The organism is Paraburkholderia sabiae (genome assembly GCF_030412785.1).
Lineage (GTDB): Bacteria > Pseudomonadota > Gammaproteobacteria > Burkholderiales > Burkholderiaceae > Paraburkholderia > Paraburkholderia sabiae.
Genome location: NZ_CP125297.1, coordinates 346,029 through 461,371, shown reverse-complemented (window position 1 = coordinate 461,371; position 115,343 = coordinate 346,029). Strand labels below are relative to the sequence as shown.

Annotated in this window: 107 protein-coding genes and 8 pseudogenes (2 of these 115 cut by a window edge); 44 read left to right on the top strand and 71 right to left on the bottom strand. The window is 59.1% G+C overall.

Annotated features, from left to right (window positions below; all coding sequences use genetic code 11):
• From QEN71_RS41900 to QEN71_RS41885, 4 genes are all read right to left on the bottom strand, one after another.
• Positions 1-87, bottom strand: the beginning of a protein-coding gene (locus tag QEN71_RS41900) for a response regulator transcription factor (RefSeq protein WP_201662415.1). It extends 621 nt beyond the left edge of the window; only the first 87 of its 708 coding nucleotides appear in the window; the start codon lies at positions 85-87; the stop codon falls past the left edge of the window.
• A gap of 939 nt (positions 88-1,026) precedes the next feature.
• Positions 1,027-1,878 (bottom strand): hypothetical protein, encoded by an 852-nt coding sequence (locus QEN71_RS41895; RefSeq protein WP_201662412.1) that lies wholly within the window; start codon positions 1,876-1,878, stop codon positions 1,027-1,029.
• Positions 1,879-2,655 (bottom strand): hypothetical protein, encoded by a 777-nt coding sequence (locus QEN71_RS41890; RefSeq protein WP_201662409.1) that lies wholly within the window; start codon positions 2,653-2,655, stop codon positions 1,879-1,881. It abuts the gene before it with no gap.
• Positions 2,656-2,774: 119 nt separating this feature from the next.
• Positions 2,775-3,473, bottom strand: coding sequence for a hypothetical protein (locus QEN71_RS41885; RefSeq protein WP_201662406.1), 699 nt, complete (start codon positions 3,471-3,473; stop codon positions 2,775-2,777).
• A gap of 419 nt (positions 3,474-3,892) precedes the next feature.
• On the opposite strand from QEN71_RS41885, the pseudogene QEN71_RS45005 reads away from it, so the two are divergent.
• The 5 genes and pseudogenes from QEN71_RS45005 to QEN71_RS41860 form a co-directional block, all read left to right on the top strand.
• A pseudogene (locus tag QEN71_RS45005) lies at positions 3,893-4,276 on the top strand (DUF4158 domain-containing protein); the annotation flags it as partial.
• Between the two features lie 197 nt (positions 4,277-4,473).
• Positions 4,474-4,867 (top strand): annotated as a pseudogene (locus QEN71_RS41875) (Tn3 family transposase); the annotation flags it as partial.
• A gap of 281 nt (positions 4,868-5,148) precedes the next feature.
• On the top strand, positions 5,149-5,493 hold the full coding sequence (locus QEN71_RS41870) for a hypothetical protein (protein ID WP_201662403.1): 345 nt from the start codon (positions 5,149-5,151) through the stop codon (positions 5,491-5,493).
• 445 nt (positions 5,494-5,938) lie between these two features.
• A complete protein-coding gene (locus tag QEN71_RS41865) occupies positions 5,939-6,586 on the top strand; it encodes a DUF3800 domain-containing protein (protein ID WP_267909749.1) in 648 nt (215 codons plus the stop codon).
• A gap of 473 nt (positions 6,587-7,059) precedes the next feature.
• A complete protein-coding gene (locus tag QEN71_RS41860; RefSeq protein WP_201662421.1) occupies positions 7,060-7,263 on the top strand; it encodes a cold-shock protein in 204 nt (67 codons plus the stop codon).
• Positions 7,264-7,438: 175 nt separating this feature from the next.
• Here the strand turns inward: QEN71_RS41860 and QEN71_RS41855 are convergent, their stop codons facing one another.
• Positions 7,439-8,200, bottom strand: a complete 762-nt coding sequence (locus tag QEN71_RS41855) for an H-NS family nucleoid-associated regulatory protein (protein ID WP_201662396.1) — start codon at positions 8,198-8,200, stop codon at positions 7,439-7,441.
• Between the two features lie 399 nt (positions 8,201-8,599).
• Between QEN71_RS41855 and QEN71_RS41850 the strand changes: the two genes are divergently transcribed.
• Positions 8,600-8,926, top strand: a complete 327-nt coding sequence (locus QEN71_RS41850) for an H-NS histone family protein (RefSeq protein ID WP_201662418.1) — start codon at positions 8,600-8,602, stop codon at positions 8,924-8,926.
• A gap of 358 nt (positions 8,927-9,284) precedes the next feature.
• Complete coding sequence (locus QEN71_RS41845) at positions 9,285-10,679, top strand: hypothetical protein (protein WP_201662393.1); 1,395 nt, start codon at positions 9,285-9,287, stop codon at positions 10,677-10,679.
• A gap of 454 nt (positions 10,680-11,133) precedes the next feature.
• Here the strand turns inward: QEN71_RS41845 and QEN71_RS41840 are convergent, their stop codons facing one another.
• A complete protein-coding gene (locus QEN71_RS41840) occupies positions 11,134-11,433 on the bottom strand; it encodes an RES family NAD+ phosphorylase (RefSeq protein WP_425469843.1) in 300 nt (99 codons plus the stop codon).
• A 159-nt stretch (positions 11,434-11,592) separates the two neighbouring features.
• On the opposite strand from QEN71_RS41840, the gene tnpA reads away from it, so the two are divergent.
• The 3 genes from tnpA to tnpC are packed head-to-tail and all read left to right on the top strand — an operon-like array spanning position 11,593 to position 14,033.
• Positions 11,593-12,075: an IS66-like element accessory protein TnpA gene (gene tnpA, locus QEN71_RS41835; RefSeq protein WP_233472249.1), complete on the top strand. Its 483-nt coding sequence runs from the start codon at positions 11,593-11,595 to the stop codon at positions 12,073-12,075.
• Complete coding sequence (gene tnpB, locus QEN71_RS41830) at positions 12,072-12,416, top strand: IS66 family insertion sequence element accessory protein TnpB (RefSeq protein WP_201662951.1); 345 nt, start codon at positions 12,072-12,074, stop codon at positions 12,414-12,416. The genes tnpA and tnpB overlap by 4 nt, the downstream gene beginning before the upstream one ends.
• 30 nt (positions 12,417-12,446) lie before the next feature.
• Complete coding sequence (gene tnpC / locus QEN71_RS41825) at positions 12,447-14,033, top strand: IS66 family transposase (RefSeq protein WP_201662954.1); 1,587 nt, start codon at positions 12,447-12,449, stop codon at positions 14,031-14,033.
• A 190-nt stretch (positions 14,034-14,223) separates the two neighbouring features.
• Here the strand turns inward: tnpC and QEN71_RS41820 are convergent, their stop codons facing one another.
• From QEN71_RS41820 to QEN71_RS41745, 16 genes are all read right to left on the bottom strand, one after another.
• Positions 14,224-15,015 carry a hypothetical protein gene (locus tag QEN71_RS41820; protein ID WP_201661983.1) on the bottom strand — a complete coding sequence of 264 codons (792 nt, stop codon included), beginning with the start codon at positions 15,013-15,015 and terminating at the stop codon, positions 14,224-14,226.
• A gap of 223 nt (positions 15,016-15,238) precedes the next feature.
• Positions 15,239-17,617 carry a GAP1-N1 domain-containing protein gene (locus QEN71_RS41815; RefSeq protein ID WP_233472184.1) on the bottom strand — a complete coding sequence of 793 codons (2,379 nt, stop codon included), beginning with the start codon at positions 17,615-17,617 and terminating at the stop codon, positions 15,239-15,241.
• Positions 17,614-18,462, bottom strand: a complete 849-nt coding sequence (locus tag QEN71_RS41810) for a TRAFAC clade GTPase domain-containing protein (RefSeq protein WP_233472183.1) — start codon at positions 18,460-18,462, stop codon at positions 17,614-17,616. The genes QEN71_RS41815 and QEN71_RS41810 overlap by 4 nt, the downstream gene beginning before the upstream one ends.
• Positions 18,455-19,348 (bottom strand): TRAFAC clade GTPase domain-containing protein, encoded by an 894-nt coding sequence (locus QEN71_RS41805; RefSeq protein WP_201661978.1) that lies wholly within the window; start codon positions 19,346-19,348, stop codon positions 18,455-18,457. The genes QEN71_RS41810 and QEN71_RS41805 overlap by 8 nt, the downstream gene beginning before the upstream one ends.
• A gap of 53 nt (positions 19,349-19,401) precedes the next feature.
• Positions 19,402-20,655, bottom strand: a complete 1,254-nt coding sequence (locus QEN71_RS41800) for a GTPase-associated system all-helical protein GASH (protein ID WP_201661975.1) — start codon at positions 20,653-20,655, stop codon at positions 19,402-19,404.
• Positions 20,656-20,676: 21 nt separating this feature from the next.
• Positions 20,677-22,002: an effector-associated domain EAD1-containing protein gene (locus QEN71_RS41795; protein WP_201661972.1), complete on the bottom strand. Its 1,326-nt coding sequence runs from the start codon at positions 22,000-22,002 to the stop codon at positions 20,677-20,679.
• 475 nt (positions 22,003-22,477) lie between these two features.
• The gene (locus tag QEN71_RS41790; protein ID WP_201661969.1) at positions 22,478-23,662 is read right to left on the bottom strand and encodes a PDDEXK nuclease domain-containing protein; all 1,185 of its coding nucleotides are present in this window, start codon (positions 23,660-23,662) and stop codon (positions 22,478-22,480) included.
• A complete protein-coding gene (locus QEN71_RS41785; RefSeq protein WP_201661954.1) occupies positions 23,659-23,937 on the bottom strand; it encodes an HU family DNA-binding protein in 279 nt (92 codons plus the stop codon). The genes QEN71_RS41790 and QEN71_RS41785 overlap by 4 nt, the downstream gene beginning before the upstream one ends.
• A gap of 622 nt (positions 23,938-24,559) precedes the next feature.
• On the bottom strand, positions 24,560-26,281 hold the full coding sequence (locus QEN71_RS41780; protein ID WP_201661952.1) for a DUF4435 domain-containing protein: 1,722 nt from the start codon (positions 26,279-26,281) through the stop codon (positions 24,560-24,562).
• A 135-nt stretch (positions 26,282-26,416) separates the two neighbouring features.
• On the bottom strand, positions 26,417-27,391 hold the full coding sequence (locus QEN71_RS41775) for a DUF4435 domain-containing protein (protein WP_201661949.1): 975 nt from the start codon (positions 27,389-27,391) through the stop codon (positions 26,417-26,419).
• Positions 27,392-27,404: 13 nt separating this feature from the next.
• Positions 27,405-28,835 carry an AAA family ATPase gene (locus QEN71_RS41770; RefSeq protein WP_201661946.1) on the bottom strand — a complete coding sequence of 477 codons (1,431 nt, stop codon included), beginning with the start codon at positions 28,833-28,835 and terminating at the stop codon, positions 27,405-27,407.
• A 559-nt stretch (positions 28,836-29,394) separates the two neighbouring features.
• The gene (locus tag QEN71_RS41765; protein ID WP_201661943.1) at positions 29,395-29,784 is read right to left on the bottom strand and encodes a hypothetical protein; all 390 of its coding nucleotides are present in this window, start codon (positions 29,782-29,784) and stop codon (positions 29,395-29,397) included.
• A 77-nt stretch (positions 29,785-29,861) separates the two neighbouring features.
• Positions 29,862-30,191, bottom strand: coding sequence for a hypothetical protein (locus QEN71_RS41760; protein ID WP_233472182.1), 330 nt, complete (start codon positions 30,189-30,191; stop codon positions 29,862-29,864).
• A gap of 93 nt (positions 30,192-30,284) precedes the next feature.
• Positions 30,285-30,770 (bottom strand): hypothetical protein, encoded by a 486-nt coding sequence (locus QEN71_RS41755; protein ID WP_233472181.1) that lies wholly within the window; start codon positions 30,768-30,770, stop codon positions 30,285-30,287.
• Positions 30,771-30,793: 23 nt separating this feature from the next.
• Positions 30,794-30,940: a hypothetical protein gene (locus QEN71_RS41750; RefSeq protein WP_233472180.1), complete on the bottom strand. Its 147-nt coding sequence runs from the start codon at positions 30,938-30,940 to the stop codon at positions 30,794-30,796.
• 55 nt (positions 30,941-30,995) lie between these two features.
• Positions 30,996-32,084, bottom strand: coding sequence for a DNA-binding protein (locus QEN71_RS41745; protein ID WP_201661937.1), 1,089 nt, complete (start codon positions 32,082-32,084; stop codon positions 30,996-30,998).
• Positions 32,085-32,260: 176 nt separating this feature from the next.
• Here QEN71_RS41745 and QEN71_RS41740 point away from each other — a divergent pair, with 176 nt between their 5' ends.
• Together QEN71_RS41740 and QEN71_RS41735 are read left to right on the top strand one after the other, a co-directional pair.
• Positions 32,261-33,529, top strand: a complete 1,269-nt coding sequence (locus QEN71_RS41740) for a tyrosine-type recombinase/integrase (protein ID WP_201661934.1) — start codon at positions 32,261-32,263, stop codon at positions 33,527-33,529.
• 127 nt (positions 33,530-33,656) lie between these two features.
• The gene (locus QEN71_RS41735) at positions 33,657-33,926 is read left to right on the top strand and encodes a DUF1488 family protein (RefSeq protein ID WP_201661932.1); all 270 of its coding nucleotides are present in this window, start codon (positions 33,657-33,659) and stop codon (positions 33,924-33,926) included.
• Between the two features lie 116 nt (positions 33,927-34,042).
• On the opposite strand, the pseudogene QEN71_RS41730 reads toward QEN71_RS41735, so the two are convergent.
• Positions 34,043-34,327 (bottom strand): annotated as a pseudogene (locus QEN71_RS41730) (HU family DNA-binding protein); the annotation flags it as partial.
• 294 nt (positions 34,328-34,621) lie between these two features.
• Here QEN71_RS41730 and QEN71_RS41725 point away from each other — a divergent pair.
• The 5 genes from QEN71_RS41725 to QEN71_RS41705 all read left to right on the top strand — a co-directional run bounded on the left by QEN71_RS41725 (position 34,622) and on the right by QEN71_RS41705 (position 37,535).
• Complete coding sequence (locus QEN71_RS41725) at positions 34,622-35,089, top strand: SET domain-containing protein (RefSeq protein ID WP_201661994.1); 468 nt, start codon at positions 34,622-34,624, stop codon at positions 35,087-35,089.
• 141 nt (positions 35,090-35,230) lie between these two features.
• A complete protein-coding gene (locus QEN71_RS41720; protein ID WP_201661928.1) occupies positions 35,231-35,542 on the top strand; it encodes a hypothetical protein in 312 nt (103 codons plus the stop codon).
• A 12-nt stretch (positions 35,543-35,554) separates the two neighbouring features.
• Entirely contained in the window at positions 35,555-36,202 is a 648-nt protein-coding gene (locus QEN71_RS41715) for a hypothetical protein (protein WP_201661926.1), read from the top strand.
• A gap of 374 nt (positions 36,203-36,576) precedes the next feature.
• On the top strand, positions 36,577-37,002 hold the full coding sequence (locus QEN71_RS41710) for a lipocalin-like domain-containing protein (protein WP_201661924.1): 426 nt from the start codon (positions 36,577-36,579) through the stop codon (positions 37,000-37,002).
• A 149-nt stretch (positions 37,003-37,151) separates the two neighbouring features.
• A complete protein-coding gene (locus QEN71_RS41705; protein WP_201661922.1) occupies positions 37,152-37,535 on the top strand; it encodes a VOC family protein in 384 nt (127 codons plus the stop codon).
• A 188-nt stretch (positions 37,536-37,723) separates the two neighbouring features.
• Here QEN71_RS41705 and QEN71_RS41700 read toward each other — a convergent pair whose 3' ends face one another.
• Together QEN71_RS41700 and QEN71_RS41695 are read right to left on the bottom strand one after the other, a co-directional pair.
• A complete protein-coding gene (locus QEN71_RS41700; RefSeq protein WP_201661920.1) occupies positions 37,724-38,341 on the bottom strand; it encodes a LysE family translocator in 618 nt (205 codons plus the stop codon).
• 96 nt (positions 38,342-38,437) lie between these two features.
• Positions 38,438-38,872, bottom strand: coding sequence for a GNAT family N-acetyltransferase (locus tag QEN71_RS41695; RefSeq protein WP_201661917.1), 435 nt, complete (start codon positions 38,870-38,872; stop codon positions 38,438-38,440).
• 323 nt (positions 38,873-39,195) lie between these two features.
• Between QEN71_RS41695 and QEN71_RS41690 the strand changes: the two genes are divergently transcribed.
• The 6 genes from QEN71_RS41690 (at position 39,196) to QEN71_RS41665 (ending at position 43,339) form a co-directional block, all read left to right on the top strand.
• A complete protein-coding gene (locus QEN71_RS41690; RefSeq protein WP_201661914.1) occupies positions 39,196-39,591 on the top strand; it encodes a hypothetical protein in 396 nt (131 codons plus the stop codon).
• Between the two features lie 61 nt (positions 39,592-39,652).
• Positions 39,653-39,946 (top strand): hypothetical protein, encoded by a 294-nt coding sequence (locus tag QEN71_RS41685; RefSeq protein WP_201661911.1) that lies wholly within the window; start codon positions 39,653-39,655, stop codon positions 39,944-39,946.
• Between the two features lie 120 nt (positions 39,947-40,066).
• The gene (locus tag QEN71_RS41680; RefSeq protein WP_201661908.1) at positions 40,067-40,408 is read left to right on the top strand and encodes a hypothetical protein; all 342 of its coding nucleotides are present in this window, start codon (positions 40,067-40,069) and stop codon (positions 40,406-40,408) included.
• A gap of 294 nt (positions 40,409-40,702) precedes the next feature.
• The gene (locus tag QEN71_RS41675; RefSeq protein ID WP_201661905.1) at positions 40,703-41,023 is read left to right on the top strand and encodes a hypothetical protein; all 321 of its coding nucleotides are present in this window, start codon (positions 40,703-40,705) and stop codon (positions 41,021-41,023) included.
• A 258-nt stretch (positions 41,024-41,281) separates the two neighbouring features.
• Entirely contained in the window at positions 41,282-42,727 is a 1,446-nt protein-coding gene (locus QEN71_RS41670; RefSeq protein ID WP_290468279.1) for an IS1182 family transposase, read from the top strand.
• Between the two features lie 255 nt (positions 42,728-42,982).
• Complete coding sequence (locus QEN71_RS41665; RefSeq protein ID WP_290468278.1) at positions 42,983-43,339, top strand: hypothetical protein; 357 nt, start codon at positions 42,983-42,985, stop codon at positions 43,337-43,339.
• Positions 43,340-43,638: 299 nt separating this feature from the next.
• Here QEN71_RS41665 and QEN71_RS41660 read toward each other — a convergent pair whose 3' ends face one another.
• The 14 genes from QEN71_RS41660 to QEN71_RS41595 all read right to left on the bottom strand — a co-directional run bounded on the left by QEN71_RS41660 (position 43,639) and on the right by QEN71_RS41595 (position 55,139).
• A complete protein-coding gene (locus QEN71_RS41660) occupies positions 43,639-44,583 on the bottom strand; it encodes a hypothetical protein (RefSeq protein WP_290468277.1) in 945 nt (314 codons plus the stop codon).
• 177 nt (positions 44,584-44,760) lie between these two features.
• Entirely contained in the window at positions 44,761-45,075 is a 315-nt protein-coding gene (locus QEN71_RS41655; protein ID WP_201662925.1) for a DUF6678 family protein, read from the bottom strand.
• Positions 45,076-45,494: 419 nt separating this feature from the next.
• Positions 45,495-45,920 carry a hypothetical protein gene (locus QEN71_RS41650; protein WP_201662978.1) on the bottom strand — a complete coding sequence of 142 codons (426 nt, stop codon included), beginning with the start codon at positions 45,918-45,920 and terminating at the stop codon, positions 45,495-45,497.
• 199 nt (positions 45,921-46,119) lie between these two features.
• A complete protein-coding gene (locus tag QEN71_RS41645) occupies positions 46,120-47,565 on the bottom strand; it encodes a T6SS phospholipase effector Tle1-like catalytic domain-containing protein (protein ID WP_290468276.1) in 1,446 nt (481 codons plus the stop codon).
• 157 nt (positions 47,566-47,722) lie between these two features.
• Positions 47,723-48,169, bottom strand: a complete 447-nt coding sequence (locus QEN71_RS41640; RefSeq protein WP_201662995.1) for a DUF3304 domain-containing protein — start codon at positions 48,167-48,169, stop codon at positions 47,723-47,725.
• A gap of 47 nt (positions 48,170-48,216) precedes the next feature.
• Positions 48,217-49,020, bottom strand: a complete 804-nt coding sequence (locus QEN71_RS41635) for a DUF4123 domain-containing protein (protein ID WP_201662998.1) — start codon at positions 49,018-49,020, stop codon at positions 48,217-48,219.
• An 8-nt stretch (positions 49,021-49,028) separates the two neighbouring features.
• Positions 49,029-51,581: a type VI secretion system Vgr family protein gene (locus QEN71_RS41630; protein ID WP_201662887.1), complete on the bottom strand. Its 2,553-nt coding sequence runs from the start codon at positions 51,579-51,581 to the stop codon at positions 49,029-49,031.
• 452 nt (positions 51,582-52,033) lie between these two features.
• Positions 52,034-52,324 carry a hypothetical protein gene (locus tag QEN71_RS41625; protein WP_201662890.1) on the bottom strand — a complete coding sequence of 97 codons (291 nt, stop codon included), beginning with the start codon at positions 52,322-52,324 and terminating at the stop codon, positions 52,034-52,036.
• Positions 52,325-52,564: 240 nt separating this feature from the next.
• Positions 52,565-52,921: a hypothetical protein gene (locus QEN71_RS41620; RefSeq protein ID WP_201661997.1), complete on the bottom strand. Its 357-nt coding sequence runs from the start codon at positions 52,919-52,921 to the stop codon at positions 52,565-52,567.
• Between the two features lie 158 nt (positions 52,922-53,079).
• Positions 53,080-53,361, bottom strand: a complete 282-nt coding sequence (locus QEN71_RS41615; protein ID WP_201662000.1) for a DUF7660 family protein — start codon at positions 53,359-53,361, stop codon at positions 53,080-53,082.
• 121 nt (positions 53,362-53,482) lie between these two features.
• Entirely contained in the window at positions 53,483-53,893 is a 411-nt protein-coding gene (locus QEN71_RS41610; RefSeq protein WP_233472187.1) for a DUF4304 domain-containing protein, read from the bottom strand.
• Between the two features lie 172 nt (positions 53,894-54,065).
• On the bottom strand, positions 54,066-54,218 hold the full coding sequence (locus QEN71_RS41605; RefSeq protein WP_201662003.1) for a hypothetical protein: 153 nt from the start codon (positions 54,216-54,218) through the stop codon (positions 54,066-54,068).
• A 283-nt stretch (positions 54,219-54,501) separates the two neighbouring features.
• Complete coding sequence (locus QEN71_RS41600) at positions 54,502-54,804, bottom strand: hypothetical protein (protein ID WP_201662006.1); 303 nt, start codon at positions 54,802-54,804, stop codon at positions 54,502-54,504.
• A 26-nt stretch (positions 54,805-54,830) separates the two neighbouring features.
• Positions 54,831-55,139, bottom strand: a complete 309-nt coding sequence (locus tag QEN71_RS41595; protein WP_201662008.1) for a hypothetical protein — start codon at positions 55,137-55,139, stop codon at positions 54,831-54,833.
• 433 nt (positions 55,140-55,572) lie between these two features.
• On the opposite strand from QEN71_RS41595, the gene QEN71_RS41590 reads away from it, so the two are divergent.
• Complete coding sequence (locus tag QEN71_RS41590; RefSeq protein WP_201662010.1) at positions 55,573-56,232, top strand: response regulator receiver protein; 660 nt, start codon at positions 55,573-55,575, stop codon at positions 56,230-56,232.
• Positions 56,233-56,321: 89 nt separating this feature from the next.
• On the opposite strand, the gene QEN71_RS41585 is transcribed toward QEN71_RS41590, so the two are convergent.
• Genes QEN71_RS41585 through QEN71_RS41575 form a run of 3 tightly spaced genes read right to left on the bottom strand, consistent with a single transcriptional unit; the run spans position 56,322 to position 59,553 of the window.
• Positions 56,322-57,224: an alpha/beta hydrolase gene (locus tag QEN71_RS41585; RefSeq protein ID WP_201662011.1), complete on the bottom strand. Its 903-nt coding sequence runs from the start codon at positions 57,222-57,224 to the stop codon at positions 56,322-56,324.
• Entirely contained in the window at positions 57,221-58,636 is a 1,416-nt protein-coding gene (locus QEN71_RS41580) for a hypothetical protein (protein ID WP_201662013.1), read from the bottom strand. Before QEN71_RS41580 ends, QEN71_RS41585 begins: the two co-directional genes overlap by 4 nt.
• Positions 58,633-59,553 carry an alpha/beta fold hydrolase gene (locus QEN71_RS41575; RefSeq protein ID WP_201662015.1) on the bottom strand — a complete coding sequence of 307 codons (921 nt, stop codon included), beginning with the start codon at positions 59,551-59,553 and terminating at the stop codon, positions 58,633-58,635. The genes QEN71_RS41580 and QEN71_RS41575 overlap by 4 nt, the downstream gene beginning before the upstream one ends.
• A gap of 660 nt (positions 59,554-60,213) precedes the next feature.
• On the opposite strand from QEN71_RS41575, the pseudogene QEN71_RS41570 reads away from it, so the two are divergent.
• The 3 genes and pseudogenes from QEN71_RS41570 (at position 60,214) to QEN71_RS41560 (ending at position 62,097) form a co-directional block, all read left to right on the top strand.
• Positions 60,214-61,427, top strand: a pseudogene (locus QEN71_RS41570) (NRAMP family divalent metal transporter).
• On the top strand, positions 61,427-61,588 hold the full coding sequence (locus QEN71_RS44720; protein ID WP_233472188.1) for a hypothetical protein: 162 nt from the start codon (positions 61,427-61,429) through the stop codon (positions 61,586-61,588). Before QEN71_RS41570 ends, QEN71_RS44720 begins: the two are co-directional and overlap by 1 nt.
• A gap of 200 nt (positions 61,589-61,788) precedes the next feature.
• Positions 61,789-62,097, top strand: coding sequence for a hypothetical protein (locus QEN71_RS41560; protein ID WP_201662017.1), 309 nt, complete (start codon positions 61,789-61,791; stop codon positions 62,095-62,097).
• Between the two features lie 377 nt (positions 62,098-62,474).
• Here QEN71_RS41560 and QEN71_RS41555 read toward each other — a convergent pair whose 3' ends face one another.
• Positions 62,475-63,398: a LysR family transcriptional regulator gene (locus tag QEN71_RS41555; RefSeq protein WP_201662018.1), complete on the bottom strand. Its 924-nt coding sequence runs from the start codon at positions 63,396-63,398 to the stop codon at positions 62,475-62,477.
• A gap of 122 nt (positions 63,399-63,520) precedes the next feature.
• On the opposite strand from QEN71_RS41555, the gene QEN71_RS41550 reads away from it, so the two are divergent.
• The 6 genes and pseudogenes from QEN71_RS41550 to QEN71_RS41525 all read left to right on the top strand — a co-directional run.
• Positions 63,521-64,909 (top strand): M20 family metallopeptidase, encoded by a 1,389-nt coding sequence (locus tag QEN71_RS41550; RefSeq protein WP_201662021.1) that lies wholly within the window; start codon positions 63,521-63,523, stop codon positions 64,907-64,909.
• Between the two features lie 33 nt (positions 64,910-64,942).
• Entirely contained in the window at positions 64,943-66,235 is a 1,293-nt protein-coding gene (locus QEN71_RS41545) for an MFS transporter (protein WP_201662023.1), read from the top strand.
• A gap of 3 nt (positions 66,236-66,238) precedes the next feature.
• A complete protein-coding gene (locus QEN71_RS41540) occupies positions 66,239-67,372 on the top strand; it encodes an aminotransferase class V-fold PLP-dependent enzyme (protein ID WP_201662025.1) in 1,134 nt (377 codons plus the stop codon).
• A gap of 123 nt (positions 67,373-67,495) precedes the next feature.
• Positions 67,496-68,620: a cupin domain-containing protein gene (locus QEN71_RS41535; protein ID WP_201662027.1), complete on the top strand. Its 1,125-nt coding sequence runs from the start codon at positions 67,496-67,498 to the stop codon at positions 68,618-68,620.
• Between the two features lie 263 nt (positions 68,621-68,883).
• Complete coding sequence (locus QEN71_RS41530; RefSeq protein ID WP_201662029.1) at positions 68,884-70,059, top strand: porin; 1,176 nt, start codon at positions 68,884-68,886, stop codon at positions 70,057-70,059.
• Between the two features lie 300 nt (positions 70,060-70,359).
• A pseudogene (locus QEN71_RS41525) lies at positions 70,360-70,791 on the top strand (IS66 family transposase); the annotation flags it as partial.
• A 112-nt stretch (positions 70,792-70,903) separates the two neighbouring features.
• Here QEN71_RS41525 and QEN71_RS44915 read toward each other — a convergent pair.
• The 4 genes from QEN71_RS44915 to eno form a co-directional block, all read right to left on the bottom strand.
• Positions 70,904-71,158, bottom strand: coding sequence for a DUF4148 domain-containing protein (locus QEN71_RS44915; RefSeq protein WP_201662031.1), 255 nt, complete (start codon positions 71,156-71,158; stop codon positions 70,904-70,906).
• 498 nt (positions 71,159-71,656) lie between these two features.
• On the bottom strand, positions 71,657-72,052 hold the full coding sequence (locus QEN71_RS41520) for a hypothetical protein (RefSeq protein ID WP_201662033.1): 396 nt from the start codon (positions 72,050-72,052) through the stop codon (positions 71,657-71,659).
• A gap of 148 nt (positions 72,053-72,200) precedes the next feature.
• The gene (tpiA, locus tag QEN71_RS41515; RefSeq protein WP_201662035.1) at positions 72,201-72,974 is read right to left on the bottom strand and encodes a triose-phosphate isomerase; all 774 of its coding nucleotides are present in this window, start codon (positions 72,972-72,974) and stop codon (positions 72,201-72,203) included.
• A 79-nt stretch (positions 72,975-73,053) separates the two neighbouring features.
• Positions 73,054-74,340, bottom strand: a complete 1,287-nt coding sequence (eno, locus tag QEN71_RS41510; RefSeq protein WP_201662038.1) for a phosphopyruvate hydratase — start codon at positions 74,338-74,340, stop codon at positions 73,054-73,056.
• A 143-nt stretch (positions 74,341-74,483) separates the two neighbouring features.
• Between eno and otnC the strand changes: the two genes are divergently transcribed.
• The 3 genes from otnC to QEN71_RS41495 are packed head-to-tail and all read left to right on the top strand — an operon-like array spanning position 74,484 to position 78,114.
• Complete coding sequence (gene otnC / locus QEN71_RS41505; protein WP_201662041.1) at positions 74,484-75,122, top strand: 3-oxo-tetronate 4-phosphate decarboxylase; 639 nt, start codon at positions 74,484-74,486, stop codon at positions 75,120-75,122.
• Positions 75,123-75,163: 41 nt separating this feature from the next.
• Entirely contained in the window at positions 75,164-76,369 is a 1,206-nt protein-coding gene (locus QEN71_RS41500) for an ATP-binding protein (protein ID WP_201662044.1), read from the top strand.
• Positions 76,370-76,371: 2 nt separating this feature from the next.
• Positions 76,372-78,114 carry a cobaltochelatase CobT-related protein gene (locus tag QEN71_RS41495; protein ID WP_201662047.1) on the top strand — a complete coding sequence of 581 codons (1,743 nt, stop codon included), beginning with the start codon at positions 76,372-76,374 and terminating at the stop codon, positions 78,112-78,114.
• A gap of 171 nt (positions 78,115-78,285) precedes the next feature.
• Here QEN71_RS41495 and QEN71_RS41490 read toward each other — a convergent pair whose 3' ends face one another.
• The 3 genes and pseudogenes from QEN71_RS41490 to QEN71_RS45000 form a co-directional block, all read right to left on the bottom strand.
• Positions 78,286-79,185: a DMT family transporter gene (locus QEN71_RS41490; RefSeq protein ID WP_201662050.1), complete on the bottom strand. Its 900-nt coding sequence runs from the start codon at positions 79,183-79,185 to the stop codon at positions 78,286-78,288.
• A 410-nt stretch (positions 79,186-79,595) separates the two neighbouring features.
• Positions 79,596-80,609 (bottom strand): IS110 family RNA-guided transposase, encoded by a 1,014-nt coding sequence (locus QEN71_RS41485; RefSeq protein ID WP_290468275.1) that lies wholly within the window; start codon positions 80,607-80,609, stop codon positions 79,596-79,598.
• A gap of 252 nt (positions 80,610-80,861) precedes the next feature.
• A pseudogene (locus QEN71_RS45000) lies at positions 80,862-81,092 on the bottom strand (IS110 family transposase); the annotation flags it as partial.
• A 64-nt stretch (positions 81,093-81,156) separates the two neighbouring features.
• Between QEN71_RS45000 and QEN71_RS41480 the strand changes: the two are divergent.
• Entirely contained in the window at positions 81,157-82,590 is a 1,434-nt protein-coding gene (locus QEN71_RS41480) for an IS4 family transposase (protein WP_290468274.1), read from the top strand.
• 8 nt (positions 82,591-82,598) lie between these two features.
• Here QEN71_RS41480 and QEN71_RS41475 read toward each other — a convergent pair.
• A pseudogene (locus tag QEN71_RS41475) lies at positions 82,599-83,414 on the bottom strand (IS110 family RNA-guided transposase); the annotation flags it as partial.
• Positions 83,415-83,592: 178 nt separating this feature from the next.
• Between QEN71_RS41475 and QEN71_RS41470 the strand changes: the two are divergent.
• Positions 83,593-84,933: a transposase gene (locus tag QEN71_RS41470; RefSeq protein ID WP_201658976.1), complete on the top strand. Its 1,341-nt coding sequence runs from the start codon at positions 83,593-83,595 to the stop codon at positions 84,931-84,933.
• A 249-nt stretch (positions 84,934-85,182) separates the two neighbouring features.
• Here the strand turns inward: QEN71_RS41470 and otnK are convergent, their stop codons facing one another.
• The 8 genes from otnK to QEN71_RS41430 all read right to left on the bottom strand — a co-directional run bounded on the left by otnK (position 85,183) and on the right by QEN71_RS41430 (position 95,767).
• Positions 85,183-86,457 carry a 3-oxo-tetronate kinase gene (gene otnK, locus QEN71_RS41465; protein WP_233472088.1) on the bottom strand — a complete coding sequence of 425 codons (1,275 nt, stop codon included), beginning with the start codon at positions 86,455-86,457 and terminating at the stop codon, positions 85,183-85,185.
• Positions 86,458-86,476: 19 nt separating this feature from the next.
• The gene (locus QEN71_RS41460; protein WP_201658973.1) at positions 86,477-87,505 is read right to left on the bottom strand and encodes an amidohydrolase family protein; all 1,029 of its coding nucleotides are present in this window, start codon (positions 87,503-87,505) and stop codon (positions 86,477-86,479) included.
• Positions 87,506-87,544: 39 nt separating this feature from the next.
• Complete coding sequence (locus tag QEN71_RS41455) at positions 87,545-88,615, bottom strand: isocitrate/isopropylmalate dehydrogenase family protein (protein WP_201658969.1); 1,071 nt, start codon at positions 88,613-88,615, stop codon at positions 87,545-87,547.
• A 270-nt stretch (positions 88,616-88,885) separates the two neighbouring features.
• Positions 88,886-90,220: an MFS transporter gene (locus tag QEN71_RS41450; RefSeq protein ID WP_201658967.1), complete on the bottom strand. Its 1,335-nt coding sequence runs from the start codon at positions 90,218-90,220 to the stop codon at positions 88,886-88,888.
• Positions 90,221-90,281: 61 nt separating this feature from the next.
• Entirely contained in the window at positions 90,282-91,907 is a 1,626-nt protein-coding gene (locus QEN71_RS41445; RefSeq protein WP_233472087.1) for an NADP-dependent glyceraldehyde-3-phosphate dehydrogenase, read from the bottom strand.
• Entirely contained in the window at positions 91,904-93,379 is a 1,476-nt protein-coding gene (pyk, locus tag QEN71_RS41440) for a pyruvate kinase (protein ID WP_201658964.1), read from the bottom strand. The genes QEN71_RS41445 and pyk overlap by 4 nt, the downstream gene beginning before the upstream one ends.
• 30 nt (positions 93,380-93,409) lie before the next feature.
• Positions 93,410-94,510: a porin gene (locus QEN71_RS41435; RefSeq protein ID WP_201658961.1), complete on the bottom strand. Its 1,101-nt coding sequence runs from the start codon at positions 94,508-94,510 to the stop codon at positions 93,410-93,412.
• A 315-nt stretch (positions 94,511-94,825) separates the two neighbouring features.
• On the bottom strand, positions 94,826-95,767 hold the full coding sequence (locus QEN71_RS41430) for a GntR family transcriptional regulator (RefSeq protein ID WP_201658958.1): 942 nt from the start codon (positions 95,765-95,767) through the stop codon (positions 94,826-94,828).
• 193 nt (positions 95,768-95,960) lie between these two features.
• Here QEN71_RS41430 and QEN71_RS41425 point away from each other — a divergent pair, with 193 nt between their 5' ends.
• The 3 genes from QEN71_RS41425 to QEN71_RS41415 all read left to right on the top strand — a co-directional run bounded on the left by QEN71_RS41425 (position 95,961) and on the right by QEN71_RS41415 (position 98,313).
• Positions 95,961-96,623 (top strand): aspartate/glutamate racemase family protein, encoded by a 663-nt coding sequence (locus QEN71_RS41425; RefSeq protein WP_201658955.1) that lies wholly within the window; start codon positions 95,961-95,963, stop codon positions 96,621-96,623.
• 94 nt (positions 96,624-96,717) lie between these two features.
• Positions 96,718-98,055: a C4-dicarboxylate transporter DctA gene (gene dctA / locus QEN71_RS41420; RefSeq protein WP_201658990.1), complete on the top strand. Its 1,338-nt coding sequence runs from the start codon at positions 96,718-96,720 to the stop codon at positions 98,053-98,055.
• A gap of 63 nt (positions 98,056-98,118) precedes the next feature.
• Entirely contained in the window at positions 98,119-98,313 is a 195-nt protein-coding gene (locus tag QEN71_RS41415; protein WP_201658952.1) for a hypothetical protein, read from the top strand.
• A 123-nt stretch (positions 98,314-98,436) separates the two neighbouring features.
• On the opposite strand, the gene QEN71_RS41410 is transcribed toward QEN71_RS41415, so the two are convergent.
• From QEN71_RS41410 to QEN71_RS41390, 6 genes and pseudogenes are all read right to left on the bottom strand, one after another.
• Positions 98,437-98,730, bottom strand: coding sequence for an antibiotic biosynthesis monooxygenase family protein (locus QEN71_RS41410; RefSeq protein ID WP_201658949.1), 294 nt, complete (start codon positions 98,728-98,730; stop codon positions 98,437-98,439).
• Between the two features lie 31 nt (positions 98,731-98,761).
• On the bottom strand, positions 98,762-99,496 hold the full coding sequence (locus QEN71_RS41405; protein ID WP_201658946.1) for a transporter substrate-binding domain-containing protein: 735 nt from the start codon (positions 99,494-99,496) through the stop codon (positions 98,762-98,764).
• 585 nt (positions 99,497-100,081) lie between these two features.
• Positions 100,082-101,107: pseudogene (locus QEN71_RS41400) on the bottom strand (porin); the annotation flags it as partial.
• A complete protein-coding gene (locus QEN71_RS44910; protein ID WP_407675479.1) occupies positions 101,002-101,256 on the bottom strand; it encodes a porin in 255 nt (84 codons plus the stop codon). The pseudogene QEN71_RS41400 and the gene QEN71_RS44910, both read right to left, overlap by 106 nt.
• Positions 101,257-101,387: 131 nt before the next feature.
• On the bottom strand, positions 101,388-102,722 hold the full coding sequence (locus QEN71_RS41395; protein WP_201658943.1) for an MFS transporter: 1,335 nt from the start codon (positions 102,720-102,722) through the stop codon (positions 101,388-101,390).
• A gap of 55 nt (positions 102,723-102,777) precedes the next feature.
• On the bottom strand, positions 102,778-103,839 hold the full coding sequence (locus QEN71_RS41390) for a lactonase family protein (RefSeq protein ID WP_201658941.1): 1,062 nt from the start codon (positions 103,837-103,839) through the stop codon (positions 102,778-102,780).
• 259 nt (positions 103,840-104,098) lie between these two features.
• Between QEN71_RS41390 and acnA the strand changes: the two genes are divergently transcribed.
• Together acnA and QEN71_RS41380 are read left to right on the top strand one after the other, a co-directional pair.
• Complete coding sequence (acnA, locus tag QEN71_RS41385) at positions 104,099-106,723, top strand: aconitate hydratase AcnA (RefSeq protein WP_201658939.1); 2,625 nt, start codon at positions 104,099-104,101, stop codon at positions 106,721-106,723.
• A gap of 53 nt (positions 106,724-106,776) precedes the next feature.
• Positions 106,777-107,682, top strand: coding sequence for a GntR family transcriptional regulator (locus tag QEN71_RS41380; protein WP_201658937.1), 906 nt, complete (start codon positions 106,777-106,779; stop codon positions 107,680-107,682).
• A 118-nt stretch (positions 107,683-107,800) separates the two neighbouring features.
• On the opposite strand, the gene QEN71_RS41375 is transcribed toward QEN71_RS41380, so the two are convergent.
• The 3 genes from QEN71_RS41375 to QEN71_RS41365 all read right to left on the bottom strand — a co-directional run bounded on the left by QEN71_RS41375 (position 107,801) and on the right by QEN71_RS41365 (position 112,096).
• Positions 107,801-109,435 carry an APC family permease gene (locus QEN71_RS41375; protein ID WP_201658935.1) on the bottom strand — a complete coding sequence of 545 codons (1,635 nt, stop codon included), beginning with the start codon at positions 109,433-109,435 and terminating at the stop codon, positions 107,801-107,803.
• Positions 109,436-109,555: 120 nt separating this feature from the next.
• Positions 109,556-110,785 carry a diaminopropionate ammonia-lyase gene (locus QEN71_RS41370; protein ID WP_201658933.1) on the bottom strand — a complete coding sequence of 410 codons (1,230 nt, stop codon included), beginning with the start codon at positions 110,783-110,785 and terminating at the stop codon, positions 109,556-109,558.
• Between the two features lie 147 nt (positions 110,786-110,932).
• Positions 110,933-112,096 (bottom strand): M20 aminoacylase family protein, encoded by a 1,164-nt coding sequence (locus QEN71_RS41365; RefSeq protein ID WP_201658931.1) that lies wholly within the window; start codon positions 112,094-112,096, stop codon positions 110,933-110,935.
• Positions 112,097-112,217: 121 nt separating this feature from the next.
• On the opposite strand from QEN71_RS41365, the gene QEN71_RS41360 reads away from it, so the two are divergent.
• Positions 112,218-112,694: an Lrp/AsnC family transcriptional regulator gene (locus tag QEN71_RS41360; protein ID WP_201658929.1), complete on the top strand. Its 477-nt coding sequence runs from the start codon at positions 112,218-112,220 to the stop codon at positions 112,692-112,694.
• 4 nt (positions 112,695-112,698) lie between these two features.
• On the opposite strand, the gene QEN71_RS41355 is transcribed toward QEN71_RS41360, so the two are convergent.
• The 3 genes from QEN71_RS41355 to QEN71_RS41345 form a co-directional block, all read right to left on the bottom strand.
• Complete coding sequence (locus QEN71_RS41355) at positions 112,699-113,835, bottom strand: branched-chain amino acid ABC transporter substrate-binding protein (protein WP_201658927.1); 1,137 nt, start codon at positions 113,833-113,835, stop codon at positions 112,699-112,701.
• Positions 113,836-114,418: 583 nt separating this feature from the next.
• Positions 114,419-114,643 carry an SDR family NAD(P)-dependent oxidoreductase gene (locus tag QEN71_RS41350; RefSeq protein ID WP_233472085.1) on the bottom strand — a complete coding sequence of 75 codons (225 nt, stop codon included), beginning with the start codon at positions 114,641-114,643 and terminating at the stop codon, positions 114,419-114,421.
• Between the two features lie 519 nt (positions 114,644-115,162).
• Positions 115,163-115,343, bottom strand: partial view of a branched-chain amino acid ABC transporter substrate-binding protein gene (locus QEN71_RS41345; protein WP_201658924.1) — the final stretch only. The gene runs 971 nt beyond the window's last position; the window shows 181 of its 1,152 coding nt (coding positions 972-1,152); the start codon falls outside the window, past its right edge; the stop codon is at positions 115,163-115,165.

Below are 115,343 nucleotides of genomic sequence, written 5' to 3'. Positions count from 1 at the left end.
CGTGTGACAAACGTGTCCGTCCGCCGCTAGTATCTGGCACACAAAATCGGCTTGTGCCGGATCATCCTCCAAGACTGCGATTCTCATAATCCACCGGATCAAAATTGATCTTTTTGCCGGCAAGGCGCGACATTTGAGTAAGGACGCGACTGCCGCTCCGTCCAGCGAGGCCTCGCCCGTCCACTAGCTCGCCCTTCAAGCGGGCTTGCGAGCCACCGTTCCGTCGTGCGCTTTAGCCTGCAGGCCACCTGCGACCCAAGGGCGCTCCAGGAAGGTCCCGAGGCACGCGAAAATAAATCGCTGCTTTTCGCGCCCGCCGTCTTTGTGCTCTTGCCTACTCTTCCAACCGGCTCAACCTGTTTTCGCAAGCGCGGCGCATAGTATAGAAACAGCACGAAAAAAAATCGTTTAAAGATTGTTAAAACTCGGCCCCGAGCAAACTGCCCTTCGCCTGCTCTGTTGACGGCGATCATCCACGCTAACGGTAGACTCGCAACGAAAGCCGTGCGAAAAGGCGCAACCGGAGCGCATGAGTCGGCACGTGGTTGTAATACGCCCGATAGCGCGTCGGCGCCCTCTGTCGGCTTGTCTGAATTGAGCAGCGGCGCGTCTCATGGGCATTGCCAGAACGGTCTAAGCCTTTTAACGGCTCATCAACGACCGGATTACGCAAAAACGGGGACTCAATACAAGGCGACCGGCCTGGTCGGCTTTTCGATCGCTGATTTAAGCCTGACGAAACGTCCGTCGGCGTCGAGATACAGCCTGTTGGGCGCTGGCATGGCTGCAGTTCTGCCGTCGTACCGGACGGCACTTGCGCCAGCGCAGTCATCGCCTCTCAGTTTGCACACGAAGTCGCGCTCCCGACAGGTTGTCTCTTCTACGCACCCGCACGCTAGGAGCTGCAGCGCATGGTCACCGTCCCAGTGCCCGTCGCAAATCGCCGTACGGCTTGAAGTTGCCCACATCGAACGAATACAGTGGACCTATCAAAGGGATCGGCGTCTCAACGCGCGATTCGCGCTCTCAAAAGAAAAGCCGGACGTCTGCATTGGCGACTACCTTATCGAGGTGTCCAGACTTTACTTTGATTATATGGCCGCTGACCCCTTGCCAGGAAAGATGGCGTGTAAGGCTTTTCTGAATTTCATCCAGGGAAAAGCGTAGGTGCGAAAAGCGCGTCAAGAGCGCATGCGGGCGTAGCAGAGTGACGGTTGTATAGCGACTTACCGTCGGCCGGTGTGCGCATACCGTCGGGGCCAAGAAGTCGGGTGCATGCGTTGACGCGGCCTCCACGCGCTCGTCGGTCCGGCAATTCCGGTCTCGCTCACTGTGGCTCGACCGTTTCACCGCCCTGTCTGAGCGGCAGCCCCGTGAAGCACGCTCCCTCACCTGGATGGCTTTAGACTGCAATTCTGCTTCGTTCACCTGCTCGGAGACGTTCGTGCCGTATTCGGTGACCTCGCGAAGCGCGGGGATGTCCAGTCCGGCGAAATCCAGCAGGAACAGCAGTTGGCGGATCGTGATCGCACCGAGTATCTTCGCGTCGCCGCTGAAGTAGGACTGGACGACTTTCAGGTTTTGCATCTGGTCGGGCGGCGCATCCGCGATCTGCGGCTTGCCGATGCCGGGCGCCACAGCGCGCGCCACTTCGAACTGGGCCTTCTGCTGGCTGTTGGCCCGGAAATACCAGACGAGCGAGACGAGCGAGTCGCGATGCACCGTCGTCATCTCGCTTAACGGATTGAGCGTGTAGCTGTCCTTCGTCCGGTTCACCAGCGCCTTCGGCGATGTGTTGTCCTCGTTCGGCCCCGTTTGCCACACAACGCCCTGTTCATCGCCTCCCAAGGGGCCCTTTCGTCGGCTGAGCGCGATCAACTAGGACTCGGGACGGGCAATACCGGCCGAGCGATTGCCGTTCGCGCCCATGGTGAGAGGAACGACTTCGAGGAAATCGAGGAACACCTCCGCCGGGTTTGTCTTTGCGAGCTCGGCTGCCCTGTCGCCCGGTTTGGATACACCATTGGGCGCGTCCGGTTTGGAAGCGCCGGAGCCCGCTTCCGGTCTGGAAGCGTCAGAGCCCACATCCGGTTTGGCAGAGCCATAGCGCACATAATGTCCGTCGTACTGGACGCGGACGGACTTCGGCCCCGAGCCACTGAACCGTTCGACTTGCTTCAGCCAGATGAGCGCGCAGTACAGTCGTGGATAGAACGGCGGCTGCTGCGCCCCTTCGAGCGAACCGGTCGTCTGATAAAGATTCAGCTCACCGATCCAGTTGTTCATGCTCACGCCCGCGTCGCGGCCATGGACCTGTATCTGAAGCCATTCCACCGGGACACTCGTGTCGCCGGATTGCTTCGCGTCGGCAAAAGCGATCGTCTGTCCTTTGACATCGACGGTGGCCCTGCGCCTGTTGGTGGCATTGACGCCCTCATAGTGCTTGCTCAGGTCGGGATTGGTTTTACCGTCCGCGCCGACGGGCGGCCTGAGGGCGCCGTTGTAGTGATTGGCCGCGTACTGCAAGGAATCGGGATCCGTCGCCGCGATGTTGTTCACGAACATGAGCGGCATCTTGACCTTGGCGTCGCCGATCGACACATCGAAGGCGAACACGCCGTGAGGCGTGATGTCGGTGCGCGGCCAGAACGCCATCCCCGCATTCGGGCCGATATGTATGCGTCCGTTCAGGGCCTCCGGATTGTGGTCACCCTGGGTCTCGCCGAGTGGCAGCGTGGGATCGATGAGATCGGGCGTGCGCGTCGTATTGAGCGTTACGAGCTTGCCGCACCAGAGCCTACCTTCGAATGCCTGGCCGATGGGCCGGAAAGACCATCTTCGGCCGGGCCACACGTATGAAGAAGCGCTGACGAAGCAGCGCCTTGATGCCGCCCGATGTCGCCAGGAACATCCGCTCCGTAAGTTTCGCGAGGGAAGCGAGATGACCGAAGGGCAGCAGATAGCCCTTGTACACCACCTCGGCCCGGATGTCCCGGCCGAGGACGATCTCGTGCTGCCATCGCTGGATGGAGAATCCTTCGAAGATCTTTTTGCCGACCTGCGGCCGGCTTGAACGTGGTGTCGTGCAGAAGCGAGCCGCCCAAGGCGCTGAGCGACAACTCCTGGATGGCAAGCGGGATGGGCCGGTAGATCGCCTGATCCGCACGACCGTCCAGCACCATGTAATCATCGCCCGGCTCGATCTGCCCGGATTTGCTCACCAGGTTACCGGAGCGCTCGGGGTCTTTTATGCCGGCCGCATCGACGACCGCTTCACGTGCTCCCGTGACTGGCAGGCCGTAGGCGGACGTCAGCAAGACCAGCTGGTTTCGGTCGTACGCGTCGAGCGAGGTCCGGAAGATGGCGTAGTTGTCCGCCGGCAGGCGTTTGCGAAAGCGCGCCCGATCGCACAGCCAGCGGAAGAACAGCCACTGCGGCAAATCCGGCACGTGCTCGCAATCGATCTGGGCCACTCCGCTTGCGCACCCGACTCGCTCTGCTCCGCACCGAGATACCACGGCGCCCACGGGCCGGGCATCGGCGCGCCTGCGCCGGGCAGGCGTATCCGGCTGCCGCGTGGGGCGCCGTCCATGGCCTTCGGACGCAGATCGGGCGACGCCACGGCCCGCACGCCCGGCTTCTCCGGATGTTGCCTGTCGACCAGCAGCCGCGCCGACCAGAGATGCCACGGGCCCGAGCGCGAACTCACGCCAAGGCCGATGACAGTTGCGCCGTCCTCGAGTTTCGTCGTGCGCGTATCGATGTCCCTCGGACTGTGCGGCAAAGCACTGCTTGCAACGATCCGGTCCAGCGGCAGCCGCCGCGGCGTCCACCAGATCGCATCCTGCGCCGTGCTGAGAATCAGCCGTGCCGGCATTTCGATGGGCCGTTCGAGCGATTTCGGCGGGATCCCCGTGCCGGCGTCGCGATCCAGTTGGTCTTTCTGCGTGCCAGTGGTCACACGCTCGATCATGTCGGCGCACTGCCACGCCAACTGTTGCGCTATGTCGGCGAGCGGCTCGGCCTGCCTACCCCGACAATCGCCTCGCTCCGTACGCTCTATCAGCGCTATAAGACACTGTACGAGCATCAGGTCTGGACCTGCGAATATCTCGGCATGACGTCGATTGGACCGAGCCACTGGGCGGAACTTAAAGCGTGGATGCGACAGGACGCCACCGAATCGCCCAGTCTCGACGAACTGCTTCAGCACGCCCATTGCTGGCTGTATGAGCGTCGCGTTCTGATACCAGCCGAACGGAAGCTGCGAGCGTTGGTGAGCGTTTCGCGTACGCTGGCTGCGTGACTTGCCGGTGGCCTGTCGCGGAGGTCGTCAAGCAGCTTGCCAATATCGTCGAGACGCGATCACCACCGCATTCGCAAATCTGCTGGGGCCGTTACGTGAGCTAGGCTTCGAGGGCCGCGACGCGGAGCCGAGCCTGCGACAGTTTGAACTTGTCGGCACACTGCTGGTTGCTGCGCACGCTTTTCCTATGCGATTACTTCAGCAACATTGAATTCAGGCGAGAAATGCATACGCTGCTCAACCGCGGCGAATCGGTCCATCAGTTGCAGCGCGCGATCTATACCGGCAAGATCGCGCCGGAGCGCGGACGGCGCCGCGACGAAATGATCGCGATATCAGGCTGCTTGACGCTGCTCACAAACCTGGTCATTGCGTGGAATACGCAGCGTATCCAGGCAACCCTTGATCGTTGGAGAAGCAAGGGTCAGGGCGTTGACGACGCGGATGGGGCCGGCGCACTTAGCACATGTCAATTTCCGCGGGACGTTGAGCTTTCCGATCGACCGCTATCGCGAGATGCTGCTCGACGCAGCGCCATGGCGACGCGCGGCCGGATCGTGAAGCGGTTCTGTAAAGCCGTGAACCCGGGACAACGCGACTCATCTCCGAAGCAGTAGCTACGACGAAACGTGCGCGCAAACAGCAAGCGCATGGCGAGGATTTGCCAGCCGCATTCGATCACGCGCGGTCGACATAAGCGCCATATTTTGCATCAAAAGGATGCGCTCCCGCAAAATGGGGAATTCGTATCTCATTGTTTTTAAAAGCCAAATCAAATCAAACCGCCAGATTTAGCACGAAAAGGACGATTACCCCATGCAGGACTTCTTTCCGCCACTCCGGTGAGCGTTGCCAACGCCGTCGGCGCGCCGGTTCCGGGACACAGATACGAACTTACGGCCAAGGGGCAAAAATACGCCAATCGCGGAGCGCTCTGCTACGGGAAGCCTCGTCTGCAGAAGCTGCTCAAATGGGACCCCGTGGAAACTGTGCTCGGAGTGTCCCAGACTATGGCGTACTTTACGTATTCGATCGACGATCTGCCCGAGTGGGCAAAGCGACCGGACGTGCAGGCCGCGCTACCGAACATGCGTGACGCGATCGACGGTCAGAACAAAACCACAATGCAGATGCCGCTAATGTTGGACGGCGATCATTGGCGTTCAGCGATGGCGAGCAGGTCTTGAAGACTATGGAGGCCTCATTCCTGTCGGGTCGCAGCCGCAGACTTCATCGTTTTCTATGTAGCCCCACGGCGGCAGTGGTCGACACGAAAGATGTTCCGACCCCAAAATGCTAATAAATAGCCTTCGGCACGCGCCGAAAATTGAACTTCGACCCGAATTATGTGTCTTAGCGCGAGCGCCTTCTACGGCTCGTTGCCACGGAGCGGGCCCACAGAAGTACCGTGGGCCCGCTCCGTGGCGGTTGGACTTTTTTGCCCGGGCACAAACGTCTTGTTTAGTTTGTACTAAGCCCATACAATGAGCTTGTAGCGGCGCAGCAGTTTAAATATGCCCGGGTCGCCTGCGACAAATCGGCGTCGACAATCGTAAGCGTGCTGTAAGCACGTCAGGTCCGGGTACTGCCACATTCCTATAGCCTCCCTTCTGGGAGGCTATTTTTATTTGCATGGGCGCCACAATATACCTCGACGAAAGCGGCTGCTTGGGCTGGAAGCTTGATCAACCCTATGGCCACGGAGGATCAAGTCGTTTTTTCACGCTCGCGGCAGCGATCATTCCTGACGGTCGGGAGCCGTCGCTCGAGCGTGTCATACGCGGCATGTACAAGAAACGCGGCAGAAGCGCACGTAACGAGCTGAAGTCAGTGGCCATGAAAAGCGCTGAACGAATCCATTTCTCGAACAGCTTGGCGAACATCAGGACGCGCGATCCTGACATTGTTTTTGCAGCGATCACCGTTCGCAAAGAACGGGCAAATAACGCATTCCGGCAACATCCAAATCGGCTCTACAACTTCATGACGAAGCTGCTTCTGCTCGATCTCATGTCGCAGTACGACTCGGTCTGCTTCATCCCAGACGCCCGTTCCATCAAGGTTGAATCGAAATACGCGTTACACGACTATCTCGCCACCGAACTCGCATCCGTTAGCGACACGGCTCTGCAGACGACGCCTTGGGAAAGCCGCGACTGTCTCCCGCTTCAATTTGTCGACGTAATGGCGGGGATTGTCTGGTCGCACTTCGAACACGGCAATAGTGACGCATACAGGGTGGCAATGCCGCATATTGGGCAGCGGCACCTATTTTTCTAGGCTGCACCGCGGAAATGTGGCATACAGCTAGACGTGAGCCGTGTGGGCTCCCACAACGAGCAGGCCGTAGACCTAGGCTCAACGCGGCAGCGCACACTCTTGGACTTTTCTGGGAGGGTGTGTGGGGCGCAGATGACAACCGCGTTGCGCTCGACCGCGCAAAGGCCATGCAGAGTTATCGACGCGGTGGAGACGGTGTGCGCTGCCAGTGCCGTTTGCAGGCGTTGCGCCGAAGGAAACCCGTTTATCTTCCCAGACCGAGATCTTCGCATATGCCTCGGCAGAACCTTTGACGTGTCGCGACCAGCGCATGAACCGGTTCGGACCCGGGAAACGCTGACAGATCATGTGCCGTCCATAGACCTGCCGATTGGCAGATGTCATCCCAGCGTGATACAAAGTCTCCCGTCCCGGATGATCGCTCCTGCGGCATCGCGGTAAAGAATGCGACTTCCAACATCTACAGGTTCAAAATGGCAACTGGCACAGTGAAATGGTTTAACGATGCAAAGGGTTTTGGTTTCATCACGCCGGACGAAGGCGGCGAAGACCTGTTTGCCCACTTTTCCGAAATCAAGACAGAAGGCTTCAAGTCATTGCAGGAAAACCAGAAAGTCAGCTTCGAAGTGAAGATGGGGCCTAAGGGCAAGCAGGCCGCCAATATCAAGCCTCTTTAAGCCGCGCACGATTCCCTGAAACGTGACCCGCCTGGCGGGTCACGTTTTTTCAGCGGTAGCGTGCAGCCGTCCGTGCGGATGGTGACATGCCCATGCACCGAGGGTCATCGAAAACGGGACGGACAAGTCCTGCGCATGACCGGGTCATCCACCACTGACAACCAGGCCACACCAATCACGCTGCAGCGGGCGCCGGCGTGCTAACACTGGTTGGCTCAGCCGCTACGGTATTTTGCGGCGCCCGCTTCGCCGGTGCCTTCCTCGCCACTGCTTTTTTCGGCGCGGTTTTCTTCGGGGCGGCCTTCTTCGCCGACGCCGGTTGTGTCACTGCCCCAGCTTTCTTCGCGGCGACCGTCTTTACCGTCGCCTTCCTGATCGCGGCTTTCTTCGCGGTCGCCTTCCGGGGCGAAACAGCCTTCGCGTCCGACGTTCCCTCTTCCACCGCAGCAATCAGAAACTTTGAACGATCTTTGGCCGCAGCCAGCCATGCAGGCGCCGGACCGCGGCCACTCCATGTCGCCCCACTCTTCGGGTCACGGTACTTCGGCGCCTGAGGGCCCTTCACGTAGTTGCCTGCCTTTGCAGGTTTCTTCGTAGCAAGGGCCGGTTGCTCAGTGCTGCCATCGATCAGAAACTTCATCCGGTCACGTGCGCTTGCAATCCACGCGGGCGCGCGGCCATGCCCCGTCCAGGTAGCACCCGTCTTCGGATGACGGTACTTCGCCACTGTTGCAGGCCTGGCAACCGTCGCGGCGCCGGACATGCGACCACGCTTCTTACCGCCGGTGTGTGCTTCGATGTCAGCCACCGTCAGGCCATGCTTTTCCATGATGTCACGGATCTTCGCGATGACGCCGGCCGACTGCTTTGCGGCAAGCGCTTCGGCCTGAGCCTGCAACCTGGCGATTTTCGCCTGCACGTTCTCGAGCGTAGCCATGCTTTCCTCATTCTGTATGTTGTGGTGGCCGAACTATGCCAGCAAGCAAGACGTACGTCGATAGTGTGGCGCTACAATTAACAAAAGCATGGACGTCTAAAGAATAATTGGGAGTTTTCGTCGGCATGGGTCGAGACAAACTGACTGACGAGCGACTGCGACTCACGGGCCAGGATGGAAGCTGCAGCCGGGGTTCTCCCACCCGGATTCAATCAGCCCCGGCGCCGGAACACGACTGCTGATACGCGGCTGACGAAATACGTACTGCTTTAACCTTCTGCTGGAAACCGGCACCCTTCTGCGATCCGGTACGATTGAGCAGATTAAAATCCGATGCAGAACCGCCGTCCGCAGATCATCTGGAAGGACAGTTGGACGGGACTCACCGACGGAACCGATATGGATGAACGTAAGCGGGACAGCATGATTGCTTATCTCCGTCACCGGATGGAAGAATATGGCATTGAGCCGGACGACCTGGCTTCGGCAATAGCCGGTGATCAGGAAATACAGGAGCGAGCCCGATATCGAAATGCGACTGGGGATACATGGACAGGCGACGGGGAAATGCCCCAGTGGCTAAAGCAGGCGATTAGCGCGGGACAGAGACTCGATCACTTTGAGACGGCGTCAGCGTCACCGATGCCTGATGCGTGGCAAAAGACAACCGACTGGCGCGACGACCCTTTCGCAGGGAGTCCACTCGCGCGACAGCACTCCGACTGACGAATTCCCTTCGTACCGGACGAACGCCGCTTGCGATGTTGTGTTCGATGGAGCGGGCCTTATTCCCTGCCAGTCAGTGAGAAAACGTGGGAACGGACAGGCCGTCCGGCACATCGCGTCGCTAGCATCCTCACTTCTCCGGTTCTTTCGGCCAGAACGGACGACTTCTGGAAATCCTCACCTTTACCGGCTGGCCGCCTGAAAATGACGTTTGCCTGGTGCATCTGCTATGGCCGCGAATGAGAGAATTCAGGCCGCAGCGTAGAATGGCCAGCGTCGCTACCGGCGTATCGAATGAAACATGGCCTCGCCTATAATTGAACCCTCCGATTTTCAACGTCGCACGGAACGCTAGTTTATGAGTCAAGCCCGCCAGCGATATGCGGGAGCTCGCCAGAGCGGCCAACCCCACTACGGAAAAAAATCCGCGCCCGACCGGCGGGGACAACCGTATGTGAAGACGCCGCCTCGAGACTCCACGGACACGGCCTCCATTTTCAAGACACGATCGTTTCAGTTTCTGGTCAACGCGGTAGGCGCAGAGAATATCGCCATCGCACTCGAATCGAACATGACGCGTGTGGCAGAACTGATGAAAGGCGAGCGGTTCACGCCCGAGACCGCGTTTCACATGGAAACCACACTTGGGTTACCGCATGGATTTTTTGACCAGCCCAATCCTGCGCTCGCGGACGAGACCATCGCCCGTCTGAAGTCGCCGCTCGACTTCGTTCAGAGCGATGAAGGATTCGACGCAGAGTCCGAAGCACCTGAGCCGGCTCCCGTCAGTACCGTCGACCAGCAACGAGTTGCTGTTGTTAGTTTGTCCGAGGAAGCGCAAATGCCAAAGAAAGTAGCGGGCGGCTCGCCGGGAGCCGTCAGGAATCGTCGAAGTGAAATGCCTGCACGGCCTAAACCTCGCGCGCCGCTCGAAGCTTCGTCCGCGAAAAGCAAGACGTCTCCCAAAACGGCCCAACAGCAACCGCTGGCATTGAGCGACAGCGCCGATGCGGAGAACATCCGGCGCGCTAACCTTCGCCTTCTCACCAGTCGCAACGGGTCAAAAGTCAGACTCGGCGTGGTCATGGAGATGAGTGGCTTCAACATCGCCGATCGGCTAAATGGCAAGAAGCGCATGGACAGTGTCGAAGCACACCGGTTCACGGAGCGGCTTGGTTTGCCAACTGGCTGGCTGGACACGCCGCGCTCCGAAGCCGAGATTCCAGAGTCGGTGTCACGTCTGCTGACGCCTGCTTCGCGCGGTCGCGCATCCGCTCAACGACACGAGCCGCTTGCGACCGCAACAGACGATGGCGCGCCAGGGAAGAAGCTCACCAAAGCGAAGGCGCACACGGAGCGCTCCCGTGCGGGCGACCTGCGCGCTTCGGAAAGCCCCTCCTCTGTTTCGGCGGATGCCGCAGGAGAGCACGAGACGATCGTCGTCAGCCCGCAAGATCATGTGAATGATTTCTCCGACGACCTTGACGGCCGCTCAACTGAAGAAAGTAATGGGGAGGCACCGGTAGCCACATCTGCGCCCGCTGAGTCGATGCCCGAGTCGTTGCCCGTCTCCGCAACTCCGCAGCAAAACCCGGCCCCACTCTCCTTCGCTACCGTAACCAGCCTGGACAATCTCCACGGTATCGCACCGATAGCAGAGGCATTGATCAAGACGCTGGCAGGTAAGGCACGCACGGGCCGACTGGACGAAATGAAAGCCCTGGAACTTCTACAGCAGGCTGTCCTGTTGTAAGTCGCTGGCGGCGTCGATCGACCAACGCCGCCGCCGCCATGTCGCCTGGATTGCGCCGAATTGCATTTGGCCTCAACGAGACGGGAAACGGTTGTCACCGTGACTCAGGCGGACGCCCGGAACGCCGCCTCTGGCGGGCGGGATAGTAGAGTCATCCGCGTTCATCGGGCACAAGCGGTCCGACGTCTGCCTGATATCTGTCGGTCCTGCCTGTCCGCTTCCGCCGACGGATTTTATGTCAAATCATCGACGACTTAAGTTATGTCAAATTATCGGAGCGAATGATAACAACTGACAGCCGAGTCGGCTTTGGCAACCAGACACGGAGAATATATGAGATGGCGCTGTCCTGGCCATTGCGAGCGGCGAGTGCGAACTCAACTAGAAGCCACGTCCTGTCATTTCCCTCGAGGAGCAAAGCGTCGAGGCGAGGCTAGCCGACCACCATCAGAACCTAGGAGTGTCCGACCGACGGCACCACAAAGAGGCGTTCGTCCCACGCCACGGGTTGCGGCTCGGTCGCGGCAATCCGCGTCGCGTCGGGGTGTGCGGGATTGACCAGAACGTTGAACTCTGCACGGACGACGACGGAAGGTACGATCAGGAGCGCGGTACGCGACTCGGTCAGCCAGGCGTCGCCGAACTCCCTTGCCGCCTGCAGTGCTGGCGCATCCCATCCCCCCGGGCAACGATTCGGCCGAATGGCGTTCGACGCGAATATGGTCGGGAACCAATGCTTCCACCGCAACTCCACGGCCGTCTCCCTAGTACGTTAACTGTTGCAGTTTAGACCAGACGCGCCTCCCCAGATTTTATCCACTCCCATAAATTGCGAACACCAACAGCTGCCGCGATAGGAACTTCCGATATCTCCGATCACGGATCGTAAGCGTCTCGCAGTGGCCGTTCTGGCGTGCTGATTGAGGTTTTGGGTAGTTTGGTATCCACCAATTTAATGGTGGATACCAAAGTGGACAAGACGTGGGGCGTTGGCGCCGCAGACGGCGCACATAAGCGGCCGAACTTTCCGACCGAGTTCAAACGGCAACTGGTTGAACAATCTTTTGAGCCGGGCGCGTCGGTGGCATTGATCGCGCGCAGCAACGACATCAATGCGAACCTGTTGTTCAAATGGCGACGGCATTATCTGGAAGGAGAGTACGGTTTGCCAACGCTTCCGGAGGGCGTAACGCCGAAGCGCGCATCGGAGGTGCCGTCGCTGTTGCCTGTGGATGTCGTCGCTGAGGCGGCAGAACATAAGCCACCGATGGCAGTCGATATAGCACGGTCGCCAGAGGATCTTTGCGAGATCGAGTTCGACCGTGCACGCTTGAGGGTTCGCGGCAACGTGTCACCGGATATGCTGCGGCTGCTGATCCGGGAGCTATCCCGATGATCGGCCTGCCGGCAGGCACTCGCATCTGGATCGCCGCAGGCGTCACCGACATGCGTAGTGGTTTCCCGGCTCTTGCCGCGAAGGTGCAAGCGGCACTCGAAGAGAATCCGCTCGGCGGCGACGTGTTCATTTTTCGGGGACGTCGCGGCGATCTGGTAAAAATTCTCTGGGCAACCGATGACGGACTATGGCTTCTGGCGAAGCGGATTACCCGTGGGCGTTTTGTCTGGCCCCAGGCTGATGGTGGCAAGATCTATCTCACGTCGGCGCAGCTGTCGATGTTGCTGGAAGGCATCGATTGGCGACAACCCCGTCGTACGGCCGCATTGTCGATGTTGTAAACCGCATCGAAGGCTCGTAAACTGCAGCGCATGCCCGATCATGCGCCACTTCCGGACACCGTTGCCGAGCTCCAGGCCCTGGTGCTCGAGCAGCAGGCGTCGATGGCAAAGATGCTGCAGGAGATTGCCGACCGCGACCGGGAGATTGTCGAACGGGACCAGGAGATCGAGCGCCTGACGGCCCAGATCGACAAGCTCAGGCGTATGCACTTCGGTCGCAAATCCGAGCAACTTGAGCGGCAGATCGATCGGCTCGAAACCCAACTCGAGGATCTGGCAGCGGGCAGCGGCGTCGCCGATGTCCGCCGTGCGCGCGCTCGTGCATCAAGTTCAGGCGTGTCTGCGCCATCCCCGCAGGAAGCCTTGCCGCCCCACCTGCCGCGCGAGGAGCGCGTGCTCGAGCCCGCCTCGATCTGCCCGAAGTGCGACAACGCCATGGAACTGCTCGGCGAGGACGTGTCCGAGCAGCTCGCACGCGTCACGGCGATGTTCAAGGTCATCCGCACGATCCGTCGCAAGCGGATCTGCACCGGTTGTGGACATATCGTGCAACTACCCATGCCGGGGCTGCCGATCGAGCGCAGCATCGCGCATCCGAGCTTGCTGGCTGAGATCATCGTTGCGAAGTATGCGAACCACACGCCGCTGTATCGGCAATCCGAGATCGCGGCGCGCGACGGCGTACGTCTCGATCGGGCCACCATGGCACGCTGGGTCGGGCAATGCGAAGAACTCTGCCGACTGCTGACTGAAGCGCTGCGTCGCTACACAATGGCGAGTGCGAAGCTCCACGCGGACGACACGCCGATCCCGGTGCTCGCACCCGGGAACAAGAAGACCAGGACCGGTCGGTTGTGGGTCTACGTGCGCGATGATCGCCGCTCAGGTTCGAGCGAACCCGCTGCTGTCTGGTTCGCGTATTCGCCGGACCGAAAAGGCATCCACCCCCAGACCCATCTCGCCGGATTCGAAGGCGTCCTTCAAGGGGACGGCTATGCCGGCTTCAACGAACTGACCGAAAGCGGCAAAGTTCGCCTGGCTTCTTGCTGGGATCACGCGCGTCGATATCTCTTCGACGTCCATGAGACAGCGCCGTCGGAAACCACGAAGCAATGGCTCGACATGATTGGCGATCTCTACGAAATCGAGGCTGCTATCCGCGGCAGACCACCTGATGAGCGGCGACGCGTCAGGCGAGAAAAGACCAGCCCGTTGCTCGTGGCTCTCGAGAAGTCGATGAAGGAGAAACTCGCCACTCTCTGGCCAAAGGCACCACTGGTCGAAGCGATCAACTACTCTCTGAACCGATGGGATGGCCTCACACTGTTCTGTGACGACGGCCGTGTCGAAATCAGCAACGTGCTTGCCGAAAATGCCTTGCGCTGTGTGGCCCTTGGTCGGCGCAATTTTATGTTCGCGGGCTCCGACAGCGGTGGTGAGCGAGCCGCCGCCATGTATGGCCTGATCGGCTCGTGCAAGTTGAATGGCATCAACCCACGCTCCTATCTGGAATACGTGCTTACGCACATCGCCGATCACCAGGCCAACCGCATCGACGAATTGTTGCCCTGGAACGTCGCGAAGCATCTCCCCCTATCTACACCTGCCTCGCTTTGATCCCTGCTGGCAGCAGCGCGATACGCCTGCCGCGTCCTTCGACGCTTGTCCAGAGAATTCTCAACGGCTCCCACGCGACGCTTACCACGGATCCGAGCGGAGACGCGGATCATCGAGCTTTTTCATGGAGGCGATACTCGTATCGCGCGCGATCTTCCAAAAACTTCTACAACAACAGCATCTAAAAACTTCAACAGTTCACGACGATTTCGTCACCGCGGCCCCACCGCCATCGCAACTCGCCGTCATTCGAAAGTACGAAGAGCTGCGAGGCCACGGCGGCCCAGAACTGGAATGAAGACATCCAAGAAGCTCCTAACGTTCCCCCCAAAATGCTGGAGAGCAATGTTCTGAACCCATATCGAAACCGCCAATATTCTTGGATCTGCTGCGTTGCATACTTGATGCTATTGCAGTTCCACCAATGCCCCCAGCGGTAATCCCACACATCGTTGAAAGCGAAGTTTTGGACAAGTGATCCTCTCAGTGAACTGGCGTGTGCCCGTTCGGCCCCGTCTGGAAAGACAACTTTACCGGCTAAGAACTCATACTCTTCAATCGAAAATCGTAAGTTCTTTTCTGAGAGTTTAAGTTCAAGCTCCGGGATTCCCGGCAACGTCACGATAATCGCGTGCGCATTCAAGTTGCACACTCGGATAGACTCCTGGTGTCGAAGGCCGGCGCCGCGAACCTCAAGGATCAGCTCGAGCCGAGAAACTTCTTTCGTCAGTGAACGGAACGCAACCCGACACGCTCTCGGCTCGGGATAACCAAAATGCGGAAAACTGATGTCATATTCGACGCCATCCCAAAGCTCACACCAACTTGCCCCGAGCTGGGTACGCTTCATCCACGTCAGGTGAGAACGGCGATACGTCGGCAAAATGAACCAACGTGTGAGCTTGTCAAGGAGCCAAGAGGAAGTCTTCTTCAAAATACCCAAAGCCCATCGAAAAACCCCAAACGAAACGTGTATAGACATTGAAGTATTCCCAACTTTTCTAGGCTGAACTCACTGGTCATCGACTGTGAGTGAGACGCGCACTCGCAACGTTCATCCCGTTGTCGGCCATGGATCGCCTGTGCGTTTCGATGATTGCCGCGATCATCGCTTTATCAACCTGCGCGGCCTTGCTCGGTGCCCGACAGACCTTCCATTGCTTCGCTTTACGACTAGGCGGCCAAAAACGGCTCGGTCTCTTCGATCACGAGTTTGAGAGGATCGAGCAAATGTCCCTGAGTTCATCATTACTCGGGAATTCGTCGAGAAGCTGCAGGGCTAGAGCTAATAGACCGCCTCGCAGCGCGCCGCTGCTAGCGGCACGTGCAGCGTCACGCCAACGATCCCGCGGGTACACGCTTAGCGAAAGCCGAGAAACATCCCCGCCTGCCCTGATCCAGATATCTCTCAGACGCTCGTCAGCATAGCTGGCACCAATAGCTACAATCCGGTCCTCTATCGCGCGGATGCCATCTTGGCCCGCTCCTGCGGATCGATTTCCCCGATACGAAAGGACGAATTGCTGCCAGCTTGAAAGCAGCGTCCGACACTCCCATGCGCCCGCGAAGGCCGCTGAATCATATGTTGACCCACGGTACAGCGCTTCGGCGACTCGGCGCCACCCTTTTTCTTTGCCATGCTTTCCTAGTTCCACGCCGACGTGATCCAACGGCATCGCGGCAATCCACGTCAACAGATCACGCTCCGATATCGCATCTGGCCATTGCAACAAAGCCTTAAGCCCTGCCGGAGTAGGGCGACTACGCCGTGCTACTGCGATGATGCGACTAGCGAGCGGCTCCTCCGGATATGGAAAGCCGGTACCGGAGTTCAGCCTCTCGAGCGCAACGATCGCGACCTGCTCGACGAAGTCTTGAGGTAGACGTGACCAGAGCTTGCCTCTCTCGGGCCATTCAAGGACCCGCACAGCGAAATCGCTCGAGATCGCCCGGATTAGGAGCATCGAGAGATCGACGTCGTCGATTCCCTGAAGAAGCAGGTTGCACATAGCGGCTCTGTCAATTGAAACAGGCCAAGGGGAACCGCCGTGAATGATGTGTTGCGTCCACAGCAATAGCCATCTTGGCTCGACAACCATTTTTGACAATAGTCGCGGCTCCCTAGCCGTTCGGGCCGCGACGAGCCTCGTGAGTACATCGTTACCAAGCTCAACTGTTGCTGCCACGAGTTGCTCGCCATCCGTGTGCCTGACGAGCCATTCGATTCCAGGCAACGTGCTACCCGGAAACGCGAGTTGCCGTTCCAGCGCGTCGTGCGTTGACATGGTGCGTTTGCACATTTGTGCGTGCAGCGTTGACCATCCAAATTCCGCGCACGCCTCAAGTATGCCCGACGCCTCCTGCGCCCCCGCCGCGCCATAACTTTCCGCTGCTGCAATCATGCTCATTTCAAGCTGGTCGAACCGCCAGATGGACTTCAGCACGGACCTGCACCTGGAACACGACAGCCAGCGAAAAAGTGCCGAGCTCCACCGCACGGAGTATAGATGTTCTGCGAGCGTCGATTCGACAGCTAGCCTCCACCAGTCGCGAGACCGACTTGGTGCGAGTGCCTGAATGATTGAGGCGAAGTCGGCAGGCTCCGTTTCCGGGGCGTTTCGTTCAATCCAGCGACTAATGCCCGCCTTGACGGCGCTAAGATCGGGCAACGCTCCGTCGTCGATGTTCGCCATCGATCTGAGCACGTTGGCGTCGACGCCCTCAATTCCGGCGGCAATGACTGCGAGAGCTTCCGTTTTCAGTCCTACCAGTATTTCCCTGTCGGGCGCCACCAGGATGAGGGATCGGATCAGCAAGATCGCGTCACCCGGCGATGCCTTGTCGCGTAGAGAATCAAGTCGCGCGGCGGCTCGAGCGATCGTACCGAGTCTTCCAAGCGTCAACGTGCTCGACAATGCCCGTGTGATCTGCTCGAGACCGCTGTCGTCGCCGCCCGCCATCCATTTTGCTGCGCGTGAAGTTTCCTCCGGCTGTAAGTCGTGAACCCGTCTGACGCTGGGCCATTGTGCCGCCCGATCATCAGGAGTACATAGAATCGTGCATTTATCGTCACCTTTATGTTGGGGCGGATTGAGCATCACGCGGCCCGAAAACGCGCTTCTGTCCGCGCCTGGGAGTCGCCTCCACAGCACCGCGATCAAGCCAGACCAATGCTGCAACCCGACGAGAACAGGCGCGCGATCGCGTCCGGCGAGAATGGCCTGCGCCGCAGCTTCCGTAATCGACATTGCCGGCAGTGTAAGAGCCTCGCCCGTTACCTCGCAGATAAACGGTGTTAGGTCTTCCACCCCGCTGATCTCACCTATCGGCCATAACAGCGCTTGACTGGTTACCATGCCAGCCCGAGTCGCTTCTTTATCGGGGCGAGTACACCAGAGAGTCCACCACCCACCGACGGGACCAAAGCCGATCGAGGGCCACCACACGTCGCCCGGCCGGTATGAACCTGGCGGCTTGTCTGTCAGGCCGAGTAGAGCCCGTGGCGGCTCGCCGTCCCCGTCGAAATCGCAGAGGGTATGCTTGTTGTCCGTCGCGCCGTAACGCGCACGAAGTGGCCCTGTCATTGTGCCTCACTCAGCCAGTCCAGAGGCGTAGTCAGATCGGAGTCGCGCCCCCCGCCGTCCGGATGGATCACCCAACCTTGATATTCAGGACCCAAATCAATGAAATCGTCGTCGGCGCTGTTTTGCGTAAGCAATCGGCCAAGCGCGGACAAGCCCCAAACACTCAGATCGGACGACGACCATGTGTTCTGGAGAAAGGACGCGAGTAACGGCAGGTGCCGTTCCAGCATTGCCATCGGTGGCCCGCTCTCCTCGCCAAGTTCGTCGTAGCAGGATAGCAGGACCAGCAATCGCGGACGCGAAAGCCGATTCGCCGTCCCCCGCCCGGTCGCATGCAGCAGTATCTGCAAAAGCTCGACCCATTTCGCATTGGAGTCCCATTTCTCAGCCCTCGGCTCTGGCTTAGCCTGTGTATGTGCGCGCTCTACGAGCCGGTCAAGGGCGTCTCCGTATACGGTTTCGGTTTTGAGACGAATGAGGACAATCCAACCGTCAGCCTGGCAGAGACGAGATCTCCAAGACTCCGGCACGGAGCGCTTCTGGAAGACGTCATCAAGTTGCTCTCCACCGTAATCCGGCCAGTGAATATCAACCGGTTCACCGGAGGCACTGATCAACGGCAGCTTGACTTCAGCCCACGTATTCGATGGTGTATGCCCGGCCGCATGTCCATTTTCCAACGCTGCAAGGACTTCCTCCAGCGCCGAGAGATCCGCTGGCGTACCATCCGACTTCCGCAAGCGAAAGTGTCCAGGACGTCGCTGAACGCGTCCATAGATCTGGCCAGCAAGGTGTGTCTTCCCACTATTCGGTCCGCCGAGTACAACGAGTGCGGGACTATTCATGATGCCCCCGATAGGCGTTGAACGGCAACGCCGTGCCGCGTGGAATGACCAAGGAACGACCGAATGGTGCCGCGTCCCATGCCTGTTCTACCGCCGATCCCACAGCTTCACTGAGCGTGGCGGGAACATTCGTCGTGCATTCCGTTTCTTGAGCGTGAGGTAAATGCTCTCGCAATGCGGCCCGTATCGACTCTTTGATGGCCTCTGCCGGTCGCTCATCCGATTTTGCCCAAACAAAGACGACGGGCCGGGCGCCCACATGTCGCCCTAGCCGTTCCACGAGCTGCCGAAGCTCTTTGCGTGCACTTCCGCGTTCTGGGCCGGCTAGGCGTTTGCTGTCAGCGACGATCACGAGCGCGTCCGCATTTGTTGCAATCCACCGAGCCCCACTGGCGTCCTCCGCTTCCTCATTGACCGCCCAGCTACTGAACCATTCGCCCGGAGCATCTGTGAAGATAACGTCCCGTTGTGCATGAGAGCTGTTGCGCAATGCGACGTGAAGCAAGCCGGGAACGCGGCCAGTTCCGCGTGGTGTGTGCGGTGGAAACGACGGACTACCTTTTTCAAGTCGCACCCATGCGGCGAGAGACTCCCAAGCCTCAAGCGTTTTCGAGCCACTGAACGATGCGCCGCCCAGTGTGGCGCCTTTCATCATGGCGAGGTAGCAACCGACGAGAATGGTCGTCTTTCCCGTATCATGCGCGCCAACCACGGCGATCATGACGGGGCGCCGGTATGAGAAAAGATTGAACAAATCACTCGTTCCGAGCGCCGCGCCTGACCATGGCACGCTCACAGCAACTTCAGCTTCGGGCTGCGGCACTTCGCCGGCAGTCTCGTTGCCGTCCAGCCAGTCCGCACATCCTTCGGCTGGTGACTCGCCCAACGGACAGGACTCCCCTTCGTGCACAAAGCAGTCTTGATTGCCGCATCGCCTTGTCATCCCGCGTCCCTCGCGAGCCGTTCGGCCTGTTCTTGCCGGTACAGGGCTCTTGCGAACGCCGGCAACGACCCCGACCAATCGGCAGAGACGCCCGCCCGTGACAGTATCGACTCAACGTCACAATCGCGATCGTTGATAGCAGCCACGAAGACGTCGCGTATGCTTAGTTCTCCTGCCGATGGTGCATCGCTCATGTAGTCACTAAGGCGCAGCGGAGCTCCGGCCCATGCTTCTCGAATTGCCGCCAGAAGATCCTTCAATGCATAACTGCGATCGAATCCGGCGGCGTCAAGACGGTTGACGGCTTCAGCTAAAAGATAGGCAGTTGCAGCGGGCGCTGGCGCAACGATAATCTCGAGTAGATCAATAACCATCACGACGGCGGCAGCATGCAAGGGCATCTCGCGGTACCCTTTTTGGCATTTAGGCGAATACATAGCCTCATACCACCACAGGCAGTCCAGCCGTACCAGATCTCGGGCGGTCTGTCTTTCAAACTCGACACGCGTTGTTTTGCTTAGGTGCGCGCTCACGTCGGACGCATACTTGGCCGTGGCCGTCAGGGCGTCAGTAGTGCGCTTCAGCGAAGCGTCCACTGCCGTTGACAACTCTTGCGCAACTTTCTCCATGACGCCAGCGAGTTTAGTGGGATCAACACGTGACGTTGGCTGATTATGTGGACTGTTGAACTGGTGAAGCGCAGCGCCAACATCGGCTCCCAGATCCCATTCAGGCACTTCCACCTCGATCGCCGGTATCTCTGGAGGTTGAGGCACCGCAGTCTTCTTGGCTGATGCGCCCCGCGCAATCTGCGATTCCCCTTCCGCACGCTGGGCAATCCCGTGAAGCATTTTCTCGACGATCGGAGCTTCCACGCCAAGCCGCGCAAACGGCAACTGATCGACAAGCGTATTCCAAACGATCGCGGCGCCTCGAGCGTCTTCTGCTGCGAAGTTGCATGCGTCGAGTAGCATCGCCCTCAGCAATGCTAGAGGCATACTGGTGTGCACCGAGCGCATCGTAGGCCACTTCTCGACAAGAATTTTGTGCGCAGAGACGATTGCAGGATCGTTGTCTCTCACATCCGGATTGATCGCAGCGAGTGCCGCGCGTAGCAGCGCTTGCCTGTCGTTTTTTAACGCGACTGCGAGGTCGTTTACAGCCGCAACGATTTTTACCAGGCGAGTGTCGTCACCGTCAAGCTTGGTGATCAACCCAGCAGCGACGAAGTCGTCAAATAGAGATTGCATCGGACCGTGTCCTTGTGATGATTATATTTGGGTCGCTCGCGCCGCTTTGAAAACCCGGTTGTTAGGGAAGTCTTCGAGCGTAGTGTCGAGCAAAGCTGCCGCTGATACGCGCGCACCGCGGCACGCGTTTAGCCACAGACGCTGCCACATGTCGCGAGGATTTGCGAGATTCTCCACTTCGTACGCAGCACCTCCTGCGCGCTCCCATAACGCCCGCGCAGACTCGCGATCCGGATAAAAACTTGCCAGTTCGCGAACGATTTCAATCGACGCTGGCGCCTCCCCAGACGGCGGTATTGGCGATGTGTCTCGCGCCAGGTTCGAAGGCGCGGCCAGCAGATCGCCGGCGCCCTTCACAAAATCGAGGAAGCATTCGGCTGAGGCTCTCGCGGCAAAGTGGCGGTAGCGGTCATCCTTCAGTGGATCGCCGCAGTCGGAAACTCCCTTTGCCACGATGAAGGGTACCGAAAGAGACTTGGCGAGTGCACCAATCGCTGAAGCCTCCATGTCAAGCCCAAGCACCTTACGCACCGATCCGGATAGCTTGTCGAAAATGCCAGGATCCTCCTGAACCGCAGCCCCCGTCGCGATTGGTCCTATCGCTAGCGCGTATTCCGCCGGGGCAGCGGTCTGGATCGGCTTAGATAGCAGGATTTCGTCAACAAGGGCACGTCCGGAATCTGACAACGCCAGCGGCGACTCCACGAGTTCCTTCTTGCCCAGACGGATAATCACATCCCCCCAGTCAGGGCAACACTTCCCGAACTCAGTATCGTCGCGGGGATCGCGACGCTCGGCGAGCACCCTTAGTGCCCATTCTTCCTGCCACTCAAGTGGTAGCTGCGGACGCATTTTTTGCCACTCACCACCGGTAGGCGTAAGCGCACGAAGGCGTTGCACCCAGACGTCCGGGGGAGAATAGAAGATTGGGTCCGCCTGGAACGTCGTCGCCCCCGCGACGTCGACGGTCACCTTGCCTGAGTCGTATGACCAGACACGATCTGCGAAGATGACGTCACCGAGATTCACCTTGCCCCGCCGTCCGGCGCAAATCCCAGTCATACCGATTAACTTTGGACGTAGTTCGTTGGCAAACACGGCTGCGAGGGCCTGATTGTGTTCCCTGCCCATTTGCGCCCCAAAAGTCACGCAAACACGCAGCGTTATGCCGTTCGGGGCATGGAAGGAGGCGAAGCTCGCGAGCCAACCTCCCACGGAGGATCGCTCGAGCCACCCGTCGTCGGTGAGTCCCGCCTCTACGCTCTTGACGGCGTCGTATTCATCCTTGAGCGCGCATACGATCAGTACGTCGGTTTCTTTGTCTGAAGGTGGATTGATTGTAGCCATCTGTGGTCTCTTCGTATTCTATCGATAGGCACGCTCTTGTGCGCGAGGCTGCCGGTCTGATGCCCAACGAAAAAGCGCCACCGTCCGGTGGCGCCTATTGAACATAGCGTCTTTCTCTGCTACGAGTCAGCCAACACCGTCCGCCGAGGCTGCATGCGCACATTCGTGTAGTACGTTTCCTTGGCCTTGACGTGCGAAAGTGCCCTTTGCGGTGGCAGCTTCCACGCGCTCAAGAATGACCGGTGCGCTGCGCTTTTGCAGGGCGACCACTTTCGTGCGCGTACTTTGCTAGATGCGTTCAATGCCATAAAAGCCTTCCCCGTCTGACTAGAAGGGTGACTGGTCCTCCCCGCTCAATTTTCTTGCCAGCCTATTATATAGCGCCTCAAGCTGGCAACGGCCAGTCACCCGGATTGAACACCAACCTGCGATCCGCCTCAAACGACTGGCGAACTTGCCGCGGAGGGCCCTCTCATCAGGCTCCCGTTGACGCCGTCCCGGCACCGGCCGACGACCGGCGCTGTTCGAGTTCGGCGCGGGTCCGTTCGAGCTCGGCGACGATCAGGGTTTCATCGGGGAGTACCGTCTGGTACTCGGCCGCAAGAATCTTGTTCGGCAGGTTGTCGAGTGCATACCGCGCCTCGGCCGAGCCTTTTTGGGCACACAGGATAAGCCCGACCGGCGGATTTTCGCCCGGCTTGACCCAGTGCTCGCGCGCGTAATTCAGATAGAGATGCATCTGTCCGGCATCTGCATAGCTGAATTTGCCCACCTTCAGGTCAATGATCATTAGACATCGCAGGCGGCGGTGGAAGAACACCAGATCGACGCGAAACCACGTGTCGTCGATCCTAAGACGTCGCTGCCGGCCGACAAACGCGAAGTCGTCGCCGAGCTCGAGTAGGAAGTCCGTGAGACGCTGGATCAGCGCCGCCTCGAGGTCCGACTCCGAATACTCGTCCTTCAGATCAAGAAACTCGAGGACGAACGGATCGCGAATCGCCTCCTCTGGCGTGAGGAGATCACCAGGATGGACAGCAGCGGCTTTCTTGAGCAGAGCCGCCTTGTTGCGCGACAGCGCAAGCCGCTCGTAAAGCTGGCTGCTGACCTGGCGGTCGAGCTGACGCACCGACCAGCCTTCACGCAACGCCTCCGTTTCATAGAAAGTGCGCGCGGCCGACGTCTTTACTGATAGCAGTCGCACATAGGCAGACCACGGTAGGGTAAAACGGGTGGCGAGCGTCATGTATTCGGGCGCCGTTGCCGTGGCGTCGACTTCGTCTTTTGCCGCCCGCGATTTTCCAGACAGCGTCTGGACTATTCCCGTCGCCGCCGATTTTCCAGACACTGTCTGGAAAATCTCCTTCTCGGGCCACGCGAGGTAGAAAGCCCGCATGCTCGCCAGATTGGCTTTGCCGAATCCGCGTCCGAAACGGTGCGTCAGGTCATCCGCGAGCCGGGCGATCAGCGCCTGTCCATAGCCAGCGCGCGCCTGCCCGCCCTGCTCGCTGGCTACTATTCGCCGCCCGATCTCCCAGTAGGCGGCCGTCATCACTGCGTTAACGTTGCGAGCCGCCGCACTTCGCGCCGACTCGACGACGCTCACTACCTCCTTATGCAATCCGGCGTAGTCGCCGGACCCGATCGGCACCTTCGTCATGACGCGTTGACGACATCCTTGAACGCCTTGCCGACAGTGAACTTGACCGTCTTGGCAGCGGCAATCTGGATTTCCGCACCGGTGGCGGGATTCCGGCCGGTCCGCGCGGCGCGTTGACCCGTCGAAAACGACCCGAAGCCGATCAACTGCACGGTCTCGCCCTGTGTGACCGCCGTGGTGATCGCGCCGATCAGCGCGTCGAGCGTGTCGGCGGCGGCGGCTTTGCTCGCGCCCGTCTGCGCGGCGACGGTGTCAATGAGGTCCTGCTTGTTCATGGGGGCTCCCGCTAGTCGTGATGGATGCCGTCACCCTACCCGATCGGCGCGGGTCCGCGCAATCCACACGCGCCGGCCGACAACGAAGCCTGCCGGTTGCCGCAGAGTCACAGCCGGTCGGCCGCTGTTAATGGCGTAATCTGTTAGCTAAAAAAATGTTCAGAAACGAAGGGTATGAAAGCCACAATTCCATACCCTTCTCTTGTGGTGTCCGGGCCCGCTCCAGCGCGTCGACGAATTGCAACCGCTTGGTGCCCACACACCATATGTGCGACAGCGGCCTGAACGCCCATTAAGGGGCAGATTGCTGAATAAAAAGTCTGCCGGATGGCATGTGAATGGCGGGATCGCAGAGTATCGGTGCGACTGATGAAAGGCCTCGCCCGTATGTGGACGACCGATCCGTTTAGCGAGCAAGAGCTCGAAGACATCAGACGTTTTGCCCGCGCCACGGTTTGTAGAATAAAAAGCCGCCCGTGGGGGCGGCCTCTTCGCTGGCGCGTGGTTCTCAGCGAAGAATCGCATCCAGGCGCCAGCAACTCGACGCAATGCGGCCCGTTCGTCGTCCGACTGCACATTTCGTCTTCTGCCTGTCAGCTCGTGAGGACGTGCACTAATAGCCTCACTCAGGCAGCGGGACCTGCGAGACGATAGCGCTCGAAGGCTCCGCGACCTTAGGGTATTCAGTCGGCTTCACGGGTATCTTGTCCTTAAAATCGCCGAAGTACGGTCGCACAGCTTCCCGAATCGCGTGTACGCTATCACCGCTTGCCATTCGCAACACGAGCGCCGGAAGCTCCTTATTTGCAAGGCCAATCGTGGCTCCGATTTGCGAGGCCAACGATTTTCGATTGTAATATTTAAGCAGTCCGTTGTAGTCTTTTTGGGAAATTAATGAAGCAAACAGTTCCTCCGTTTCGGAATATAGAACGGAAACATCAATGTTCGCCGCCGCCTGCTTGAGCGCGCTGTCGAGGGCGCCGGGGCCCTTCGCCTTCACATCAAACAGATTCAAACGATACTTGATCTCGGCGGCGACGCGCATCGAAACCTGCGTCTCGAGTTCCGAGTTCAGACGTTCGAAGGCAAGTTTGGCGATCTTATCGAAATCGATCTGTGCATCTCTTGCCAACCGCGTCGAGCAGAGCTCTAAGACTTCACGGGTGCAGAAGAGATTTTCGACCTCGGCCATGTCGAGCACATGGATGCCGTCCTTTTCGAGCGCTTGTATTTCTTCATCGCCTCGCCGGTCACGGTCTATAAGACCCACTATGTCGAGGTGATGGAATTGCTTGTTGTCTCGAAGCGCACGGACGCCTGCGATAACGGCACTGCAACTGCCCCGCGGCATCACGAGGTAGTCAGGCAGAAGCGCACGATACAGAGCAACGTCGTGGCTGCCGTTGTCGCCTTCGACAAACACCACCGGTTTGCGACTTCCCAGAATCTCAAGTAGCAGGTCTTCCGGCATGCCGTCAACGCCGTCGATTGTGGCCCAGTCCCAAGACGCGCCGTCGAAGCCTTTCAGCCAGAGCTTCGTTGCCGCAACCTGCGAAGCAGCAAAGTCGACGTCGTGTGTTATATAAACGAAAAGGCAGTCCGCCCGCAAGTTTTCAATGGCATTCCATAAGGGCGATTGCAGCGATTTGTGCAAATGAACTTCCGGCTCGTCTACGACGATGATTCCGTTCTTTGGAGCTGCCAGACATTGACCAACCAAATAGAAAAGAGCACGTTCGCCGTCGCTCATCTGCGAAGCTTTGTAGGACGTGCCGTCAGATTTTGCGACCTTGGTATGTAGTTCTGCTCCGCCGAGCACCAGTTCGCGGTGGGGTAAAAGCGTCTCCCACAAATTTTTGATCTGTTCAAGCTTCGTGACCGGCGGGGGAACTCGCTTTTCAGACAGCCGTGAATCAGCTAAATACTTTGCGCTCACATCGGCCTGCTCGGAAAACAGGTAAACCATCAATTTAGGGAAGTCGTTGAGCATGTGTACCGGCCCACTGCTGCCCCAGCGGTTGACCAATTTGTATCCTGCGGGATTCTGGTTCTCCGTCGCCTTGCCAAAGCCATAGATCAGGTCGGACTCTGCAATCGTGAGCGAAATAAGCTGCGAGCTATCGGGCATAGTCAACGATTTTTGTGCAGACACACGAAGCGTTGATTCCTTCTGCGGCGAATATAGATCAATCCACGTGCCCAAACGGGTCTTCCCGCTGCCGTTCGCGCCAACTATCACTATCGACTTCTGTACATCCAGGGCCGTGCACTTATCGGCAGGCCATTCATTGTTTTGGTCAAACGCCATACCGGTTTTCGGCAGAACGAATGTGCGCGATTGCATCCGTATTTCCTCTTTGCTATTTCGCATCGGCAAGGGAAACTCTGGGGCTTCAAACCAATTCCCATTACCAAACCTGTTCGACACCGGCCATTCGACTCTGTCTCGCCGTGCAACGTCATTCCCACATTATTGGAGTCACGCCGTCCCGCTCGTTGGAACGATCCTCCTGTCCAGGAAGTCTGACAACTCTCGCGGGCACGGGAGAAGGCTCGCCAACGATTCAACGCACCCGGCAAGCGATAACGTCCACGTTGGAGTCGCTCGTTTCATTCCCGACAGTTTTACCTTCTCACGATCGCTAAAATCACGGGTGAAGAATGTGAGAATCTTCCAAAAAAACCATAGCTCGTACTTTCCACGGATATAACTTTGTGGTTCGCGTTCTTTGAGATATCGCCGGTAGATTGTCCTCAGCTCTAGAGACGTCGGCTTGGCTCCGCTATTCAGCATGTTAGTTGAGCCAAGGAAATGTTGGCCCGCTCCGATTGCGTAGACGCAACTCTGCGATTCGAGGTCAATATCGAAAATTCTATCCAGTTGGACGTTGTTAAGGTTTAGCTTAACGACTGGCCGGCTATCTATACCACGGCCGAAAAGCACGATCGCCATGAGAATTCGACTTCTATTTTGGAACCCGCGCCGCAGTTTTCGCAGCTTTTCGAGCGATTCCCGCAAACGCGGGTCCCTGCTGGACAGATGGAGGCGTTGAACCCAAAATTCGCGAAGAACGTCTTCGCTCACCAGATAGTTCTCGATCGCGTAGCAACGCGTTTGAAACAGGTTCGACTCCGCTATTTGCTCTTTTGCCGTTCCGACGATGTCGCTGTGGTCTTTATCGATGAAGAACAGCGCTCTATCAGAACATCGCCCATCCCGCAACGTAAGTTCGTTTGCCTTCAACACTTCCGTCCTTCCATTGCAGATGAACGAATGCAACTGGCGTGCCCCCAATCGACGTAAGATATGCGGCGCATAAAACGACGCGTCCTCGTCGCCCTCATAAAAAGCAAAGTGAGCGTCTGCAGGAACCTCAGCAAGCGCTAATATAAATTCGTGAAATACCGAATGTCCCCGACGCGACTCTGCGCGCAATTCGTCTGCATAGCTCATAGATCGATCAGTCTCAGTGCTCTAATTTTATTAATTTTGAAAGATCAACAGCATACGGATCTAAGGCATTCGAATAAATGAAGGGAGAATGCGTGACGGCAACGAGTAGCTTACAGTTCTCCGACTCGATTATGTCCGGTAATAGGAGTTTCTGCCAAGGCACAGATAGCGACAACTCCGGCTCGTCAATCAACACAATCTGAGATTTTTCCTTTGAAAGATAAAGATGTGTGAACAACGACGCGACCTGTTTTTCGCCTGATGAGAGCATTCGCCAATCGAGAGGGCTTCCGTCGCGGTCGATGACTGACGATGTGAAATTTGCATCGTTATAAACGAGCTTCTTCCCTACTAGATACTTGTTGCAAGTTTTGACCAGCGTTCTTATCGCGGCCTCACTGCTGTGTAAATCCGTATAAATGTCTAACAATCGAGAGAAGAAATAAGCCAAATAACGATCTCGCGCCTCTGGAGGATTTGCACCGGTTCTTATTCTCCGGATAGCACTCTGGACCTCACGCTTATCGTCGGCGCTCAAGGTGTTCTCTTCAACACGACTCAACACCGTCTCGACAACGGCGTCACTCATTATCTCTATAAGTTCCGGCCTGACTTTATCCGCGCGGCTCCTGATGATATCTTGAAGGTAACTCGCCGTTAGAGTCGTAAGCTGCTCACGAGTTCGCTTTTGTATAGTTTCGAGTTCCTCTGAGAGCTTTTTTTCTACGTCCTGCATGCCGAATTGCACCAGTTCGACGTAACCCTTAGAACGTGCTCGAACCGTGTCGTCAACGGACATTGTTAATTTTTGCAGGTCTTCGTTGTCGGCGTGCGGGAAGATTGCCTTCAGATCCTGCTCTATGCGCCTGTATGTGGGCAAGTAAATGACTTGGTGACCGCCAGCTTCGCTAATGATCGAATTAAGCGCAATTATCGACTGTGGATCGGCAAGCGACTCAAAGAGGTCTGCTTGTAGTGAACTCGGCAGATCTCCTATCATTCGGCGCAGATACATCGAAGGCATATTGAGATCGCGGGAGATTACAGCGAAGAGCTTATCGCGCTCCGAGTCGGGCGTGTGGCGTATCTGCTGAAAAAGTGGGTGCGATAACATCTTAGAAAGCAGCGCGCGGGGCACCATATTCCGATTTACATACCGCGCCACGATCTTCTGATACCTATCAATCGAGTTAACTTTCGACTCGACGTCAGATCTCGTGATCGTGACCTCGCTTCCGTTAATGCATAACTCGATGGCGGAGAATTCAAAATCGGATAGCTTCGTCCACTGATCGCTGAGTACGAAGTACATGAAGTTGATGACCGTCGTTTTACCGAGGCCATTTACTCCAACAAGAATAAGTTTGTTATCAGTGATCGGGATGTCAATATTATATTTGCCGTGAAGACCGATAATTGAAAACCGCGTTAACTGTAAGCTCATCGCATGCACTCAAGGTTTGAAAGTCGCTTATCTGTGTATCAAATTGTAACGCAATTTTATCGAATATTTCCTAGGACGTTGCTTGGAGACCCTGAGGTAGCACGGACGGAAGCATCATAACGCCGCTAATCGCCTCGCAATGGTCAGTGCCAGTGCATAAGACGCGTCGTCCTTTTGCAACGATGGTGGCGGCCGCGCTTACGATGGAAGGCCGGATCGCCTATGCGCTCGTCGATGAACCGGACTGCGCACCCGGCAGCGTCGAGGCATGCCTGCCGGACCCAGATCGTCCTGTGCCGCGGGCGGCGACGCAAAGCGCCCGTCCGTCAGTTCCGTGAGAAGGGATATGCTCAACGACTTTGACTTTCAGCGCTTAGAGGCGTTGCCTCTGCGCATGGATGATCTTTCGCCGCCTGTCGTTCATGTCAGGTCACCACACGATAGCGGGGCGGGCTGTCCAGTCACGCGCGGGGTGATGAAACCCCGCTTGCCAAGATCTCCATGATGAGGACAGGTAGCCGCGTGTGAATCTTGTGGTCGCGGAAACTGCAGGCTGCACCTACCCGATGATCTCGCCGCTCCACCGGTCACGGTTGCGCCAGAACGGACACAGCTGACAGGCTTCGCCTTCGGGATAGTCGATGCCTTCCTCATGCGGACAACCGATGATGCGATCGACGGTTGCGACCGATCGGGCACCCTGCTGGTCAATGAACCGGACGACCGCTCCGATGGTTGCCGGATCGGTCCTCGCATCGGAAGTTTCACCGAACCATCGCTCAACAGGATCGGCATCCGCACCGTCGTGCGCGACGATGCCAACCGACACCTTTGTCGCCCGCCTGTCGTCGGGCCCATAGAAGGCAACGGTTGCGACCGGGTAGCCACAAAAACCCCTGCGCGCTTTTTTCGCAAGCCTGTCGCGGTACCACTGGGCCTTCAATGTCATCTCGCCTCCGTGCCTGTGCCCGGCTCATCCGTGCGACAACGGCGTCAGCGATGATCCCGGGTCCCCGATCGTCGTGCTCACCGGTGCCGCACTTTCCGCGTCGCCATGTACACCTCGAACAGAGGCGCATGCAGCCGGCTGAACTCCTGACGCAGGCCGATCAGTTCGTGCTGGTCGCCTTCCTGCTCCCGGCGCAGGATTTCGTCCAGCAGGGCCGTCGCGCGCGACGCCGCCTGGTCACGCTGGACCCGCGCCTCCCTGAGGCAGGCGCCCTGCGAGCGCCGGCTTGACCACCAGCAGCCACGCGGTACCACGCATAATCGTCGACTTCGCCCGGCGCCGGAAAACCCGGCATCGAAGCGCCGGCGCAATACATCAAGCAAGGCGTCGCCCAGTCGAGGCAGCAATGCCGCGAACCGTACCGGCGCCAGCCACGCCAGTTCCGCGAGCGGCGGCCACGCGGCATCCAGCCAGCCCGCCCCTCCGGTAGCGCGCCTCGGTCATCCATGCGAGCGGTGCCGGGACGCGCCACCACGATTCGATGCCCTCAACCGCATCGATCGCGGCCACGCCGTCGCCCGCCAGCAGCTACAGCGGCGCGGCGTGATCCCGGTATGACCGTCAGCTTCGGTCGCGCGAAACGCCAGGCTCGCAGCCCGCGCGGCGAGCGCCCGCCAGCATGGCGCGAGCCACGGCTGGACAGCCTGCGCGGGCAGCACGCGCCGCGCGGCCGGCACCACGTCATCCTCGAGGTGCTGGCGGGCGTTGGCCAGCGCCGCGTGATCCACAAAGGGCGCAGTCGATCCGTCTTCAAGCTCACGAACCAGCACCCTCATCGCAGGCAGCGAACCATCGACCGGGTAGTCGCTGACGAGCCGTTCCAGTGCCAGTCGGGCCGGCACCGCATCGCGACGCTGCAACTGTTCCAGCACGTCGTCGCGCAACATCACGTCGCGGCTATCAGCGAAGATATCGAGCTGCTGCATGGTCGGCGGTATCGTCATCGTCGTCAGAAAAGCTGCCCGTCAAGAGCGGCCAGACTAGCCCACTTCACGGTGCTGCGGAAGGTGCGGCCGTCCTCGTCGACCGACTCGATGATCACGCGCTGGCCGCTCGCTTCGGCGATCACGCGCACGGTCCGCTCGCCGTAGCGCATCAGCGCACCGATCGGCGGACAGGCCGGGGTTTTCCGTCTCCTGCGTGGGCGGGGGCTACCTGTCATCGGTCCTGCCCCGCTTGCGGCGCGCCGCCGTCTTGTTGGCGGGCGCGGACGCGACGCGCGGCGCACGCGCGGGCCGGGTCGGCGCCGGACGCGCCGCGCTGGTCCCTGCAGGGGCACCCTTCGCACGGCCCGGCCGGGCCGGCCCGGCATGCCGGACGTCCGCCTGACGCAGGGCCGCCAGCTCCTCCTGCAGGGTCACATTCGTTGCCTGCACGGCATCCAGGCGCCCCTGCAGCACGCCCGCCTGATGGCGCGCATCACCGAGCTGCGCCTGCAGCGTCTCGATGGCGCGGCGATGGTCCGCCTCGCGTTTGTCGGCACGCTTTGTGGTCTCGTCGAGTTCCTTCTGCAGCTTCGCGACGGCGCCGCGCTCGCGGTCGATCTCGAGCAGCGCGCGCTTTTCCGTGGCGCGCAGGCGCTCCTCGGCCCGTTCGGCGGTCTCGCGCAGCTTGTCGAGGTCGCGCGAAAACCCCTCCCTCACTTTTTCCAGTTCCCGGTCGCGCGCCGCCGCCTCGGTTTTCAGGCGGCTGATCTCGGCTTCGAGCGCCTGCCGCGCCGCCTGCTGTTCGGCCTGCGCCTTCTCCAGTTCGCGGACCTCGACCTGGGCGGCCAGCAGCGCGGCGGTGCGCTGCTCGAGCGCCGTTTCGGTGCGGCCCAGTTCGTCGCGCGCCGCGGCGACGCGTCGATCCGCTTCAGCCCGATGGTCTTCCACTTCCGCGCGCAGCCCGTCGAGTTCCGCCTGCGCCGAAGCCGTCGCGCGCGTCCACAGCGTGGCCACCAGTTCCCCCGCCGCCGCGCCGAGGTCAACCGGCAGGTCCGGATGCTCGATGCGCACGCGGCTCTTCTCCCGCAGTTCGGCCCAGAACTCGCCCAGCACCGCCGCGGGCGTGCCCATGCTGCCGCGCTTCACGAGCTGATACAGGCGGTTCGCGGTGGGCGTCTGGCCGAAACGGAAGAACAGCAGCGCGCAGACCTCGCGGTACAGCTCGCGGGTCTTCGGGAAGGCGGCCTTCAGGCGGTCGATCTCGGCCGCGAGCCGGGCGTCGTCGGACGGGAGGTCGGAAAGTACGTCGGACATGGATCAGGAATAGCGTTTAACTGATAAATAATATAACGTAAAACGCAATAAAACCAACGACTTGTAGGCTATAATTTGACATTACGCCGATAATGTCGAAATAATTGGGTAGCCGCCTGCTGCCCACTTTGACGGGGCCAGATCACCCGCCTGCGCTCCCGAAAACACTCACCTTGATGCCAACGCCCCCGTCGAATACCGCCGTCACGCTGCACCCCGCCCCGATCGAGACCCTCGTGGTGCCGGCGGCGCTCGACGGCCGCTCGGGCGCGAACCGCGCGACAGGCGGCGTCGCGCAGATCGCTGCCGCCAACGATCTCGACGCGATCCGTGCGTGGCTCGCGCGCTTTGCCGACAAACCGGCCACCTTCGACAGCTACCGCAAGGAAGCCGAACGGCTGCTGCTCTGGTCGCTGGTGGCACTGGGCAAGCCGCTCTCGTCGCTCACCCACGAGGACTGCCTGCGCTACCAGCACTTCCTTGCCGATCCGCAACCAGCTGTTGTCTGGGTGACCGGCGGGGACGCCCATGCCGGCTCAAGCCGCGGCCGTAAGCACCCGCGCGGCGATGCGCGCTGGCGCCCGTTCTACGGCCCGCTGTCGCCCGCCAGCATCCGGCAGGCGACGGTAATCCTCAACGTGCTGTTCTCGTGGCTGGTGCAGGCCGGCTATCTGGCGGGCAATCCGCTCGCGCTCTCGCGCCAGCGCACCCGCAGGGTCGCCCCGCGCATCACCCGCTATCTCGAGCCCGGCCTCTGGCAGGAAGTGAAGGACAGCATCGCGGCGATGCCGCAGGACAGCCCGCGTGCCCGCGCGCACTATCACCGCGTGCGATGGCTCTTTACGCTGCTGTATCTGGGCGGCCTGCGCATCGCCGAAGTCGGTGGCAATACGATGGGCCAGTTCTTCGTGCGGCGCGACGCCGACGGCGTGATGCGCTGGTGGCTGGCGGTGCACGGCAAGGGAGACAAGGAACGGCTGGTGCCGGCCACGCGCGAACTGATGACGGAACTGTCCCGCTACCGGCAGTCGCTGGGGATGACGGCCCTGCCCTCGCCGCATGAGGACACGCCGCTCGTGCTGCCGATCGGGAAGACGGCGGGCAGCACGGCGGAACATCCGGCGGGCGGGACGGCGGGTGACACGTCCCGCCCCTTGACCCGCGCCGCCCTGCATACGATCATCAAGTCGGTGTTCACGCAGGCCGCGCAACGGCTGCGCGATCGCGGCGGAGAGGACGCCGCACGCGCCGGGCTGCTTGAGCAGGCCTCGGCCCACTGGCTGCGGCACAGTGCCGGCTCGCACATGGCCGACCGGCAGGTCGATCTGCGGCATGTACGGGACAACTTCGGCCATGCGTCACTGACGACGACCAGTATCTACCTGCACGTCGACGACGATCGCCGGCATCGGGACACCGACGAAAAGCATCGCATCGAGTGGTAAGTGGGGGCTGGCGCGCCGTCGCCCGATACGGCGCGAGGCCACCGCTGCCGCATGACAGCCGGGGATCCATCGTGCATCATCAGTCCTGGCACCCTGAAGACCTGTCAGAACGCAGCAACGTCAGACCATGGAAATCATCGAACTCGAACCGCAGATCCTCGCGAACCGTCGCGGCGTGGCCTTCTCTGTTGTGCACCGGGGTACCACCGTCGAGTGCGTGATCACCCTCGCTGCGCTCGAAGCCTGCTTCTGGCTGGAGCCACGCGCGGATGATGCGCGGATCCTGAAACGGTTCAATGATGGCGATCGCCGCATCCGCGCGATCGCCGAACGAAGGTTGCTGGCGCATCCAGCAACGAGGCTTGAACTTACCCTGGATGACTTCGTCCGTCCGTAACGCAGCCCTTCGCGCGAACGGAACACACCGCCGACTTTCGCCGTTCCCGGCGCCCGTCGCCCTGACGGCGCGCGTGCTCGCGCACCGCCCAACCCTAGCGCTGGTTGGCCGGCGTCTTACGCGGCATTGACAGCGTCTTTGAACGCCTTGCCCGCGGTGAACTTGACGGTTTTGGCAGCAGGGATCGTGATGGTTTCGCCCGTCGACGGATTGCGGCCGGCACGCTCGGCACGCGCGCCCGTGGAAAACGAGCCGAAGCCCACCAGTTGCACCGTCTCGCCGCGCGTGACGGCAGCCGTCACGGTCTCGAGGATGGCATCAAGGGCTTCGCCCGTCCTGGACTTGCTTTCGCCCGTGCTGGCGGCGATGGCGTCAATGAGTTCCTGTCTGTTCATGTGAGAAGCTTTCTCCGTGTGAGGCCCCGCGCATTGCGGGACGAGCGGTCACCCTAACGGACAGACGGGAGCGATGCAACCTGTCATCTCTGCGTCATCCATGGCTTCGCTTCGTACCTTCCGGCTGACCGCCCCGCCTGAAGACAGGGTTGCTGGTGAAGCTGGTGAATGACGTACCGGCGCCAGCCGGTTAGTTGCGTTTAGATTCACGACGCGGGTTGAAAGCGTCCGCCTGCAGCGCTAAGCTTCGCAGCTCGCGCAATCGCCCGATTGCACGCGGCGACGCACGGGAACGGTTCAATGCAACGACGGCGTATCACCTCACGACGCTCACCGGTACACGGCAAGGGCGTGTTTGCCCTGCTGCCGGTCGCGGCAGGCGAGCGGCTCATCGAGTACACGGGCGAGGTGACCAGCTGGCGACGCGCGGCTGCCCGTCAGCGAGCCGACGATGGCCACACGTTTGTCTTTGGTCTGTCGGATGGGCACGTGATCGACGGCAGCCGTGGTGGCAACAGCGCACGCTTCATCAATCACGCATGCGCCCCCAACTGCGAGGCGATCGAGACCGGTCAGCGCGTCTTCATTCATGCGCTCGTCGACATTCATCCGGGCGACGAGTTATTCATCGACTATGGACTGTGCGTCGATGGCGAGATCACCGACGAGATCCGCGCCGACTATGCGTGTCGTTGCGGTGCTCCGGGCTGCCGTCGGTCGATGCTCGCGGCCGCAGCGGATTCCGGATGCGACTTTTCGGATGCCTGAACTCACCCCTGAGCGGACAGTGAAATTGCTCGACAACGGACATTCAAGCCAGAGACCGATAACAGAGTTTCGATCCCCATCGCAGGCCGATCCTGCACACAGGATGCTTGCCGTGAGGCCAGCGATGCGAAAACGCGCAAGATGAGTAGTGCTGCCTTCCTCATTCCAATATCCATCACGAGATCGGTTCATTCGTCGCCGTCCGCACCTCCACTCTTTCTCACTTGCGGGATCATCTTTCGCATGGGCATCAACGGGCTGTCGATCCTGGTCGAACAGGCGACGCGTATGAACCCGATTACCTCGGCGACGGCTTTCATCGCGACCATCTTTCGCGTGCGCAGGGGTTTCTTCGGCGAAGACGTGGACAATGCGCAAACCGCGACGTTCAATCCGCATTACAGTAGCGTAACGACTGCCATCACCGTGAACTACACACTTCAACGCCCTTAACCAAATTTGCGTATGCGCTTTCGACTTGCGTTGCTTGCCGCCGCGTTTCTTGCGACAACCGTCTCGTCCGCCTGGGCCGAAGGACCAGTTGTCAAACACGACAAGCTGGAGATCACAGTCCTGATCGAACAGTCGATTAGCGTCCTGTACACCAATCGCGGCGGTAATCAAGCGTTCGACATCGCCACGGGCGACATCGTTTCCTTCAGGTCCGGCGCGGATACGGCGTGGCTATTGCCCGTTCTCAACGGTAATGCGGACACGCATCCGCTGCAGTCGGGCCAGTGCGATGTGCTGATTTACAAGGCTGATACCGACTACCTGACCCTGGTGCAGTTCTCTCACGTGCCGTTTGGTGAGACGCGCGAGGATCAGTGTGTCGGCGTCAAACATCCGCTCGTTATCAGGCTCGACCAGGCCGCGTCCCCGCTGGTGGTCTATCCGACAATCTACGGAAGCAAGCGTAAGACAACGACATGGCGTGTGCTCGCTTACGATGCCTTGAATCGATCGTTTTGCTTTGCACCTCGGGCGTCGCTGAGCCTGACGACAGTCGCGAATACGACGCATATGAACGAAGCAAATGCAGGCGACGTCATCAAGCACCTGAACTTGCCCGCTGACGCGTTCAAATGCATAGCGCCGACAAAGTTCGATTGAGCGGACCGCAGCTCGCCGGTTGCAGCCAGAGCGGAGATCTGGAATGAGCATAGGACATTGCCCGCTGACGACGAACTACCCTGCTCCGCCATGTACGGTCTTTTGCTCGCGTTGGCGATCGGTCGTTGGGACGGCCGATTGTCTTCTGACTGCAGTGCAACGCGCCACGTTGGCGCGAAAATCCGACGTAGGAGCAATGTGTCACCACGAATGGAAGACGCAACCTGCGGGCGATTTTCCACCATCGTCACGTGTCTCCGCAAGCCAGGGAGGCCGCGCCGAGAGCGTAGCCTGGGCCCGCGTCCAGCGTTGCACGACGGATACCCTAAACTCAACAGATAGGTAGATTCCGTTGAAATACTCCGGGAGGGAATATGTCTGAGCGCAACAGCAGGCTGCACGGTTGCTGGCGGCTGGTGTCTTTTGATACTGAGCTTCAGGATTCAAAGGAGCGCACCCAACCGTGGGGCGCCGCCCCCAATGGGTACCTTATTTTCCACCCTGATGGGCGAATGATGGTACTAGTAACGGCAACAGTGAGGCAGGCAGGGAATACAGACGAGAAACTGGTGGCACTTTTCCGTACTATGATGGCCTATACAGGACGGTATCGGATAGATGGGGATAGATTCATCACAAAGGTTGATTCATCCTGGAATGAAGCCTGGAACGGCACTGAGCAGGAACGATTCTACAAGCTTGATGGAGACACGCTCGACGTCAGCACGGCATGGATGCCGAATCCGCTAGTAGCAGGAAATCCAATAGGAAGGGGGATTCTCCGTTTCAGACGCGAGTAGTTTTCCCTGCGCTGAGTTCGCAACCGGTCGCTAGTTTGCAGGTCATCAACTCGACGCTGAATCTGGTAGACAGGTGACCACCTTTGAATGACCGCATTGTGGCGGCCTTCTAGGTCCGTCATGGATCGATGAACACTCAAGGTACTGCGATGATCGATCACACCGGAATTGGAGTCGCGGATGTCCATCGTTCCGCGACGTTTTACGACGCCGCTTTGGGTGCGCTTGGCATGCGTCGCATAATGCAAATGCCGGACAACAGCGGGACCGATGGCATCGGCTACGGCCTCGAATACCCGGTTTTCTGGATTGACCGCTTTCACCCGCATGGCGTGAAACAGCACACTGCCTTTGTAGCGATGAGTTGCGCCGAGGTAGACGCATTCTACGCGGCAGCCCTGAAAGCTGGTGGCACCGATAACGGCGCACCCGGCTACCGTGACACCCGGCATGGCTATCCGCCTTGTTACTACGCCGCTTTCGTGCTCGATCCGGACGGGAACAACATTGAGGCTGTTTTTCGTGGTGGGTAGGGAGAAAAGCACACACCCCGGCGACATCGCATCAGACCTCGGTCCGCGGACCGCTTCTGGCCGACTGTACGCATTCGTCGTCTTCGCCGATCGCGCGCCGAAGGCAAACGCACCAAACCGACCCGCAAGCGACAGTGGTGTTTGTGCGGATTCAACCAGTGGATGCAATCGTTCGATAGGACGCATTGCTAGCGAAAAGCCTGCCGGATACCCAAGGCGACAATGACGCATCCACATGCGCGGTCGATCCAGGCCTTCATGCGACGATACGCCGTTGCAATTGCCGAGTGCGATAGGACAAGTGCAACTGCGCCATACCAGCAGGTCGCAGTCACACAGACGGTGACAAGCATTGCAAAGAAGGTCGGTGTGGATACGTGGGCGGGCGTGGCCGACGAAAACACGGCAGCATAGAAGGCGATGGACTTCGGGTTCGCGATATTTGTCGCGATTCCTTGTAGGAATGCCCCACGAAAAATAGGCGACTTCGAAACGTGATGGACCGCCGCATCGCCTGCACGAGCCGACACAACGAGCCGCAGCCCGAACCAGATCAGATATGCAGCACCAGCAAGCTTAATCGCCACAGCAAGCCACGGGAAAATGGCAAACACCATTCCGATACCGAAGATCGCGCAGGTCGCCCAGAACAGATTGACCGTTACGATTCCAGCTACAAGCGCGAGCGTATCGGAACGTCTTCCGGAAACCGCCTTGTGAGCGACTGCGACGAAGTTCGGACCGGGTATGACCACACCCGCCGCATAGATAGAAAAAACCGACGCAACAGCAGACGAATCGATCATTTATTCCCTCGTTGGAGTGCCGTGAACAGGCAGTCTTAGAGACCTTCTGTTGATATTCAAACGACAGCCTGGAAAATCTCGGACATATCGCTGCCATTACCTTTGCACGTATGCCGATGGGGCCAATGACTTGTGTAGAAAGTGACGGAGATGCCGCCCGTTAAATCCTTCCAGGCGACCGAACTCGGAATAACCAAGCTTTTCGTAAAAACCGGGAGCCTGGAAGCTAAGCGTATCTAGGAATACATGCTTACACCCCCGGTTCGCAGCTTCCCGTTCAGCAGTCTTCATCAAGTCCGAGGCTAAGCCATTGGCGCGGTGGCTCTCATCTACCCACAGGAACTGAATCTCGAGGTAATCCCAGCATGTCTTCGCGGTCAAGCCGCCGACGATGCTCCCGTTACCGTCTCGGACGAAAACACACAGCGGGCGCAGATCATCCTTCGTAAATGCAGCGTTGAACGCTCTGGTCTGGGCGATCACGAACGCTTCATCGTCCGCCTCGGGACTGTCGGTCAATTCAATAAGCATACGGGCTGGAGAGGGATTCAGGTCTCGTATTGTTGACGATCCAGCCGCCCGTGTCGAATGACTGCTCCTGCCAACAGCACCCACTCGTCGCCCTCGCGATCCCCGACCGACCGCGAACGCACAAAACCGACCCTCTCCGGTCAGACGGCCGTCTCCAAAGCGGTCAGTCAGTCGAATCAAGGTTTTCGCGAACTGGAGTGCCATAAAGCGGCCGTTGGCGACCTCACATAATCGGCCACAAACGGTCACTCGACGAACGAAGTAAAATCGTCAACAATTTCCCTCGCCGCCAAGTTTGAGGAGCCGCCGAAAAGGTTGCGTCTATGAGAATTGCACTTCAAGTGCCGTCTCGCATCGACATAGATGTCGTGGAAACGGACGACCGTCTTCCGTCGATGTGCTGCAACGTAACGATAGAGGCCAACCAATTCCTTCAGCGCTTGCACTTCCGTGACCGTGCTTGGATATCGTGTTCGACGTGGGATTCCTTCGTGAAAGGGTTGACTGTCGACGATTGCACGAATCCCGAACTGTTCGACATTGAACGCCGATTAGTTTTGCGTGTTTTGAAGTCTACTGCTGGTTTCCAGGTGTCCTTCGAGGGTAGAAGGACGCATTCCAACGGAGTTATCGGGAAGATGGCCATTCTTGCACCGCTTCATCGCGAAGAGTTCGCTGTGGTAGCGCGCAAGTTCGCGGACTTCGAACGCTGGTGGTAAGTGAGTGAGTTGATAGCGTCGCGCAGCGGGCCAATTTCGGTCTGACCTGGGCCGCCAGTTCGTGGACAATGCGGCTGCTGAAGTCCTCGAGACAGGAAATATGGTTAAGAATCGAGAATTTTCGCTGCCGTTCGGAATCGACCTTCAAGTTGAGGACGGAATCGCAAGTATCGAATCCCACTTGCCCGACGCACTACCTGTCTTTAGCGATCCCGTTAAAAACGGCCGCATTGTCGGCGTCGTTGAAGGCGTCGACCAATTGTTGCTTTCGCTCGCGCGGGTAGGTATCGATTTATCCGGTCCGCTGTTCGCGCAGGCAATCGGCGACTGCGTCACCAACCTTCAATCAGGCTGATCAGCGAAATACCGTGTCCGGCCAGGAAGGGGCGTTCGACATCGGCACATAGATCGTCGTCAATTCGCCGGAGAACCTCGGACACGCCCGCATATTCAACCTAGTACAAAAGGACTGGCAATGAGTTTTGACATCATCGTCCTTAAACCGGCGAATCGTGATGCAGAAAGTCTGAACGATGTTCGCGAAGTAAGCGCTTTGGGTGACGCCGAGTCCGTGCGGCGAATCTTTGATGCCACGTTCCCGGGAGCTGCAACGGGCGTGTTTGTGAATGCCGAGGAATACAGTCTGGAAGTCACTCTGGCGAATGACCCCGTGGGTTCCGCGCACCTCGCTCTGCGCTCTGGTCTGACGTGGTCAACATCATCTCGCGACCAATTCATCGAGTGTCTCGGTGAACTTTGTCGTCATCTTCAGTGTGTGGCTTTCACGGTGTCAGATAACACTCGGCTGGCTCCCTGAATCCGCCGAAATTGAGAATGAACGACCGGTTTGGACAACGGTGAAGGGCCGTTCAGGGTCGCAAGTACGCATTCGCTTGCAGTGAACGCTGACGTCGCCGCAGCCGAGGTTCGTCTCTCGATGAGCGAGTGGTGACGTAAGGGAAAGCCGTTCGAAACGGCCAAGACGTTGAAGCGTCCATAGAGGTCTTGTATACGGAGGCGAGCAAGCGGCCAGATGGGTTCAATATTACCTACAGCTCGACAATGGACGGCTTGTGGGACAGTATTTTAAGAACGCACCGGGAGGTAAGTGATGGACAGCAGGGACGTTCAGATTTGCAACGAGATCGGGCAGTTGCTTTGTTCGGCAGCACCAGACGAAGCAAAAATCATCATGATGCAAGCGGACCTGAGTGACGAAGATGATCACGCGCAATTTGCTTTCGACTTAATAGACGGTATCGGTAACGACTCGTGGTTTACCGGCGGCGTTAACGTGAATCGTCAGTTACTCGAGCTGCTTGTCGAGCATCGACGCTTCTTTGTTGCAAAGAATCAGCCACGATGGAAAAGATGCAAATTTACTGTCGATGTCGAGGCCGGTAGATACTCGCTTGAATTCAAATACGAATAGAGATGCATAACACGCCGAAGACAGTACTCGCCGCATATGCGCTCGCTCTTCTTGCCGGATGCAGCACCGTAGGCCATCAGTATTTTCCCCAAGGACTCGGAGCCATCCGCAGAACTTCAGATTCAAAGCAAGGCCGTCTACCTTCTGACTTTGAACGAGAAAGGTTGTTACACAGGTAAGACCTACGCAAACGGCCGAGGGTGTGTGAAAACGCATCGATCGCCTAAACTGAATCAACTCATTGAGAGCGGGTGACTCATGAAGCGATTCGTTGAAGGCGATGACCGCAAGCAGGTCGCACTACTTCCCGAATGCGTCGACGACTACATAGGACAGGACAATCCGGTCAGAATCATAGATGTCTTCGTCGACGAACTGGACCTTGCGGAACTTGGCTTCAACGGCGCTAAGCCTGCAGTCACAGGGCGTCCGTCCTACCACCCGGGCATGATGCTCAAGGTCTACATTTATGGCTACCTGAACCGGGTACCTTCCAGTCGGCGTCTTGAGCGCGAATGCCAGCGCAATATCGAAATGATGTGGCTGACAGGACGTCTGACACCAGACTTCAAGACGATCGCAGACTTTCGCCGCGACAACGGCGCGGCAATACGGAACGTATGCCGGCGTTTCGTCGAACTATGCCGCGGTCTGAAACTGCTATCTGCCGATACGGTGGCCATCGACGGCAGCAAGTTCAAGGCTGTGAACAGCCGGGACAGGAATTACACGGCGGGCAAAATCGACAAGCGTCAGCAGCAGATTGAGGAAAGCGTTCAGCGATACCTCGACGCGATTGAAACCGCAGACCGAACCAGCCCGATTGGTTTCGATGTGAAGACTGTGCGGCTTTACGAGAAGATCGCCCGTTTGCGCCAGCAGATGCGTGAACTCGAGCAGATCAGAGCGCAGTTGAAAAACCAGCCCGACAAACAGTTGTCGCTCACGGATCCGGACTCCCGTTCCATGACCAGTGACGGCAGGCGAACCGGAACGGTCGGCTACAACGTTCAGACTGTTGTGGACACGAAGCATCATCTGATTGTCGAGCACGAGGTGACCAACGTCAGAAACGATCGTGGTCAACTCAGCAAGATGGCCGTCTCAGCGAAGGAGGCGATGGACAAACCAGGACTGAAGGTGCTGGCTGATCGAGGCTACTACAGCGGTCCTGAGATCCGCTCGTGCGATCTGGCCGGCATCACGGCGTATGTCCCCAAACCACTGACCTCGGCGTCCAGGAAGAAGGGCCTCTTTACAAAGCGCGACTTCGTCTACGTTGCAAAAGACGACGTGTACCGATGCCCGGCCGGCGAACGCGCCATTCATCGATTCAACACCGTCGAAAATGAAATGAATCTGCGGATGTACTGGCCCAGCGCTTGCCCGCGCTGCCCTCTCAAGGCGCGCTGTTCGCCCAGCGACTATCGCCGCATCCGACGATGGGAGCACGAACATGTACTGGAAGCGATGCAGCGCCGGTTGGACCGAAGTCCTGAGGCAATGACCGTACGCAGAAGTACTGTCGAGCATGTCTTCGGAACGCTCAAGCACTGGATGGGTTCCACACACTTCCTGACCCGCACGCTTGGGCGGGTGAGTACCGAAATGAGTCTCCAGGTACTGGCCTACAACCTAAAGCGAGTCATGAATATACTTGGGGTTGCGAGGACGATGAAGGCGATGAGGATGGCTGGAAGCTGAGGCCCTGAGGGCCTTCTTGCGACCGGCGATGTCGAGAAGATCGCCGGGTCTACAAAACGCGCTCCAGCACGGCAGGCAAACTCGCCTTAACGCGAAAAAAGTCGTTTCCACACAACCTCGGCCAGGAGCGGTCGTTCGACATACCTGCGCGAATCATCGACAATCAGGTGAAAAACCTTCGTTGCGACGGAAAACAGGCGGATGGAACCTTGCAGGATCCAATATACGGTTGATAACCTTTGCCATTGGGCAGGCATGGGCGACTATGTGTTGATGCCGCCCGATCGCAGCTATGAGATCACACTGCAATATGAAGGCGAACCTCCGCATGGAGATTCATTTCACGTTGTTGAGATCGCGGGGCGCCCGTTTCCCGGATATGCATGGGGCAGCATGTTCGCAATATCCGAATGCTCGAACTTCATTGCCTTCAGTTGGATGGAACAGAAATTCGAAAGGCTGACGACGGTTGTCGACGTGACGCATTCCAGATACTTCGTTTTGCCGCGATATATCTACCATCCGCGCATCGAATGGCCCTCAATTCTAGATGCAACGCACGAACAAGAAGGGTGCGCGTTCGAAGGCACGGAGATTTGGACAAAATATTGACGATGCAAAGCATGATCACCTGTCCAAGCGCTCGTTCGTGAGACCGCCAAACGAACCTCGCGACTGTCCGTTAACGAGAGAGCTGGAAGTCCCTTATGGGTCGGGCTGCGTCAGCCCGCTCTTCAAATTCATCGCCGGAAAGCGGCCAGTGGAATTCCGCTTCCCGGAAGCTGCCAGTCGGCAGTGCGTACTCACGACCCTTTACGGTCGTACACATTTCTCGTCAACGGCCATTCAGGCGAGCACAGACGCCGACGCTGCACTTGGGGTCTTACCTGGAGGCGCATGATGTGGCGCCGTCATCGGCCCTTGCGCCGGAAGGTGAACACGGTACCGCCGCAGCAGCTGCCGTCCCGCAGGTAGACGTCGAAGGTCTTGCCGACGACGGCGTAGCTGACCGTCACGACGTCCACGGCGTCGTCGGGCAGATAGGTGCCCGACATCGCCGGCACGAAATCAATCGTGTCGCGGACGAGCAGGTAGAGATGCTCATCATGGACGGTGCTGGCGGGCGACAGCGTCTTCAGGTCTTCCTCCACGACGCTGTCGTGGGGCTGGCTGATCTCGTACTGCATGCCGGCGTCGCGGTAAGGGATCGACAGCACCACCTTGCCATCGACGCTCAGGCGCATGGCGAGCGAGGTGTCTACCGTGACCGTCATGCTGTTGAGACGGTGCAGGTCTTCGTGCGTCAGGCTCACGTCCGAGAACTCGCGGCGCGCCATCTCGATGGACGATACGTTCGATTGCCATCGGCCTTTGTCCCTCCATGACTCCCACATGCCGTTGGCGCCGCCCGAGCCGCTGATGCCATCGAGCGTATAAGTGCCGATCGCCTGCGTGAGAATCTCGCGCTTCGAACCGATGACAATTTCCGAGGTCTGATGCGCGTCAACGGGCAAATGCCGGTCGCCACGGGCGGAAACCCAACTGCCACCGAGGGTGTCGCTGGCCACCTTGCCGGTGAAGGTGCCGGTGCGTTGGCCGGCGCTGCCGATCTCGTCCATCGTAAAGGTACCTGACGGGTCGATCTTGCCGCTCAGAGAGATATCATTGCGCTTGCCGTCGTAGCGATAGCTTCCTGACAGCCTGCCGTCGACATTCTTAAGATCCATCGTGAACGCATAGCGATCGCCGATGCGACCCGCAAAGGTCTTGTGGAAGTACTGAGAGTCGGCTAGCGCCGTGTTGGCGGTCATCCAAAACAGAAGCAGCGCGGCGAATTGCAGGGCGGGACGGAACATGGAGTGTGGTCGGGATTGGAGGTGGCGCAATTGTGACACGCCGTGCCAATCGGTCAGGCTTGGCAACGCGCGGGAATCGTTTGGCTGAAAGAGTTCTCAGCGCAGTGATCGTCAACAATTTCGGACTAAGCTTCGACGGACCGCTTGTGGCCGCAATTCGTCCTCGGGCTGCTCCAGCTAAAGGTAGTCAACCTGTGCTCCTCTAGCAACGTAGCCGAAAATTTTGAAGCCGTTCTCTGTCGTTACACCAGGGACATGCACCGACTGGAGTAGACGCAGTACAGCGTCGTGCTGTGCAGTTGACGTCACCTCAACCTCGACCCATTCATCCTCTTCATGACGACCGAAGAAGTGATAGAACCATTCCCGATCCCACGCGCTGATTCCACCGCTACGAAGGCTGCGAACGCGGAATCGAGGCGACAATTCCCCAAGCCCATGCATACCCATCCGTAATTCGGACCATTTTGTATCGTTCATAACAGGAATCATGGGTTGAGCCCGCCTATCGAAAAGCCGATGTAGAGAATCATGCAGCCCCAAAATCGGGCCGTCCCTCCTGGCTGCATTGTTGACGATTCTCGCGCCAGTGTCGAACGACTGTTAGTGGCCGGAACCCGGAAGATCGTCGCCTACCCGCGATTCGCTCTCCCGGTTGCGGTGACAAATTTCTGAAGCCGACCCGGAGCGGACCTTCGGCATTCTCGTTAGCGGATGGTCGCAGTTCCTCTGTTCGAGCCGGGAAAGTTACAGACCACGCAGAAGTTTCGGCATCGAAGTTTCATCTAGCACATCGGCAGGGCAGTTCAGACGGCCCTGCAATGACCACTGCGCGGTTACCCGAGACGCTCGCGTCGCGAGAGAACCTTCGATGCCACCTCACAAAATCGCGAACTATTTCAGTACACCGTTCAAGGCATGAGCACACACTTCTTTTTCCCAGGCTGAAGGAGAATTTTCGTCGCGATAGTACCGCTGCAGTATTTCACCTGGTCCAACTTCGACATATCGAACAGGAAGCCACGCGCCGTCTTTGTGACCGTCAAAACATCACCGTCCAGCATCGGGTATGTAGTCGTAGTACCGGAGACGATGGGTGTACCCTTGACCAAGCTGGAATCTATGGTGCAATTCGTCGCGAGACCCTGCATGGGAACGCTGGACAGATACGAAAAGCTGACGATGACACCATTGGACTGCTTCACCTCAAGATCGTGAGACACCTCTTTCTGGTCAACAGAGCATTCGAGACTGTTCGGGTCTGCGACTGCCGCTGACGCATTGCCAGTAAGCACAATTGCCACACAAAGCGCAATTCCGGTTCTCTGCACAATCATGTTCCTTTCACATTGACAATAAAGGGGCTGCTGCCGAGTGACCGGAAGTGTCCCGGAACGACTCATTCAACAACTGGCAGAAGTGCAAGCCGCTGTCACAGGCTAGGAACGTCAGCAGACCAGTCGCTGCTACTGCGGCGAAGAACAGTCATTTCATGATTTGTTCTGCAGGCGGCGACGAGGCCTGTGCTACATGGCTTCAAAGCGGCGATGCAGGTCCCGACAGACTCCAATCGTTTGCCGGCTCGTACGCAACCTGACCGAAATACACCATCCGCCAATTCTGCAACTTGGAAAAATCTTTCGCGAAACCCGCGACGGAATCGTGGACCAGATAGTCGAAGAAGTCGAGCAAACGGTCGCGCTGTTCCGCCTCGCCGACAATCAGCGAGACATCCTCATATGCTCTTGCAAGCGTCTCTTCCCGCAAGCTGAGTTTGCCGCCGTCAAGCCGTTTGGTCTCGGCGGAAGCAGTCGCCTCATTCACAGCGTTGCCATCCGCCGTGATAATGGCGAGTTCCTTCCTGACGTTCGGCACGAGGTCGTTATTGTGGGTCTCGGTCAGTACCTGTTCGGCTGCCGCAACCCGCGCCTGGGCTTTCTCGTCGTTCGTGAGCTTCGACAGATAGCTGCGCGCGATATACATCTGAAAGAGATGATCCGACGTCGCTTTCTCAACGGGGCCGCTTGCCTTCGCGCGGCTCATGTACGAGTCGAAGAGCGCGGCTGTCTTTGACGAAACGTCGAACGCCCCCTTGATACCCGGACCCAGAATGTCAAGCGCGGACAGCGGTACGCCCGCCGCTCTTGCCGCGCGATACATATGAAGCAGCGGCACCTGGCTGAGTTTGTCTTCGTCCTTCAAGGCGCGCGTCTGCTCGCCCGGCGCGTATCCGCCGCCGACGTCCGAATGCACACCCGGATAGATGACTTCGTGAACATTGGCAGGATAGTGCTTTCCGTCACGCACGGAATCGAGCGGAAACGAGTCTCTGACTTCATGTGCGGCGATGTAGTGAACGCACTGCTCCACCATCGCCGGTATGCGCAGATCCTTCGCCCACTCGTAGTGGCCGTCCTTGCTCGTGACGGACAATCCGATGCCTGCCAACGGCGAAATGACATAGGTGCCAATCCTGACGAGAGGACTGTGATCATACGTTTTGGCGCTTGCGGGCACGCCGGCCGAAGCGACGGTGTCGAACAGTCCCATGAAATAGAGGCGAATGGGATGCCCTTGATACGTCCAGCCGCCGGCACCCTGGCGACAGTCTTTCGCAATTCGAATCGCGAAAGCCCGTGCAAGTGCCGCACCGCGCGAAAAGCCGAACAGCGCCAGATTGATCATGCGTATCGGCTGTGACGGATTTTTTGCGCGTGCTTTGGCTTTCGCCACCAGTTTGTCGAAATCAGCGCACGCTTTCACAAGCCGCGCGTCGCCGCCCGATGCCACGCCAAGCCCCATCGTGCTGTAGTCATGCTCGCCGATTTCCGGATACGGCGTACCGAGTCCGGGAACATAGATGGCGTACTTGCCCAACTCGTCATCGCTTTCCGGATGTGTCAGGAAGAGCCGCGCGACGTTGCTGTGCTTGAGCTTCGGTGTGTCGTTGAAGCGGTTGTTGCCCGTTCCATCAAAGAACACCGAGACCCATACCGTCTGGGAACAGTCAGGCGTTCCGGGCTTTTTCGACGGGTCAAGGCAAGCGATTGCGGCCGCCCGTTGCCGGCGCTCTTCGAGCGACAACGGGCGTAATCCTGCCAATGGCGGAAGCTGGGTATCGTCGAGCATGTCTGCCCCGTCAGCGAACGTAAGGCAAACGGCGTTCGAGCTTCAAACGCGGTGGCGAAGGGCCGTCGTCACCTGAAATCGCGCCTTCGATATGTCCATCCGGATAGAAGTGCACTTCGAGATATGCAGGCTTCTCCGGAATAGGCCCTTTGACTTCGACATGCGCCTTCAGATGATCCTTGTCGGCGGGTTCGACAATCTTGTCCGACGGATAGGCCACGAGTGCTTCGCGCATGTAGTCGACGTCGATCGTGAACGGCGTTTTCGTCGAACGATCGAGCAGCACACAGCAGGCGTATTTACCGCCACCCGATGTCTTTGTACTCAAAAAGACGTTGCCACCCGATATGCCGTTGACCGCGAAGTCCAGCAATGCCCGATCCGTGTAGTCGTAACCGACCAGTTCGAGCTCATACGGCTCTTTCGCGCAACCCGTCAAACTTGAAGATCCCACCATACCGACTCCGACAAGAATTCCGACCTTGAGCAGATTTCTCAAACGCATCACTCGAGTTTGTCCTCACAAAATGCGATCAGCGCGCGACGTGCACGGTCGGCGAGCAGCAAAGAACTGTTCCTTTCCTGGTCGCTCGACCCATTCAGCGCGTCGGCTACGAGGTCGTAGCGCATCGATTCATCGATCATTGCCAGCAAATCGTCGTCCGTCTGCGCCAACATGTATAAGATTGAATCGACGACTCCCGCGTCGGTGAAGACGCTTACCTGTCGATCGTTCAACTTCAGTGGCGCGAGATATGGCGCATCGGCCTGAAACTCGTGGATCACTTTCTGAAGCGAACCCTTGCGATCCAGATACCACCATTCGTCCAACATCGCGAGATACGACTTCAATTGGTATTCAGTCAATGCTTTTACCAATACGGGAATCACGCGTGTGTCGAACAGTTTGACCTGCCATTCCGTTCCGTCGTCGCATCTGGCATCCAGTCTAATCCGGAGCGCGTCGGTCAGGCGTAGAAGCGAAAGCGGTGACACGATGAACGATAACCCGCGTGGATCCTCGACACATTTCTCGCAAAGCAGGCGCACTACATCGGACTGCGGCGAGTGGATTGCGATGACGAATGGCCCGAATTGCCGTTCGCCGATGTCATCCGGCGCGTCGAACACCAGTTCGATGTTAGGGGTCGCCGGAAAATCGAGCGCTTTCCCCGATAACACAGAGAAAAGCGTTGGATAGGCGACGCCATATACCAGGGCATAAAGCGCCCGTCCAGCGGCGTGTGCATGGAATCCGGCGATTTCCTGCTCCAGCGCTCCGGGCGCCATCGACTCGTTGACGGACACGTTTGAACTCATTTCGTACCCAGCAGCGCGCCCTGCGAGTATTCAGCGAGCAGGCAAGGAATGCAGATGGATTTCGGCATCGACGGCAGCGGATACACATCGCCCGTCGGCCCCGCAAACGAATGTTGACTTCCCTTGATGTCAATCTTCCCTGGCGCGTGAATCTCGATGTTTCCGCCTTTGATCCGAAGGTACGCGCCCCCCGATGTAAGCAGGATCTCCTGCTTCGCCGCCGCTTCGATGTTTTCCGTCGCGGACAGTACCTTGAAGGTCTTCTGCGCAGTCAGTTCGATGTTATCGGCATGGGCCTGAATCTCGAGTTTGCCCTTGGCCGCGAAGAGTTTCATCCCTGCGCTCTGGACAAACAGGCTGAGCTTCTCCCCCACGCTTGCGATCAGCGACTTACCCGCTGCGATATGCGTGCTTTGCCCACTGACCAGATTGATCTGCTGTGCCGCCGACACATGCGTCGAATCGTGCGTCGACATGCCGATACCCGCCGGACTCGCGAGCGCGATTACGGGTTGCGCGAACGCATTCGCACTGCCCGTGCCGCCGCCCGCTGTTCGACCACCCGAGGCTGAACCCTCGACGCTGTCTTGCATCGCATCGGCAAACGACTTCAACGCGTCGGAACCGCCTTTGAGGTTCTCCGCTTGATGCATCTCGCCAGCCGCGGACATCGCATCGATCACACCCTGTGAATTCGTGATTTGCTGCCGCGTCTCGCTCACATCCAGTTGCTGGCTGCCCACGCTCTTCGCGTACGTCGTCATGAGGAGACCTTCGGCAGCCCGTACCGCGCCGTAGTTGTCTGTGGCGAGATCGAACCCGCTGCCGAGATACGCACCGCGCGTGTTGCCATTCTGCGCGACCAGATAGCCCAGGTGCAGACCAGAATTTGCCGTCGTACTGTAGAGGTGCAAGCGGTTTTGGCCCGTCGCGTCGTCCATCACCATCTGGTTGTATCCACTACCTCCGAATTCCTTCGAACGATAGCCAGACAGCAAACCATTCGAATGCCACTGCGGTTTCGCCGCGCCGTTGTAGACCCTTGCCACCACAATCGGACGGTCACAATCGCCATCGACGTAATCGACCAGGACTTCCTCGCCAACACGCGGCAGATGCACGCCACCATAAGCACCGCCCGCATCCGACTGCACGACGCGCAGCCAGCAGGACGCCCGCTCGTCGCCGCTATTGAGCCGGTCCCAAACGAAACGTACCTTGATGCGATTCAGTTCGTCGGTATAGACCGCTTCGTTCTGCGGGCCGACGACTATCGCCGATTCAAGCTGCACATCCGGCTTCGCGTGCTCGAATGGACTCCGATAAGGCACAGTTGTCCGCTGCGCCTCGATATCGACGCGATAGAAGCCTTCCGATCCATCGCTGATCAGCGTGCTCGGCGCAGATGCACCCTCATGTCGTGCACGCACTGCCGCCACCGTTGCCTGAATGCTATGCGGAAAGACGGGCGCATCGCTGCTGACAGGCAGGTTGTTCTCGATTGTCCAGACGGTTTCGATCACGGCGAATTCCCGCTGATCGGCCGCATCGCGATCGTGATCGGGATGGCCGCTCAATGTGAAGCGCTGTCCGGCATCGATACCGCGCATACCGCCGACACCATGAAAGCGCTTCGCTCGCGACTCCCACTCTTCCATACGGATGCGCGACAGCTGATCGCCGCGATCCTGCTCGCCGTAGGTATAAGCACCGGTATATTCGTACACCTCTGCCTGCGCCGGCAATGCGCCCTGTGATGGCATCGTCGGCGTGCTGGTACCCTTGGGGTTATAAACACCGGCGGGGCTTTTATAGTCGAACGTACGCGTCGTCAACAGCGCGCTTTGCAACGTGCGCGTACCCGACCATTGTGTGAGCGCATCCGTTTCGCTGTTCGTTCCAGCACGGTAGAAGCTCACCGTTTTCGGCGACGTGGGCTTGAATGACGACAGATTGTCTGTGATCAGCAGCATATGTGACTTGCCGTCCTCTGCCTGCTGCCAGAAACCATAAAGACCTTCCGATTCCAGCAATCGATGCACGAAGTTCCAGTCGTATTCGTCCTGCCGGCAATACGAACGCGTAGGCAACTGCCGGGAGAGTGCAAACCGGAATCGTCCTTGCGCCTGGGGATGAGCATTGAAAACATCACTGACGATTTCTTCGACGCTCACGTCCTGCCAGATACGCTGATCGCGCCTGAACTTGAGGAAGTGCATCCACGACGCGAAGCCGATCTGATAGCTCGTTAGCGTGCTATCCGAACCGAGCCGGCGTGCGGTATGGACAAAGCCGTTATGCGGCAAATAGGACTTATCGGACTGCTGGATCCAGAGCGTAACGGGCTGCGCGATCAGTTTCTTGAGTTCGATGTTCGACGACGTCGAAACGACGTCCAGCGTGAACTCGAAGTGCCGCCCGATGGGCGATTTGCCGACCACTCGTTGCGGTACAAGTACATCGCTGCCGAGCGGCGTATCCAGTTTCAACAGCCGGTCGCCCTGTGCAAGACGACCAGTAATGGCCGCGATAACGTCCTGCGCCCCCATAACGCCTCTTTTTGTCCGTTACTACTTAACCCGCGCGATTCTACAAGAATAAGACGAATAAACCATTGGCCAGATTTTAAAAAATCTTTAAATGGGAATCGAGAAAGGTTAAATATGCGCCGGGCATTTTAAATGGCGCGAAAATTCTACGTATGATTCCGTATATCCGGTAATGCATACCGGGTGCTTTCGCGTAGGGTCAGCGGCTAACGGATGCATCGCGGCGAATCAAGCCGCCCGCACACCGTAAGCGCTCATAGCCGAATCGATCTGCTGCGACTCGGTCGTGATGGGATACAACCGGTAGCTCGGCGCGACGCTGACAGAACCGCTTCGTCGAACATCACGAGACTTCCTTCGGTAAAGACGAATGGAGGTATTGCCAGCGATTCATGTCATCGCGTCGAATGGCTCCTATTGGCCGCACTGCGGCGCACGACCGAGGACAATGGTCACTCGTGCTTTCCGCACGTGGCTTGGCGTTCATACATAGCTTGCGAATAGGGAAGCAGATCGTCGTCGTAACCGGCGCTGTATTTTCCGTAGCCGACGAACTCGTAGTAAATGTTCATCGCCTCAATATGTGACGATGCCCAGAACGTCCATACCCATTCACTGCCTGGCTCGTTGAGGCTCCGAGCGGCGTCTCCGTCCGGCCCATGCGGGATGCATGCAGGAAGATAGTTGCCACGCCCGTCCGGGCAATACCAAACCTCATGAAGGTAGCCTAACTCCCTCGTCATCCAATTCCGTCCTTCCGGCCATTTCTTTCGTTACACGAATTGTTGACGATTTCACGCGAGCCGTCGAGTGGCCGTTCTTGGCCGCGTCGTGCCCGACGCCGATCGTGTCGGTGCTCGACGATGCGCTGGGCAACCGTCGACCCATAAGAAACCTCCAGCTCTCTCGTTAACGGACAGTCGCGAGGTTCGTTTGGCGGTCTCACGAACGAGCGCTTGGACAGGTGATCATGCTTTGCATCGTCAATATTTTGTCCAAATCTCCGTGCCTTCGAACGCGCACCCTTCTTGTTCGTGCGTTGCATCTAGAATTGAGGGCCATTCGATACGCGGATGGTAGATATATCGCGGCAAAACGAAGTATCTGGAATGCCTCACGTCGACAACCGTCGTCAGCCTTTCGAATTTCTGTTCCATCCAACTGAAGGCAATGAAGTTCGAGCATTCGGATATTGCGAACATGCTGCCCCATGCATATCCGGGAAACGGGCGCCCCGCGATCTCAACAACGTGAAATGAATCTCCATGCGGAGGTTCGCCTTCATGTTGCAGTGTGATCTCATAGCTGCGATCGGGCGGCATCAACACATAGTCGCCCATGCCTGCCCAATGGCAAAGGTTACCAACCGTATATTGGATCCTGCAAGGTTCCATCCGCCTGTTTTCCGTCGCAACGAAGGTTTTTCACCTGATTGTGGATGATTCGCGCAGGTATGTCGAACGACCGCTCCTGGCCGCGAACGGCAGCTCCGTGTTGCCTACTCGTATTCCTTGCCGGCGATGAGCATGTCGGCGACACGGCGCCAGGGATTCGTTGGGACATCGTAAAACCGGAGTCCATTCTTGGACGCTTCGGCCCACGCAGCAGCAGCATCGAGGAACGCACCAATCGATCCATTTTCCCAGTCTGACGGGCTAGGCGCGACGGACCAGTCGCATGCAAGCGCATGCAGAAAATCAACAAAGGACCGTTCATCGACCACCCGAGCTAACGCCTCGCGCAAGCCGCTGGGATCCTCTCCTTTTTGGGTGCCTCTCATCTTTCACCGTCGACATGAATTCAGTTGCTCCGATTGTCAGCTATCCTGGCGACGCCGTCGACTGGCCGCTCCTGGCCGAAGATCGTCGCAGGCCCTTGACAGCAGCCGACCTAGCAGTCGCTTACGCCGAAAAGGCGACTTTAGCGAGTAGCCCACCAACGCTCAGCCTCGTCGATGTGAGCGCATAGCGAGTCCGCAACTGCCATCGGCGAAGTGCCGTCGTCGAATCTAAACCAGTTGTCAGCATCCGGTCCCGGCGACCCAAGTCTATGACGCTGACTGGATGCAAATCGTGCGCCGTGACCTTGCCCGCCGATATGAATTTGCCCCAATAGGTGGTGATTCCCTCTATACCGCATTGAGATAGCTCCACGACGAAACCTCCCCCGTGTCGGTCGAACTGCACCGTCAACAGATCGATTCGACTTTCTCGCTGCCGTCGAAAGTGAGGCAGCGAACCTTTGAACCCTAGCTGACGGAGCGCGGGAACAAAGCGCACTTTCAACGCGTGGTTCATTTCGTCACGGCTCATCGGTGTGTCCAGTCAGAATGAGTCAGTAAAGTCATGTTCGGACTTCGGTTTTCCAGTCGAACAGTAATTGGGCGACGCGGCTGGAATGTTCAGGATTCGCACGCAGACCCATTTGCTCGCTCGCGATGCTGTCGAGGTATACCGCGATTATCGACGCATTCGCTCCCTCACCCTACAGCATTGAGAAAACGATAGGCAGGTACCCGTAATATTCGTCGCGTGCCGCCGGGCTGTTTGCGACGCCAATCGGGTCCCAAACATAAAACAGAACTTCGTCCACTCGCCGGTGCAGTTCCAGTTCATCATCGGCCAACTTGTATCCCATGGGCTTTCCCTTACCTCACCACTCGCTCATCAAGAGACGAATACGGAAATTGTCCACGATCTAGGCGTCGGCGTCGACCGACGGCTCCTGACCCGGCTAGCGCCCGACGACCAAGCATGGTGATCGTCGCAGGCGAGGCCTTTCATGCAAAGGGCATAGGCGACCCCCACAAGGGACCGTGGTGCTTCCAGAAGCGGCCATTCGCGGGGAGGCGGGCCTTCCGTTGACCGAGGCCGCCGGGCTATTGATTCTCGGCGCTTCCCTCATAAACTCCCAATCTCTCCTAGACGATAGCGAAGCGGTCGCCGAGCTCCTGTTGAAGATCATCACGCATCGCCGCCGCCGACGCTTCAAAGCGCTCGTACTCATGCGCGTCCCATGGTCCCGGGTCTGGAGGGTATTCCCAGTTAAGTGATAGGTCATGCCACGCAGTCATTTCCGCAAGCTTTCTACGCGTCTCGTCAGCTAGCGGCAGCGAGTCCTCAATCGGACCAACTCCGTATGTGCTGCGAGTTGTGTCGTCTCCCGCCCAAATACAACCACCGCCCCACTCGAACATGAGCCTGAGACCAAATGGTTCAATCATCGGAAGTCTCCGCGTTTGTAATAAGCTCAAGCGCGGATAGCACAAGCGAGGTCTGTCGAGATTTCACCAAGAATGCGAAAGGCAATGAATGGCTCCTCCGCGACGCGTTCCGAATCGACAACAAGCAGATGGGCATAGCCGTCGGCCGCTTTGCCTCGGGTTCCGTCGATCAAAAGCTCAAGCTCAGGGTGGCTTACGTTACCGGCAAGCACTGAACGCAGAGCAGCATGGAATTCGCTATTGAAAGTGGAAATATTTTGAAGCTGTTGTGCTTCCCAATTCGAAGCGAGCCATTCGAGGTTTTCCCGCAATCGGTCCGTCAACTGGAGTGACATTCTGCATTTCCTGCGAAGTGAGCCCGCCTCCCGGCAACTCGGAGGTGGGTGAGTCCTGCGGATTGTGAACGATGTACCCGGGGTGTCGAGTGACCGGAACTGGCCGCACCCGGCCCGACGGCGTCGGACGGTCGGCCCGATGCGGAAGTTCCGTAGAACGGCGAGCGTTGCTCTTTCGGACTAACTGCGCAACGGCCGATGAGTAACTACTGTGGCGGCATTGTCCATCCGCGCACGCAGCGGCATGGCCATTTTGTCACGGTGGGGAATTCCCGGCACGACACGGGGCCGTCTCGTCAGCCATGTAGCCTGTCGCCATGCGGCTAGGTTCGAGTGAGTAATAGCCCGCTATATACAGCTTCCCATCCGGGGAGCATTATTTGATGCCGGATATTCTTACCGATCGACGTCCAAACGACTCGGGAGTGTCAGCATGGATTCGATGCCGGTTGCAACGGACACGCTGGGGTTCGACGTTGCGTGCGCCGCATTGGAAAGCGCAACCCGTGATCTGCAGAGACTCACGGACGATCCCACTGCCACCCTCGCTGCGCTATCAAAGGCGCAGCGCCATTACGATCTCTCCAGGACGCGGTGGTTGCAGTTTGAATGGCAATTCAGGGCCGCGGCCGTCCACGCGCTCGAACCATCGCCTCTGCGCGTTGGCCAGCTGTTAGTTGTTGGACCGGACAAGGCCATCCGTGAATCTCTCGCGGTTCTTTTAGCCGTGAAAGGATATGGCAGACCGAAGGCATCGGGTTTTGATGCTTTCGACTTCGCGGATGCATCCGGCGGACAGCTTGTCATTGTGGATGTGCCGTGGCATTCGGACACCGCGGCGCGGTGGTTTGTTGAGAGCTTCGACGGCTCTTCCGACAAGCCCCACATTATCGCGCTGGTGCACCCAGAAGCAGACAACTTCAGCGGGAAAGTAGATCGGGTCGTCGCCAAACCACTTGTCCTCCACGCATTGCTTGAGGCAATCGGCGATATCGACAGAACGGTTGCGATGCTGATGGATCGCAAGACCACCATGTCGGCTCCGACGGCTGTGCCTCTGCCAGCTTCCAGTGTATCCCTGCGTGTCGCCTGAGCGGTTGACCGCCCCGCAACGCCGCAAAAGCGCCTCGACGCCCCGTTCCGCTTCTACGGCTTCAACGGGTTTGATCCAATCGTCAATGGTCAATCAAGACTACGGCACGAGCGCTGAACGTGTTCATCCACCGACCATGCGGGGCAGCCGACTTCGCTTCCAGCAAGTGCGCCTGTCCTGCGAAGTTCCTCGAGGAAACGCAATACGTGCTCGCGGGCGCCCATTTCCCAGACGTCAACGTGCCCTGCGCCTTCAAACAGGGCGAGCCGGCGCGCCGAGCGCACAGCCGAATAAAGCCGCGTGAAATGCTCAGGCGGAATGACCGGGTCCCGAAGGCCGCCGCATACCAGCACCGGCGCGCGTACGTGGCCTATTGTCGAGAGGTTGTCATATCGGTCCCGTACCATGCAGCGAAACGCAAACAACGGAAAGCGCGCTCTCGCAATGTCGGCGATGCTTGTGAACGGCGCCTCCAGAATCAGCGCGGCGAGCGTTTGGTACTCGGAAGCCATACGGACCGCGACACCTGTTCCCAGCGAAAAACCATGTACGGCGACTCGGTGCGTGCGCGCTGTGACAAAATTGAGCGCCGCGCGGCCGTCCGCGTACAGGCCCGCTTCGGACGGCCGTCCGGGCGCACCGCCATAGCCGCGATATTCGGCAAGATACACGCCGTGACCGGCCGCGAGCAGGTCGTGTGCAATCCGCGCGCGTTGCGACAGATCTTCTCCATTGCCATGGAACAGCACGACGGTGTATGCATCCGTCTGGCTTGCGGGCGCGTATCGACCCGTCAGCACGAGACCGTCCGCGGTGCGCACCGTGACGGGCTCGAACCGATCGGCTGCACTGTTGCGCGGCAGGCCTCGCACCCGTTCAAGGGGATAGACGAGGCGCCCCTGTAGCCAGAACAGCAGCGCGACGACTGACGCATAGCCGATAAGACCGACGACGAGCAGCGACAGCAAAACGACCCACACCGCTGTGCTCATGCTGTTGCGCCTTGCGTCGGCACGTGCTCGGTGCAACTCACCTGCCAGGCCGCGCCATGCTGCCGCAAAAGCGTTTCCAGGCGCGCGCACGTCAACGGCGGCGGGATGGCGAACTGCGGTTCGCGCCGCGTAAGCTCGCGCCCGAAACGCGCAAAGGTCGCGAAGTCGCGCGGATAACGGGTTATATCGACGCCGACGAAGCGGCCCGCCCGTTGCGCCTTGTCGAGCAGCGCACGCCAGTGCGCGATGGGCGCAAGGCCGATGCTTTCCACGCCGTGCGAGAAAAGCATCAGGTCGATTTCATCAAATGCGTGCTGCTGCATCTGCAGATAGCGTTCGAGCGCCCGCGCAGAAGGTTCGACGCAGAACAGCAGCCAGAAAGGCAGCGCATGCAAACGCATGGTCGTCAGTGGCTCCATCAGCAGGAACGAATCGACCACGAGCCTGCGCGCAATGATGCCCGCGTCGCGATACCAGTCGCGATACACTGCCGCCGTCACGAAGCTCAGACACTCGGGTTCCGTATAGCGGAGCTCGACGATTCGCCATTGCATTTGCACCGCCAGCGATTCGAGGTCGCGCGTCAGTGTTTCTTCGAAGCCCCACTCTGCTTCGGGCGCGATGTCATTGGGTTCGGGCGGATCCCAGCGTGTGCGCGCAATGCCGTACCGTGCGAGGTATGCCCGCACCGACGGGCCGCCGCGCAAATACTCGTCTTCCGTCGCACCGCCTGTCGCGCCGAACTGATAGACGGCGCGCGGGCCGATGCGGGTGACAGGCCAGGATCGCGTGCAGACGTTCACGTACAGCGTCCCGCCGGGCCGCAGGTTGCGCAGCAGAAATTCGCGATAGGCAAGCGTCAGAGAGAGAAGCTTCAGGCGGAAATAACGCATCGAATGCAACATCAACCTGTCCTGGTTCGGGTCCTGCATCTGATGGACGGCAATGCGCTCGTCGGCCGCGAGAAACCCATCGATGATCGGGCGGCCTTCGTCGAAACCACGGCTGGCGTCGTCGGGATCACTGAACGGCGCGCGCACAGGACACAGGAATGTCTGCGGCAGCCAGGGAATCCGCATCGCGGCTGCGAGATGAACGAGTGCGCCATTCGATGAGCCGATCATCGCCGCATCGTACTGCCGTTGGGGATAAAGACCCGCCAGCCATTCGGCGATGCACTCAATGTTCAGGGTGCGTGCCTGGCGTGCGCTGATGCCCTCAAGCATCCCGCCTATGGTGTAGCACCGCTCCCTTGTACGACGGGGCAACCAGTTGACGGTCGTCATCAACCCGTCCTGCCACTGCGACTGGCTGGGGCTGACGAATGGCTCACCGTGCAGCGTCGCGGCCAGCGCCTGCGCCATGCCGGCCGCCGAGTCAAAACGTGCAATGCCGGGCGGCGCCTTGCTCATGGTGTAGCGACGACTTCAGATGTGCGCGCGGCCGCCGCGAGAAACGGAGCGATTGCCTGCGCGAATGTGTACGGATAGACGTAGTTCAATGTGTGCGTGCCTCTATCGATCATGGCCAATGACCCATGTGGCAGAAGCCGCGCGACCCGCGCCGCCCATTCAGGGGGTGCGACGGGGTCACGCGTGCCTCCTACAACCAGCGTCGGCGCCATGACGTGCGGCAGCCGCTCTTCAATCCTGTCGCGGATCAATATCTGCATCGTCGCAAACGCGCGGCCCAGGCCTGCTTTAGCGTAGTCGATGCGCCCTGTGGCGGCGGGCGACCGCGCCCGCTCGCGCCGGCCGTTGACGAGATCACGCCAGGCCTGCGCGACGAGCGTGCGCGCTGCCGGATCGGTGGTTGGCCCTTGCAGCACAAGCCGGTCGACGACTTCCGGGTGGCGGCACGCGAGCAGGGCGAGAATCTCACAACCGAACGAATTGCCGACGAACGCCGCCCTGTCGATGCCGAGCGCCGCGAGCCAGTCATGCAGCGCATCGGCGAGCTGCGCGAGCGTCAGCGTGCGTGCTTTATCGCCGCCGATAAAGCGGCTTTCGCCGAAGCCCGGCAGGTCCGGCGCGAGCACCCGAAATTGCCGGCCGAGCGCGCTTGCAAGCGGCTCCATGTAGCGGCTCGAAATCACCAGACCGTGCACCAGCACGACCGGTAGGTTCTGCTGCGCGATCGCTGGTCCCGCATGGACCCGATGAAACATGCGGCAGTCGCCGACGTCCGTATAGGTGCCGTCGATGGCTGCCGCGCGGCTGGCATCTGTCAATGCGGGTGTTGTCTTGAGCCGGCGCCATGTGATCGCCAGCCACGACGCGGTGCAACCCAATCCCAAACTGACGGCCAGAATCAGGGCAAAAAGTTTCATTGTGTCTCTTTGCGACGGCGCTGACGCGGTCCCGCATCAGCGGCGGCGGCGCTTTACGGAAATTGGAAGCATGCGCCATGCCGTCCCGCAGGGTTTTTTTGCGTTCACCGCACCCCCGTACCCCTTTTGGAATGAGCCGCTACAGGCGGGCTGCCCGCCAAAGTGGCGGAAATGGCCTGCTACGCGCAAGAGCTTTGGCCCTACCTGGTACGGCCTGGCGACCACTCCAGTCCCAGCACTGTAATTTCGAGATGTTCGCCATGGTCGCGCGCCCGAGCGATCGTCGAGCACGTGCGCCTGTCAGCCCGGACCGCGTGACACGCAACCCACCAGCAGACGATCGAATGATTGTTCTTGCAGTCGTTTTTCCGTACGAGCAGTTCGCGATCCGCCAGAGCGTGACCAGCGCGGTACATCGTTCATGCGACTGTGCCTTGCCCGGCATGACCCGCGCGGTAGAAGTCGCGTCCAACTGCGTGTCCGTTGTGCAGGGTGGTCGGTTGTTCATGATCAGCAACGTCGCCCGTTCCGTCAGGCGTAGCCTTTAGTCCGGGCGAATGCTCGCACAGGACAATCCACCTCGACGGATGAGCGGGCGGTCGAACAGATGCGTCGCGGGCACAATCGATGCTGGGCCTTTGCTGTCCACGGTGGGAACAGATGAAAAAGCTGCTCGAGATCTCCCTTGGCGTCGTCACAAGCGTCGGTGGCTTCCTTGAGATGGGGTCGCTCTCAACGGCCGCTCAGGCAGGCGCCGCGTTCCGTTTCCAGCTCATCTGGCCAATCGTCCTTGGGACGCTATGCATCGTCTTTCTGACTGAGATGTCAGGACGATTCGCCGCAGTGAGCGGCCACACGATCGCCGACGGCATCAGGGACCGGTTCGGTATCAAGTTCTTCCTTTTCCCCTTCGTAGTGACGGTCATCGTCAATGCACTGGTCCTGTCTTCGGAGATCGGAGGCGTCAGTGTTGCCCTTGAACTGGCCAGCGGGGTAAAGCACCAGTGGTGGGCATTGCCCGTTGCGGTGCTTGCATGGCTCGTACTGTGGCGCGGCACTTTTGGGCTGATCGAAAAAGGCATGTCATTGCTCGGCCTCGTCACGTTGAGCTTTGTCGCCGCAGCAGTCATGCTCAGGCCCGACTGGCACCAGGTCGCGTTGAGCGCCCTGCCCAGCTTGCCGCATAAAGATCCGGCAAACTACTGGTTCACGGTGGTGAGCATCCTCGGCGCCTCGATCACCTGTTCCTCTTCTATTCGTCCGGTGCCATAGAGGATCACTGGGACCGGGGATACCTCGGCGCGAATCGCGCGATCGCCAGCCTCGGTATGGCGTTTGGCGGCACCATTTCGGCGGCCGTCCTCGTTGTCGGTGGATGCGTGTTTCCCGCTCATGGCATCACGCACGTCGACAACTATCACCGGTTGCCGCTGATGCTCGTCGTCGTCCTCGGTTCCTGGGGGTTTGTACTGTTCATCGCCTCGCTCGCCTTCGCATGCTTCGGCGCCACGCTGGAGATCGCGCTTGAGCAGGCGTATTTCTTTGCTCAGGGCTTCGGCTGGAACTGGGGCGAAAACCGCAAGCCGCGCGACGATCCCGCATTCAGCCTCGTCTACACGTGCGCACTCGCGATCAGCGCGATACCGATCGCGGCGGGCATCGATCCGCTCAAGCTCACCGTATTGTCCATGGCGCTCACGGCCATGAGCCTGCCGCTCACCGTGATCCCGTTCCTGTCGTTGATGAACGATGAGCGCTATGTCGGGCATCGCCGCAACGGTGCGTTTTCCAATGCTGCGGTCGTCGCCATCGTCGTGCTCAGCTTCGTGCTGGCGATCGTCACAGTGCCACTTCAGATTTTCGGAGGCACGTAATGGATCTCGTTCGGGATGTGCTGGACAAACAGCTGGTCGATCGACATGGTGCGAAGATGGGACGGGTCGACGGCATCGTCGCCGAGTTGCGACCGGGACGCCCACCGGAATTGATTGCGGTTGAGACGGGTTCGGTAGCAATGGCGCGGCGGATTGGATAGAAAGCGGGACGTTGGATCGCCCGGCTCGCCGGCAGGATGGGCGGCACACATTGCGCCGAACCGTACCGGATTGCCTGGAGCCGGATCGGCCGCATGGAGATCGACATCGAGGTGGATGTGGACGCGCGTGATACACCGCTTGGCAGCTGCCAGCGCTGGCTGCGTGAGCATGTCGTCGAGCGCATTCCTGGATCGCGTTGATGACGCAGATCAATATCGATCTCCTCGTCGGCCAGCGAGTGCTGACTCGAGAGGGCGTAACACTCGGCCGCATAGAGGCAATCAAGATCGTGCGCGACCGCGACGCCTGGCTGGTCAGTGAATTTCACATCGGGCCGGGCGCATTGCTTGAGCGCCTCGCCATAGGTCTGCTACCGGGCCTGTTGCGCGAAGCAATGGAGCGCAGGGCTCGCTCACACCGTCAGCGGATCTCGTGGAACCAGATTGACCTGTCTGATCCGAGACATCCGCGCCTGGTGTGCGATGAAGCTGCCCTCCGACGCCAGTGACGCAGGAGTTGCGACGGCGCGCGAACGCGCAGCGACAGAAGTCAGCGCCAACGGACCATCCCGAATGGCTCGTTGAAGACGTGGCTTCCGTGTAATCGTTGCCAAGGACGACGCGGCCGCGCTCGGTGCGTTGAGTTCGATTGCCATCGTCCCGACCTGGACCGTGTCGGTCATGGAAGGCGTCATGCTCTGCCGCCTCATTTTGTCGGGACAGGCTGCCGCGATGACTGTTGTATGGAATCTGCCGTCTTAAATCGCTTTCGGATAACCTATAATATGCTACGTACTACTTATCATAATCGCGCGACGTTGCTAATTCGCTTTATGTCAAATTGAAATGAATGGCTGCACTCGTTCATCTCTAAAGTGAGGAAACGTCAAACCGCCGAACCGCGCGAGGTTTCCTCCAGATCTGCAACGATCCAGCTAAGGCAACTCTGTGCCAGTTCATCCAGCTGACGTCCAGCCAGCGTAATCACCTGAAGCCGGCGCTGCGTCAGCAGCGGGTTGTCGAACGGGATCGCCGTGAGGCCGTCGATGCCCATCCGCTTCGCAACGGACACGTAGCCCGAGGGCATGATCGCCTGAGGCACTGCCTGAGCGAAACGATACAGCGATGCGACGTAGCGGCTCGTCATCATCGGCACGATATCGATGCCTTCGACATTGCATGCGATATCGAACAACTGCCGGTTGGTCGTGCCTTTGTCCTGTAGCACGACGGGGTATCCGCCAAGATCCCGGAGTGAAATCTGCGTCTTGCCCGCGAGCGGATGATCGAGATGCATCAACGCCATGACTGGGGCTCTTTGCGTGAACTGCACGACGACACCCGGCTCCGGCTTAAAGCTGAACGCAAGCGCGATTGACGCTTGCCCCGACAGCAACAGTTGGCTCGCGCGTTCCGACGACACCACCTCCAGTTCAATCGCGATATCCGGATGGTCGCGACAGAAAGTGCTCAGCGACACGGGCAGGAAGTCGAACGCAAATCCTTCCGTGCATGCGATCGTGATGGTTCGCGCGCGCCTGCGCTCCTCGCCCTGGATTTCATCTACGACAGCCTGTGCGTCAGATTGCGTGCGTTGCGCATGACGCAGCAACAAACGCCCCGCATGCGAGAGCACCATCCCGCGCGCGTGACGCTCGAAGAGCGGCACGCCGATGTCGCCTTCCAGCTTCGCGATATGGCGGCTCAACGCCGAAACGGTGAGGCCCAGCTTTTCCGTCGCCGACGACAACGAGCCGGCCTGCGCGACAACCGAGAAATAGTAGAGAGACGGCTCGAGCAGTTTGCGCATCTTCGACTCTGGGAACAACCGAGGTTTGATTTATACGCAAATGTACCTTGTTTGATTGCGAATACCAACAAGCGTTCACGCGGTTAATCTGATTGCAACCGATCGACCATTACGCAACCTATATGACCCGACAAAGCGCAATCGCCCAGGTTCTCGCGCACTTCGACAGCGGCGCCTTCCTTGAAACCTTGAGCCGCCGAGTCGCGCTCGCGACTGAAAGTCAGCGCGCAGACGCCGCACCGCTCTTGCGCCGCTACCTGTCGGAAGAAATAGACAGCCAGCTGACATCGCTCGGCTTCACGTGCGAGATAGTGGAAAACCCTGTGAAGGGCATGCCCCCGTTTCTGATCGGAGAGCGCATCGAGTCAACGGACTTGCCGACTGTGCTCCTGTACGGACACGGCGATGTCATCGGCGGCGACGCTTCCAACTGGTCAAACGCGCGCTCGCCGTGGCAGGTGAAAGTCGAGGGCGAACACTGGTATGGCCGCGGCATCGCGGACAACAAGGCGCAGCATTCGATCAATCTCGCGGCGCTCGCAACTGTCTTCGCGCAACGCGGCGAACTCGGCTTCAACGCGAAGATCATCTTCGAGATGGGCGAGGAAGTCGGATCGCCGGGACTCGACGCCGTTTGCTCGATGCTGCGCGAACGCCTGCGAGCCGACCTGCTGATCGCCTCCGATGGTCCGCGCCAGCGCGCGGCCTCGCCGACGGTATTTCTCGGCTCGCGCGGCGCGCTGCATTTCCGTCTGACGCTCGCCAATGCATTCGGCGCACGTCATTCAGGCAACTGGGGCGGCGTGCTCGCCAATCCGGCGACGGTGCTCGCGAACGCGCTGGCGAGTCTCGTCGACGGCCACGGGCGTATCCGTATCAACGGTCTCCTTCCCCCCGCGATTCCGCCGCAAGTGCGCGAGCGCGTCGCGCATCTGCCAATCGGCGCGGATGAGGGTGATCCGCCTTTGTCGCCGAACTGGGGCGAACCGGGTCTCACGCCCGCCGAACGCGTGTTCGCATGGAACACACTCGAAGTGCTTGCGATGCAATCGGGTAACGTAGCCAATCCCGTCAGCGCGATTCCGCGCGCGGCGGAAGCCGTATGCCAGTTGCGTTTCGTCGTGGGCACCGACTGGCATCGCGCGAAAGAGCTGATCGAAGCGCATCTCGCACGCGAAGGCTTCGACGGAATCGAAGTGACCATCGAGGCGTCGGGCGCCGCTACGAGGCTCGATCCCGACAACCCCTGGGTCGCCTTCACCGAGCGTTCGATCGAGGCATCGACGGGCAAGCCCGTGACGCTGCTACCGAACCTGGGCGGCACGATTCCGAACGAATGTTTCGCCGACACGCTCAGCCTGCCGACGATCTGGATTCCGCATTCCTATCCCGGCTGCCGTCAGCATGCGCCCGACGAGCACGTGCTCGCACCCGTCATCCGCGAAGCGCTGCAACTGATGACGGGTGTCTTCTGGGACCTGGGCGAGCCAGGCGCGCCGCACAACAGCTGAATCCTTCCCGACTCATTGCACGGAGCACACACCATGAATTCGACTGTAATCGACGATGACGTGCGCCGCCCCGACGCGAAACCCATGCGGCGCCTGATCGTCGCGACGAGCATCGGCAACGCGCTCGAATGGTTCGACTTCGCGGCGTATGGATTTTTCGCCGTCACGCTGTCGAAACTGTTTTTTCCCGCGCATGACGAAACCGTCTCCTTGCTGATGACGTTCGGCACCTTTGGCCTCTCTTACGTGTTCCGGCCGCTGGGCGCGCTGTTGCTGGGACGATATGCGGACCGCAGCGGCCGCAAAGCGGCGCTGCTCGCGTCGCTTGCGTTGACGACGATCGGCACGCTCGTCTGCGCGGTCATTCCCACTTATGCGCAGATCGGACTTGCTGCGCCTGTCAGCCTGATGGCGGCGCGCATTCTCATCTCCTTCTCAACGGGCGGCGAATTTGGCAGCGGCACCGCGCTCATGATCGAACAGAAGAGCAAACGCAAGGCCTTTCTCGCGAGCTGGCAATTCTCCAGCCAGGGCCTGAGCACCGTTCTCGCGTCGTTTGCGGGGCTCGCGCTCAGCACGCAGTTGTCGCCGGAACAGATCGAATCGTGGGGATGGCGCGCGCCTTTTGTTTTCGGTCTGCTGGTCGCGCCCGTCGGGCTTTATATCCGCAGGCACATCGACGACACGTTGCCCGATTCCGCCCACAGCGCAAAGCGTAACGCCCCCGTGCGCGAACTCCTCGCACACAACAAGGGCCGCATTCTGCTGGCGGCAGGCGTCATGGCGGTGTCGACAGCCGCGAGCTACCTGATGATCCTCTACATGCCGACGTACGCAGTCAGGCAACTGCACCTGCCGGCATCGACGGGTTTCGCCGCGACGGTCGTAACCGGCGCGATCCTGATGATTTTCACGCCGCTGATGGGCCATCTCGCGGATCGCTTTGGACGCAGCCGCATGATGGTGATCTCGGCCGTCGTGACGCTCGTCACGATCTATCCGTGTTTCGCATGGCTGCTTTCGAGCCCGTCGTTCTCCGTGCTCATGGCGATCATGGTGCTCGCCGGTGCGCTCAAAGCGATCTACTTCGGTCCGCTTGCCGCCGTGCTTTCGTCGCTCTTTCCGACCAGCGTGCGCAGCACGGGTCTCGGATTCAGCTACAACATCGGCGTCATGGTGTTCGGCGGATTCACGCCGTGGCTCGTGACCGCGATGATCGGCGCGACTCACAATCCGCTGTCGCCCGCTTTCTATCTGATGGCGTGCGCGGCGCTGAGCCTCGCATGCGTCGCGATCTATCACTACAGGCTCGTCAAGCACATCTGACCCATGAACGATCTCACCAATGATTTCAGCGGCTGGCTGATGTATCACTCGGTCGGCGTGTATCCCGGCCACCGCGAAGCAATGTCGCACGCGCTCGCGAAATTCGCCGCCACGTGGTGCGCGCCCGACGACACGCGCTGGGACGCAGCGCTTGCCGCGCGCACCCAACTGCTCTCGGACTGGGCGGCGCTGATCGGCGCGCCTACCGCGAACGTGTTTGGCGCGCAAAACGTGACCGATGCGTTCGCCCGTTACCTCGACGGCCTCGCTGACGATGTGCTGCGCAATCGCACCGTGCTGGTCGCCGCCGATTGCTTCCCGAGCCTGCATTTCCTGCTGTCGGGCCTCGCGCAGCGACGCGGCTTCACGCTGCGCACCGTGCCCGTGCGCACGGGTGAAAGCTACGTGCGCGACGAAGACTTCATCGAGGCATGGACCGGCGATGTCGCGCTGGCCCTCGTGACGTGGGTGTCGTCGCTGACGTCGAAGCGCGTGAATCTTGCCGCGATGTGCGAACAGGCGCGCCGTCGCGGCAGCCTTGCCGCGCTCGATGTGACGCAAGGCATCGGCATCCTGCCGTTCGACCTGAACGACACGCCCTTCGACTTCGTCTGCGGCTCTACCCTCAAATGGCTGTGCGGCGCCCCGGGCACGGGCCTGGGCTATCTCGCACCGCATGCGCTCGAAGCGGGCGCGACGCCTGCCGTGCGCGGCTGGTTCAGTCAGGAGGATCCGTTCAACTGGAACATCGATGCCTTCACGTATGCGTCCGATGCGCGCCGCTTCGACACGGGCACACCTTCCGTGCTGCCTTTCGTCGCGTCGCAACCGGGCATGACGTGGATGCGAGGGCAGCCAGCGGGCAGCGTGCGGGCGCACAACCTCGCGCTGTGTCACGAACTCGTCGCACTCGTCGACGACAAAGGCTATCGCCTCCTCTCCCCACGCGCCGACGATGAACGCGGAGCGAGCATCATGGCCGAAGTCCCCGCCCATCTCGACGCCGCGAAGATTGTCGTGCAACTGAAGGACGCAGGCATCTTCGTCGATTCGCGCGGCCGCACGCTGCGCCTGTCGCCGGGTATTTGCACGACGCATGCCGGACTCGACAGACTCGCGCAATGTCTGCCGCGATGATCGCCGCCGCTATCTTCTCGCGCGCGCCACGGCGCATGGGAATCGCCTGCGTGCTGACGGGGCCGCCGGTTCGCGCGACCATGCCGCGCCATCGCCGCCCTTTCATCACCGATACGAATCCCCATGAACTCCACTTCCGATACTTCCACTCCCGTTGACGCAGCGATCGAAGGCGTGCAAGGCATACTCGTGTCCATGCCCTGCACCGACCTTCCCGCCACGATGCAGTTCTTCATCGCGCGCCTGGCGTTCCGGCTCGATGCAATCTTCCCTGCGGACAGCCCACGCACCGCGATCCTTTCCCGCGACGGTTTGAAGCTGCGGCTCGGACTCGACATACGTGACGGCATCAAGACGCTGGACATCATCTGCGACGATCCCTCGCAATTGTCCGGCGACACGCGCGAGCTGATCGCGCCGAACGGCGTCGTCGTTCGGCTCGTTCATGCCAATCCACCGATGGTGCTTCCGCCGACGTGCCAGCAGTTCGTGCTCGCACGCGCAAACGACGACACGCACTGGAGCGTCGGACGCGCGGGCATGCGTTATCGCGATCTGCTGCCCGAGCGGCACGGCGGTGCGTTCATCGCATCGCATATCCGCATTCTCGAAGGCGGTCCTGTACCCGATTACGTGCACTTTCACAAGATCCGCTTTCAGACCATCTTCTGCCGCAAAGGCTGGGTGCGTCTTGTCTACGAGGGGCAAGGCGACCCGTTCATTCTGGAAGCGGGCGATTGCGTGCTTCAGCCGCCCGAGATCCGTCATCGCGTGCTGGAAAGTTCGGCAGGCGCGGAGGTGATCGAACTCGGTAGTCCGGCCGAGCACATCACGATGGCCGATCACGACATGGCGCTGCCTTCGCCTGTCTATGATCCCGACCACGACTTCAACGGTCAGCGCTTCGTTCGGCATGTCACAAAACATGCGCAGTGGAAAGCGTGGAAATCGCCGGGTTTCATTGCGACGGACACGGGCATCGGCGCGGCGACGAACGGACTTGCGGGCGTGCGCGTGGTTCGCCCACAGGGTGACGGACACGAAGCTTTGCGTATTCACGACACCGAGTTCTGCTTCTTCTTCGTGCTCGCGGGAAGTCTCGAAGTCCTGCAAGGCGATCAGCAATGGCGTCTTTCAACAGATGACAGCATCGCGATCCCGGGCATGCTTCCCTACGCGTTCAAGCATTGCAGCGCGGATCTGGAATTGCTCGAAGTGACCTTGCCCGCCAACTTCTCACTTTCATGATCCTCCACTAATGACGGAAGCTGCCGTCTTGCTCTTTACGGGCAGCACGTCGCCGCTGATTTGACAAAGCGCGATGCCCGTTCAGGCATCGCGCATTTGTCTGTTTGCGAACGACAAAAGAAGCCTTGCGTTTCTCGCAAACCCAGCTTGATAGATTGCGAATACAAGCGCTTTTTCGTGTGGGTAATCTGACCAGAGGAGTCGACGATCCGTGCGCTCCGTCCACGAAAGATTTCCCATCAAACCATTATTTCGTCATGCCAATGAAGATCAAGACAATATCGGCAGTCGCATTTCTCGCCGCTTGCGGCGTCGCGCACGCGAATAACAGCTCCGTCACGCTTTACGGACTCATCGACTATGGCGTGAACTATCAGAGCAATGCTGGCGGAGGGCGCGTATTCGGTGGTTCGAGCGGCATCATGCAAGGTTCGCGGTGGGGCTTCAGGGGCGTCCAGGATCTGGGCGGCGGACTGTCGGCCATCTTCCAGCTCGAGAACGGCTTCGACCTCGGTAAAGGCTCCGCGCTGCAGGGCGGCCTCCTGTTCGGGCGCCAGGCATATATGGGACTGTCGAGCGACAAATACGGCACATTGAGCGTGGGACGTCAATACGATTCGCTCGTGACTTTCGTCGAATCCCGCATGAATTCGGCGAACTATGGCGGCGGCACCACCGCGCATCCGGGCGATCTCGACAACCTCAACAACAGCAAGCGCGTGAACAACTCGGTGAAGTATACGAGTCCCAGCTTCGGCGGCTTCACCGTAGGCGGTGTCTACGGCTTTGGCGGGCAGGCGGGCGATTTCGCACGCAATCAGATCTGGTCCGTCGGCGCGGGCTACGACTATGGCAATTTTTCGGCAGGGGCCGCCTTCATGAACGTGCGCAACCCGAACCAGTCGTACTTTACGTCGACGCCCACGAACGTCGCCGGCGCCAATCTGAACAATATGGCGGCAAGCCCGGTCTACAGCGGGTATGCATCGGCGCACTCCTACCAGGCCGTCGCCGCGGCTGGCAACTACAAGCTCGGTCCGGCGACCTTCGGTCTCGTGTACAGCAACGTGCAATTCAAGGATCTTGGCGATACGTCGTCTGGCGCGAATCCGCTCAGACTGACAGGCACTGCCCGATTCAATACGGGCGAATTCAATTTCACCTGGTTCTGGACGCCGACTCTGGCGAGCGAACTCGTCTACAGTTACACACACGGCTCTGGAGCAGGCACGATCGGCAGTTCCGAATACAACACGATCTCGCTGTCGCTCGACTATTACCTCTCGAAGCGTACGGACGTGTATGTCATCAGCAGCACGCAGTTTGCAGGCGGCACGGACTCATCGGGCTACGCGGCGCGCGCCACGCTCAACGCGTTGACGGCATCATCGACGAACCGGCAGACTTTCGTTCAACTCGGGATTCGACACAAGTTCTGAAAACAGGTGCAAACTGAAAGGTGAAGCGCGCATACAATACAATTCCACGTGTTTTTTGTGAGCAATGTTTGCGTCATTAGAAAGCCGATAATGAGGCCCAACAGTGACCCGCTTCGATTGTGTACCGTGCGGCGCACGGCGGTTGGCGGTTTTGACAGAGGCCGACAGGCCATTTGGTGCCGAGGACGCGCTCATCTTCAATTCGGCACGAACACAGCATTGATGGTTATGGACTCGACCAGGGAATTAAGGAAGCAGGATTTCGCTCAGAACGCTCGCTAGAGGCTTGGCGTGTCTAGCACGCTCAAAGGTCCCACCCATCTGGGTTGCCTGGCTCATGCGCGCCGAGGCTTCGTCGACGCGCTCAAGGGCGTGATGAAACCGGGCGGCCGTGCTGCGCAGGCGCTGGAATACTTCAAGGCGCTGTAGCGGGTCGAGGCGTTCGCCAAAGCTGATCTGCTCGAAGGCGCCTCGCGCGTGAATATACGCACTGGCTGCGTCAGTACAGCGTGCCACTACTTGAAGCGCTCAGAGAGTGGCTGGACGAACAGGCGCCGCAGGTCCTGCCAGAAACTCTGCTGGGCAAAGCGTTCTCATACACGCTGCAACGTCGAACCCTGCGCCTATCTCGTGCACGTCCTTAGCGAATTGCCGAAGCGCGCATCGGACGCCGACGTGACTGATCTCTTGCCGTTCAACTTCGCAAAGCTCACCCTCGCTCCTCGAGCTTGATCTGCCAGACACATCTACCTTCGCGCACGCTTCCAACCTCGGTGTGCGAAATCGCGCGCTTACGGTCATTCGTGTGGCGGGAGCCAGCGCGCCGGATTGGCGCCGGTCGGTTCTATTTCGAGACACCAGCGTCCGAGGATCCCGGATTGCTGCCGCCGACGGACGTTCTTGTCCTGTTAGCTTCAGCCACCTTGCGTTCCGCCTTGCGCAAGTTCGCGGGATAGTTGGAGCCATCAGTCGGACTGAAGCCTGCCTCCTCAACCTGCCGCAATTCTTCCTGAACCTGGGCGCGTGTTACAGACTGCGCAAACGCGGTCGCCGAGGCGAAGCATGAAATGACAATAAGGCTACAGCGCAGTGTGTTCATTTTGGACCGCCCATGGGAATTAAAAAACGCCGTCGCTCACGAACCCATACATAGCGTGCACGGATCCTTCGGCGACACCCTGAATCACAAATCAGGGAATACCCTTATTATAGGTCAGTCTTCAAGAAATCAGCACTCGCGGTGTCGTCTATATAAAACTGATTCGCACTCCGTCGAATCGATAGAGGCCATGACTAGTTATAGCCAAGGATTGCGACAGATCGGATGTCGGGCCGATCATAAACGTCCGAGACGAGGGTGAGCGTCGGAACCACAAGCAATTGCGCGTAAGGCGAAGTCATGGTGCGGTCCGCGCATGCCCTTTTTTCGCTCCCGGACTTGCCCTGCATGGATTCTGTCGGCTTGAGATGTTCACTCTTCACTTTGCGATCCCCTTAATCATCGATAATCGGCTCAATGCGGTTTCCCGGCTTTCCCGGAACGGCGCAATGGAATTCGCGTGCGCCTGCGACCTGACCTCATTCAATTTCAGATGGCCTACTCATCCGGATATTTTTCCGGTATGCGCACGCGAATCAGCCGGTCAAGCTTTGACTTGCACTCAGTAAAGGCCCTACACGAAACCGATCCGATCTGGTCATCGTAGATCTGCATGACGCGCTCAAGGGTTCCGACAGCCTCGTCATCGGGTTCCCATCCGGGTCCTTGCTCTGCACGGCAAGCGAGCTGATCCAGGGCTTTCTCTGCATCACAGTAGAACCGATAATCGGCAGCTCCATAGCCGGCCTTCCACATGAAAAACGACATGTAGGTGACGCGCACCATTTCATATAACAGGTGGCGCGTCCCGTCCCCGTTGCAACATGCGGCAAGCGTCAGATGACCAGCCAACGACAGCTCACGAACGTAGTCGCCTGGCAGGGGTAACAGCATCTGCTTGGGTACCGCGACACGTCGCGGTTGCTTTGGGGACCGCGCTTTACGCTTGCTTCGAGGCATTTTTTAAAACGCTCTGCTTCATGGCCCGACCCGATGGCAGTGCTTCCGGCACGTCCGTTGTGTGCGCATCGAGACCACACGCTCAATGCATATTCGTCAGTCGCTGAGGCACAGAGGCAACGATCTTCACGAACTCCGTAGCATCGAGCGAAGCTCCACCAACCAATACCCCGTCAATATCGGGTTGGTTGAAAAGTTCGCGCGCGGTCGATGCCTTCACGCTGCCGCCATAGAGAATCGAGACCTCAGATAGTGTCGACGACGACGTGTCGAGCACCTGACGAAGGAACGAATGAACCTCCTGTGCCTGATCTGCGCTCGCGCTGCGCCCGGTACCGATGGCCCACACCGGTTCATAAGCCACGACGATGCGTGAAGCCTGCTCTTCCGTAAGGCTGTTCAGCACCGCCGACAACTGACGCTCGACGATGCTGTTGGTTTCGCCAAGCTCCCGCTCGGTCAGCGTTTCGCCGACGCATACGACAGGGGTGATCCCTGTCTCGATACACCGCAGAGCTTTTGTTCCGACAGCCTCCGATGTTTCGCGATGGTAGGTGCGCCTTTCAGAGTGGCCCACCAGCGCATAGGCGGCATTAAACTCGGATGCCATCCTCGATGAGATCTCGCCGGTGTACGCGCCCTCAGCGTGCGCGGAGATATCCTGGACGCCCCACCGCACTGTTGATCCCGCAAGGGCATTGCGAACTTGCGGAACGTAGAGGAACGGTACGCACACCGCAACTTCGCAATGTTCGCCACTAGCGCTCACGCCGCCCGTTAGCTCATTGAGCAAACGGTCATTGAACGCGAGTGTCCCGTTCATCTTCCAGTTGCCCAATACAATCTGCTTTCTCATCCTGTTACCTCATCCTGATCGTCAATCGCCGTCATGCCGCATGACGCTGATACTGGCGACGCAAATACTCCGCCCGGTCTCACCTGCTAACGTTGTAGAACGCCGACTTGCCCGGGTAGCTGGCGATTTCGCCGAGATCTTCCTCGATACGCAGCAGCTGGTTGTACTTCGAGATACGGTCGCTGCGCGAGAGCGAACCCGTCTTGATCTGACCGGCGTTCAGGCCGACCGCGATGTCCGCGATCGTCGAGTCTTCCGTTTCGCCCGAGCGGTGCGAGATCACAGCCGTGTAGCCCGCACGCTTGGCCATTTCGATCGCCGCGAAGGTTTCCGTCAGCGTGCCGATCTGGTTGATCTTGATCAGGATCGAATTCGCGATGCCCTTTTCGATGCCTTCCTTCAGGATGCGCGTGTTCGTCACGAACAGGTCGTCGCCGACCAGCTGGATCTTCTTGCCGAGCTTGTCGGTCAGAATCTTCCAGCCTTCCCAGTCGCTTTCGTGCATGCCGTCTTCGATCGAGACGATCGGGAACTTGTCGGCGAGCGTCGCGAGGTAGTCCGCGAATTCCGCCGACGACAGTTGCAGGCCTTCGCCGGCGAGCTGGTACTTGCCATCGTGATAGAACTCGCTGGCTGCGCAGTCGAGTGCGAGCAGCACGTCTTCACCGGCGCGGTAGCCTGCCTTTTCGATCGCTTGCAGGATGGTCGACAGGCACTCGTCGTTGCTGCCGAAGTTCGGCGCGAAGCCGCCTTCGTCGCCGACTGCCGTGCTCATGCCGCGATCCGACAGGATCTTCTTCAGCGCGTGGAACACTTCGGCGCCGCAGCGCAGTGCTTCGCGGAAGGTCGGCTGGCTGACGGGGACGATCATGAACTCCTGGATGTCCAGGCTGTTGTTCGCGTGCGCGCCGCCGTTGACGATGTTCATCATCGGGACGGGCAACTGCATCGCGCCCGAGCCGCCGAAGTAGCGGTACAGCGGCAGGCCGGCTTCTTCAGCGGCAGCCTTCGCGACGGCCATCGACACGGCCAGCATCGCGTTCGCGCCAAGGCGCGACTTGTTGTCGGTGCCGTCGAGTTCGAGCAGCGTCTTGTCGAGGAAAGCCTGCTCGGAAGCGTCGAGGCCCATGATCGCTTCGGAGATTTCGGTGTTGATGTGCTCGACAGCCTTCAGCACGCCCTTGCCGCTGTAGCGGCCGGCTTCGCCGTCACGCAGTTCGATCGCTTCACGCGAGCCCGTCGACGCGCCCGACGGCACAGCCGCGCGGCCCATCGTGCCCGATTCGAGCAGCACGTCGCATTCGACGGTGGGATTGCCTCGCGAATCGAGAATCTCGCGACCAACTACATCAACAATTGCGCTCATAAGCCTGCCAGTGAGAAGTGGGTTGAAACGTCACAGGAGGATTTTGGCCCATATTGTATTTATTTGCAACGTAGTACAATCTCTAATCAGAACTGGCCCGGGTCGCGACGGCCTGGGTACACAACCGCCTGAGGAGAAGTTAGATGGAACTCGAATCGCGAATTCGCGAGGAAATCTGCACGGTAGGCGCCAGCCTTTATGACCGCAGGTACACCGTCGGCAGCGCGGGGAACATCAGTGCGCGCCTGGATGACGGATGGCTTATCACGCCCACCGACGCGTGCCTGGGGAGGCTTGACCCGAACGACATTGCAAAAGTTAGCGTTGACGGACAGCACGTGTCGGGCGGTCGCCCATCGAAGACACTCGCACTCCACCGCAAGATCTACGAAGGTTCACCCGAAACACGAGGCGTCGTTCATACGCACTCAACAAATCTGGTTGCGCTTACGTTGGCAGGGGTATGGCGCACGGACGACGTACTCCCTCCGATTACGCCTTACTATGTGATGAAAGTCGGTCACGTGCCGCTCATCCGGTATCGACGTCCGGGTGCGCCTGAGGTCGCAGCAGAGGTGGCGGGTTGGGCCCCGAAAGTACGGGCTGTCCTGCTGGAGCGGCTCGGTCCGGTAGTATGGGAAAAGTCGGTATCGCAGGCATCATTCGCACTCGAGGAACTCGAGGAGACGGCAGCACTCTGGATGTCGCTTGGTCGATCGTCAGAAGCGCTGCCCGATGAAGCCATCGAAGAGCTCCGAAACACTTTTGGCGCGCGTTGGTAAGTTCGACGCGGCAGCTTTCCGCCTAGCATTCGTACGAAGCCATGAACGAACCCACGGAAAAACAGGTTCACGACCAGTCGCTGCTCGGCATCTATGATCATCCGACAGATGTCACCGCCGGCCAGTGGAGCGTAAGCCGCTCCGATCGACCACACATGTATCGCATTGCGCATCGTCGCTCCAGCGGCGAAATGCATATTGATACGGTGGTCGACCTTGACAACCTTGAATCCAAATTGCAGAAGTGGCGCCGCGAAGGCTTCGTGCGGCACGAGACGGACATGCCCAAGAAGGAGCCCGCTCATCGCGCGACCTTCATGAAGGACCTGCGAGCATCGACGCCCTCTGATCGCGCGACCGCCCCTTTATCTGCTGGGACGGCAATTGTTGGTGGAGTACCGATGCCGCTCGGCGCGTCCGGTCCACTGGTGCCACCTGTGAATCCGGCTTACCTGTTCGCTGCGCGTTCAGAAAATGTGCTGTTCGACATTCTCGAAAATCGCCGGATCATGCTGATCGGCCATACCGGCACAGGAAAAACCAGCCTCATCGAACAGGTTGCCGCGCACACGAACCAGGGCGTGCTTCGTTCCAACATGAACGGCCAGACGACGGTAGGCGACTTTGTCGGCTTCTGGACGGTAAAGGGTGGAGAGACGATCTGGGTTGACGGCGTTTTGCCGACCGCAATGCGCGAAGGTCTGTGGCTCATCGTCGATGAAGTCGATTTTGCCGAGCCGGCCATTCTCGCGGTCCTCACGGCCGTACTTGAGCCGGGTGGACGTCTACTGCTGAAGGAAAAAGGTAACGAGATCGTCGCGCCCCATCCGTCCTTTCGTCTGTTCGCTACCGCGAATGCGGTGGGCTCGATGGGCCAGTACCGCCATCTCTATCAGGGCGCGAACCTGATGAACGAGGCTTTTCTGGACCGGTGGCGCGTTTATCACATCGACTATCTGTCGCGGGAAGACGAAGCGCGCGTGCTGGAGCGCACTTTCTCTGGACGCATCTCGCCCGAAATGGCACAGACGCTGGCGTCGATCGCAGCGGAGTGTCGCGAGGCTTTCATCCGCGAAGATCTGGCGAGTGCATTTTCGACCCGGAGACTGCTCGACTGGACCGAACTGATGCTGCGCACTGGCAACCCCGAGACTGCGGCTGGCCCGACCATCTATTCGAAGATTAGCGCAGAAGATGCAGCGTTGGTCCGCAGCATCATCCAGCATCACATTGCGCTTGACGACTGAGTATGACCGACGCGCCGATACGGCCTGACGACGAACTGCTTGCTCACCTGTCCCGGCTGGCACGAACGCTGACCGGGAACGATGAGATGGAAGTCGTCATGGCGGACGACGGCCCACAACTACGAGGCAACTGCATCGTCCTGCCCTCGAAACTCATCCGATCGGACGGATCGGTCGCGGTACTGACCGGCTATGTTGATCAACTTGCCGCACGCGCCCGTTTCTCGGCTCCGGATATTTTCGCCCGACTGCGTTCACCCGTTACGCGTCGGATCGCGCAGGTAATTGACGACCGTCGGGCGTGTGCACAACTCGTGGCAGGCCATCCTGGTAGTGCGTCGTTCTTCGCAGCGATGCGCATGGAACTGGCCCGTGACGCGGTAGAGCGCTGGCCGCAACTCGACTGGAAAGAAAAGCTTGTTTGGCGCGTCGAGCGGTTCCTCTGGGACGAACAGCCGGGCGCAATCGAGTCCAGCCCCTCGTTGACGGCCGCACTCGACGCAAGCGCAGACGTGCTCGCACAAGCCCGTATGGCGACCTCAACGAGCGACAGCGTCCGCGTCTCAATTGATTTCGTCAAACGGATCCGCGCTCTGGCCGCCGGCGATGTTAACAACATGATGTTCACCGCCGATGCTGACGGCACCCTCGACCCGGCGAGCGTCAAGAATGAATTCAAAACCGATGAGCCGGTGGGCACAGAGGCCTCCTCGTCATTCGATCCTTCGTCTATTAACGACGGTTCCGTTGCACAGACACAAGCTGATGCAACGGCCGAGCCATCTGGCGACGGCGTGTCCAGCGCGCAGCGAATGTCGCCGCAGAATCGCCCGATTTTCTCGGTGCCCATCACGACGCAGTTCGACGAAGTCGCAGATCTGACAGGCAAAGGAGACGCCGTCGACTGGAGAAAACTGCGTAGCGCCGCCCGAGCACAAACTGAACCGCTCAAGGTGCGGCTCGAACGGGCGCTGAAGGCCGACGAACAGACACACTGGAAACGCGAGCAGGAGCGCGGTGAACTGGACCGCCCTTCCCTAGTCAAGCTCGCCACGTCGCCAGGCTACCGCACGCCCTTCCGGACTCGGCGCGTCAGGCCAGGGCGCGACGCAGCTGTCAGTGTTCTGATTGACCGTAGCGGCTCGATGGCGGGTCGCAAAATCGAACTCGCGAGGCTTTGCGCGGCAGCGCTTGCTGACGCGTTGACTCAGCTCGGCTTCGCATGCGAGGTTTTGGGCTATAGCTCCATCGAGGATGCGCGCATGCGCAAGTATCACGAAGACTGGTTCGCCGCAGGAAACTCGCCCCGAGGCTTCAACCGGTTTGTCGAGCGCCTGGACCTGCAGGTCTACAAACGCTTTGATTCAGACAACCTCAACGGGCTGGCATGCATTGAATGCGGCCACGAGAACCCCGACGGTGAAGCATTGTCCTGGGCTGCGACGCGGTTGCTTGAGCGCCGCTCGCACCGCCATATTCTGATGGTGTTGTCGGACGGCTACCCCGCGACGGGCGACGGGAACCCGGCCATCCTTCAGACCGATTTGCGGGCGCGTGTCGAGGAGCTCCACTCGTGTGGAGTCGAGCTGATCGGCGTGGGCATACTCGACGACGCGGTCGAAGCGTTCTATCCGACCTGCAGCGTCGTAGAGCATCTGCAGGACTTGCCTGAGGCCGCGTTCGATGTGCTGGGTCGTACGCTTCTGAATCACAGGGATTGGATGCTGGAGAAGCCACGCGTCTGACGGCGCACCGAAGACTTGAGCAGGTAGTTTCTTCGCAGATTTCTGCGGAAGGGCTCTGTTCGAGCCACAGGAGACGCTCAACTTTCCGAACTGCGGTCATTCAGTCGATGCAGTCCAGCGCTCTTCGGTCGCCTTGCATCAGCCATTGAGTAGCGATACTGTTGGCCAGAGCTAGACGGCTGGCCCCTCTGGTGGCTCTTCCCGAATCGCAACAGCGATCGAGCTCCCGACGATCGCGAATATTCCGATGACTGGAACGACGCCCAGTGTTTCGCCCCACACGAAAAACCCGAAAAGCGTTGCCCAAATGATACTTGTGTAAGTGTAGGGAGCCAGTTTTGCAGCACTGTCACGCCTTACTGCAACCGTAAAGAGGAGTTGACCGGCCGTTGCGAATGACGCCAGCAGTGCCATGGTTAGCAGGTCCTTGTGCGTCGGCGTACGCCAGGAAAAGAAAAGAGAGAAGGCAGTAACTACGGTTCCGAAAGCTGTAAAGAAGAGCACTGTGATGGTTGAGTCGTCGCTAACCTTGAGCTTGCGAATCTGAATCATTGAGAGAGCACCACACAACGCGCTAGCAAGAAGCAAACAAGGGCCCATGAGATTCGACACGCTGCCTTGAGGTCGGACCACGAGAAGGACTCCGAGAAAGCCTGCGAACGCGGCGACGGCATTTCGCGCGAGTAAGCGCTCCCCGAGCAAAATGGGCGCGAGAAGGACGACAAAGATCGCCTCTGAGTAGACGATCGCCACCGCCTCACTTAGAGGCAAATACGGCAAGCCCGCGAAAAACAGTGCAGAGGCACCGAGAAGAGTGATGGCACGCGCCATTTGTCCGCGCAGATCGACATTTTGAATACGCTTGCCTAACGGGCCGCCACGAAGACTCACCAACAACGCTGGGATCACGCCAAACAACATGCGGAAGAAAGTTACCTCGTTCGCTGGATAGTTCAGTGCGACCGCTTTCCCCAACGCATCGACGACCGCGAAACAAAACATCGAAACGACTACGAGAGCGATTGTTTGATATTGGGCGGAAGGATTGGAGACTGACACGTTGGCGCGCATATTTGTAGGCAGCATGAAGTTTCTGTGTTAGCGAGCGCAATTGTCAACTATCCGTCGTCGCATGTCGAATGACCGTATATGGACTCCTCCTCGTTTGCAAACACGTCGCTTGTCAAGCCTCGGTGTCGATTGCTCACGTATATCCGTACATGGACTCCCGCCTATGAGCAAGATCGGTGTGCATTTTGAAGGTCTCGACTGCGTCCGTACATTCGGCTTTTTATGTGCCGGCCATCGGCACGAGCCATCATGGACGTTTGCGCGCTTGTCCCTCATCGGCCTCCTGGCTTCTTGATGCAGCCGCCGGATATATCAGGATCTACAAGCGCCGGTCCGACCGGTTCGCCATGCTTGCCGCTTCTTGCGCAATCGTGGATGGAGTGAAATTACTTCGATGCGTTACAAGCGAGCTACGCCAGCCTGAAGCTGTCATTGCTCGTCAGTATTGCCCACGCAATTCGCGCCGTCTTGTTCGCGAGCGCGATTGCAGCGATGCTCACGTGGCGGCGCTGCATCACAGCTTTGATCCAGCGACTATGTCGGTCGTCACGACGGTCTACAAAGCGCATTACAGCGCGCGCGCCCTGGACCAGCAGGGTGCGGAGATAGGTGTCGCCATGCTTTGTGATGCTGCCCAGCTTTGACTTGCCACCGCTTGATCGCTGCCTGGGCGTCAGACCCAACCACGCTGCGAACTGCCGCCCGTTCCTGAACTGCTGTGGATCTCCGACGCCGCTGAACAATGCGGTTGCTACGAGCGGTCCAATCCCGGGTACCGTAGCGAGACGCTGGCAGCTTTCATTGCGTTTGAATATCTCGGCAATCTCGGAAGCGAGTTCGTCGATCCATCGCTGTAACGCTGCCAACTGTTCGATGTACATTGAGCCAAGCCGTCGAAGCAGGATCGTGATGCGGGCATCAGCATCATTCACGAGTGCCACGACACCCTGTCTTAAATGAACGATACCCATTGGAAAGATGAACCCCTCTTCGGCAAACATGCTTCGTATCTGGTTTGATTTCGCTGTTCGCTCGTGAACGAGCCGCTCACGCATACGATGAACCGACTGCAGTGACTGCTGTTCAGCGCTTTTGATCGGTACCGGATGAATGCCAGGTCGTGACACCGCCGCGCAGATGGCCGAAGCGTCATTCGCATCGTTCTTGCCACCGACCAGAAAGGGTTTCACATATTGCGTTGGCAGAAGGCGCACCGTATGCCCTTGCGAGCTCAGTTCACGGGCCCAGAAGTGCGAACCATGACACGCTTCGATGCCGATCAGGCTTCGTTCCAGTTTCGAGAAGAACTTCAACACATCTGCTCGACGGAGCTTCCGCTGTATGACAGGTCTGCCACCACGATCGACGCAATAAACCTGGAATACGTTCTTCGCAATATCGAGACCAATGGTGAGCGCAGGCATAGATGTTCTCCCGGAAATTGGTGAGATCAGTGTCGCCCCGAAGGGGGCGGGAGTCCATACCATCAGTCTCGTACAACTGTGCCTCTGTGAGGCAACGGACCCTGATGGGCTATTCGCGCGCTGACTCCCAATCGCTCCTACGGGCTCAAGGCCTCGGTCAGTCACGGGTTTGATCAGCGCCGGTTCGACCTGTTGGCCATCGTGCGACTTGTTTTGCAATCGTGGATGAAGGTACTGCTGGTAGTTACTGTTTCAATGTGCGGCAAGTTCCGGCTGGTAATCGGTTTCCCGTGTAATCATCGCCCAGGCTATGCGTGCGGTTTTGTTTGCTAGCGCTACGGCTGCAATGTTCGGATGCCGGCTGCCCGCTATGCGCATGACCCACAGACTTAGCGCATCAGTCCGTCGACGGGCCATCTGGATCATCGCGCGTGCGCCGTGGATTAACAGGCAACGCACGTAAGCGTCACCTCTCTCTTGCAATTACCCACATCTCCAGCGCGAAACCTGGTAACCTGGCATACGTCACATTCCATACGCACGCGGGATGGCCGGTAAGCGACACGCGGATGATCGTTCGTGGTTCGATCTGGAAGTCCAGGGAAGCGAATTCCAGGACACCAGGCTGCGCCGCCGCTTCGCAAGCCTGCTCGAGAAGCTGTGGGACGGCATGGGGCAGACGATCCCGTTCGCCTGTCAGGACTGGGCTTCGACCAAGGCTGCGTACCGGTTTCTGTCCAATGACCGCGTCAGCGAACACGATATCCTGAGCGGACATTTCCAGGCGAGCGCCGAGCGTGTGAAGGCCACCGATGGGCCGGTGCTTATCCTGCAGGACACGACCGCATTCTCGTACCAGCGCGAGCGTCCCGAACTCATCGGCTACACGGGCAAGACGACCCTGCGCACGGGGAAGAACGGCAGGGGCCCGCGACGACCGCTCACGCAATGCGGCATCCTGATGCATTCGAGTCTTGCTGTTACTGCCGATGGATTGCCACTTGGTCTGGCTGCAGTGAAATTCTGGACAAGAAAGCAGTTCAAGGGGGCTTCTGAACTCAAGCGTCATATCAATCCCACGCGCGTACCGATTGAGGAAAAGGAAAGCTGGCGCTGGCTGGAAAATATGCGCCAGTCGACTGAACTTCTCGACGATCCTGTGCGTTGCATTCACATCGGTGACCGGGAAAGCGACATCTACGAGCTGTTTTGCACCGCATATGATCTTTCCACCTACTTCCTCGTGCGTACCTGTGTCGACAGGCTCGCGGGAGATGGTCAGCACACGATCTCCAAAGCCATGCGGCAGGTTCAGGTAAAGGGACTCCATCGCGTCGAGCTTCGCGATGCGAAGGGCCGTCCGATGACCGCGACGCTCGAACTGCGCTATGCGCCAATGACTGTTCTGCCGCCCATCGGCAAGCAGAGCCGCTACCCCGCGTTACAGCTAACAGTACTTCACGCGCAGGAGCGAGATCCGCCGCCCGGGCGTGCCCCTATAGAATGGAAACTCATCACCAACCTGCCGGTCCGCTCTCGTGCCGAGGCAATCGAGAAACTTGACTGGTATGCAATGCGCTGGAAAATCGAAACCTTCCACAAAATCCTGAAGTCGGGCTGCAAGGCCGAAGAGTCCCGACTTCGTACAGCCGACCGGCTAACGAACCTGATCGCAGTCTTCTGCATCCTGAGCTGGCGCATATTCTGGATCACCATGCTCGGCCGCTCGGCGCCACGGGCCGCAGCCGAACTCGCGTTCACACGCACCGAAATCGACCTGCTTGAACACGTCGTTCAGGACACGTCTCATAACGCACAGGCACCACCGCTCGTGCGCAACGTCATCAGGCTCGCCCAGCTCGGTGGTTACCTTGCGCGTGCCAGTGACCCTCCGCCGGGCAATACCGTGATGTGGCGTGGGATGCGACGTCTGACTGACATCCAGATCGGCTATGAACTCGCGCTAAAAAGAAGTGGGTAATTGCAAGCACCTCTCTTGCTAATCCCTAGAAGCCGCTCTTTGCCACCGGAGCTGTTTTGTCTGGGTGTCAGTCCGAGCGACGCCGCCATCTGCCGGCCATTGGAAAACTGTCGGGCATTGCCCACGGTTGCGATCAACGCCGTTGCAACCATTGGCCCAACGCCGCGTAATTGCTGCAAACGTCTGGCGACGGGATCGGATGCGGCAATCGCAGCAATTTCACGATCGAGTTCGCGAATCCGGTCGTCCAGGGAGCGCAGGTCCTCCCACAGCCCCGTGAGCAGACGCCGGAATCGGTCGCTCAGACCGCTGTTTACGTCTTCTAGCCAGACAGGAACAGCGCGGCGCAACTGGAGAATCTCTCGGGGCGCCACAATGCCATATTCGGAGGTCAGGCCGCGAATCTGGTTTGCCTTTGCGTTACGTTGCTCCATTAATCCGGCGCGGACGCGGTGAACCGCCTGCACGTCCTGCTGCTCGACGGTCTTGACGGCAACAAAGCGCATTCCAGGCCGGCTCATCGCTTCACAGATAGCTTCGGCGTCGTTTGCGTCGTTTTTGTGACTCTTGACGTATGGCTTCACAAACTGCGGGGCTATCAGCTTCACGGTATATCCGATCGCCTGAAGACGTCGCGCCCAGTGATGCGCACTGCCGCAGGCTTCCATGCCTATCACGGCATGCAGAGGAACGGTCCGTTGCACGACATCCAGCCATTCCAGACGGGTAAGCTTGCGGCGCCATATTGCTTTCTCGCTTCGATCGACGCCATGCATCTGGAAAACGTTTTTGGCGAGATCAATCCCAACACGAATCATGTCCATTTCAGGTTCCTCCTCGTTGACTGGTCGAACGCGACGACAATCATGCGCCGTGCGCCGCGAGCCAGCCGGGTGAGGAGGAGTCCATCCCATTGCTTCTGGCCTATTCCGTTGAAAAACTCGCCTAGGAGTCGAGTTCTCGGGTATCCTGGAATCCATCGATCGACGGGAGTGCAGCGTCATGATGGGTCAGCGGAGCGGCGATCAGGACCGGCTTTTTTACACGTTCAACCTGGATGATCACATTCCGAAAGACCATCTGTTACGCGGTATAAATCACTTCTTCGATGCCGGCGACCTCCGAAAGCACATGGCGCCGTTTTACAGTCATACGGGGCGCCCATCTATTGATCCAGAGTTGATGATCCGCATGCTGATCATCGGATACTGCTTTGGAATTCGCTCCGAACGGCGTCTGTGTGAAGAAGTCCATCCCAATCTGGCGTATCGCTGGTTTTGCCGTCTCGGCCTTGACGATGCGGTTCCGGATCACTCGACCTTCTCAAAGAATCGCCATGGCCGGTTTCGCGACAGCGATATGCTCCGCCATGTATTCGAATCAGTTTTGCGTCGCTGCATGAAAGAGGGACTCGTAGGAGGCGAAGGGTTCGCGATCGATGCGAGTGTGATCAAGGCCGACGCAAATCGCACCCGAGGCATCGCGGGGACTGAAACAATCGACAGGAGTCGCGGTGAAGGACCCAGCCGCGCGGTGCGCGAGTATCTGGCGACGCTCGATGAGAACGACGATGATGCCCATGCCGTGGACGCATCGCAGGAACCTGCCACGCAGCCTAAGAACATTTTGCTGACCGATCCGGCTGCACGTTGGACCGCAGCGCCTGGTGGCCCGGCGTTCTACGCCTACTCGACCAACTACCTGATTGATCTGCACGCAGGAATCATCGTAGATGTTGAGGCCACACCCGCATACCGCACACAGGAGGTGAACTCGACCACCGCGTCGATGCTTGCCTGGATGATCAATGACAAGGCTATCGAGCCGCAAGTTCCGGTATGGGAGAAAGGGGCACGGAGCGACGAGACCTTCTCGAATAGCGAGTTTCAATGGCTTGAGCAAAGCAACAAATATCGCTGCCCCGCTGGACACGCACTGCGCAGCGAACGGCGTCCATTCAAGAGTCCGCGCACGCACATCACCAAGGCCAACACTGTCGTCTATCGATCAAACCAGTTGGACTGCACTGGACGTGTACTGAAGAATCAATGCTGCCCAAACACACCGATACGAAAGATTGCCCGAAGTGTCTACGAATCAGCACGTGATAAGGTAAGGGCTATTGCGAAGACACCGGCATATCGGCAGTCACGCAAAGATCGCAAGAAAGTTGAGATCCTGTTTGCCCACCTCAAACGTGTCATGAAGCTGGATCGTCTTCGGTTGAGAGGACCTTCAGGCGCACACGACGAGTTCTTGCTGGCTGCAACCGCACAGAATTTGAGGCGAATGGCGAAGTGGTTGATGCCAAAGCAGGAGGAGGTGAAAAATGCATCCGCTTGAAAGGAATCGCGGCATGCATCCGCGGATGCAATGTCATCGGAAAGAACGTTGAGCGCGTCGATCGTATGCCAAAACATGACCGCATTCGCCCAAAACAGAGTTTTTCAACGAAATAGGCCGACTACAGCCTGTCCGCAGGCCGGCCCCCGGATTTCTGCGAAGAACAAAAAAAGCCCGCTAAAGCTAGCGGGCCAAATCCATATCGTGGAGATATGGAGGAGACGTAGTTGCCTTCCCTGCCAGACAGGGTTACGGCGCCAATGCCAGTGCTTTCTCGAAGAAATCCTTCGTCCCGAAGTTTCCTGACTTCAGCGCGAGCGCAAGCTGTTCCTTTCCATTGCCGATCGTCCAGGGAACGCCGGGGTCAATCGGTGCGCCGATTCGCAACGCGGACACGTGCAGCGCCTTGACCACAGCGCCCGAAGTCTCACCGCCTGCGACGACCAGTTTGCGCACACCGTGCTGTTCTACCAGCGCACGTGCGATGGTCGCCAGTGCGCGCTCCATCAGCGCACCTGCCTTCTCGACGCCCAGCTTCTCCTGGGCGCGCTTGACGATTTCCGGCGTCGCGCTTCCGTAGATCAACACGGGTTCAGCCGAAACGCGCTGCGCGGCCCATGCGATCGCTTCGTCGATCTGACGGTCGCCGTTCGCAAGCTCGAGCGCATCAAGCTGGAATGCCTGACGCGATGCCTTCCAATGCTCGACCTGTCCGTTCGTCGCGACAGAACAGCTTCCTGACAGGACAGCACCATGTCCCGTGATTTCAGGCAGAGTTGATGCCGTCGACGCCGCGGCGCTCAACTTGCCAGCAGAACGAAAGTTTTCCGGAAGTCCCATTGCGACGCCCGAACCGCCTGTCACAAGCGGATGGCCAGACAGGGCGGCGCCGATGCTGAGCAGGTCCTGATCGGTCACGGCATCGACGATGGCGTATTTCACGCCATCCGCTCGCAGCGCATCGAACTTCGCAGTGATCGCAGCCGGCCCCTTCGATACCGCATCAAGCATCACTGATCCGACCTTTGCATGCGTCTGGCTCCGCAGCACACGGGCCAGGTTTGCGTCGGTCATCGGCGTCAGCGGGTGATTCCGCATGCCCGACTCGTTCAGCAGCACGTCGCCGACGAACAGATAGCCTTTGTATATGGTTCTGCCGTTCTCGGGAAACGCCGGACAGGCGATCGCAAAGTCGACGCCTAGCGCCTCGGCCAGCGCATCGGCGACCGGTCCAATGTTGCCCTTTGCTGTCGAATCGAACGTAGAACAGTACTTGAAGAAAAACTGCTCACAGCCAGCCTTGCGGAGCCATTCAAGCGCGGCGAGCGACTCGCGCACGGCCTCCTCCGGATCGCAAGTGCGGGACTTCAACGCGATGACAATAGCGTCGGCGTCCGGCACCTCCTCCTGCATGGGCACACCAATGATCTGGACAGTTCGCATTCCCCCGCGGACCAAAGTACTGGCGAGGTCTGTACCACCTGTGAAATCGTCGGCGATGCAACCAAGTAAGGGCTTGCTCAAAGGAAACTCCCGATATGAATCATGCTGCGTGCGAGCCGAAGCCGAACAGCTTCGTCGCGTTTTCCACGAGCAGTTTGTGTCGTTGCGCGGGCTCCGGTGCCCAGCTTTTCACCAGCGTAAAGTTACGGCCTTCGTCTTCGCTGCGAAACGGTTCGATATCCGTGGGTTTGGCATCGGCGGGACGCTCACTGCCTCCCGTGTGCGGCCAGTCGCTTCCCCAGATCACCTGATCCGGTGCGGCCTCGACCAGCGTCTGGCCGATTCGCGCGGTATCGGCGTAACCAGGCTTCAGAAGCGAAATCTGATACGGCCCGGACAGCTTCACGAAGACCTTTTTCGACTGCATCATGCCGATCAGCGCGGACATGCCGAACTGCTCCGGACCATCTGCCGCCTTCGCCAATCCAAAGTGATCGATGACGACGGGATGCGGTTGAACCTGGATGCGCTTTGCCAGTTCATCAAGGATCGGCAAGGCTGCATAGACCTGAATGATCAACGGCTTCCCGCGCAGGGTGTCCACTGTCTGTTCAAGCCGTGTGATGGCCGAGTTGAAGTTCCGGTCCTTACCAACCTCCAGATTGATTCGCACGCCCACCACGCCTGCACCTGCCAGGTCGTCCAGTTGCTGGCCGGAGAACGTCGAGTCGATTACCGCGACACCACGGGCGTCCTTTCCGAGCTGGCCAAGTGCATCGATCAGACACGAGTTGTCCGTTCCGTACACGCTCGGCTGGACGAGCACGGTACGGTGCACGTGGATAGCAGCATGGAAGCGCTGAAGATCCTGCACAGTCGCCGGCGGCGGGGTGTACTTGCGCTTCGGCGAATAGGGGAACTTCGCAGGATTGAAGATATGGCAGTGCGAATCCACGACGCCTGAAGGCACATTGAAACCGATGGGGGACATGTGCCCTAGTTCCTTTCCCATGACTTTCCCAAAACCGATGAATGACGTTGCCCCGAGTGCTGCACCCGTTGCAACCAGCATCTGCCGGCGATTGACCATTTGCTGTCTCCCTCTGATTCTTATCGGTGTATCCGCCAAAACGAGCGTGGGCGCACGAAGCGCCCACGAAGCAACTCATCAGCCCGCGATCACGCGTGCGACTTCGTCGCCGAACGCCTTGCATCCAAACGTGCCGCCCAGGTCCGGCGTGCGCGTTGCCGGGTTCTCGAGAACCTTGTCGACAGCGGCTTCCATTGCGTTGCCAGCCTCGACGTACGCCGGGTTGTTGTGGTGCTCACCCATCCACTGGATCAGCATCGCAACGGAGAGGATCATCGATACCGGATTCGCCTTGTCCTGACCGGCGATGTCAGGCGCCGAGCCATGCTGTGCCTGGGCGCAGCAATGCGTGTCGCTCGCCATCATCGAACCAGCCAGTCCCAGGCTGCCCGACAGTTCGCTCGCCAGATCGCTGATGATGTCGCCGTAGAAGTTCGTAGCCACCAGCACGTCGAAACGTTCGGGCGAGCGCACCAGGTGCGCCGTCGATGCATCGACGAGCAGGTCGTCGACCTGCACTTCCGGGAAATCCCTGGCGACATCGCGCACGCATTCCAGGAACAGGCCATCCGTCATGTGGAAGCTGTTCGCCTTGTGAATCGCCGTCACCTTCTTCTTGCGCTTCATCGCCAGCTCGAATGCGCGACGCGCAATGCGCTCGCTGCAATGCCGCGTGATCTTGCGCAGCGAGATGGCCATGTCGGGACTCGGCATCAGCTCTGCCCATCCCTTGGTCATGTTGCGGTCCGGATAGAAACCTTCCGTCGCTTCGCGCATGATCACGAGATCCATCGTCTTGCCCTCGCGCATGTTCGAGGTCAGGAACGGTCGCGTACGCGCCGGACGGACGTTAGCGTAGAGATCCAGGCCGATACGGAAGCCGGCCGATACGTTACGACCGCCCTTTTCCGGAACCGGGTAGTCCGCATGCGACTGCGTGCCGAGGATGATGCCGTCATAGGTCTTGGCTTTTTCCAGCACTTCGTCGCGCAGCGTCGTGCCGTACTTCTCGAGACTCACGAAGCCGACGTCGTCGTAGTCGAACGACAGGTTCAGGCCGAATTTCTTGTCTGCAGCTTGCAATGCCGCCATAGAGGCGGCGGTAATTTCAGGACCGATACCATCGCAGGGCAAAACCAGAATACGCATCTCAATTCTCCGTAGGGGTAGGCAGCTAGCGCCAAATAATTCGATAACAGATTGTACGCTATTACCTCATGATACAATCTAAGGGTTTGTTCTAGGGCCAAAATCAGCCTTTAGCGTCCATATGCCTGCCATCACATATTGGCTTGGAGGCGATAGAAGAACAGACGAGTCGGCACTAGCGCTCCCGCCTCGTCTTGTCCATGGCTGGCTACGGACCACATCTAACGTCATGCAAGGACCCGCCGCCATGGCCTAGCCAAGCGAAGTCGCTCAGGATTTCCTGAACGCCGGCTGCTGCGCCACGCGCTCGGCTCGACCGCTGCCCGGTGCTTCAGAGCGCCCAACGATCAGCACGATGATGCCGCTCAACGCCAGGAAGCCACCCAACATAGCGAGCGCCCAGACATACGAATGCGTTGCCTCCCGGATCCAGCCCGTCAGATACGGACCCACGAAGCCGCCAAGATTACCGAAGGCGTTGATGAATGCGATGCCTGCGGCCGCTGTAGTTCCGGAGAGCATGGCGGACGGCAGCGTCCAGAACACCGTGTTGGAAACCCAGAGTCCCGTCGCGGCCACGCAGAGTGCGGCCATCGCACCCCACGGATTGGCGGTGAGGCTCGCCACGACGAAGCCAGCGGCACCGAGGAATGCCGGCAACGCGATATGCCACTTGCGCTCGCCCGTCTTGTCCGAATGACGTCCGATGAGAACACTCGCGATCGCCGAAAAGACATAGGGAATTGCAGAGGCAACACCGACCTCAAAAGTATTGAGGGTACCAATGCTCTTTACGATCTGCGGCAACCAGAGCGTGATGCCGAAGAACGCAAGCAGGACGCAGAACTTGGAGAAAGCAAAGGCAAGCGTCTTTCCGTGAACAAAAATGTCACGTACGCGAACGGGGCTGTGACCGCGGCTTTCCTTCGCACGCGCCTCTTCGCTGATCTTCGTGACCAGCCATTCGCGCTCATCAGGTTCCAGCCACTTTGCATCCTCGGGCCGCTCGGTCAGCCAGACCAAGGTTACCGCGCCGATGATAATCGCCGGGATCCCCTCGATGATGAACAGCCATTGCCAGCCCGCGAAACCACCGAAGTGATGCGCGAAATGAAGAATTGCAGTCGACAGCGGTCCACCAATAATCACCGAAATGGGATTGCCCAACATGAAAACCGTGATGGCCTTTGCACGCTCTTCGGCGGGAAACCAGCGCATCATGTAAAAGACGAGGCCCGGGAAAAAGCCGGCTTCCGCCACACCAATCAGGGCGCGCAGCGTGAACAGCGATGCTTCGTTGAATACGAATGCCATCAGGGTCGCCAGAATGCCCCATGTGATCATGATGCGTGCGAGCCAGACCCGGGCGCCCACACGCTGCAGAATCATGTTGCTAGGCACTTCGAACGCGACGTATCCGATGAACAGGATACCTGCTGCAAATCCGTAGGTACTCGGCGAGAGGCCAAGGTCCTTGTTCATCTCGAGTGCTGCGAATCCAATGTTCACGCGATCCAGAAAGTTGATCAGAAACATGATGATCATGAAAGGAATCAGGCGTCTAGACACCTTCCCCATGGTTCGCGTGTGAATTTCGGGTTTCATTTGTTTGACCTCCAGTTATTGCTACAGGCCCCGTCTCCAGGGGCCATCTACGCTATCCGGCTCAGAGCAGAAATCCGGTACTGATGAAGTTGGAACGACGTCCGTCAACGATCGCGGTGAGCAGCGCCTTGTCGGATGAAGACTGCCTGGTCGCGACCATCGATCGGATCGAAAACGCGCGCAGAGCATCGCCAACCGATAACGTTCCCTCGGCCGAATCCTTGCGACCGGCAAACGGAAAGACGTCCGGTCCGCGTTGACACTGGCAATTGAGATTGACCCGGCACACCTGATTGACGAGCTGATCTGTCAGCAGACCGATCTGCTGCGGATCGTTACCGAACAGGCTGACCTGTTGCCCATAGGGCGAGCGGATGATGTAGTCGAGCGGTTCGTTAACGTCGTCGAACGGTACGACAGGAACCACGGGCCCGAACTGTTCTTCGTGGTAGAGCCGCATACGTTCGTTGACGGGATAGACGACTGCAGGACGGAACATCGTGCCGGCGCTTTCACCCCCACCCTCGTTCACCACGCATGCGCCATGCTTGACGGCTTCGGCTACGCACTCCGCCAGATACCGGGGCTTCTTCTGATCAGGTAACGGTGTGATCTGCACCCCAGGTTCCCAGGGCATGCCGCACCGGAGTTTTCCCACTGCCTCAGCGAATCGCGAAACGAAACTGTCCGCGATAGAGCGATGAACGAAGATGACCTTCAGCGCAGTACAACGTTGCCCGTTGAAGGACAGTGATCCCGCCACGCATTCGCGCACAGTAATGTCGAGATCAGCATCCGGCAGTACGATGGCCGGATTCTTGGCGTCAAGGCCGAGCACAGCCCGCAGGCGGTTCGATTTCGGATGCTGCTTCTTGAGCGAATCCGCGACGCGACTGGAACCGATCAGAGCGAGCACGTTGATCTCGCCGCTCCCCATCAGGTAAGGAACGATCTCCTCGCCCCTGCCATATATCGTGTTGATGACTCCGGCCGGGAACGCCTTCTGGAAGGCAAAGAGCAGCGGATAAAACAGCAGTGCTCCAAACTTCGGCGGCTTGAGCACAACGGTATTACCCATAATCAGCGCCGGGATCAGCGTTGTGAAGGTTTCGTTCAGCGGATAGTTGAACGGTCCCATGCACAACACGACGCCAAGTGGTGCGCGGCGAATCTGCGCGATCGTTCCGTCCACCACCTGGAAACGCGAGTTGCCGTTGTCGAGCTCCTTCAATGCTTCAACCGTAGCGGAGATGTATTCGACGGTCCGGTCAAACTCCTTTTGCGCATCCTGCCGCGTCTTCCCGATCTCCCACATGATCAGACGAACGACCTCCTCTCTGCGCTCAACCATCAGGCGAGCGAAGTGTTCGACACAGGCGATGCGCCCTGCCACCGTCATCGTCGGCCAGCGGCCGCGACCGCTGTCGTATGCCGAAACCGCAGCATCCAACGCTTCTCGCGCTTCTTTTGGTCCCCCGAGCGGATAGCTTCCCACTTCGGCAGGAACAAGCAGGCCATCTTCCTGCCGAAGATGTACTGCAGACAGAACCGTCTTGGTGTCGCCTTCATGGCGGCGCATTTCACCGCCAACCAAAGTCTCTCGTTGATGCAGCGGAGTAATGCGGGCATCCGCCGGAATGTCATTTGCCAGCGGAAACAACGCCGCCAGTTCGGAAATCTTCGTCACGATGCGGCTCCTGCTTGATATGGCTGAGATTCGTTCGTACTGGATTCGGCAGCGATCTCTGACGGCCAGACAATGCGCATCAGATTGGTCGACCCCGGCTTCCCGAAAGGAACGCCCGCAGCCACAACAAGCGGCCGCCCGTTTTCACAAAGACCTTCCGCCTGCGCGGCATCCGATGCAATAGCGACGATGTCCTCGATGCTCTGCGCATCGGCGCTCACGCGCGAACTGACACCCCAGACAAGCGCGAGCCTGCGGGCAACATCTACGTTCGGAGTCAGACTGAGAATCGGCGAGCGTGGCCGCACACGCGAGATGCGTTGCGCGGTTGCACCGGAGGATGTGTACGTGACGGCAGCGCCCAGCGGCAAAACATCGGATACCGTATTGATCGCAGCGCCAATCGCATCGGTAGGATTCGCGGAATGTTGTGCCGCCACCGCGTTCATCAATTGGCGCTGGAGCGGATCAGCCTCCGTGCGTCGGACGATCCGCGCCATCATCGCGACAGCGTCAACCGGATATGCACCCGACGCCGATTCTGCGGAGAGCATCACGGCATCGGCACCGTCGTACACCGCCGTCGCCACGTCCGATGCTTCAGCACGGGTCGGCGTAGGCGTCGAAATCATCGATTCGAGCATCTGCGTGGCGACCACGACCGGCTTGCCGGCATCGCGCGAAAGACGGACAAGTCGCTTCTGCACCAGCGGCACATCTTCGGGCGGCATTTCGACACCGAGATCACCTCTTGCAACCATGATCGCGTCGACGACTTCGATGATGCTCGCGATGTTGTCGACGGCCTGTGGCTTTTCGATCTTGGCCATCACGGCAGCGCGGCCGCGAATAAGCGATTTTGCTTCGAGGACATCCTGAGCGCGCTGAACGAAGGACAGTGCCACCCAGTCGATGCCAAGGGAGAGTCCGAATTCCAGATCGTCACGGTCCTTTGGTGAAAGCGCGGCGATCGACAGGCTTGCCTCAGGGACGCTCACACCCTTGCGATCAGAGATAACTCCAGTGACCAGCGCCTCTGTAGCGATGCACTGGTCTGAAACCGTAAGAACCTTGAAGCGCAGTTTGCCGTCGTCAATCAGCAAATGGTGGCCCGGCTGCAGAGCAGCAAAAATCTCAGGGTGCGGCAGGAAAACCCGGTTGCGATCACCCGCTGCGCAATCGCGATCGAAGCAGAACTGCTGGCCCTGCCCGATCTCTTCGCGGCCGTTGGTAAAGGTGCCGACACGCAGCTTCGGCCCCTGCAGGTCAATAAGGATTCCAACAGGCCGCCCAAGCTTCGCCTCAACAGCACGAACTGCCGCATGCCTGGCTGCATGGTCGGCGTGCGATCCGTGGCTGAAATTGAGGCGAAACACGTCGGCGCCTGCGCGCGCAAGCGCCTCGATCGCGGCTTCTGTGGAACTGGCCGGTCCGAGCGTGGCCAATATTTTCGTTGCCCTGCTTCTTTGCATCTGGATGTCCTGTCGCCCCTGACTGCGGGATTAGAAGAAGTGCTGCAATCCGACGCCGACCATCGTCTGGTGATTGGTCTTGGCATCGGTGGGAGAGAGGTTGTAGATCTGTGCGGCATAGCCATGCTTCGCACGCTGGTAGTCGACAGTTGCGTAGACGCTCGTCGCCTTCGAGAACAGATAGGCCGTGGTGAAGCCGACCTGATTCCGGGTGCCCTGCATGATCACGTTCTTCTTTTCGTTATTCGGCTTCGAGTAGAAGTAGCCGGCAGCGACGGAGAAAGCGGGGGTGATCAGGTATTGGGCGCCGAATTCCAGCGTATCCACATGGTCGCCCGTCGCCGTCCAGCGCGCATTCGTGTACATGCCCGAGACCCGCACCGGGCCGAACTGGTATCGCGCGCCCGCGCCATACGTCCGGTAGCTGCTCAGGGAATTGGCTTCCTTCAGGTTCGTCCAGACGGCATTCGCGAGCAGGCCGCCGTTTTCGTACTTCAGCCCAAAGCTCTCCGTGCTTCCGTTGGAGAAAGCGCCCGCCTGGCCTCCGAAACCATAGAGTGCGCCAAGGGTGAACCCGGCGAGAGGCGCGCTGGTGAGCTTGGCCGAATTGTCGACGCGGGCACCGCCGATGCGGTCGAAGTCGGTAGTGCTGCCGTTGTTGCCCAGGAGCGCGTTCGCGGTTCCGGGCCGGTGCATGAACGAGCCCACGTAGTTCGACACCGCGATCGGTGCGAAGTCGTACATGAAGTCGTATTGACGGCCAAGGCTCAACGTTGCCCAAGGCGATTTCAGGCCAACCCATGCCATACGCCCGAAAAGTCGGGTAACCGCTGCGGTCGAGCCGGATGCGCTTGTGCCTTGACCGAACGTGCCGTTGTTGCCGTTGAAGCCGTTCTCAAGTTGAAACACAGCTTGCCAGCCGCCGCCCAGATCCTCGTTGCCCTTGAATCCGAAGCGGTTGCCATTGAACATCCCGCTGGCTTCCTGCGTTTGCGCGTGCCCTCCGACATTGCTCGCGTACTGAACGCCGATATCGATGATCCCGTACAGCGTCACGCTGCTCGCAGCGTATGCGCCCGGCACTATCAGGCACCCCGCCGTCGCACCCAAACCAATCAGTAACTTCCGCATCTCCAATCCTCCTGTCGTGATTGTTAGGTTGTTCTATATGACCACTTAATACAATGTTGGACGCACCGATGCCGCGAACATGGGCTTCGCCTCCCGTCTGACTCACGGATGCGATGCGTTGCCCATTAATCGGATAGGTATGTACTATATCGCAACAACGTACAATATAAAGCAAATGCTGATGCGACTTGCACCCACGTAAACCCCCACTTATAGGGATGCGTCAGACACGGATATGGGAGATTTCCTGCGCCACAGTTTCGCGCACGGATGAGGCGAGGAAGCCCGGTGGACTCAGGCCCACCGGGCGGACCTTCAGAAATGTGCTTCGGGAAGGACTTGACGGGCAGCAGCTTCCTGCTCTTCTTTTTCTTCGGCTTGCGCCTTGATCTTGCTGACCACGTCCAGGTGCTTGCGCATAAACGCGGCGGCATGATCACGGCTGCCGCTCTCGATCAGATCGAGCATCTCAAGGTGTTCCTGACATTGCCGAATCAGACGGGGGCGGTCCGTTGCCGCCTTGTACTCCATGAACCGGCGAAGCTGGTTCTGGCGCTCCAGCGCCTCAATGAAAAAGCGGTTGCCCGAACACCGCACCAGCATCTCATGGAATTCCGAACCGTTTTTAAAGAGCATGGAACGAGGCAGCTTGAAGATGTCGCCTTCGAGCATCTCCGTCTGTATCTTCCTCGCCTTCGCAAACCCGGCCTTATCGATGCGGAAATTGGGTTCGAGCAGTGCAGCCGGCTCTATAGCCATCCGGAAGCGGTAGCTCTGAACGTGCGCCTCGCGGTCATGGAGGAACGGATTGATCCGCCAGCCCTGACCAGGCTTGCGCGAAATCATCCCCTCGTTAGCAAGCCGTGAAAGCACCTTGAGCAGTTGCCCGCGCGGGACGTCGAAACGCCGCAGGAGCTCCGCCTCATAGAACTCTTCAGGGATCTCCCCGCTCAGGCAGTCATCTGCAACACGCAGATACAGATCCTCCTGCGGATCGGCGCCGAACGGCAGCTTTGCGATGTCAATTCCATGAGCGTCGACAGCAAGGAAGATCCCCCTGTTCGGCTCCTTCACGACGATCCCATGCTGGGCAAGCAAGGCTAGTCCTCGCCGGACAGGAGACCGGGAAAGCCCAAGCTCCGAGGCAAGCGCCTCCTCCCGCAGGTGCTCTCCAGCGGGTAGCGAGCGGGTCCGGGCGATATCAATGATTTTCGCTGCTACCTGATCGGCCAGCGCGCCATTTGTCTCAGTTTTCATGGTGAATATCTGGTGGATTAGGCGTTGATACCACAAATTGTTGCCCCGCGAAAGAGAACACATTTCACTCACGTCTGCGACACATGACTAGCCCCAAATCGGCCTGACTTGAAAGGTTCGGGTCTTCCCGAGCATCGCCGCATTAGACAATGTACTATATTGCGAGCAAATACAATTTCATTCCTCGACTAACATGAACGGCACACCACGCATCCAACTGATTCATGCAACGCCGCTGTCGATCTCACCGATCACTGAAAGCTTCACGCGGTTGTGGCCGGAAGTCACGACCTACAACCTTCTGGAAGACTCGCTTACCGCGGATCTGCAGCGCGCCCGTGGGGACATTCGCGCGATGACGCCCCGCTTTACGTCTCTCGTCCAGTATGCGCTCGGAGCTGGCGCCAATGGCGTCCTGTTTACCTGCTCCGCGTTCGGTCCGGCTATCGAGGCAGCCCGTGCAGGGATTGGACAACCCGTGCTCAAGCCGAACGAGGCAATGATTGAGGAGGCGCTGGCCCTCGGTCGGAGGATCGCGCTGATCGCGACGTTCCAGCCAGCGCTTGCACCCATTGCCCAGGAATTTGCTGAAGCCGCCGCAGGCAAGTACCCCGATCTTCAGATTGCCTCTCATTTTGTAGAGGGCGCCTGGCCTGCCCTGCAGGCCGGAGATGTCAAGACGCACGACAGCCTGATCGCCGACGTGTGCGCGCGCGCCGCAGACAGCGATGTCATCTGCTTCGCGCAGTTTTCGATGACGAGTGCGCTAGCGTCCGCGCAGGCGGCTTCCGGTCGGCCGACGCTGACTACGCCCGACAGCGCGGTCAGGAAACTCAAGGCGTTACTGAACCGCTGAAAATCAGACAAACGATACGTGGGCGCAGGCAAAGATCCGCGCCCCCTCGCAGGCGGCCCGCCTGTAGCATCAGGAGACACTCGTGCAATTTTCTATCGGCAAGGTAGTCAAGCCACTTTACGTGCAGGTTCTGATCGGCGTGGCGTTAGGCGTCGCATTCGGTGCAATCGAGCCGGCGCTTGGCACGGACATGAAAGTGCTGGGCGATGCATTCATCAAGCTCGTCAAGATGCTTGTCGCGCCAATCGTGTTCGCGACTGTCGTTACAGGCATAGCGAAGATGGGCGATATCAAGGCTGTCGGACGTGTCGGCCTGAAGGCGCTTATCTATTTCGAGGTTGTCACGACGGGGGCGCTCGCTATCGGCCTGATAGTCGGACACGTGATGAATCCCGGTGGCGGGATGAACGTCGATCCGAAGACGCTGAATCTGTCCTCGGTAGCGGGCTACGCGAAAGTTGCACAGGAGCAGTCCATCAAGGACTTCTTCATGCATATCATCCCCGAGAGCTTCGTCGGCGCATTCGTTCACGGCGACATCCTTCCCGTGGTCTTCATCGCCGTGCTGTTTGGACTGGCGCTCGCGCATGCAGGTGAGCGGTCAGCGACGCTGGTGAAAATCGTCGATGAATTTCTGCACACGATGTTTGGCGTTGTCACCTTCGTAATGAAATTCGCGCCCATCGGTGCGTTCGGTGCCATCGCCTTCACAGTCGGCAAGTATGGCCTGACCAGCCTGCTTGCCCTCGGCCAGTTGATGATGGCGTTTTACGTCACCTGCATCGTGTTCGTGCTCGTGGTTCTCGGCGGTGTTCTGAAGCTGTGCGGTATCAATATTTTCCGATTTATCGCTTACCTCAAGACAGAAATCCTGATCACTCTGGGTACATCGAGTGCAGAGCCGGCCCTGCCCCGCCTGCTCGAGAAGCTCGAGCGCATGGGGTGTGAGAAATCCGTTGTCGGTCTGGTCGTTCCAACGGGTTATGCGTTCAACCTCGACGGCGTCTGCATCTACCTGACGATGGCCGTGGTCTTCATCGCGCAGGCAACCAACACGCATCTGACGCTGGGTCAGGAACTCGTAATCCTTGCGATGGGCCTTGTCACCTCGAAAGGTATGAGCGGCGTGCCAGGCGGTGGCTTTGTAGCACTGGCCGCGACGCTTTCTGCCGTTCACGTTCTTCCCCTGAGCGCGATCGCACTTCTCGTCGGGATCGATCGCTTTATGGGGGAGGCCAGATCCGTCACATCCATTATCGGCAACGCAGTAGCAGCAGTCGTGATCGCGAAATGGGAAAAGGCGTTCGACCCGCAAAAGATGCGTGAAGCGCTCTTTCACCAGTCCGACGTCGAGGAAGAGCTTTCCGATGCAGATGCACCGAAATCCGTTCCTGCTGCAGTGACGGAGGTACACCGGCCGGCCGGGTCGTAACGTCTCGGGTATCAGATCAAGCTTCTAACGCGTCTTCTAGTGAACACCCGTAACGGAGCACGTATGATTTTCCAGCGTACTTTTGTTGTCGGCGGCCTCGCCATTCCGACAGTGTTTCTGTTTATCCAGGACGCGTTCGCTCAGTCTGAGGCCTCGCAAAATATCGAGTCCGATCTGATCCCGGAGGCTCAACGGAAAAACCGACGGGCGAAACGCAATACTGGAGCGTGTCAGGCCGAAACGGCCCATCCTGGTTAGTCACGGGTGACGGCGGCGACACGACGGCCGCCTCAGAACTCTTCCCGCGACAGTGGCCAGCAAAAACGGCGACCGGATTGGCCGCCGTTCTGAAAAGACCTCACGGAGCTGATTGGGTTCGAATCACTCCACGACAACTTCGGTATGAACCACGACAGGCGGCTCCTTGAAGTAAGAACCGACGAGTCGTCGCCACTCCTGGAAGTCTGCTGACTCCCTGAAGGTGATCATGTGATCGTCGACGTTCGACCATTGGACCTGCAGCACGTACTGCTCTGGATGCTCGATGGTCCGATGCAACTTCACACCACCACAACCCTTCGCTCGCAGAAAAAGGGGAACCGCCTCGGCGACGCCCGCCTCGAATTCAGCGGCTTTGCCGGGCAAGATCACGATGTGAGCCAGTTCAAAAACCATCAGATCCTCCTTTACGGTTGACAGGGGCCATTCATGCGGGCGGCGCCACCGAACCTCCTGCAACGCCGTGTCGCGTCATTGCCTGAGCTACGAAGCCTCCTGCTTTCATGTCTTCGACGAATGCTGCAAGGAAGCGGGCGGCGTCCGAACCGCGCGACTTTGGGACCCCCATCGCTTGCCGGATGATCATAAAGGCTTCGTCAAGCAGGCGCAGCCCCGGATACTTCGCTGCTTCCATCTCCAGAACCTGCTTTACACCCGCGGCAACTTCAAGCCCTTCGTCAAGAAAAGTCTGGACGACGACCTGGGATGATGCCGTGCGTACCAGGCTTGCTGCCTTGATTTCTCGGGTGAGGAAAAGATCATAAGCAGTGCCCTGACCCACTGCAATGCGATTGGACACCACGTCCACCTGCTCGTTCAGGGTGACAGGCGATTCATTTCGGACGAGGTACCGGCCCTCGATGAGAATATACGGCGCGGTGAAGGCGATCTCGGCACCGCGGACAGGATCAACGGCAAAAAATCCGATGTCGGCCCGTTCTTCAGTGATCGCTTCGACGGATTTTCTTGCAGTATCAAACACTACGAGTTCAAGCTCGACACCAAGCCGTTTCGCGAGTTCGCTAGCAAGGTCAACGGAAATACCGACAGGCCGTGATCCGCCAGATTCCCGGTTGGCAAGAATCGGGTTGCCAAGGTTGATCGATGCGCGCAATTTCCCGGTTGGTGCAAATGCGCGAATGATGGATGCATCAGCGTTCATCTATAGACTCTTTCAGGTTAATTCGAGGATAGGGAATTGGTCAGGGACGCTCGCGTACGCGCAAGCCAATATCGGCGCTCTACCTGCGACGCCGTCCGAGCGTGAAGGTCGCGTCACGAATCGGCATTCCCTCCGAGTTGAAGCACAACTCCGGCTTCACTGGTTCTTCGCGTCAACACAAGTTGGATTCGTCGGCGCGTCTGCACCCGTCTAATCCGTTATTCCAGATTGCGCGTTCGAGAACCGGCCGGAGAACGATCGCGCGCCGCAAAAGCGCAATCCGATCATCTTCGGGTGGATCGACGGAGCGCTAACATCTGCGACGCATGGTCAAAGTCGCATCTCCTGATGTGTAGATGTCGATCAGTGTCGGCTCATTGTATTTCAAATTAACAAAATACAATACAGTCTCGATTCAATAGTTTCGGCCGGGACTTTCGCTGATCACACAATGTGTCTTTCCGACCCTCACCCTTCAACTCGCTGGAATCACTCGAACGGCTCAACCTGGCGACACGATGGCCATTCGAGTGATCTCACGCACTGCCCTGAAAATCGATCATGGCATGTCGTAGCACCAGTCCATTAGAACTTGTGGCGAATTCCGACCCGCAGCGACACCTGCTTGTCGGTTGCCGAAGGCGTCAAACCGGTGATCTGCGCAACAGCGCTCTGCCCGAGTGAGTCCGTACCGCTCGCTTTCTCATAGACCGCGATGGTGTAGACGTCTGTGCGCTTCGACAGAAAATAATCGACGCCCGCGCTGAACAGGTTGTAGTTCGCACCGCCCTTGCCACCCGCGCCGCCGTTGCGCGTGTAGTCGTACGCGACGCCCGCGAGCAGCGAAGGCGTGAACTGATACTTCGCGTTGATTTCCGCGTTGTTGAAAGCGGCCGTGCCTCGATAGCGCAGCGGATTCGGTCCGGATGACGAACCCATATCCTGGAAGCGCGTATTCGAGTAGGCCAGATTCACGTTGAGCGAACCAAACGTCACGCCTGCACCCACGCCCGCGATCTCGAGCCGATTCGCCGATGCGTACCCGGCGAACACGGGATTGGTCGCGCTGCCGAAGCAGCCGAGGTTATTTGTCGTCGCCGGGCCCGCATTGGGATTCGCACCGAAGAACGAGGTGTTCGGGTTGCGGATGTTCAGGTAGCCCGCACCGATCGAAAATGGGCCGTTTGCATACGCGGCGCCCGCGCCCCAGATCCAGTTGCTCGAAAACGAACCTGGCGTGCCGCCGAGGTTCATTATCGCTTCGACAGTCAAGCCGCGGTAGTTCGCGCTGCGGAACTTGATCGAGTTGTTGATGCGTCGCGAGTTCAGCGCATTGTCGAGGTCGCTGGGATGCGAGCTCATGTAGCCGCCCCATTGCGGCGCGGCGAGAAACGGTCCGTACAGATCCACGACGGGATCGTACTGACGGCCTAACGTAATCGTTCCAACGGGATTGCTCAGTCCGACATAGGCTAGGCGTCCGAACAGCGCGCCACCCTGGTTCATCACGCCGTTGTTGCTATAGAAGCCGCTTTCAAGGACGAAGATCGTTTTGAGTCCGCCGCCAAGGTCTTCGCGCCTCTCAAACCCCATCGACTGCCCTGCAGGCCTGCCGAGCCACCTTCGATCATCGCAATCTGATGTCCGCCTGCGAGTCCCGTCGCCGTCCTCGCCGTCTGCACGTTGTTCGTGTAGTTCAAGCCGCTGTCAATAATGCCGTACAACGTGACATTGCTTTGCGCGTAAGCCGACCCCGTCATGGTGATAAGTATGACTAATTGTATTGCTGACTTCTTCATTGAAAAAATCTCCTCCGGAAAAGCTGTTGTTTTATGCCGGGTTGAGGGACGTCCGGCGCGTGGGCTCCCACGCCCCAAATCGCAACGGACGTTTAGTGACTCTGATTGGCAACCGCGCCATGTGCATCGGTTACGCGCTGCTCGTTGATGCGGATGAAGAACGTCATCAGGAACGAGGCGACCAGCAATGCCGCGAGAAACAGCAAACCGGGCGTCGCGCTTTGACCTGTTCCCTTGATATAGCCGATTGCAAACGGTCCGACAAAGCCGCCCAGATTACCGACGGAGTTGATCACAGCGATCGATACAGCTGCCGTCGAACGCGTGAGAAACAGCGTCGGCAGCGCCCAGAACGGCGACTTGAACGCGTACAGTCCCGCGAGACTCAGGCTGATCATCGTGATCGATACATACGGGTTGGTCGCGAGTCCAGCGCCGAGCAGCGCAAGCGCAGCAACGGCAAGCGGAATCGCCGAATGCAGGCGCCGCTCGCCGTGGCGATCCGAACTGCGCGACCACGCCACCATCACGATCGTCGCGAACACGTAGGGAATCATCGCGATGAGACCGACCTGTGTATGGCTCAACGACTTCGAAAAGCCCTTGATGATCTGCGGCATCCAGTAGCCGACGCCAAGGCTGCCGCACTGATACACGAAGTAGATGAACGACAGGTACAGCACTTTCGGATTCGCCATCACCTTGAGCGCACCCAGATGTTTGGCATTCGGGTGGGCTTTCCGGTCGTTGGCCAGTTCGTTCAGCAGCCACTCGCGCTCTTCGGGCCTGAGCCACTTGGCGTCGGCAGGCTTGTCGGTCAGATAGACGAAGCACAGAATGCCGCCGATCAGCGCCGGCGCGCCTTCGAGCACCAGCATCCAGCGCCAGCCGCTCCAGTCGAGCCAATGGACGCTGTCCATGATCCACGTGCTCAGCGGTGCACCGATGATGTACGACACGGGAATCGCCGCCGTGAAAAGCGCGACCGTCGTTGCAAGTTCCTTCGCGCGAAACCAGTAAGTCAGATAGACGATGATGCCCGGGAAGAAGCCCGCTTCGGCGACGCCCAGAAGAAAGCGCAACACGTACAGTTGCGTCGCGTTCTGCGCGAACGCCGAAATGACGGAGACGATGCCCCACGTCACGAGAATGCGCGCAATCCACACGCGCGCGCCGTACTTGTTGAGCATCACGTTGCTGGGCACTTCGAACAGGAAGTACCCGATGAAGAAGATGCCCGACGCGAAACCGAACGCCTCGCTGCTCAACGCGAGATCGCGGTTCATCTGCAACGCGGCATAGCCGATGTTCGCGCGGTCCAGATACGAAATGATGTAGAGAATGAAAACGAACGGAATGATCCGCCAGGCGATCTTGCTCACGAGCGCGCGCTCGTCGATGGCCTGCGTGGCTGGCTTGGCTTGCATGTGTGTCTCCACTGGCGGGCCCGCCCGCCAGGTTCCTTGAAATCCGACTTGCGGGTTACGCGTGATGTTGCGAGAACACCAGGCAAACAGGGCTGCCCGACTGGGTCGAAAAGCCCGTCGGCTTGAGTTGTCCTGTCGTCGGGTTCACGGAGAACGCGACGATCGTGTCGCTGTCTTCGTTCAGCGCGTACATGAAGCGTCCGTCCGGCGTCGCCGTCATGAAGCGCGGCGTGCGGCCCAGGGTCGGCTCGGCGTCGACGAAAGAAAGGTGGCCTGTCGCCTGGTCGATACGGAACACCGCGATGCTGTCGAAGCCGCGATTCGACGCATAGACGAAGCGCCCCGTGCGGTCCACTTCGATCTCCGATGCGCGGCTGTTGCCCGTGAACGTATCGGGCAACGACGAGACGATCTGCACCGGCACCAATTCGCCGTTGCTCGCCGAATAGCGATACGTCGTCACAGTCGAATCGAGTTCGTTGACGACATACGCATGCGTGCCCTTCGGATGAAACGCGAGGTGACGCGGCCCCGATGTTTCGCGCGATGCGACGAACGCGGGCGCGGCGGGCGTCAGTTGCCCGTCCTTGAAACGGAACGTGAAGACGCGGTCAAGTCCCTTGTCCGGCACGATGACGAATTCGCCCGTCGGGTCGAACGGATTGAAGTGCGGCTTGGCCTGCTTCTGCTCGACGCGATGCGGACCGATCGGACCTTCGAGGTGAACCAGTTGGGTCAACTCCTGAAGCGAGCCATCCTCGGCAATGGGCAGCACGGCGAGACTCGCGCCGATATGGTTCGACACGACGACATGGCGCCCGGTCGGATCGAGCGCGAGGTGCACGGGATTCTTACCCTGCGTGCTTTGCCGGTTCAGAAACGTGAGCTTGCCCGTTGCCTTGTCGACCTTGAACGCGCTGATGTCGCTCAAGTCGCCGTGCACGGTGTAGAGGCGCTCGCCGTTGCTGCTGAGCGCGAGAAACGAGGGATTGACCAGGTCTTTGACAAGCTGGACGAGTTCGAGCGAGCCCGTTTCCGTATCGACGTGATAGACGCTGATGCCCTCGCCGTGGGCATTCCGTTCGCGAGTGGTTCGCGATCCGACATAAGCAAACATGGGTTTCCTTCCTTTGAGATTTGTCTGGCGCAACGCCTGTTCCTCCGCGAAAACCGACCGTGCGACGGGCCCGATAGCAGCCAGCACGCCGACCGCCGCGACGCCCTGAACGATGCGCCGCCGGGCTCCGTCGGGTGCCGCTTCGTCCGGTGAACCACCGCTGTCATGGTCGGTTTTTTTAAATGATGTCTCCGCATTTATTGTATCTGGGGTTTGCACTAGATTGCATTTTTAACTGTAGAAGTGCAAAAATACAGTCATGGAAAACACTTACTCCCCCACTGAAGCCCGCCTGAGCATCGATGGCGCGTCGTGTCGCTACGTCGATCTGCCTGCACTGTTCGGCGACAGGCTGCGCGAATTGCCCGTCGTGATGCGGCTGCTGCTCGAGAACGTCGTCCGCAACAGGGAGGGCGAAGAACGGCGGCAAGCTGTCGAAGCCATCCTCGCGTGGACGGCACGAGCGACCAGCGAAGACGAGATTGCGTTCCAGCCCAACCGAGTACTGATGCATGACACGACGAGCACGCCGGCGCTGGTCGACATCGCCGGCATGCGCGACGCGCTGGCGGAAGCGGGTGCAGATCCGGCGTTGCTCAATCCCGTGTTGCCCGTCGATTCGTCCGTCGATCATTCGCTCGCCGTCGAGTACTTCGCGCAGGAGGACGCAGCGCCTGAGAACCTCGCGCTTGAATTGCGGCGGAATGCGGAGCGCTACCGTTTCCTGCGCTGGGCATCGAAGGCGTTGAAGGGCGTGCGCATCCATCCGCCGGGCACGGGGATCATGCATACGATCAACCTGGAGCAACTGGCGACCGTCGTCACGACCGTCGGGCGCGATGGCGAGCAGTGGGCCGTGCCCGATACGCTGATCGGCACCGACAGTCACACGCCGATGATCAACGGCATCGGCGTGCTGGGCTGGGGCGTGGGCGGACTCGAAGCGCAGACGGTGATGTTCGGCATGCCCGTGATGCAGCGCATTCCCGATGTGATCGGTGTGCGACTGACGGGCGCGATGCGGCCGGGCGTGCTCGCCACCGATCTCGCGCTGACCGTTACGCAGCGGCTACGCGCGATTGGCGTGTCGGGTGAGTTCGTCGAGTTCTTCGGGCCCGGTGTCTCAACGCTGAGCGCGGGCGATCGTGCCGTCGTCGCGAACATGGCGCCGGAATACGGCGCATCGACGGGCTTTTTCCCGGTCGACCAGCACACGCTCGACTATCTGCGCGCGACGAACCGTTCAGAGGCGTCCATCGCGCTCGTCGAAGCGTTCACGCGGCACGCGGGACTCTGGTTTGATCCACGGGCCGTGCCGCGCTTCACGCGCGCGATCGAGATCGATCTCGGCACCATCGGCATGCATATCGCCGGGCCGCGCCGTCCGCAGGATCTGCTCGACTACTCGCAGACAGCGGCGGCGCTCGCCAAGCTTGCTTTCGAACCGGCGCAGCATCATCCGTCGATGCCAAAGCATCCCGTGGCGATCGCCGCGATCACGAGTTGCACGAATACCTCGGATCCCGCGTTGCTGATTGCCGCTGGCCTCTTTGCTCGCAAAGCGCGCGCGTTGGGCCTGAAACCGCCCTCATGGGTCAAGACGTCGCTTGGGCCGGGCTCGCCCGCTGCTGCCTCATACCTCGAACGTGCAAATCTGATCGACGATTTGTCGGCCGTCGGCTTCGATATCGTCGGCTATGGCTGCACGACCTGCATCGGCAACTCGGGGCCGTTGACGGCGCCGATCCGTGAGGCGCTCGCGCAGAAAAGCATCTATCCCGTCGCGATGTTGTCAGGTAACCGCAATTTCCCGGGCCGCGTTCATCCCGATCTCGACCTCGGTTTCATCATGTCGCCGCTGCTCGTGATTGCCTTTGCGCTTGCGGGCGACGCCGAACGCGATCTGAGCGTCGAGCCGATCCAGCAGACACCCGATGGCAAGCCCGTCTATCTGCGCGATCTCTGGCCAACGCGTGAAGAAGTCGGCGCACTGCTGCGCGCCTCCGCCGATCCTCACGACTATCCGCGCGCCTTCGCGCTCGCGAGCCGCAACCCGGCGTGGCATGATCTCGACGCGCCGGACAGTGCGCGCTTTCCTTGGAATCCGGCATCGACGGCGCTGCGCCGTCCGCCGTTCGCTTCGATCGCAGAGGGCAGCCAGTTGGGGCATTACGCAGCTTATCCGCTGCTGGTCCTCGGCGACGACGTGACAACCGATCACATCTCGCCCGCCAGTGCGATTCCTAAAGACAGCTATGTCGCCGATTTCCTGGTGGCGCGCGGCGACGACCGCGACGATCTCAATGTGTTCGCCTCGCGGCGCGGCAACTGGGAAGTGATGGTACGCGCCGCCTTCTACAACCGTACACTCGCCAACCACTTGCGCCCCGGCATGCCCGTCGCGCATACGCTGCATGTGCCGAGCGGCGACGTGCTGCCGATCTTCGAAGCCGCGCAGCGCTATCAGCAGGACGGCGATGCCGTTGTGCTCGTTGCGGGCGAGCGCTACGGCACGGGCTCGTCGCGCGACTGGGCGGCCAAGGGTCAACGGCTGCTCGGCATCCGCGCGGTGCTGGCCGTGAGTTTCGAGCGCATCCATCGATCGAATCTGATCGGCATGGGCATCCTGCCGCTGCGCTTCGCGCCCGGCACGAGCCCGGACACACTCGATCTTCGGCCAGGTGATAAGCTCGAAGTCGACGCCGCGGGTGATACGCTTTTGCCTCGTTGCAAGATTGCCGTGCGCGTGATTCGCGCTAATGGCAGCGTGCAACCCATCGAGGCGACGGCGGCCGTTGAAACGCAACTCGAATGCACCCTGTTGCGTTCGGGGGGCGTGATCCCGCTGATATTGCAGAAAAGTTTGCTGACGCAGGAGGCTTAGACCCGCCGCCGCTGCGTTCACGCGATACGCAGAAAGCAGAAGGCACGACTCACATGATCGACAGATCCATTGCGACCCAGATTGTTGAACTGATCAAGACGGAAGGACTCGACGCCGGCGCACATCTGCCCGCACAAATGCTGGCCGACCGTTTGCGCGTGTCGCGCTCGCCCGTCAACGAGGCGCTGGCCTTGCTACATGAGAAGGGCATCCTGACGCGCGAGAAGAATCGCGGGTTTTTCGTCGCCAAGCCTGTCGTCGAGCCGCTCGCCGATGTTGTGGACGAACTGGGCCTCGCGGAAACGGACGTCGTAACGAGCGTGTATTTCCAGATCGCGGATGACCGATTAAAAGGCCAGTTGCCCGACGATTTCTCCGAGCAGCTGATCCGCACACGCTATGGTTTGACGAACGCGCAGTTGACGGCCGTGATGGGACGCATCGCGCAGGAAGGCTGGGCTGACCGTAAGCCGGGCTATGGCTGGCAGTTCTCGCCGATGCTGACCACGCCCGACAGCCTGCTGAAGTCGTACCGGCTGCGGCTTGCGCTCGAACCGGCGGCGTTGCTGGAACCGGGCTACCGGCTCGAACGCAAGGTGCTGGAGCGCTGTCGCGAGGTCGAGAAGCATCTGCTCGCGGGCGGCATCGAAACGGATACGGCCGACCAGTTGCATGATCGCGGTGTGCGGTTTCACGAGTCGCTGGTCGAGGCGTCGGGAAACGGCTTCTTTATCGACACGATCAAGCGCGTCAACCGCGTGCGTCGTCTGCTGTCGTACCGTTCGATGCAGCATCGCGAACGTTACGTTGAACACGCGAAGCAGCATCTGCATCTGCTGGAACTGCTCGAACACGAGCGCAATGAAGAAGCGTCGGAGGCGATGCGTGAACACTTGCTGCATACGCTCGACGCGCTCTCGCGTATCAGCGAGATCCTTGAGTCGCGGTACGCTCCTTGAAGGCCCGGCAGATGTATTGAACCGTGTGTCTATCGACCACCGCAACGCGTGAATGATGCATCCGGCACGACCGATCCGTGAGACAATTTTGACGATCATGCACCGGACGCAAAAGCCATTATCCGACGCGCCACTGTGTCGTCGCCGGAGTCAAGGCGTCCTGTGCATCGATCTCCAGCATTTCCGCGCAGGCATGTTCTTTCAGATACTCCGTGCGTTGTGCGCTTCTGACACCCCAACGGTAAAACGCCAGGGAAACCGCTACGACTGTCAGCAGATCCCACCCGTCGGGAATGAGTCCCATGCCTCCAAATTCCCGTCCCCCCAGTAGTGAAAGCATCGCCATCGCAGGAAGATAAAATAGTACCCACCATGCCGCTCGAAGTTCTGTACCAAAGTTCTCCCACCCCGCTTTTGCCTGATAGTAGAAGTAGACGGGCAGCGCTACGATGATCAGCAGAATGATTTGCCCAGTCAGCGGCCAACACGCCCAGTAAAGCACCAGGGAGGCGCAAACGAATGCGAACGGAGCGATCGCAGACATGCCGCGGATGCGTAGCGGTCGGGGCAGCTCCGGTGCGTGCTTCCGGAGCGCCATCAAGCTGACCGGACCGGTCAAAAACGATATAACCGTGGCGACGGAAATAACTGCGGCGAGCGTGCCCCAACCTCGAAAGAAAAACATAAAGACGAAGGAAATCCCGAGATTGAACCACATTGCCGCCCGAGGCACACCGTAAATTGGATGAATTGTTCCGAAAACGCCCGGCATCGTCCGGTTGCGCTCCATTGCATACACCATGCGTGCCGTCGTTGCAGTGTAGATCGTCCCGGTTCCCGAAGGACTGACGAAGGCGTCCACGTACAGCAGAATGGCGAGCCAGTTCAGGTTCAGGGTGATGGCAAGCTCAGCGAACGGAGATGAGAAGTTCAAACCGTGCCATCCCGATGCGATGCTCGATGGCGTGACGGCGCCGATGAATGCAATCTGAAGCATCACATAGATGACAAGCGCAAGCAGGATCGAACCAATCAGCGCAAAAGGGATACTCTTCGACGGATTACGTGCCTCACCGGCAAGACTGACCGGACTCTGGAAGCCGTTGAAACTGAACACGATACCGCTGGTTGCAACGGCCGTCAGGATTGAAGACAAACCGTACGGCGCGAACTCGCCAACCGTACCGAGCGCGAAGTTTTCCTGATGGAAACCCGCCCACATCAGGCTTAAAATCGTCGCGCCGGGAACAAGAAACTTGAATACAGTTATGGCGGTATTCGTCTTGACGAACAGCTTCACACCCCAGTAGTTCAGCATGAAGTAGACAATCACCAGCAACGCGCTGACAGACAACCCGTTTGCCGTCAGGTCTTCGCCGCTCATTAGCGCATGGGCCCACGGGTAAGGCCAGGATGCCATGTACTGTACGGATGCAATTGCCTCGATCGGGATGACCGAAACGATCGAGATCCAGTTCGCCCACGCAGCGATAAACCCCACCAGTGCACCATGCGAATACCGCGCATAGCGGACCATACCACCTGACTCCGGAAACGTGGTCCCCAGTTCTGCGTAAGTCAGTGCGATGGCTAGCACGACGACGGCACCGATGATCCACGCAATGATAGCGGCGGGCCCGGCGATCTTCGAAGCATGCCAGGCGCCAAATAGCCACCCGGAGCCGATAATCGAGCCGAGCCCCGTAAAGAGCAGCGCAACGGGACTGATCGTTCGATTGACGTTATCCTTCATCAAATTGTCTCCTGAATCGCGTCAGCAGGGCGTGGCCGTGCATCGCCACCGCAGCGCTTTCGTTATCATCCAGTCATTTCAATGCCGTCATCCGCCGACGATGACGGTGCGACGAATCGCTCAGGCTATGGCATTAACGCGCCAGGCCGACTGGCGTTCCAGAACGGAGCTGGCAGCCTCGCCCACCAGGGCCTGATACGTACCGGGCGCTGTCGCGCCTTCGGTGTTGACAATCAGCACGCGGGAGGCCGCATTCAGGCCAACTTTTCGCGCCAGTTGCTGATCCTGCAGTAGTACGATCAGTCCCGCGAGACCCGCTACACCGGACTCACCAGCAACGATCGGCACGTCGTTATCAGCTCCTGCTGCGAGCGTGCGCATCGCGCTTACTGCGTCATCGTCGCTGATTGTCATGAAGTCATCGACGCTGGGCTGCAGAAACCGCCAGGCGAGCGGCGAAGTTTCCCCGCATGCCAGGCCGGCCATCACTGAATCAACCGATCCCGTCGCGCGGGCAGCGCGTCCCGCCAGGGCACTCTGGTAGAGGCAGTCGGCCTGCTGCGGCTCGACAACGATGAAGCGGGGACGATGCTCTCCGTGGAATTCCCAGAGGTAACTTGCCAGGCCTGCCGCCAGACCGCCGACGCCGCCCTGGAGAAATACGTGCGTGTACGCGGGCCGGTCCGGATGGCTGTCGCTCTGTGCGACGATCTCTGCTGCAATCGTGCCGTAGCCTTGCATTACATCGCGAGGGATATCCTCGTAGCCGTCGTACGACGTGTCGGAAACAACGTGCCAGCCGTTTACCGCGGCCAGGCGGGCCGCTTCTTCGACGGACTCATCGTAGTTTCCGGCGATCCGCACGATTTCCGCGCCGTACGCAGCAATGGCCTGCTCGCGCTCGACGCTCACATTGGCGTGGAGCACGATCACGCAATGACATCCAAGCGTCTGTGCGGCAGCGGCCAGGCCCTTTCCATGATTGCCGTCCGTGGCACTCACCACCGTGAAATGCGTGAGCAGTTCGCGATAGCGTCCTTCGAACAGGTCACGCGCGTCGAGAACGTGATCAGGCCAAAGCCGCTGAATCAGGCGCACTAATGCAATCGGGGCACCCAGGGCCTTGAAGCTTCCGAGGACTGAGCGTGCAGACTCGTCTTTGACGCTGATGCTGCCGATATGCAGTTTGGCGGACAGTCCGGGTAATTCCCGGAGCGGCGTGGCATCCGCACAAATCTTGTCCCAACAGAAAAGCCATGAGCGGCTTTCTTCAGCCTTCTCTATGTTGAGAATCGATTTCAAGGCGTCGGGGTACGGGCTGCGCGTTGCGCGCGGATTTGCTACGAGCATGATTATTCACTCCGGTACTGAGTAACTGATTGGCAAAGAGCCACCGCGCAGACCTTCGCGGCGGGGCGTTCGCCACAGCGTGTTGCAGAAATTGATGCAATTGATCAGAGGTCGTCGGCCGATAGGCCCCTGAACAGTGGGCGTTCGCTAGGTCGCTGGCATCTCGAGCCGCGCGATCTCGGCGAAATACCGCGCACCCGTCAACAGAATGTCATCGTTGAAATCGTAGGTGGCGTTATGCAACGGCGTGGCGCCCCTGCCGGTTCCATCGCCGTTGCCGATGAAGATGAAGTTGCCGGGAACGGCCTGGAGGAACGCACCAAAGTCTTCGGAAATCATCATGGGCTGGACATTGTCGTCGACGGCATCGTTCCCCGCGACATTGCGTGCCGCCCGTACTGCGACGCCGACGAACTCTTCCGAGTTCACCGTCGGCGCGAATTCGTGCGTGTAATCGAACAGGCAGTCGGCACCGTGCGTGCGGCAAATGCCCTCGCATACCTCACGCATCCGTGTTTCCAGCAGCGCCTGCACTTCGCGCGAATAGCTGCGAGTGTCGCCCCTGATCACGACGTTCGACGGGATCACGTTTCTCAGGCCGTCGGTAATGAACTCCGTACAGGAAATCACGGCCTGCAGACTCGGATCCAGACTGCGCGAAACGATGGTCTGCAACGCCATCACGATCTGTGATGCGATGACGATCGGGTCCACGCCCATGTGTGGGCGCGCGGCATGCGTGCCTCGCCCCTTGATCTGAATGACGAAGTTGTCTTCGCTTGCCATGATGCCGCCGGCACGCGTCGAAAATGTTCCCGCTCGCATTCCCGGCATGTTGTGCGCGCCGAAGATCGCATCGATGGGGAAACGTTCGAACAGGCCGTCGGCCATCATCGCCTTCGCGCCCCGACCATGCTCTTCGGCCGGCTGAAAGATGAAGCGGACCGTGCCATTGAAATCCCGCCGTTCGGCGAGCAGACGCGCGGCCCCCAGGATCATCGACATGTGTCCGTCGTGCCCGCACGCATGCATTTTTCCGGCGGTACGAGAAACGTGTTCGCGCTCGGGCGCCTGCTCGGAAATATTGAGCGCGTCCATATCGGCGCGCAGTCCAATCGCCCGCCTCCCGTCGCCGACCGTCAGGTTCGCAACGAGCCCCGTTCCACCGATGCCGCGGTGAACGTCAAGTCCCAGCGTCGTGAGAACGTTCGCCACGTAGTCCGAAGTATGGACTTCCTCGAAGCCCGTTTCGGGGTGTTGATGCAGATACTGGCGCCAGCGCTTCAACTGGCCCTGCAGCGTGTTTTCCATGCCTGGAGGTCCTCGTCAATCAATCGGATAGGGGAATTTTATTGTGACAACACAGAAATCTAATACGCAAATTTGAGGTCCGTATGCAAAAATATCCCGTTTCAATTTCTGGCGCACGACGATGAACAGCCTGGATGACTTCGACCGCAAACTCCTGATGGAAGTGCAGCGCGACGCGCAGCTTCCGCAAAACGAACTTGGCGCACGCGTGAACCTGTCGACGGCTGCCGTGAACCGGCGACTGCGTCGTCTTGCGGACGAAGGCGTAATTCAGAACTACACCGCCGTCGTCGCGCCAGAGAAAGTCGGCTATCTGCTAACCATCATTGCTTCTGTCGAAGTCGAGAGTGAGCAGATTGATCTGCTCGATGCGATGAAGCGCACTTTCGCGCAATGCCCGCAGATCCAGCAGTGCTACTACGTCGCAGGCGAATGGGACTTCGTGCTGGTACTGACGGTGCGCAACATGGACGAATACACAGCCCTCACGCGGCAGCTCTTCTTTTCGAACAACAACGTCAAGCGCTTCAAGACGCTGGTGAGCATGAGCCGCGTGAAGGTCGGACTGAGCGTGCCAGTCGATATCGACGGCAAGTGAGGCGCTAGCGCACGACCGTCCGGTCGGACCAGTTGCCCTGATCAAACTGGCGAACCGTGATCGCGCCGTTACGGATATCGCCTTTATCGTCGAACTGGATCGGGCCTGTCACGCCTTCCAGTTTCGCGGTGCGCAACTTCGGCAGATAAGATTTCGGATCGGTCGAATCAGCCGCCTGCATCGCCGAAGCTATCGCGATCACCGCGTCGTACGCGTAGGGCGCATACAACTGCACGGGCACGCCGAATCGCTGCTGATAGCGCTTGAAGAATTCCGGCCCCTGCGGCATTTTCGCGGGCGGCACCCCCGCCAGCGTGCAGTAAGCGTCGTTGCTCATCGCGGGGCCGGCGAGCTTGATGAATTGCGGCGTGCACGCCTCATCACCTGCCACGAACTTGACCTTCAGTCCAAGCTTCTGCGCCTGCTGCACGAAGGCAGCCGCCTGCGTGTCGCCGCCCGTGAACGCGATGCCGTCCGGCTGACGGCTCTTGATGGTCGTGAGAATGGCCATCCAGTTGGTGGTCTTGTCAGTGCCGTATTCGCGCGCCACCACATTGCCGCCCGCTGCCTTCACGGCCTTTTCGACCTCGTCGGCGAGCCCCTGGCCGTATGCCGTACGGTCATCGACGATCGCGATCTTTTTCGCATTGAGGTCGTGAACAAGGTAAGTGCCGATTACCGTGCCTTGTCTCACGTCGTTCGCGACCATGCGAAACACGTTGGTGAAGCCTTGCTGCGTGAGCTTCGGATTGGTCGCGGATTCGGTGATCATTGGCACGCCGGCATCCGAATAGACCTTCGACGCGGGAATCGACGTACCCGAATTCGCGTGTCCGACGACGCCAGCGACGCCGTCGTCGATCAACTTCTGTGCGACTGTCACAGCCGTTTTCGGATCGGCTGCGTCGTCCTGCGAATCGAGCACGAACGTCACAGTCTGTCCACCAATACGGATCTTGCGATTGTTCAGGTCTTCAATTGCAAGGCGCACCCCGTTTTCGTCGTCCTTCCCTATATGCGACAGCTCGCCCGTCAAGGGCGATACCTGTCCGATCTTAACGGTGATATCCGCGTGAGCGGCGAGGGACTGCAAAGCGAGCGCCGTGAAGGCAAGGCTCATCAGAGGTCGAAGTAGTGGCATGATCGTACGCGAGATGTTGACTGTATGACGTGGCCCGGCGAATTCGCCGGACTGGCCCGGGTGACGCACTGGCGTAGTCACCGTGCTCAAATCGTATGCGCCCTGAGCGATATCCAAAATTCGCAAAGCCCATGCTTTCGCAAAATTTGCTCGCGACAGAGCTGATTTTCGATAATTCGTACCGGTCCGAACGTGTCAGCACCACATGGAAGATCCGCTCAGGGCACGCACGCCATCCCCGCAGCACTTCGGTCGATCTAGTGCCGCGATCCGCTACGGACCTGGAGCGTTGGCGCGGTTGATCGCGCCGGAAAATCGGGGACATAGATCGGAGATCGCATCCATCTGACGGGCGCCTGCCCGTTCTATCTTCGCGGGTCCGTTACTGAGCGCTGTTTTCGGCGCTTGATAGACCCCTCCTACTGCCGGGAGTAATCGGACCGATTGTCCCTCAACGTGAGAGGCCCACCAGCGCTGGAAACGTTGACGATGCGGCCCGCTGCTTTTGGTAGAAACGGCAGCGTCGCCTGGCGTAACGGCGACAACCCCGAACCCGTTCGTGCCGAACACCAGGCGGATATCGTCAACTGTTGCGCGGCCCACCTTGTCCCCCTCTCTCATTTCGTCGACGGCTGTCCCCGGCTCGGCGACGTGAGATAGCCGCATTGTTGACCAGCGCATTTAGACGTCCCAATGTGTCCTCGATCTGGCGCGCCGCGGCGACATTCGACGCCTGATCCGTTACATCGAGCTGGATGGCCTGCGCGTCTGCGTCAACGATGTTCTCCGCCGGCCCTGGTGTCGCCACGGCATCAAGGAGACTCTTAGCGACAGAGCCGTGGGCAGCTGGGAAAGTTAGCCTTGGTCATCGACGAGTTTTACTAAGTTGATCGAAACCTCATAATTCCCACAGAATGGTCGTCCCATGCTTTCTACTCACGAAAACGCGCTACATCGCTTGGCTCCTCTTCGCGACCTTCCTGGACCCGTCGACGCGGAGCCCAATGTTCGTGACCCACAGAAAGCGTGGACTCAATCGCCAACTCGGCTAAACCCGCGAAAGGTCGCTACCTTGTAAAGCAAAAGATGTTGCTCCGGGAAACCAATAAATGTCGCCTTTTGGAACAGCCGCGCCGACGATTCGAGCGCTAGCAGGGCGCTGTAACTAGCTGTCGATGTGTGGGCTTACTCGAAACAAGACGGTCTGGCCCTGCTGAGTTACAGCGCAACTCATGGCCGATACTGCGGCAAGCATTTCCGCGGATCAAAGAGCCAAAGCGCTCGAGTATGCGAATCGGTGCGACGTCATTCGCCGCGCCTCTAGAGGTTAGGAACCGCCGGCCTCAGTATGGATGGGAACCCATCTGCCATTTTTTACTTGATAGAGCGTCGAGGCAGCATCCTTTCTCGATCCGTCAGCGTTAAAGCCGATCTGCCCAGTCACGCCGTCGTACTGAATCGTTTGCAGTTTCGCGCCGATCGCCGCTGGCGACGTGCTGTTAGCTTCT

Bases quoted from the DNA above. Each gene is read 5' to 3' on its own strand.
- QEN71_RS41575 (WP_201662015.1), bottom strand. From the start codon at position 59,553: ATGAAACTTTTTGCCCTGATTCTGGCCGTCAGTTTGGGATTGGGTTGC.
- QEN71_RS41750 (WP_233472180.1), bottom strand. From the start codon at position 30,940: ATGCGCTACGGCGAGCGGACCGTGCGCGTGATCGCCGAAGCGAGCGGC.
- QEN71_RS41545 (WP_201662023.1), top strand. From the start codon at position 64,943: ATGAATTCGACTGTAATCGACGATGACGTGCGCCGCCCCGACGCGAAA.
- QEN71_RS41415 (WP_201658952.1), top strand. From the start codon at position 98,119: ATGATTTTCCAGCGTACTTTTGTTGTCGGCGGCCTCGCCATTCCGACA.
- QEN71_RS41705 (WP_201661922.1), top strand. From the start codon at position 37,152: ATGATCGATCACACCGGAATTGGAGTCGCGGATGTCCATCGTTCCGCG.
- QEN71_RS41580 (WP_201662013.1), bottom strand. From the start codon at position 58,636: ATGAGCAAGGCGCCGCCCGGCATTGCACGTTTTGACTCGGCGGCCGGC.
- QEN71_RS41450 (WP_201658967.1), bottom strand. From the start codon at position 90,220: ATGAAACCCGAAATTCACACGCGAACCATGGGGAAGGTGTCTAGACGC.
- QEN71_RS44720 (WP_233472188.1), top strand. From the start codon at position 61,427: ATGGATCTCGTTCGGGATGTGCTGGACAAACAGCTGGTCGATCGACAT.
- QEN71_RS41755 (WP_233472181.1), bottom strand. From the start codon at position 30,770: ATGCAGCAGCTCGATATCTTCGCTGATAGCCGCGACGTGATGTTGCGC.
- QEN71_RS41780 (WP_201661952.1), bottom strand. From the start codon at position 26,281: ATGCAATCGCGCACATTCGTTCTGCCGAAAACCGGTATGGCGTTTGAC.
- QEN71_RS41380 (WP_201658937.1), top strand. From the start codon at position 106,777: ATGATCGACAGATCCATTGCGACCCAGATTGTTGAACTGATCAAGACG.
- QEN71_RS41770 (WP_201661946.1), bottom strand. From the start codon at position 28,835: ATGAGCTTACAGTTAACGCGGTTTTCAATTATCGGTCTTCACGGCAAA.
- QEN71_RS41535 (WP_201662027.1), top strand. From the start codon at position 67,496: ATGAACTCCACTTCCGATACTTCCACTCCCGTTGACGCAGCGATCGAA.
- QEN71_RS41490 (WP_201662050.1), bottom strand. From the start codon at position 79,185: ATGCGCGCCAACGTGTCAGTCTCCAATCCTTCCGCCCAATATCAAACA.
- QEN71_RS41695 (WP_201661917.1), bottom strand. From the start codon at position 38,872: ATGCTTATTGAATTGACCGACAGTCCCGAGGCGGACGATGAAGCGTTC.
- QEN71_RS41790 (WP_201661969.1), bottom strand. From the start codon at position 23,662: ATGACGAAGGTGCCGATCGGGTCCGGCGACTACGCCGGATTGCATAAG.
- QEN71_RS41585 (WP_201662011.1), bottom strand. From the start codon at position 57,224: ATGAGCACAGCGGTGTGGGTCGTTTTGCTGTCGCTGCTCGTCGTCGGT.
- pyk (WP_201658964.1), bottom strand. From the start codon at position 93,379: ATGCAAAGAAGCAGGGCAACGAAAATATTGGCCACGCTCGGACCGGCC.
- QEN71_RS41595 (WP_201662008.1), bottom strand. From the start codon at position 55,139: ATGTCACTCCAGTTGACGGACCGATTGCGGGAAAACCTCGAATGGCTC.
- QEN71_RS41520 (WP_201662033.1), bottom strand. From the start codon at position 72,052: ATGCTGTTACCCCTGCCAGGCGACTACGTTCGTGAGCTGTCGTTGGCT.
- QEN71_RS41670 (WP_290468279.1), top strand. From the start codon at position 41,282: ATGAAGCGATTCGTTGAAGGCGATGACCGCAAGCAGGTCGCACTACTT.
- QEN71_RS41560 (WP_201662017.1), top strand. From the start codon at position 61,789: ATGACGCAGATCAATATCGATCTCCTCGTCGGCCAGCGAGTGCTGACT.
- QEN71_RS41745 (WP_201661937.1), bottom strand. From the start codon at position 32,084: ATGTCCGACGTACTTTCCGACCTCCCGTCCGACGACGCCCGGCTCGCG.
- QEN71_RS41700 (WP_201661920.1), bottom strand. From the start codon at position 38,341: ATGATCGATTCGTCTGCTGTTGCGTCGGTTTTTTCTATCTATGCGGCG.
- eno (WP_201662038.1), bottom strand. From the start codon at position 74,340: ATGAGCGCAATTGTTGATGTAGTTGGTCGCGAGATTCTCGATTCGCGA.
- acnA (WP_201658939.1), top strand. From the start codon at position 104,099: ATGGAAAACACTTACTCCCCCACTGAAGCCCGCCTGAGCATCGATGGC.
- QEN71_RS41605 (WP_201662003.1), bottom strand. From the start codon at position 54,218: ATGGGATACAAGTTGGCCGATGATGAACTGGAACTGCACCGGCGAGTG.
- QEN71_RS41500 (WP_201662044.1), top strand. From the start codon at position 75,164: ATGAACGAACCCACGGAAAAACAGGTTCACGACCAGTCGCTGCTCGGC.
- QEN71_RS41550 (WP_201662021.1), top strand. From the start codon at position 63,521: ATGACCCGACAAAGCGCAATCGCCCAGGTTCTCGCGCACTTCGACAGC.
- QEN71_RS41455 (WP_201658969.1), bottom strand. From the start codon at position 88,615: ATGCGTATTCTGGTTTTGCCCTGCGATGGTATCGGTCCTGAAATTACC.
- QEN71_RS41800 (WP_201661975.1), bottom strand. From the start codon at position 20,655: ATGCAATCTCTATTTGACGACTTCGTCGCTGCTGGGTTGATCACCAAG.
- QEN71_RS41890 (WP_201662409.1), bottom strand. From the start codon at position 2,655: ATGGCGTTCTGGCCGCGCACCGACATCACGCCTCACGGCGTGTTCGCC.
- QEN71_RS41715 (WP_201661926.1), top strand. From the start codon at position 35,555: ATGCGCTTTCGACTTGCGTTGCTTGCCGCCGCGTTTCTTGCGACAACC.
- QEN71_RS41360 (WP_201658929.1), top strand. From the start codon at position 112,218: ATGAACAGCCTGGATGACTTCGACCGCAAACTCCTGATGGAAGTGCAG.
- QEN71_RS41600 (WP_201662006.1), bottom strand. From the start codon at position 54,804: ATGATTGAACCATTTGGTCTCAGGCTCATGTTCGAGTGGGGCGGTGGT.
- QEN71_RS41710 (WP_201661924.1), top strand. From the start codon at position 36,577: ATGTCTGAGCGCAACAGCAGGCTGCACGGTTGCTGGCGGCTGGTGTCT.
- QEN71_RS41810 (WP_233472183.1), bottom strand. From the start codon at position 18,462: ATGAATAGTCCCGCACTCGTTGTACTCGGCGGACCGAATAGTGGGAAG.
- tpiA (WP_201662035.1), bottom strand. From the start codon at position 72,974: ATGAGAAAGCAGATTGTATTGGGCAACTGGAAGATGAACGGGACACTC.
- QEN71_RS41655 (WP_201662925.1), bottom strand. From the start codon at position 45,075: ATGATTCCTGTTATGAACGATACAAAATGGTCCGAATTACGGATGGGT.
- QEN71_RS41725 (WP_201661994.1), top strand. From the start codon at position 34,622: ATGCAACGACGGCGTATCACCTCACGACGCTCACCGGTACACGGCAAG.
- QEN71_RS41860 (WP_201662421.1), top strand. From the start codon at position 7,060: ATGGCAACTGGCACAGTGAAATGGTTTAACGATGCAAAGGGTTTTGGT.
- QEN71_RS41650 (WP_201662978.1), bottom strand. From the start codon at position 45,920: ATGATTGTGCAGAGAACCGGAATTGCGCTTTGTGTGGCAATTGTGCTT.
- QEN71_RS41430 (WP_201658958.1), bottom strand. From the start codon at position 95,767: ATGAAAACTGAGACAAATGGCGCGCTGGCCGATCAGGTAGCAGCGAAA.
- QEN71_RS41675 (WP_201661905.1), top strand. From the start codon at position 40,703: ATGGACAGCAGGGACGTTCAGATTTGCAACGAGATCGGGCAGTTGCTT.
- QEN71_RS41355 (WP_201658927.1), bottom strand. From the start codon at position 113,835: ATGCCACTACTTCGACCTCTGATGAGCCTTGCCTTCACGGCGCTCGCT.
- QEN71_RS41865 (WP_267909749.1), top strand. From the start codon at position 5,939: ATGGGCGCCACAATATACCTCGACGAAAGCGGCTGCTTGGGCTGGAAG.
- QEN71_RS41735 (WP_201661932.1), top strand. From the start codon at position 33,657: ATGGAAATCATCGAACTCGAACCGCAGATCCTCGCGAACCGTCGCGGC.
- QEN71_RS41370 (WP_201658933.1), bottom strand. From the start codon at position 110,785: ATGCTCGTAGCAAATCCGCGCGCAACGCGCAGCCCGTACCCCGACGCC.
- QEN71_RS41625 (WP_201662890.1), bottom strand. From the start codon at position 52,324: ATGACGAGGGAGTTAGGCTACCTTCATGAGGTTTGGTATTGCCCGGAC.
- QEN71_RS41740 (WP_201661934.1), top strand. From the start codon at position 32,261: ATGCCAACGCCCCCGTCGAATACCGCCGTCACGCTGCACCCCGCCCCG.
- QEN71_RS41855 (WP_201662396.1), bottom strand. From the start codon at position 8,200: ATGGCTACGCTCGAGAACGTGCAGGCGAAAATCGCCAGGTTGCAGGCT.
- QEN71_RS41820 (WP_201661983.1), bottom strand. From the start codon at position 15,015: ATGTCTATACACGTTTCGTTTGGGGTTTTTCGATGGGCTTTGGGTATT.
- QEN71_RS41410 (WP_201658949.1), bottom strand. From the start codon at position 98,730: ATGGTTTTTGAACTGGCTCACATCGTGATCTTGCCCGGCAAAGCCGCT.
- QEN71_RS41665 (WP_290468278.1), top strand. From the start codon at position 42,983: ATGGGCGACTATGTGTTGATGCCGCCCGATCGCAGCTATGAGATCACA.
- QEN71_RS41620 (WP_201661997.1), bottom strand. From the start codon at position 52,921: ATGGGCGACTATGTGTTGATGCCGCCCGATCGCAGCTATGAGATCACA.
- QEN71_RS41630 (WP_201662887.1), bottom strand. From the start codon at position 51,581: ATGGGGGCGCAGGACGTTATCGCGGCCATTACTGGTCGTCTTGCACAG.
- QEN71_RS41610 (WP_233472187.1), bottom strand. From the start codon at position 53,893: ATGAGCCGTGACGAAATGAACCACGCGTTGAAAGTGCGCTTTGTTCCC.
- tnpC (WP_201662954.1), top strand. From the start codon at position 12,447: ATGCCCGATCATGCGCCACTTCCGGACACCGTTGCCGAGCTCCAGGCC.
- QEN71_RS41435 (WP_201658961.1), bottom strand. From the start codon at position 94,510: ATGCGGAAGTTACTGATTGGTTTGGGTGCGACGGCGGGGTGCCTGATA.
- QEN71_RS41795 (WP_201661972.1), bottom strand. From the start codon at position 22,002: ATGGCTACAATCAATCCACCTTCAGACAAAGAAACCGACGTACTGATC.
- QEN71_RS41395 (WP_201658943.1), bottom strand. From the start codon at position 102,722: ATGCAAGCCAAGCCAGCCACGCAGGCCATCGACGAGCGCGCGCTCGTG.
- QEN71_RS41615 (WP_201662000.1), bottom strand. From the start codon at position 53,361: ATGAGAGGCACCCAAAAAGGAGAGGATCCCAGCGGCTTGCGCGAGGCG.
- QEN71_RS41815 (WP_233472184.1), bottom strand. From the start codon at position 17,617: ATGACAGGGCCACTTCGTGCGCGTTACGGCGCGACGGACAACAAGCAT.
- QEN71_RS41555 (WP_201662018.1), bottom strand. From the start codon at position 63,398: ATGCGCAAACTGCTCGAGCCGTCTCTCTACTATTTCTCGGTTGTCGCG.
- QEN71_RS41765 (WP_201661943.1), bottom strand. From the start codon at position 29,784: ATGACATTGAAGGCCCAGTGGTACCGCGACAGGCTTGCGAAAAAAGCG.
- QEN71_RS41405 (WP_201658946.1), bottom strand. From the start codon at position 99,496: ATGAACGCTGATGCATCCATCATTCGCGCATTTGCACCAACCGGGAAA.
- QEN71_RS41540 (WP_201662025.1), top strand. From the start codon at position 66,239: ATGAACGATCTCACCAATGATTTCAGCGGCTGGCTGATGTATCACTCG.
- QEN71_RS41850 (WP_201662418.1), top strand. From the start codon at position 8,600: ATGGATGAACGTAAGCGGGACAGCATGATTGCTTATCTCCGTCACCGG.
- QEN71_RS41845 (WP_201662393.1), top strand. From the start codon at position 9,285: ATGAGTCAAGCCCGCCAGCGATATGCGGGAGCTCGCCAGAGCGGCCAA.
- QEN71_RS41485 (WP_290468275.1), bottom strand. From the start codon at position 80,609: ATGCCTGCGCTCACCATTGGTCTCGATATTGCGAAGAACGTATTCCAG.
- QEN71_RS41480 (WP_290468274.1), top strand. From the start codon at position 81,157: ATGGCCGGTAAGCGACACGCGGATGATCGTTCGTGGTTCGATCTGGAA.
- QEN71_RS41390 (WP_201658941.1), bottom strand. From the start codon at position 103,839: ATGTTTGCTTATGTCGGATCGCGAACCACTCGCGAACGGAATGCCCAC.
- QEN71_RS41775 (WP_201661949.1), bottom strand. From the start codon at position 27,391: ATGAGCTATGCAGACGAATTGCGCGCAGAGTCGCGTCGGGGACATTCG.
- QEN71_RS41425 (WP_201658955.1), top strand. From the start codon at position 95,961: ATGAACGGCACACCACGCATCCAACTGATTCATGCAACGCCGCTGTCG.
- QEN71_RS41680 (WP_201661908.1), top strand. From the start codon at position 40,067: ATGAGTTTTGACATCATCGTCCTTAAACCGGCGAATCGTGATGCAGAA.
- QEN71_RS41590 (WP_201662010.1), top strand. From the start codon at position 55,573: ATGGATTCGATGCCGGTTGCAACGGACACGCTGGGGTTCGACGTTGCG.
- QEN71_RS44910 (WP_407675479.1), bottom strand. From the start codon at position 101,256: ATGACGGGGTCGGCTTACGCGCAAAGCAATGTCACGTTGTACGGCATT.
- QEN71_RS41690 (WP_201661914.1), top strand. From the start codon at position 39,196: ATGAGAATTGCACTTCAAGTGCCGTCTCGCATCGACATAGATGTCGTG.
- QEN71_RS41720 (WP_201661928.1), top strand. From the start codon at position 35,231: ATGAGTAGTGCTGCCTTCCTCATTCCAATATCCATCACGAGATCGGTT.
- QEN71_RS41640 (WP_201662995.1), bottom strand. From the start codon at position 48,169: ATGGTGGGATCTTCAAGTTTGACGGGTTGCGCGAAAGAGCCGTATGAG.
- QEN71_RS41785 (WP_201661954.1), bottom strand. From the start codon at position 23,937: ATGAACAAGCAGGACCTCATTGACACCGTCGCCGCGCAGACGGGCGCG.
- QEN71_RS41660 (WP_290468277.1), bottom strand. From the start codon at position 44,583: ATGTTCCGTCCCGCCCTGCAATTCGCCGCGCTGCTTCTGTTTTGGATG.
- QEN71_RS41530 (WP_201662029.1), top strand. From the start codon at position 68,884: ATGAAGATCAAGACAATATCGGCAGTCGCATTTCTCGCCGCTTGCGGC.
- QEN71_RS41470 (WP_201658976.1), top strand. From the start codon at position 83,593: ATGATGGGTCAGCGGAGCGGCGATCAGGACCGGCTTTTTTACACGTTC.
- QEN71_RS44915 (WP_201662031.1), bottom strand. From the start codon at position 71,158: ATGAACACACTGCGCTGTAGCCTTATTGTCATTTCATGCTTCGCCTCG.
- QEN71_RS41365 (WP_201658931.1), bottom strand. From the start codon at position 112,096: ATGGAAAACACGCTGCAGGGCCAGTTGAAGCGCTGGCGCCAGTATCTG.
- QEN71_RS41375 (WP_201658935.1), bottom strand. From the start codon at position 109,435: ATGAAGGATAACGTCAATCGAACGATCAGTCCCGTTGCGCTGCTCTTT.
- otnC (WP_201662041.1), top strand. From the start codon at position 74,484: ATGGAACTCGAATCGCGAATTCGCGAGGAAATCTGCACGGTAGGCGCC.
- QEN71_RS41495 (WP_201662047.1), top strand. From the start codon at position 76,372: ATGACCGACGCGCCGATACGGCCTGACGACGAACTGCTTGCTCACCTG.
- tnpB (WP_201662951.1), top strand. From the start codon at position 12,072: ATGATCGGCCTGCCGGCAGGCACTCGCATCTGGATCGCCGCAGGCGTC.